Source organism: Micromonospora wenchangensis (assembly GCF_002210435.1).
Lineage (GTDB): Bacteria > Actinomycetota > Actinomycetes > Mycobacteriales > Micromonosporaceae > Micromonospora > Micromonospora wenchangensis.
Genome location: NZ_MZMV01000015.1, coordinates 1 through 115,343 on the forward strand (window position 1 = coordinate 1; position 115,343 = coordinate 115,343).

The following is a 115,343-nucleotide window of genomic DNA, read 5'->3' on the forward strand; positions in this document are numbered from 1 at the left end:
GTGACGACCGTCGGCGTCGGGTCATTCCGCCGGCCGCCGGGCGGCCGTGCTGCTGCGGTCGTACGGAGGGTGTAACGCCGGGGGCGGGGTCGGGATTCCGGCCCGGGGGTGCCGCCGGTCACGGGACGTGGACCCCATGACACGCACGAGGTGCCGGACCGGCGCGGAGCGTACCCCCGGAACCGGACACGGGTGCGGACGGCGACCCTCACGGAGCCGGCCCAGCGGGAGGCGGTGGGGTGGGGCGTGACGCCGGGTGACCGCTGGCGGCGGCGGGCCGGACGCTCGGTCGATATCCGGACAAACCTCCGACGTGCCGCTGTGACAGTCCCGTTTGTCGGGAGATCCGGCGGTGTCAGACGGAGTGCTTGGTGTCGGCTTGGTAGCGATTGCCTAACGGCCGTTCCGCTTCGGTGTGTCGTGTCATAGCCTCCCGCTCACGGACCGAGCCATGGACCGGCGTTGTTCAGGCGGATGACAGAGGTGAGAGATGCAGGCGAGAAGGCTAAGGACGGCCGTGAGCCTCGTGGCCGTTGCAGCCCTGGCGGTCGGCGCGGCCGGCTGTGCGGAGAGTGACCGCGGCGATGACAACAGTGGCGAGGCCAAGACGGGCGGCACCTTCATCTTCGCCGGTGCCGGTGACCCGAAGAACTTCGACCCGATCTTCAACGACGACGGTGAGTCGTTCCGGCCGGTCCGGCAGATGTACGACACGCTGGTCCAGCACAAGCCGGGCACGGCCGACCTGGTGGGTGGCCTCGCCGAGAGCTGGGAGCACGACCCCGAGGGCAAGGTCTGGACCTTCAAGCTGCGCCAGGGCGTGAAGTTCCACGACGGCACCCCCTTCAACGCCGCCGCGGTCTGCTTCAACTTCGACCGCTGGTACAACATGAAGGGCGCCGCCGCCCAGTCGCAGATGATCTACTACCAGGACGTCTTCGGCGGGTTCGCCAAGAACGAGGCCGAGGGTGCCGGCGAGGCGCTGTACAACAAGTGTGAGGCCAAGGACGACGGCACCGCCGTGGTCACCCTCAACAAGTACAAGGGTGCGTTCCCCGGCGCGTTCGCGCTGACCGCGCTCTCGATCGCCAGCCCGGAGGCCCTCAAGAAGGGTGACGCCGACACGGTCAAGCAGAACGGCGACTCCTTCGAGTACAGCTCGTTCGCGACCACCACCCCGGTCGGCACCGGCCCGTTCACCTTCGGCGGCTGGGACAAGGCCAAGAACGAGATCACCCTGAACCGCAACCCCGACTACTGGGGCGAGAAGGCCAAGGTCGACAAGGTCATCATCAAGGTGATCAAGGACGAGAACACCCGTAAGCAGGAGCTGCGGGCCGGCACCGTCCAGGGCATCGACTTCCCGGCTCCGGCCGACCGCAAGGCGCTCTCCGGTGAGGGCTTCCAGGTCCTCGACCGCCCGGCGTTCAACATCCTCTACCTGGGCATCAACCAGAAGAACCCGAAGCTGAAGGACCTGCGGGTACGCCAGGCGATCGCCTACGCCCTCAACCGTCAGCAGCTCGTCCAGACCAAGGGCCCGGGTGGCACCAAGGTCGCCGACGAGTTCATGCCGGACACCGTGCTCGGCTACGCCCCGGACGTGCAGAAGTACGAGTACAACCCGGACAAGGCCAAGCAGCTGCTCAAGGAGGCCGGTGCCGAGGGGCTGACCCTCAACTTCTACTACCCGCCGGACGTCTCCCGGCCGTACATGCCGAACCCGCAGGAGATCTTCACCGTCCTGGCCAACGACCTGCAGGCCGTCGGCATCAAGGTCAACGGCGTGCCGCGTCCGTGGAACGGTGGCTTCAAGGACGACGTGCAGCAGTTCGGCAAGCAGGACCTGCACATCCTCGGCTGGACCGGTGACTACAACGACCCGGGCAACTTCGTCGGCACCTTCTTCGGCCGGGGCAAGGTCGAGTTCGGCGACCAGGCCATGACCGAGATGTTCGACGCGATCGCCAAGGCCGACGGCACCGTCGACGAGGCGGGCAAGAAGGCGGCCTGGGAGCAGGTCAACCGCGACATCGCCGCCAAGTGGCTGCCGGCCGTGCCGGTCTGGCACGCCCCGCCGGCCATCGTCGTCACCAAGGACGTGCAGGGGCTGGTCGCCAGCCCGCTGACCGACGAGCGGTTCAACACGGTCAGCGTCAGCAGCAAGTGACGTCCGTCGGCTGACGCCGTAGGCGTACATCGGCCCGGGTCGGGAGCAAGTGCCGGCCCGGGCCGATGCCGCCAACATCGAGAGTCTGGTGTGTGAGAGATGTTGCGAGTCATAGTCCGCCGCCTGCTCCAACTGGTGGTGACGCTGATAGCGCTGTCCGCGCTGATCTTCGTCTGGTTGCGGAACCTGCCCGGCGGCCCGGTCGAGGCGCTGCTCGGCGAGCGGGCCACCCCGGAACGACGGGCGCTGCTCATCAAGGCGCTCGGCTACGACCAGCCGATCCTCGTGCAGTACGGCAAGTTCATGCAGCGGGTCCTCACCGGGGACCTGGGCAACTCGATCCGGACCGGTGACCCGGTCACCGACGTCATCGCCCGCGCCTTCCCGGCCACCATCGAACTGGCCATCGCCGCCATGATCATCGCGGTGGGGCTGGGGGTGCCACTGGGCTATCTCGCCGCCCGCTACCGGGGTCGACTCCTCGACAACCTGACGATCGCCGGCACCCTGCTCGGCATCTCGATCCCCATCTTCTTCCTGGGCTACCTGCTCAAGGACGTGCTCACCCAGGACATCCACTGGTTCCCGCCGTCCGGTCGGATCAGCACCGGGATGGACAACACCTCAGTGACCGGGTTCTACGTCCTGGACGGCCTGCTCACCCGGGAGTTCGACGCCAGCGCCGACGCGCTCTGGCACCTGATCCTGCCGGCGGTCACGCTGGCCACGATCCCACTGGCGGTGATCGTCCGGATCACCCGGGCCAGCGTGCTCGACGTGCTCAACGAGGACTACGTACGGACCGCCGAGGCGAAGGGCCTGCGGCACCGCACCATCCGGGGCCGGCACATCCTGCGTAACGCCCTGCTGCCGGTGGTCACCACCATCGGTCTGCAGACGGGCGCGCTGCTCTCCGGCGCGGTGCTCACCGAGAAGGTCTACAACTGGGGCGGGCTCGGCACCCTGATCACCGACTCGATCAGCGGTGGCCGGGACTACCCGGTGCTCCAGGCGATCATCCTGCTCGCCGCGCTGGTCTTCGTGCTCGTCAACCTGCTGGTCGACCTCTCCTACGCCTTCATCGACCCGAGGGTGCGTGTGCGATGACCGACCCGACCACCCGCCCCGGCGTGGGCAAGCCCCGTACCGGCGACACCCCCACCGACCAGCCCGCCGGGAACCCGACCGAGGACCGCCCCGCCGGGCAGGCCGGCGAGACCCCGGCGCAGCGGCGGGAACGCAGCCTCGGCCGGCTCGGTGACCGCAAGCGGGCCCGGCTCGACGAGTTGGCGCGGGCCACCGCCGACCCGGGCGGGGTCAGCCTCTACCGGGACGCGCTGCGCCGGCTGCGCCGTAACCCGGTGGCCATCGTCGGCGCCGTCATCGTCGGCTTGTTCGTGCTGGTGGCGATCTTCGCCCCGTTGATCGCCCCGCACGACCCGGTGCAACGCTTCGACGAGCTGACCCGGGACCTGACCGTGGACAGCATCCCCGGCGCCACCGCCGGGCACCCGTTCGGCTCGGACCCGCTCGGCCGGGACTTCCTCTCCCGGATGATCCACGGCAGCCGGCAGACCCTCTTCGTCGGCGTGCTCGCCACCCTGATCGGGCTCACCCTGGGCGTGCTGCTCGGCGCGATCGCCGGGGCCTTCGGCGGCTGGGTCGACGTGGTGCTGATGCGCCTCACCGACGTGATGCTGGCGCTGCCCAGCCTGCTGCTGGCGATCACCCTGGTCGCGATGGCCAGCCGGTCGAGCCAGTGGACGGTGATCTTCGCGGTGGCGATCGTCAGCGTGCCGATCTTCGCCCGGCTGCTGCGCGGCTCGATGCTGGCCCAGCGGGAGAGCGACCACGTCCTCGCCGCGCGGGCGTTGGGCGTCAAGGAACGCAACATCGTCCTGCGGCACATGCTGCCCAACTCGCTGACCGCGGTGATCGTGCAGGCCACGCTGACCTTCGCGGTGGCGATCCTGGACGCGGCGGCGCTGTCCTTCCTCGGCCTCGGCGACCCGGACATCAACCGGGCCGAGTGGGGGCTGATGCTCGGCGTCGACGGCCAGCGCTACTTCGAGGTCCGCCCCGAGCTGGCCTACTACCCGGCGCTCGCGATCATCGTGGTCGCGCTCGGCTTCACCCTGCTCGGTGAGGCGATGCGCGAGGCGATCGACCCGAAGAACCGGCGGTGACGGCGGTGCGGCGGGTCGGGGCGACCGGCCCCGGGCCGGACGGGATCCGGGTGGGCCGGCGACCGCAGCCGGGAGCGAACGACCAGCACAGTGAGGATGTGACCCGATGAGCCTGCTCGACGTACGCGATCTGAGCGTGGTGTTCCAGCGCCGGGGCGAGCGGCCGTTCACGGCGGTCGACCAGGTCAGCTTCACGGTGGAGCCGGGGCAGACGGTCGGCCTGGTCGGCGAGTCCGGCTGCGGCAAGAGCGTGACCAGCCTGGCGGTCATGGGGCTGCTGCCGAAGCGGGGCAACCGGGTCACCGGCGAGGTGCTGTTCGAGGGCACCGACCTGCTCAAGCTGCGCCCGGACGACCTGCGGGACCGGCGGGGCCGGGACATCGGCATGATCTTCCAGGACCCGCTGTCGTCGCTGAACCCGGTCATCCCGATCGGGGTGCAGGTCGCCGAGGTGCTGGAGCGGCACCGGGGAATGGACCGGCGCAAGGCCCTGCGGGAGGCCCGGGAGCTGCTCGACGCGGTCGGCATCCCCGACCCGGACCGCCGGCTGACGGAGTTCCCGCACCAGATCTCCGGCGGCATGCGCCAGCGCGCCCTGATCGCCATCGCGCTGGCCTGCAAGCCCCGGTTGCTGATCGCGGACGAGCCGACCACCGCGCTGGACGTCACCATCCAGGCGCAGATCCTCACCCTGCTCAAGCAACTGGTCGACGAGACCGGCACCGCGCTCATCATGATCACTCACGATCTCGGGGTGGTGGCGGGGCTCTGCGACACGGTCAACGTGCTCTACGGCGGCAAGGTGGTGGAGCGGGCCGCCCGGCACGAGCTGTTCGCCCGGCCCCGGCACCCGTACACGCACGGGTTGCTCAACTCGGTGCCCCGGCTCGACTCGGTGCGCGGCGAGCGGCTGCACGCGATCCGTGGCTCGGTGGCCGACAACATCCCGTGGGTCGAGGGCTGCGCCTTCGCACCCCGCTGCGACAACGTGGTGGACGCCTGCCTGGACGGCCCGCCACCGTTGGAGCCCACCGCCTCCGGCGGCGACCTGCGGTGCAACAACCCCGTTTCGGAGGAGGTGGCGGTGCCGTGACCGAACGGACCGGAACCACGGATGGTGCCGCGACCGGGCAGGCCGGGGCGGGGGACGCGGCGGAGCAGGGGCGGCCCCTGATCGAGCTGCGCGACGTCAAGGTGCACTTCCCGATCAAGAGCGGGCTGCTGTTCGACCGTACCGTCGGCTACGTCTACGCGGTCGACGGCGTCTCCCTGTCGATCAACGCGGGTGAGACGTACGGGCTGGTGGGCGAGTCGGGGTGCGGCAAGTCGACGCTCGGCCGGGGCCTGCTGCGGCTGGTCGAACCGACCGACGGCGAGATCGTCTTCGACGGCACCGACGTGCGCGCGCTCAAGGGCGAGGCGATGCGTAAGGCCCGCCGCCGGATGCAGATGATCTTCCAGGACCCGTTGTCCAGCCTGGACCCCCGGCAGTCGGTCGAGTCGCTGCTGGTGGAGGGGCTCAAGGCGCACGGCCTGGCCGACGACAAGGAGGCGACGAGCCGGCGGCTGCGGGACACCCTGCAGGCGGTCGGCCTGCCCGCCTCGGCGTTGAGCAGGTATCCGCACGAGTTCTCCGGCGGGCAGCGCCAACGCATCGGCATCGCCCGTGCCCTGGTCCTCGACCCGGACCTGATCGTCGCCGACGAGCCCGTCTCCGCCCTCGACGTGTCGATCCAGGCCCAGGTGCTCAACCTGCTGGAGGACCTCCAGAACGAGCGCGGGCTGACGTACCTGATCATCGCGCACGACCTGGCGGTGGTCCGGCACATCGCCGACACCGTCGGGGTGATGTACCTGGGCGGGCTGGTGGAGGAGGCGTCCAGCGACGACCTCTACCGGGAGCCGATGCACCCGTACACGAAGGCGTTGATGTCGGCGGTGCCGGTGCCGGACCCGCTGGTGGAGGACCGGCGGGAGCGGATCCTGCTCGCCGGTGACCTGCCGTCGCCCACCAACCCGCCGGCCGGCTGCCGGTTCCACACCCGGTGCCCGTGGGCGCAGCCGACCCGCTGCGCCGACGAGCGGCCGGCGCTGCGCGAGGTCGTCGGCGGCCACCGGGTCGCCTGCCACTTCGCCGAGGACATCGCCGCCGGGCGGCTGCGCCCGCACGAGGTGGAACCCGAACTGGTCCGGCCGGACGAGGGCGGGACGCCGGGCGACCCCGGTGAGCTGATCCCCACCCCGTGAGCAGGTGACAGGGCCCCCTTCCCGGCGTCGGGAAGGGGGGCCCTGCCGTGGGTGCGTCAGCCCTCGGGGCGGTGCAGCAGGGCGAGCGCGACGGTGTGCACGGCGTCGAGGTCGGCCGGGTCGGCGAGCTTGGCCGTCCCGCCGGTCACCGCGTACCACTCGTCGGCGTCCTTGTACTGCACGGTGAGGGTTGCCTGGCCGTCGGCGTACCGGGACTTCAGGGTCAGCTCGCCGGTGACCACGCCGACCTCGTCGGTCATCACCCCGCCGGGGCCGGCGACCAGGTCGGCGGTCAGCTCGCGGGGCCCGCCGGTGCCGCCCGCGTCGGCGGTCATCCCGGCACCCGGCACCCCGGCCGGGGCGGCGGGCTGCCCGTCGGCGGTCATCCCGGCGGTGGCAGCCGCCGTACCCTCCGGTGCCGCGTCGGCTGCCGTCGCCGGTGTGGCGGCCGGGTCGGTCCCGGCGTCGGCACCGGCCGGTGTCAGCGCTTGCTCGCCCATGTGCAGCCCCCCAACATGTCGGTGATGGCGGCCTTCTCGGCGCTGGTCACCGTCAACTTCCAGTGGTGCTTGACCTCTACCCAGTGTTCCGCGTACGTGCACCAGTAGGCGCGGTTCGGCGGTTTCCACTGCGACGGGTCCTGGTCACCCTTGGACCGGTTGGAGCTGGCGGAGACCGCGAAGAGCTGCGGTCGGGTCAGGTCGTTGGCGAAGTCGCCGCGCTTGGCGTCGTCCCACTCGTCGGCCCCGGAACGCCACGCGTTGGCCAGCGGCACCATGTGGTCGATGTCCACGTCGGAGGGGTCGGTGAAGGTCCGCCCGTCGTAGACGCTCTCCCACCGCCCGCCGACCACGTTGCAGCCGGAGAGCCGGATGTCCTTGCCGTCGCGCTGGAGCACGCTGTCCCGCACGTCGCAGTTCTTGCCGGTGTCCCGCCAGTGCGGGAACCGGTTGCGGCTGTAGCCCTTCATCGAACCGGCCTCGGCGACGGTCAGCTCCGAGAGCTGCTCACCCACGTTGCCGGAGCTGCCGGGTGGCGCCTCCGGCTCCTCCACCGAGACGTCACACCCACCCGCGCCGAGGGCGAGCAGCGCGGCAAGGGCCGCCGCCACCGCCGCGCGGCCTCCTGATCTGGTACGCACAGACGACACCTTTCCAGCTTGCGGGCTTCCGGCGATCCCGCACAGTACCCAAGGCACGGTTTCCGCGTTTCGTGGCGTCTCCGGTCGAGGGCGTGCAGATTGGTACCCATGACCGCACCCGCTCACGCGCTCCGCATCCGGACCACGGCCGGGCGGGGGACGCTGCTCGCCGCGATCCTCGCCTCGGGCATGGTGTTCCTGGACAGCACCGTGGTCAACGTGGCGCTTCCCCGGCTGGGCGCGGACCTCGACGCGACCGTCGCCGGTCTGCAATGGACGGTCAACGGGTACGCGTTGATGCTGGCCGCGTTCGTCCTGCTCGGTGGGTCGCTGGGGGACCGGTTCGGCAGGCGGCGGATCTTCCTGATCGGGGTGGTCTGGTTCGCGGTCGCCTCCGTCCTGTGCGGGCTCGCCCAGGACACCAACCAGCTGATCGCCGCCCGGTTCCTCCAGGGCGCGGGCGGGGCGCTGCTCACCCCCGGCTCGCTGTCGGTGCTCCAGGCGAGCTTCCACCCGGACGACCGGGGCCGGGCGATCGGCACCTGGTCGGGGCTGTCCGGGGTGTCCACCGCGCTCGGACCGTTCGTCGGCGGGTGGCTGATCGACGCGCTCTCCTGGCGGTGGATCTTCTTCATCAACCTGCCGCTCGCGGCCGGGGTGCTGCTGGCGGCGGCGCGCTGGGTGCCGGAGAGCCGGGACGAGAACGCCTCCCGCAGCGCCGGCCGGCGGTTCGACATCGCCGGGGCACTGCTCGGCGCGTTGGCGCTGGGCGGGCTCACCTACGCCCTGATCGACGCCCCGGTACGCGGCCCGCGCTCCTGGCCGGTGCTGCTCGCCGCCGCGGTGGGCGTCCTCGCCGCGGTCTGCTTCGTGCTGCTGGAACGACATCGGGGTGAGGGGGCGATGCTGCCCACCACGCTGTTCGGCAGCCGGCTCTTCTCGGTGCTGAACGTGTTCACCGTGCTGGTCTACGCCGCGTTGAGCGGGTTCACCTTCTTCCTCTCCGTCTACCTCCAGAACGTCGTCGGCTGGTCGGCGTTGCGGACCGGGCTGGCCACCGTGCCGATGACGGTGCTGTTGCTGCTCGGCTCGGCGCGGGCCGGGGCGCTGTCGGCGCGGATCGGCCCCCGGCCGCTGCTGACCGTCGGCCCGGTCGCCGCCGCTGCCGGTCTGCTGCTGTTGCGCCGGGTCGGGCCGGGTGCGTCGTACTGGTGGGACGTGCTGCCCGGGGTGCTGCTGTTCGGTGTCGGGCTGACCCTGGTGGTGGCGCCGCTGACCGCGTCGGTGCTGGCCGCCGTGGCGGACCGGTTCGCCGGGGTGGCCAGCGGCTTCAACAATGCCGCGTCGCGCACCGGCGGCCTGCTCGCGGTGGCGGCGCTGCCGCTGCTGGTGGGCCTCTCCGGCACCGGCTACGAGCAGACCGCCGCCCTGACCGACGCGTTCCGGGGTGCGATGACCTGGTGCGCCGGCCTGCTGCTCGGCGGCGCGCTGCTGGCCGGTCTGCTGGTGCACCGCCCGGATCGGCGGTAGGGCGGGCGTCGGTGCTGTCACCGCGGCCCGGACCTCTAGATGCTGCCGTCGCTCTGCCGGCCGGCGCTGACAGATCGGATGTCCGTCACCGGACCGTGCGGCCGGAGACGGATGGCATGAGCAGCACATCAGCGGAAACGGCAAGTGGATGTGATCCCGGTCACATTGACTGGGTGTTATGCCCTCCCTATCTTACCGATTAATCGTGCTGAATTGCCCGGTCCGTGCGTCGAAGTGAATGCCATCCCGCAGGCCGAGGGGTTCGACCTAAGCGGATCTTGATGCCTCGCAGTGCGGCCGCCCGACCGGAAAACGGTCACCAAACGGGGGAAAAATGCTGGCAGCGATTGGTCTCGACGACCAGACACATGCCGTGTACGTCGCGATGTTGCATCACCCCGGCCACGGCGTGGCCGAGTTGGCCACCCACCTCGGCCTCGACGAGCCCGCCATTCGGGCGGCGCTGGACACCCTGGCCCGGTTGTCGCTGCTGCACCCGTCGGGCGGGGAGCCGCAACCGCTGCGCCCGATCTCGCCCGAGATCGGGCTCACCGCCCTGCTCGCCGAACGGCAGGCCGAGCTGACCCGGCGTCAACTGGAGATCGAGGAGAGTCGCGCCGCGGTCGCCCTGCTCCTCGCCGACCAGGCCGGTCGGTGCCAGTCCGCCGCCGAGCCCTCGATGGAACGGCTCGTCGGTGTGGACGCCGTACGGGGCCGGCTGGTCGAACTGGCCCGCTCGTGCCGCAGCGAGCTGTGCGCGTTCATGCCGGGCGGGGCGCAGACACCCGCCAGCCTGGCTGCCAGCCGACCGCTCGACGAGGCGTCGATCCGGCGCGGTGTCCGGCTGCGCACCGTCTACCTGGACAGCATCCGCAACGACCCGGCCACCCTCGCGTACGCCGGCTGGCTCTGCCAGGGCAGCAGCGAGGTGCGGACCGTCCCCGCGCTCCCGCTGCGCATGTTGGTCGTCGACCGGGAACGCGCACTGCTGCCCATCGACAGCGAGAGCAGCGGCCTGGGGGCGGTGCTGCTGTCCGGCAGCGGTGTGGTGGCCGGCCTGCTCGCCCTGTTCGAGTCGGTCTGGTCCGCCGCCGCACCCCTCGGCGCGCCCCGACCCCGCGACGACCGGGGCCTGTCCCGTCAGGAGGAGCAGGTGCTGACGCTGCTCGTCGAGGGGCACATCGACGAGGTCATCGCCCGACGCCTCGGCGTCTCGGTCCGGACCGGACGGCGACTCACGGCCGATCTCATGCAGCGCCTGGGTGCGCGCAGCCGGTTCCAGGCCGGTGCGCTGGCCGTCGCCCGGGGATGGGTCGACGCCGATCGGCTCGCCTGACCCGGCCGGCGACGCTCAGCGCAGCTCGGCGCTCGTGCCGCGCACCGACCACCGACGCCCTCCCGGCAGGGCCGCCATGGCCCGCCGGGACAACTGCACGGCCCGCCGCACCGCATCCGGCGACCCGCCGGCCAGCAGGTACAGCGAGATCGCGACGGTGTCGCCGCGTGCCTCCAGGTAGGCGTGTTCCAGTCCGTCGCTGCCCGCCGCGCTGGCGAACAGCGTGCGGTGTACGGCGTCGAGGTCGGGCTGCCAGCCGGGCGTGCCGACGTAGGTGGTCACCAGGTACATGGGACGCCATTCGTGCCGGAAAATCTGCTGACAAGTCCGTCGGATCGGACCGGCCGTCGTCGTCATTGCATCGTGTCCTGCTTTACCCCATCAGGAAAGTGGTCACTTCTCGCCAACCGAAAACTGGCAGGAACCTGTCACTTCGGTGGGGGTGACAACAATAGGCAATAGCAGGTTGCTGACGGTCTTCGGGCGGTGTGCAAGAGAGAGTGGTGCTGAACAATTGGTTAACTGATCCACTCGCGAAGGGGTCACCGACATGCGAAGGACCCAACTGCTGCCGATCACCGTCGTCCGAGACACCCCGGGTGGGTCCGGTTGGGGCTGGGACTGTGCGCGATCCGTGGCCGTCGCCTGAGCCGTTCCGGCCACCCTCCGACCCACCGGCCCGTACCGGGCCGCACCCGCCAGCAACGACGACGCCAGGAGTGCACATATGCCACCAGTTGCGGAGATGATCGTCGGCGTGTTTCCCGGGCAGGGGGCCTACCTGCCGGGCGTACTCGACGGGCTTGTCACCAGCGAACGAACCCGCGCGGTCGTCGACGAGGTCGAGGACGTGGCCGTCCGGATGCTCGGGCGGGGGCCGAGCGGCCTGCTCGGTGCCGGTGACCGGGCCCCCACGGCCGACCAGTTGCTCGCCACCGCACCGGACACGCTCCAACTGGCCGCGTTCACGACCTCCGTCGTGCTGCACGAGGCGCTGCGGGAGCGGGGGGCCACCTGGCAGCTCTTCGTCGGGCACAGCCTGGGTGAGATCTCCGCCCTGGTCGCCGCCGGCGCGTTCAGCCTCACCGAGGGCACGGAGGTGATGTGCCACCGGATTCTCGCCCTCGCCGAGCACGACGGTAGCGGCGGGCGGATGGTGGCGCTGGCCTGCGACCGTACCCGCACCGAACAGATCCTCGCCCTGCTGCCGGAGGCCGGGGTCGTGGTCGCCGCCGTGAACGGCAACCGGCAGACGACGGTGTCGGGCCCGCAGCCGGCGCTGACCACCGTCTGCTCGATCGCCGAGGCGCTCGGCGTCCGGGCGAGCCCGCTGGTCAGCCCGCACCCGTTCCACAACCCGGTGCTGCAACCGGCCCGCCGGGCGTTCGCCCGCCGGATCCGCGACTACCGCACGGGGCACCTGCACACCCCCGTCTTCTCCCCGATCCTCGGTCGCCACTACCGGTCCGGGGAGCCGGTCGGTGACGTGCTGGCCGCCCACCTGGTGCACCCCGTCGACCTGCTCGGCACCGTCGAGCAGGTCCACCGGGCCGGCGGCCGGATCTGGGTGGAGATGGGGGCCGGCAGGACGGTCACCAACCTGGTCCGATCCGTCAACGACAACGTCCTGACCCTCGCGCCGCTGGCCGGTCCCACCTCCTCCGTCGCCGAGGTGGCAGGTTTCCTCGCCCCGTCGACCGACGTCCCGCCGGTGACGCCGCCGGCACCTGTCGACTCCGGGGCAGGGCCGGCACCGGCCGAGCCGATCGTCGCGCCGGCAGCCCACGCCGAGCCGATCGTCGCCGAGCCGATCGTCGCCGGTCCGGTGGGGTCGGTCGGGTCGTTGGACCGGGCGGAGGTGGTGGCGGCGGTGCGGGCGTTGTACGCGCGGGTGTTGGAGTATCCGGAGGAGGTGTTCGAGGACGACGCCCAGTTGGAGGCGGACCTCGGGGTGGACTCGGTGAAGCAGACCGAGTTGTTCGGGCGGGTGGCGCAGTTGTACGGGGTGGTCCCGCCGACGAACGGGTTCCGGATCGGCGACCATCCCACCTTCGGTTCGGTCGTCGACCTCGTCGTCGGCCACGCGTCGACGGCGGGGGAGCAGGTGGCGACGCCGATCGTCCCGCCGGCAGCCGTCGCGGAGCCGGCCGTCGCGGAGCCGGCCGTCGCCGGTCCGGTGGGGTCGGTCGGGTCGTTGGACCGGGCGGAGGTGGTGGCGGCGGTGCGGGCGTTGTACGCGCGGGTGTTGGAGTATCCGGAGGAGGTGTTCGAGGACGACGCCCAGTTGGAGGCGGACCTCGGGGTGGACTCGGTGAAGCAGACCGAGTTGTTCGGGCGGGTGGCGCAGTTGTACGGGGTGGTCCCGCCGACGAACGGGTTCCGGATCGGCGACCATCCCACCTTCGGTTCGGTCGTCGACCTCGTCGTCAGCGGGTCGGCCGGCACGGCGGTGGCGGTCCGGTGACGCCCGACGCCTTCGACCTCAGCGGGCGCACCGCCCTCGTCACCGGCGGCGCCGGCAGTGTGGGCCGGCACATCGTCACCGGCCTCGCCCAGGCCGGGGCAACCGTCCTGATCAACTGCTTCCACTCGTACCCGGCGGCACGCTCGCTGGCCGCGGAACTCACCGCGGCCGGCCACCACGTCGCGGTGGTCCGGGGCTCGGTGGCCCGGCTGCCACAGGTCGACCGGATGTTCGCCGAGATCCGGGACACGCACGGGCGGTTGGACATCCTGGTCAACAACGCCGCGGCGGGCACCTTCGTCGGGCTCGACGAGCTGACCGACGAGCACCTCGACCGGGCGTTCGACACGAACGTCAAGGGGGCGCTGTGGTGTTCGCGGGCGGCCCTGCCCCTGCTGAGCCGATCGACGGGTGGCGCCATCGTCAACGTCTCGTCGATCGGCGCCCGGTACGCGCCCGCCAACTACCTGGGCGTGGGCATCTCCAAGGCCGCCCTGGAGGCGTTGACCCGCTACCTGGCGGCCGAGTTCGGCCCGCGCGGCATCCGGGTCAACGCCGCCTCGACCGGCCTCATCGACAACCCGGTCGGCCGGGCCTTCCCCGGCTTCGACTCGGTCAGTGAGAACACCGTGCAGGCGACGCCGCTGGGCCGGCTCGCCGACGCACAGGACCTCGCCCGGCTGGTGCTCTTCCTCGCCAGTCCCGCTGCCGGGTGGGTCACCGGGCAGACGGTCGTCGCGGACGGCGGGCTCGGCCTGCTGCACCGGGCGATGTCGCCGGACCCGGTCGGGTGGTCCGCCGCCCCGGCCGGTCAGCCCGTGCCGCGCGAACGGATCGAGGTCACCGCGCCGTCGCAGCCTGAGCCGTCACCCGAGGACGACCCGGTGGTGTTCGTCGGGATGGGGCTCGCGGTGCCCGGCGCGTCGAGTCCCGAGGAACTCACCGCGCTCCAGGCCCGAGGCGCCGAACTCTTCGTCGAGGTGCCGCCGGACCGGTGGGCCGTGGACAGTTTCCACGACCCCGACCCCGCCGCACCGGACAAGACGTACCAGCGTCGGTCGGGGTTCATCACCGACTTCCGGCCGCACCCCGCGCTCGCCGCGGAACTGGCGACCGGTTCGGAGCCCGTGGAGCACACCGTGCTCTGGCTGCGGCACAGCGTCCACCAGGCGCTGGAGCAGGTACGCACCGACGCGGGGGACCGGTTCAGCATCAGCATCGGCTACACCCCGGACGGCAACCAGCACCTCCAGGAGGCGCTGATCCGCCGCGAGGTCACCGCGTTCGCCGTCGAGCAGGGCATCGAGGCCGACGACCCGGAACTGTCCGGGTTGCTGCACCGGTGCCTGCCCCTCGGCGAGCAGGCCGAACTGCCGCACCTGGTGGGCGAGCGGGCCGTCGCCGGGCTGGTGCCGGCCGGCACCCCGGTGACGATGGTCGACACCGCCTGCTCGTCCTCGCTGTACGCCCTCGACCTCGGTGCCCGCGCACTGGTCGCCGGCGAGGCCGACATCGCCGTCTGCGGCGGGGCCTTCGCGCTCGCCCCGTCCGGGTCGGTGCTCTTCTCCAAACTGCACGGGCTGTCCCAGCGGGGCGAGGTGCGGGCCCTGGACCGTACCGCCGACGGGGTGCTCTTCTCCGACGGCGCGGGCGTCGTGGTGCTCAAGCGGCTCTCCCGCGCCCGCCGCGACGGTGACCGGGTCCTCGGCGTGCTCAGCGGCGTCGGCCTCTCCGCCGACGGCAGGGGCAAGGCCATCTACGCACCGGCCACGTCCGGTCAGGAACTGGCGGTGCAGCGGGCGATGGCCCGTTCGGGGATGACGCCGGACCAGGTGGACTGGGTGGTCGCCCACGCCACCGGCACCCCGGCCGGCGACGGCGCGGAGTTCGCCAGCCTGCGCAACGCCTACCGGGGGACGCAGCCGGTGCAGGTGACGTCGAACAAGTCCCTGGTGGGCCACACCGGCTGGGCCGCCGGGGTGGTCTCGGTGATCGAGGTGCTGGCTGCACTGCGCAGCGGCACGATACCGGCCCAGTTCCGCTTCACCGAGGCACCCGAGCTGTTCGACCTCGCCAGCACCAACCTCACCGTGCCCACCGCGCCGGTGCCCTGGCCGGCGCGGACGGACCGGCCGCGCGGTGCGGCCGTCTCGGGGTTCGGTTTCGGCGGCACCAACGCCCACGTCCTCATCCAGGAGTACCGACCCGACCTGGCCGGCACCTTCGGCTACGGCGAGCACCGGCCCGAGCCGCTGGTGATCACCGCCTGGTCGGCCCACCTGCCCGGCTGCCCGGACGAGTCGGCGGTGGCCGGGTGGGCGGGCGACCAGCAGCCGCTGCCCGAGACCTTCGGCGAGCACTATCCGGTGCCGCCCTTCCAGAAGCTCCGGATGCCCGCGTCGGCGGTCCGGGCCACGGACCGCACCCAGTTGATGATCGTCGAGTGCATGCAACGCCTCGACCCGGTGGTGCGGGCGATCAGCACCGCCCGTCCCGGCGGCACCGGCGTGGTGGTCGGTCACGCCGGCCCGACCCGCAACGCGGTGCTCTACGCCCTGCGGGCCTACCTGGACGAGTTGGGCCGGGGGGCCGAACTGTCCAGTGAACCCGAGGCGATGCGGGTGCTGCTCAAGAAGCTCCGCGAGCGTACCCACGAACGGATCGCCGCCCCGGTGGAGGACTCCTTCCCCGGCGAGATGCCCAACGTCGTGGCGGCCCGGCTGTCCAACTACTTCGACCTGCGTGGGCTCAACATCGCGGTGGACGCCGGTGAGGAATCCCTCGACCGGGCGTTCGAGCTGGCCCGGCGCTACCTGGAGTTCGGGGACCTCGACCTGGCGCTGGTGGCCGGCGTGAACGGCAACACCCTGGCCGGCTGGCGTGAGCTGATCGCCGAGGCGGCGGGCGGGACGGCTCCGCCCGCCGAGGGCGCGTTCCTGTTCGCGGTGACCCGCCGGTCGTTCGCCATCGAGCACGGCCTGCCGGTGCTGGCGGACCTCGACGACCCGGCGGCCCGGACGTCGACCGGGGGGCTGCGATGAGCACCACACCGGTGGCCGACGCGGTGGGCCGCAACTACCTCGGCGCGGCGGGTGCGCCGCGACTGCTGACGCGGCTGGTCGGCGGGCCGGCCCGCCCGCCGGCACCCCCCGCACCGCCGGCCGACCCGCCCCGCCCGGCGACGCCCCCGCCCGCCCAGGCCGGGGAGGCGGATCGGGCCGGGGCCGCCCCGCAGGACACCGAGGGCCTGCTGCTGGACCGGCACGTCCTGGAACTCGCGCCGTACGCCGCCGAGCGGGTGGGACCGTCGATCGACGCGTTCCCGGCGGGCACCCTGCTGCTCACCAACGCCCCGGCGGGCAGCGTCCCGGCCCCACCCGGAACCCTCGTGCTGACGGTGCCCGACGGCACCGGCCCGGACGACGGTGCCGGGCCGGACGGCGGTGCCGGCCCGGACGACGGCACCGGCCCGGACGTCGACGCACGGGTCCGGGCCGCGCGGCCCGCGCATCTGCGCATCGTGGTCGACCTGCGGGAGCCGGCCCTGTCCGAGGCGCGGTGGTCGGCGGCGGCCCGGCGGCTGCTGCGGTTGCACGAGTGGATGTTCCTGGCCGTCCGGGCCTGCGCCGAACGCCTGGCCCGACCCGACTCCGGGGGATCGATCCTGGTCAGCATCGTCGGTGGGGTCACCCCCGACCGGCGGCCGACACCGTTCACCGGGCTGTTCACCGGCTTCGTCAAGAGCCTCGCCCTCGAACTGCCGGGCGTGCCGGTGGTGGCGACGGTGCACACGGCGGGCGCGGAACCCGCGTCCGCGGTGGCCGACGCGGCGGCGGAGCTGTCGTACCGTCAGCTCCTGCCGGTGGTGTACCTGGTCGGCGGGGCGCGGCTGACCCTGGCCGCCCGCCGCCGGGCCGCCGTGCCGACCGACGTCCCGCTGGCCGCCGACGCACTGGTGGTCGCCGCCGGTGGTGCCCGGGGCATCGGGTCGGTGCTGCTGACCGCGGTCGCCGAGCGGTTCCGGCCCCGGATGGTGCTGCTGGGCAGCACCAGGCTGACCGACCACGATCCGGCGCTGCTGGAGGTCGATCCGGAGACGGCGGCGGCGGACCGGGCGGGATACATCAAGAAGCTGCTCGCCGAGATGCCCGTGGCCGAGGCGAACCGGCGGTTCGAGCGGCTCCAGGAGGCCCGCACGGTACGGCGGACGCTGCGGGAACTGGAACGGCACTGCGGCGCGGACCGGGTGCGGTACGTCTGCTGCGACCTGCGGGACCCGGCTGCGGTACGGGCGGCGACGGCGGAGCTGACCGGGGTGGACCTGCTGCTCAACATCGCCGGCACGAACCGGGCCGCCGCGGTCGCCACCAAGGCGCTCGACGACTTCCGTGCGGTACGCGACCTCAAGGTGTCCACCTATCTCAACCTCAAGGACGCGTTCGCGGACCGGCTGCCCCGGCGCTGGTGCAACTTCGGGTCGTTCGTCGGCTTCACCGGCCAGCGTGGCGAAACCGACTACGGCTCCGCCAACGACATGTTGAACACCGCCGCGACGGCGAGCGCCGGGCCGGGCCTGACCGAGTTCACCATCGGCTGGACGCTCTGGCGGGACGTCGGCCTCGGCGCGACCCCGGTGATGCGGGCGTTCCTCGCCAAGTCCGACCAGTTCACCGCCACCCCCACCGGGGAGGGGATCGTCCATTTCCTGCGCGAGCTGGGGCAGCCGCAGCCACCACCCGCGACGGTGCTGTTCGGCGACAAGGAGCGCCAGGCCATCCGGGCCGTGGTGCCGCAGTACCTGGACTTCTGCGCCCGGACGCCGGCCATGCCGTTCGTCGACCGGGTGGTGCGCGACGGCGACCGGACGCTGACCGTGGCCCGCACCTTCGACCTGGAACGCGACGGTTACCTGCGGATGCACGTCGTCAACGGCCACCCGACGCTGCCCGGGACGTTCGTGCCGGAGCTGGCGGCCGAGGCCGCCCGGACGCTCGTGCCGGACCGGGTCCCGGCGGTCGTCGAGGACGTCCGGCTGGAGTCGTTCCTGCGGGTCTATCCCGACCGTGGGCCGCAGCCCAAGCGGATCGAGGCCCGGCTGGTCAGCGAGGACCGGTTCGAGTCGGTGGTGGCCGTCCGGGTGCTGGGTGACGTGTACGGCCCGGCCGGGCAGGTCCTGGTCCGCGACCGGTTGCACTTCAGCGCCACGGTACGGCTGCGGGACTCGTACCGGACCGCGCCCCGGCACGAACCCTGGGCGGACGCGGACACCAGGCCGGTGCGGGACCCGTACCACGCACCGGGGTCGGGGGTGCTGCTGACCGGGGTCTTCGTCTCCACCACCGCCACCGGCGTGCACCCGCGCGGCCGGCGGGCCCGGCTGGCGCTGGACGGGCCGCAGATCACCAGGTGGTTTCCCGACCTGCTGGTCCCCTCCGTGCTGCTCGACGGGCTGGCCCGGATCGCGGTGCTGGACCTCGTCGACGGGCGGTGGATACCGGTGGCGATCCCGCGCACCATCCGGCGGATCGAGGTCTTCGGGCCGGCCAACGACCGGGCCCTGCTCGGCCGCGCGGTCGAGCTGTACTTCACCCCCGGCCGGATCGACCTGGAAGACCCGCTCGGCGACAACCTCGGCGTGGCGGTGGACGAAACCGGCCGCAGCATCCTGGAGATGGCCGGCACCACCGGGACGATCCTCGGTTACGTCGATGAGGAGACAGGCGCCTACCTGAGCCGCGACGATTTCATCCGACACCGGTCCGGCACCGCGACCGGCGACCTCCCGGGGAGCGCACGATGACGATGACCAATCAGGATCCGGCCCTCCCACCGACAGGTGCCGTCCCGGCCCGCTGCCCGGTCACCGGCGCGGTGGCGTCGGCGGACGTGCCGGGGCCGCGCCGGCCGGAGGGCCCGAAGGGCCTGCCCGGCGTGGGCATCACGATGGACATGGGGCGGGCCCCACTGGACTTCTCCCTGCGGTTGCAGCGCGACCACGGTGGCGTGGTCCGGGTGCGGCTCTGGCCGCGACCGTTCATCCAGATCACCGAGCCGGAGGCGATCGAGCGGGTGCTGGTCGGCAACCCCGGCAACTACCGCCGTGGCCGGCTCTACGAGCCGTTCCACCAGTTCATGGGCAAGGGCCTGCTCACCCTCGACGACGACGAGTGGCGGGCGCACCGCCGGGTCGTCCAGCCGGCGTTCACCCCGCAGAAGGTGCGGGAGTCGGTCGAGGAGACCGTGGCGGCCGTCACCGACCTCTTCGACAGCTGGGACGTCGAGGCCGACCGGCAGCGCTCCTTCGACCTGGTCCGGCCCGCCATGTCGCTCAGCGCGCGGATCATGGGCAAGGCGCTGATCGGCAGGAGCCTGGCGAGCCGGGAACGCACCTTCACCAGGGCGGTCGCCGCCGGCCTCGAATCGATCTTCAAGAACGTGAGCAGCGTCGAGGAGTACGTGCTGCCCCGCTGGTTGCCGACGGCGTACCAGCGACGCAAGCGGTGGGCCCGGCGCTTCTTCGACCAGGTCATCGCGTCGGTCAAGGCCGAGCGGCAGGCCACCGGCGAGTTCGGTGACGACGCCGCCGGCCTGATCATGAAATCCGACCTGCCGGAGAGCGCGCTGCCGGACAACCTGCGCACGATGTTCCTCGCCGGCTCGGAAACCACAGGTCTGTCGCTGGCCTGGGCCCTCTACGAACTCGCCAGGCACCCGTCCGTGCGCCGCGAGGTCGAGCGGGAGGTCGACGAGGTGCTCGCGGGACGTACGCCCACCTTCGACGACCTCGCGGCCCTGCCGGTCGTCCAGTCGGTCGTCGACGAGACGCTGCGGCTCTACCCGTCGGTCTGGCAGTTCCCGCGCGACGCCGTCGAGCCCGACGAACTGGCCGGCCACGAGATCCCGGCGACCTCGACGGTGATGGTCAGCGTGTACGCCACCCACCGGAACCCGGCGTACTGGGACGCGCCGAACTCGTTCGACCCGAGCCGGTTCCGGGACCCGTCCGCGAAGGACCGGCCGAAGTTCGCGTACCTGCCGTTCGGCGGTGGCCGCCGACAGTGCATCGGCAAGCCGCTCGCGGTGCCGGTGCTGGCGACCGCGGTCGCCATGGTCTGCCAGCGCTACCGGCTGTGGCTGCCGTACGGCACCGAGAACGTCAGCCCGGAGGGCTTCATCACGATCTTCCCGCCGAAGTTCCCCGACGGTGGCCTCACCCTCGGCCTGACCCGACGGGACGGTCGATGAGCCAGCGTCGCGGCACGACCCTGTTGATCCTGGCCACGGCGGTACCGATGTTCATGGTGTCGCTGAACAACCTGGTGGTCACGAACGCGCTGCCGGTGCTGGCCAGGGAACTGGACAGCGGGCCCGACCGGTTGCAGTGGATCATCCACGCCTACTCGCTGTCCTTCGCCGGGCTGCTGCTCACCGGTGCCGCCGTGGGCGACCGCTTCGGCCGGCGGCGGATCTTCACCACCGGAATCGTGATCTTTGCCGTGGGCTCGGCGGTCTGCGCGCTCTCCGGCACCCTCGGCCTCCTGGTCACCGGCCGGGTGGTGCAGGGGATCGGCGCGGCGATCGTCTTCCCGCTCTCGCTGACCCTGCTGGCCAACGGGGTGTCCGACGCGCGGCGGGCGATGGCCATCGGCCTCTGGAGCGCGGTCAACGGGTTGGGGGTGGCCCTCGGCCCGCTGATCGGCGGGGCCGTCACCGAGTCGCTCGGCTGGGAGGGCATCTTCTGGGTGTCCGTTCCCGTCGGGCTGGTGCTCGTGCCGGTCATCCGGCTGATCCTGCCGGAGAGCGCGGGGGAGAACCGGAGTATCGACCTGCCCGGCGTCCTGCTCGCCTCGACCGCCGTGATGTCGCTGGTGTGGGGCATCGTGGAGGCCGGTTCGCAGGGCTGGGGCAGCGTCGACGCGGTCACCCGATTCGGGATGGCCGCCCTGCTGGTGGCACTCTTCGTCGGCTGGGAACGACGGGTGGCGGAGCCGCTGCTGCCCCTGTACTTCTACCGCACCCGGTCCTTCGTGCTGAGCAACCTGGTGGCGTTGCTGATGTTCTTCGGCGTCTTCGGGGCGCTGTACTGGCTGATGCAGTACCTGCAACTGGTCCTGGGCTACTCGCCGCTGGCCGCCGGCGTGCGTACCCTGCCGTGGACCGCCATGCCGATGCTTGTCGCGGTCCTCGCCGGCCTGGTCACCGCCCGGGTGGGAGCGGGCCGGCTGATGGCCGCCGGCCTGCTGCTCGAAGCCGTGGCACTGGGCTGGAGCGCCGCCATCATGGACACCGCGGTGCCCTACGGGCGGATCGTGCCGGCCCTGCTGCTCGGCGGGATCGGCATGGGCCTGATCTTCGCCCCGATGACCGAGGCCGTGCTGGCCTCGGTGGACCGGCGCGACCGGGGCAAGGCGTCCGGTGCGAACGCGACGGTCCGCGAGGTGGGCTTCGCGCTCGGCGTCGCCGTGCTGACCACCGTGGTGACCCGGCTCGCCGGCCCCCTCACCGATGCCAGGGCGTTCGTCGACGCGGTCCGGCCCGCCGTCTGGCTCGGCGCCGCGGTGGTGGCTCTCGGGGCCGTCGCCGCCCTGTCGCTGCCCCGCCGCCTGCCGGCCACCGACCGGCCGGCACCCACCACCGTCGAATCGGGGGCACCGTCATGACCGTGGCAGTCCTGGTCAACAGCGCCGCCGGCAGCGGTCGTCAGGCGGGTCGGATCCCCGCCGTCCTCGACGCGCTCGCGGCGGAACTGCCCACCCGGCTGCTGACCGCGACCGACGCCGGGCAGGCCCGCCGGGCCGTCGCGGAGGCGATCGACCAGGGCGTCGAGGGTCTGGTCGTGGTGGGCGGCGACGGCTCCCTGCACAACGTGCTCCAGGTGACCGCCGGCCGGGGCGTACCCGTCGCGGTGGTACCGACCGGCACCTGCAACGACCTCGCCGACTCGCTCGGGTTGCCGGCGGACCCGGTGGACGCCGCCCACGCGGTCGCCCGCGCCTTCGCCGCCGGCAACCTCCGGTCGATGGACGTGGCCCGCGTCGACTACCCGGACGGGACGCGGACCTGGTACGCGACAGTGCTGGCCGCCGGCTACGCCGCCTCGGTCAGTCAGCGCGGCGGGCGGCTGCGGTGGCCGCGCGGAATGCGGCGGTACGACCTCGCGGCCGTGCTCGAACTGCCCCGCTTCCGCGGCCGGGTCTACACGGTGACCCTCGACGGGGTGCCGGCGACCCTCCCGGCGGTGCTGTTCGCCGTGGGCAACACCCGGCGGTTCGGCGGCAAGCTCTACGTCTGTCCCGACGCCGAGATCGACGACGGGTTGCTGGACGTGACCACCCAGGGACCGAACAGCGTCCCCGCCACCCTCGGCACCACCCTGCGCCTGTTCAACGGCGTCCGGTCAGCCACCGACACCTCCACCCGACGCTTCGGGGTCCGTCGGATCGAGATGCGGGACGCCGGTCTGGTCACCTTCGCCGACGGTGAGGCGCTGGGCCCCCCGCCCTTCACGGTGACCTGCGTGGCGGGTGCGCTGTCGGTGCCCAAGGTGGGGGAACACGGATGACCGGACAGCGGGTCGCCCTGGTCACGGGGGCGTCCAGCGGCATCGGCGCGGCGATCGCCCGCGAACTCGGGCGGTGGCCGGACCTGCGGCTCGTCCTGCTGGCCCGGCGGACGGACCGGCTGCGTGCGCTGGCCGCCGAGCTGCCCAGCGCCGACGTGATCGGCGCGGACCTCACCTCCCCCGACGCGCCCCGGCAGATCCTCGACCGGCTCGACGCGGGGCCGCGCCGGCTCGACATCCTGGTGAACAACGCCGGTGCCCACTTCGGCGGCACGTTCGCGGCCACCGGTTGGGAGAACGTCAGGCGTTCGCTGGAACTCAACTTCGCGGCCCACGTCCGGCTGACCGAGTCGGTGCTGCCCCTGCTGCGGGCCAGCACCGGCACCGTCGTGAACGTGGCGAGTGTGGCCGGCCGGATCGGGCTGGCCGGCTCCGGGGCGTACTCGGCGGCGAAGTTCGCCCTGTGCGGCTGGAGCGAGGCCCTGCACGCCGAGGAACGGCCGCACGGCGTGCACGTGGCGCTCGTCCTGCCGGGGTTCGTCGCCACCGAGGGGTTCACCTATCCCACCCGGCGGGCGAGCCGGTCCGGCCGCCTCCTGGTCTCCACCGACCGTACGGTCGCCACCGCGATCGGCCAGGTCGTCCGGCGGCGTACCGCCGAGCGGTACGTGCCCCGGCCGTGGTGGCTGCTGGCGGCGTCCCGGCGCGCGCTGCCGGGCCTGCACCGCAGGGCCACCCCGACCATCGAGACGTGACGCGACAAGGAGGTGCAGACCCGATGGAGACCGACGCCTTCTACCTCGACCGCACGGTACGCCTGGAGGGTGGCACCCTGGTCGCCGAGCGGAAGCTGGACGGGCGGGACCACTACCTGCACCAGCATCTCGTCGACGGTGTGCCGACGATGCCCGGCGTGTTCGTCACCGAGATCGCCGCCCAGGCGGCCCGCCGGCTGGTCCCGCAGGGCGTCGTCACCGGCTTCCGTGATCTCGTCCTCGACCGTTTCCTGCGGCTCGGCGGTGGCAGCGACCGGGCTCCGCTGCGGGTGCGCGCGACCCTGCGTTCCGGGGCGGCCGGGCGGTCCGTGGTCGACGTCGTCGTGACCATGGACGTCGTCGCCCCCTCGGGGCAGGTCCTGGTACGCGACCGTCGGCACTTCTCCGTCACCGTGCTGGTCGACGCGCGCCGCCCGGCCGCGCCCACCTGGCCGGCCTGGCACACGGCCGACGAGCTGCCGGTGCCGGATCCGTACCTGACGCCGGGCTCGCCGGTGCGGGTCGACGGGGCGTTCGTCAGCACGACCGGGTTGCGCCTGCACCCGTTGGGCGCGCGGGCGCGGTACACGGCCCCGGCGGGTGCGGGGTCGGTCTTCGACCGGTTCACGGTGCCGGTGCTGCTCCTGGACGGCCTGCTCCGGCTGATCGGGACGGAACTGGTCGACGACCGGTACGTGCCGATCTTCGCACCGACCCGGATCCGCCGCATCGACCTGCACGTCGGCGGCGGTGACGTGGTGCTGGGCGGGGCCGGTGCGGTCGAGCTGTTCGCCACCCCGAGGGCGGCGGCGCTGCTCGGTGCCGAGGGCGGCACCCGGGCGTTGGCGGTGGACGGCACCGGCCGGGTGCTGGTGCAGATCAAGGACGTCGTCGGCGTCGGTGTCGGCGGCTTCGACACGGTTGCCGGCCGGCAGGTGGATTGGCCCGTGATCGGCGACGTCGGCCGCAGCAGGCTCAGCGGTCGGGTCGGCGTGGTGCCGTTGTGAACGACGAGCAGACGTGGGAGCGAGCATGAACGGGACCATCGCACCGGGACCGACCGGTAGGCCGCTCGTCGGCAGCCTCTTCGACTGGCGGCGTACGCCCGCCGAGTTCCTGCTCCGGTTGCAGCGCGACCACGGCGAGGTGGTCCGGATGAAGCTCGGGCCGTACCTGGTGCACCTGGTCACCGAGCCGGACGCGGTGCACCGCGTGCTGGTCGGCAACCACCACAACTACGACCGCGGCAAGCTGTACGACCAGTTCAAGCTGGTCATGGGCACCGGTCTGCTGACCACCGACGGGCCGGCCTGGCGCAGCCACCGCCGCGCCGTACAGCCGCTCTTCCTCAACCGGGCGATCGGTGCGATCCTGCCGAACGTCATCGAGTCGACCCACCAGATGCTGGACCGGTGGGAGGTCGCCGCGGCCCGGGGGGAGCCGGTCGACCTGATCGGCGAGATGCTCCAACTGACCCTGGTGACGCTGAGCCGGTCCCTGTTCGGATACGACCCGGGGGCGGCGGTGGCCGAGATGAAACGCACCGTGGACGCCGGGATCGAGCTGATGTTCACCCACGGCCTGCTCTCGGAGCAGCTACCGGAGTGGATCCCGAACGCCCGTAACCGGCAGATCCGGGCCACCCGGCGGTTCTTCGACCGGCTCGTCGACGACATCCGGTCCAACCACCACCGGACCGGGCAGGGGCAGCTCGTCGAGTTGATGGAGACGGCCCGCGACCCGGTGGACGGGCGTGCCTGGACCGACCGGGAGATCCGGGACGAGCTGCTCACCGTCTACCTGGCGGGCCACGAGACGACGGCAGCCGCCGCCTGCTGGGCCCTCTACGCGCTCAGCGGTCACCGCTGGGCGGCCGAGGAGTTGACGGCGGAGGTCGACCAGGTGCTGGCCGGTCGGGCGCCCACCCTGGCGGACACCGAGCGGTTGACGTACACCGGGCAGGTGATCCAGGAGGCACTGCGCCTCTATCCGCCGATCTGGACCTTCCCCCGGGGTGTGGTCGCCGACGACGAGCTGGCGGGGCGGCACGTCCCGGCCGGCTCGTCGATCCTGATCTCGCCACTGGTGTCGCACCGTAACCCCCGCATCTGGGACAACCCGGATGCGTTCGATCCGGCGCGTTTCGCGGGCGACGCGGCACGGCGGCTGCCCCGACTGTCCTACCTCCCGTTCGGTGGCGGGCCCCGGATGTGCGTGGGCAACCTGATGGCGTTGCTCGAACTGAAGGTGATCGTGGCGCTGGTGAGCCAGCGGTTCCAGCTCCAGACGGTGCCGGGCGACTTCGTCAGGTACGGCCACTCGGTCATCTCGCTGCGCCCGCAGGGCCGGTTGCTGGTGACCCCGAAGCCGCGGGTCGGGGCGGCCGCATGACCGAGGTCGTCCTCTCCCCGGTCGGGGCCGCCGCCGGGGGTGACCCGGCCGTCGCCGGGCCGGTGCCCGGCTTCGTCCGGCAGACGCTCGGCCTGGTCGCCGTCGCGCCGCTGCCGGTGCCCGGTCCGGCCGCCCTCGCCGGCCGTCTCGTGCACGTGTTCAACGGCACCCCGGCGCTGCGGGAGCAGGTGGGGCGTACCGTGCGGGCCTGCGGTGGCCGTACCGCCGACGAGCCCGACCCGGACGTGGACGTGCTGGTCGACCTGACCCTGTGCGGGGATCCGGAGGCCGACTGGCGGGAGCCGGTGCGGCGGACCGTGACGGCACTGCACCGGGTCTACGACCGGTGGGCCGCCGAAACGCAGGTCGGTCGGCGGCAGTTCGTCGCGGTCACCGCGCTGGGCGGAACCCTCGGGCTGACCGCGCCGCACGAGGCGGACCGACGGTTCACCAACCCGCTGACCGGCATCTGGTCCGGGCTCTGCAAGACCCTGCCCCGCGAACTGCCGGCGTGCCGGAGCCGGGTGGTCGACCTCGGCCCGGACGTCGACCCGGGGCCGGCGGTCCTGGCCGAACTGCTCGCCGGGGAGTTGCAGGAGGTCGGCGTCCGCGCCGGTACGCGACGGGCCGTCCTGCCCCGGGCGGAGCCGGTCGACGGCCCGCCGGTCGACCTCGGCGTCGACGACGTGCTGCTGATGACCGGTGGTGCCCGGGGGATCGGCTTCGAGATCGCCCTCGACATGGCACGCCGGACGGGTTGCCGGGTGGTGGTGTCCGGCCGTCGGCCGCTACCCGCCGACGACAGTTGCTGGTTGACCGCCGACGACGACGGGTTCGCCGCCCTCGGGCGCACCGCGTACCTGGAGCGGGGCGGCCGGTCGCTGCCGGCGGTGCGCCGGGAGGTGGAACTGATGCGGCAGGCCCGGGAGATCCGGCACAACCTGCGCCGGGCCGCCGGGGTCGGCGCACGGATCGAGTACGCCGTCTGCGACGTCACCCGCGCCGAGGAGGTCGCGGCGCTGGTCGCCACGGCCGGGCCGGGGTTGAGCGTGGTCGTCCACAACGCCGGGATCGACCAGCCCACCCGGCTGTCGAGGAAGACGCCCGACGACGTGGTGGACGTGATCGCGGTGAAGGTCGACGGGTTCCGGAACCTGGTCGGGGCGTTGGCGGGGCGGCCGTTGAAGGTGCTCTGTGCGGTGGGTTCCCTCACCGGTCGCTACGGCGGCATGGTCGGGCAGGTCGACTACGCGGCGGCGAACGAGGGGTTGGCCCGGCTGGTGATGTGGGTGGGTCACCACCGTGGCGACCCGGTCGTCAAGTCGTTGTCCTGGCCGACCTGGGACGGTCTCGGGCTGATCACCAACCTGGAGGCGGCCAGCCGCTACATGCGGCCGATCCCGGTCGCCGCGGGGGTCCGGGCCTGGGCCGCCGAGCTGACGCACGGCGGCTGCGGCGAGGTCGGTTTCGTGGCCGAGATCGGCGAGATGACCCCGCAGCAACTGGCCGGTATCACGGTGCCCTCCGACTGGGCCGACCGGGTGCCCCTGCTGACCCGGCGGTTCCTGCTGGGTGACGTGGTCGAGTTCACGCCGCACCGGTTGCTCACCACCCGGCACCGGATCGACGGCGGGTGGGCCCAGCTCCTCGCCGACACCCGGTTCGACGGTGCCGCTGCGGTCCCCGTCTCGGTGCTGCTCGAATACCTGCTCGACGGTGCCCGGTGGCTGACCCCGCCGATGGGTCCGCTGGTGTCCCCGACGACCGCCGACCGGATCTGGGTACGACCGGGCGCGCTGCGGTCGACCGGACTGGTCCGCCGGGCCCGGGGCGGCGGCCCCGTCGGCGGACCGGCCGACTGGCGGGTCTGCGTCGAGTTGGAGCAGGACGGGCAGGTGGTGGCCCGGGGCGAGTTCGGCTTCGGCCCGGTGGACGCGGCCACCCCGGCGTCACCGGACCCGACGCCGCCCGGCCCGGTCGACGTGACCGCCGCCGGGCCGACCCTCCTGCCGCGCCGCTACGCGTGGCTGCCGTACCTGACCGGGGTCGGGCCGTGGCGACGGACGGACGCGGGTTGGTCCGCCGAGGTGGAGCCGGTCCGGCCGGTGGACCTGTTCGTGTCGACCGAGCCACCACGACCCGTCCTGCCGCTGGCCCACCTGGAAGCGCTGGTCGCGGTGGCCCCGGGAACACCCGACGAGGTGTGGACGGCCGACGCGCTGTCGCTGCACGCCACGGGTGAGGCGAGCCGGGCGGAGCTGGGTGACGGCCTGGCCCGGGTCGTCGACCGGCGTGGCACCACCCTGCTGTCCCTGCGCCGGCCCCGTTGGGTCCGGGGGTGAGCGGCCGGGCCGGCTGCCGGCCGTGGCCCGTCCGGGCACGCGCCGTCGTCGACCGTGAATCCGGCCCGTCGTCGGCCGGCCGACCGAAGTGATGTCCTCGGGAGGGACCATGTTGATGCGCTGGGGCCGGTGGATCCACCGGCACTGCCGCCTGGTGATGGGTCTCGCGGTGCTGTTCACCGTGGCGGCGGCGGTCTGGGGGGTGGGTGTCTTCGCCGCGCTCACCTCCTCCAGCGGCTTCGAGGTCGCGGGCAGCGAGAGCCAACGGGCCACCGAGGTGGAGACGGCCACGCTGGGCCGCGACTCCGCCGACGTGGTGGTGCTGTACCGCTCACCGAACCGGACGGTCGACGACGCCGGGTTCCGTGCCGACGTCACCCGGGTGCTGGAGGCGTTGCCCCGCGACCGGGTGGTGAGGTTCGACACCTACTGGTCGACCTCGTCGCCGAACCTGGTCAGCGCGGACCGGCGGGCGACCTTCGCCGTGGTGAGCCTGGTGGGGGCGGACGAGCGGGACCGGCGGGAGAACCTGGACGCGATCCGGGACCGGTTCGCCGTGCCGGGGCTCAGCAGCGCCGTCGGCGGGCAGGTGCCGACCCAGCAGCTCATCTCCAGTCGGGTCAAGAAGGACATCGGGCTGGCCGAGGCGCTTGCCGCGCCGGTGCTGTTCCTGCTGATGGTCGTGATCTTCCGGAGCGTCGTGGCCGCCCTGCTGCCACTGGCGATCGGCACCGTGGCGATCTTCGGATCGTTCGCGGCGTTGCACGGACTCACCCTGCTGACCGACATCTCCGTCTACTCCGTCAACATCACCACCCTGCTCGGCATCGGGCTCGCCATCGACTACGGACTCATCATGGTCGTCCGGTTCCGCGAGGAGCTGAGGGTGCGGGAGACGGTCGAGGAGGCGGTGGCCCGTACGGTGGCGGTGGCCGGGCGGACGGTCCTCGTCTCCGGGCTCACCGTCGCGGTGGCGCTCTGTAGCCTGCTGCTGTTCCCGCAGACCTTCCTCCGGTCCATGGGCTACGGCGGGGTGGCGACCGTGCTGGTCGACATGGTGGCCGCGCTGACCGTGCTGCCCGCCCTGCTGGCGTTGCTCGGCCGGCGGGTGGACCGGGGACGGGTGCGCCTGCTCGACCGCAGGGTTTCCCACGACGGTCAGCGGTGGCGGCGGCTGGGGCTGAGCGTGATGCGGCGACCGGTGAGCTATCTCGTGGTCACCCTGGGCGTCCTGCTGCTGTTGGGCCTGCCGTTCCTGAGGATCAGCTGGGGTGGCATCGACGCCCGCGCGCTGCCCGAGGGCACCGAGACGAGAGTCGTCTCGGAGACGCTCGCCCGGGATTTCCCGGCCAACTCCACCAGCCCGATCACGGTGCTGGTGACCCTGCCCGCGCCGGTGACCGGGGCGGCCCAGCGGGCCGAGCTGTCCGGTTACTCGGCCCGGCTGGCGGCGCTGCCCGGCGTCGACCGGGTGACCACGACCGGGCTGGCGGACCGGACGGCCCGGCTGTCCGTGGGGTTCATCCCGGACCGGATGTCCCAGCAGGCCCGCGACCTCGTCGCCGAGGTACGCCGGGTGCCGCCGCCGCCCGGTGCCGGCGTGCTGGTCGGCGGGATGACCGCGCAGCTGGTCGACCAGCTCGACAACATGTCCGCGATGCTGCCGTGGATGGGGCTGACCATGGCCGCCGCCACCTTCGTGCTGCTCTTCCTCGCCTTCGGGTCGGTAGTCCTCCCGCTGAAGGCGATGGTGGTCAACGTCGTCTCGCTCTCCGCGACGTTCGGCGTGCTGGTCTGGATCTTCCAGGACGGACACCTGTCGGACCTGCTCCGGTTCACCCCGATCGGGATGATCGAGCCGTCGATGCCGGTGCTCATCCTGGCCATCGCCTTCGGCCTCTCCATGGACTACGAGGTCTTCCTGCTGTCCCGGGTGCGGGAGCACTACGAGCGCGACGGTGATCCGACCGGCGCGGTGGTGGACGGCCTCCAGCGGACCGGCGGGGTGATCACCAGTGCGGCCCTGCTCTTCATGGTGGTGGTCGGTGCCTTCGCCACGTCGGGGATCACCTTCATCAAACTGACGGGCGTCGGTCTGTTCGTCGCGGTGCTGGTGGACGCCACGGTGGTCCGCGCCCTGCTGGTGCCGGCCGCCATGAAGCTGCTCGGTCGGGCCGCCTGGTGGGCGCCGGGGCCGCTGGCCGGGCTGCACCGCCGGATCGGCTTCCGTGAGGGCGACGGGGGTGACGAGGTGCCGGTGCGGCCGGCCGCCGAGGTCGTCAGCTCGGCCTGACGCACCGGCGCGGTGTGGCGGGTGACCCACCCGGGTGGGCCACCCGCCACCGCCGGGATCAGCGACGGGCGCGGTTGACCGCGCTCGTCACCGCCTTGATCGAGGCGGTGACGATGTTGGCGTCCGCGCCGACACCCCAGACGGTACGGCCGTCCACGTCGCACTCCACGTACGCGGCGGCCTGGGCGTCCCCGCCGGAGGACAGCGCGTGCTCGTGGTAGTCCAGCACCCGTACCGCCACGCCCACGGCCTGCAGCGCGTTGACGTACGCGTCGATGGGGCCGTTGCCGACGGCGGTGAGCGCGCGTCGTTCGCCGCCCAGACCGACCTCGGCCTCGACCTCGACCTTGCCGTCGGTGGTGCGGATCGTGTAGTCGGCCAGGGTGACGGCCGGGTCGACCTGGTGGTCGAGCAGGTAGTTGCGGGCGAAGATCTGCCACATGGTGCCCGGCTCGACCTCGCCACCGTCGTGGTCGGTGACCTGCTGCACGACGCCCGAGAACTCGATCTGGAGCCGGCGCGGCAGGTCCAGCTGGTGCTCGGTCTTCATGATGTACGCGACGCCGCCCTTGCCGGACTGCGAGTTGACCCGGATGACCGCCTCGTAGGTGCGGCCCAGGTCCTTCGGGTCGATCGGCAGGTAGGGCACCGCCCAGGTGAACTCGTCGATCGGCACCCCGGCCGCCTCGGCGTCGCGGGTCAGCGCGTCGAAGCCCTTCTTGATGGCGTCCTGGTGGGAGCCGGAGAAGGCGGTGTAGACCAGGTCGCCGGCGTACGGGTGGCGCTCGTGCACGGGGAGCTGGTTGCAGTACTCGACGGCCCGCTTGACCTCGTCGATGTTCGAGAAGTCGATCATCGGGTCGATGCCCTGGGAGAACAGGTTCAGCCCCAGCGTCACCAGGTCGACGTTGCCGGTGCGCTCGCCGTTGCCGAACAGGCAGCCCTCGATCCGGTCCGCGCCGGCCAGCAGGCCCAGCTCGGCGGCGGCGACCCCGGTGCCCCGGTCGTTGTGCGGGTGCAGGCTGAGCACCAGGCTGTCCCGGCGGGGCAGGTGCCGGTGCATCCACTCGATCGAGTCGGCGTACACGTTGGGGGTGGCCATCTCGACGGTGGCCGGCAGGTTGATGATCAGCTTGCGGTCCGGGGTGGGGTCGATGACCTCGATGACCTTGCCGCACACCTCCACCGCGTACTCCAGCTCCGTGCCGGTGTACGACTCGGGCGAGTACTCGTAGTAGATGTCGGTGTCCGGGGTGTGGATCTCGGCGTACTTGCGGCAGAGCCGCGCGCCCTGGGTGGCGATGTCGGTGATGCCGTCGCGGTCCAGGCCGAAGACCACCCGACGCTGGAGCGTGGAGGTGGAGTTGTAGAAGTGCACGATGGCCCGGTGCGCGCCGCGCAGCGACTCGAAGGTCCGCTCGATCAGGTGCTCCCGGCACTGGGTGAGCACCTGGATGGTGACGTCTTCGGGGATCAGGTCCTGCTCGATGAGCTGCCTGACGAAGTCGAAGTCGGTCTGGCTGGCCGAGGGGAAGCCGACCTCGATCTCCTTGTAGCCCATCTGTACCAGGAGCTGGAACATCCGCCGCTTGCGCTCCGGCGACATGGGGTCGATCAGGGCCTGGTTGCCGTCGCGCAGGTCGACCGCGCACCAGCGGGGGGCGGCCTCGACGTGCCGGGTCGGCCAGGTGCGGTCCGGCAGGTCGATCCGGAACTGCTGGTGGTACGGCTGGTAGCGCTGGTACGGCATCCGGCTGGGACGTTGCCGGGCGATCTGATCGGCGGCGTCGGCGTCGGTGGTGACAGGTTGAGCCATGACGGAGTGCTCCCGTGGGTCAGGTGGCGTCAGCATTGCGAAGGTGTCGGCGGGTGCCGGGCGGCGATGCCCGGACGGTTGCCGAGATGGAGTTCGGATCTGCTGGACGGCGCGGTTCGACTCCGCGACGGGGTGCCGGCCGGTCAGGCCCCGTCGCGGCGACCAAGGAGAAGGTACGCCCGCCACATGACAGAGTGACCCTACGTGATGAGCCGGGGGGTGCAAAGGTGGGTCCGGACTCTGAGATCCGAATCGCACCCGCCCCGGGCCGCCGGCCGAGGTCCCGCCACCACCGTCGAGGGGTGGTGGCGTCAGCCGAGCAGCAGGGCGTGGACCGGGTGCCGGCGGCGCAGCGCGGTCTCCCGGCGCAGCAGGTCCCCGGGCAGGGCTGACGGGTCGCCGAGCGGGCCCACGGCGGCCACCACCAGGGGGCGTACCCCGGTGGGCAGGTCCAGTTCGGCGGCGAGCGCGGCCCGGTCGAAGTCGCGGATCTGGCGCACGTGTAGACCGAGGGCGGTGGCCTGGACGCTGAGGTGGGCGACCGACTGGCCCAGGTCGTACGCGCACCGCTCCGGGTCGCCGGCGACGTGCGCGCCCACCAGCAGCGCGGCGGCGTGGCGGGCCCAGCGCTGGTCGGCCCCGGTGAGGCTGACCAGGATGCGTTTCCAGGTTTCGTCGTCGCGGCGGCCGAGGGCGAACCGCCACGGCTGGGCGTTGCCGGCCGACGGGGCCCAGCGGGCCGCCTCCAGCAGGGACGCCGCCTCGTCGCCGGTCAGTTCGGCGGTCGGGTGGAACGCCCGGGGGCTCCAGCGGAACGCGAGCAGCGGGGTGAGGTGAGCCATGCGAAGAGAATCCCGTATGGGGTATTTGGTGGATTAGCCCGCTATGGCAAATGTGGTCAAGGCCACCCGTAACGCTCGAACGGGTCAGGACGTTCCGGGGCTCGGCTCCGCCGACGCCCCCGCCTCCCGGCCGAGCGGCTCGCCGGGCACCACCGGCCCGGCCAGCGGGACCGTGTCGGGTGCCGGGCCGGGCGGGCCGGCCAGGGTCAACGTGCCCAGCGCCGCCCGGACGAAGGTGGGCGTCCCGTCCGGCTGGTAGCAGTAGACGCCCACGTCCAGCGGCGGGTGCAGCGAGGCGGCGGTGCTCTCCACCACGTAGCAGGTCCCCGGCACCCCGGGCGGCGTGGTCGCGGTGGAGACCGACAGCGCGGTACGCCGGTCGGTGAGCACCTCCAGCCAGTCGGTGAACGGGTGCTGCACCCGGGGGTCCAGCCGGTGCGGCACCGCGTCGTCCCGGTCACCCAGCCGTACGCAGCTCGCCGGCTCGGGGCGGCCGGCCGACGGCAGGCCGCACTGGAACAGCCCGTCCCGGGTGGCGGCGAGCGCGACGTCGGCCGTCCCGCCGAGGGCACCCCCCGGCACGTCCACCCGCCAACTGCCGTCGTTCGCGCTGGTCACGGTGATCTCGCGGGTCGGGCCGCCGGTGCCGGTCAGGGTGTACCGGGCGGTCAGGTGGCGGTCCCGGGCGGCGGCGGCCAGCGCGGCCAGCTCGTCGCGGGCGCTGTCGACCGCGACGGGCGTCGGAACGGACGGCGACCCGGTCGGCGGGGCGTCCGGCCCGTCGGAGGCGCAACCGGCCAGCAGCACCAGCACCGGCAGCACCGGCAGCACCGACCGGCCCGGCCACCCCCGGCGGCCGGGCGGTTCCGGGGACGGTGGGATCGGGTGGGGATGGGCGTGCACGGGGTCATTCTGCGCCCGCCGACGGCCCCGGACGACCCCGCACGGGCCGGTGACGGGCCGGGCGTGTCAGGTCGCGTCCCCCGCGCGAACCCCGGTCGGTGGCGGTGGCCTGCGCCGGATGGTGGGATCACCCGACCCGCACTCGCGTACCGCCCGATACCCTGGGGTGGTCTGACACGCGCCGCCGGACTTCAGCCGGCGGCGTCGGCACGCTCAGGGTCGTCGCTGGGAGGGAGTGCGCCGTCGTGGCACTCGTGGTGCAGAAGTACGGCGGGTCCTCCGTCGCCAACGCCGAGCGGATCAAGCGGGTGGCCGAGCGCATCGTCGCCGCCCGCAAGGCCGGCGACGACGTGGTGGTGGTGGTCTCCGCGATGGGCGACACCACCGACGAGCTGCTCGACCTGGCCAACCAGGTCAGCCCCCTGCCGCCGGGTCGTGAGCTGGACATGCTGCTCACCGCCGGGGAGCGGATCTCGATGGCGCTGCTGGCCATGGCGATCCACAACCTGGGGTACGAGGCACGCTCGTTCACCGGCTCGCAGGCCGGCGTGATCACCACCTCGGCGCACGGCCGGGCGCGGATCATCGACGTCACCCCCGGGCGGCTCAAGGGCGCGCTCGACGAGGGCGCGGTGGTGATCGTGGCCGGCTTCCAGGGCGTCTCGCAGGACACCAAGGACGTCACCACGCTGGGCCGGGGCGGCTCGGACACCACCGCCGTGGCGCTCGCCGCCGCGTTGCACGCCGACGTCTGCGAGATCTACACCGACGTCGACGGCATCTTCACCGCCGACCCCCGGATCGTGCCCAACGCCCGGCACATCCAGCACATCACCTACGAGGAGATGCTGGAGCTGGCCGCCTGCGGCGCCAAGGTGCTGCACCTGCGCAGCGTGGAGTACGCGCGCCGGGCGGGCTTGCCGATCCACGTCCGTTCGTCATACTCGACCAACACCGGCACCATGGTCACCGGATCGATGGAGGACCTTCCCGTGGAACAGGCACTGATCACCGGGGTTGCCCACGACCGCAGCGAGGCGAAGATCACGATCGTGGGGGTGCCCGACGAGCCGGGTGCCGCCGCCAGCATCTTCGACACCGTGGCCGGTGCCGAGATCAACATCGACATGATCGTGCAGAACGTCTCCACCGAGGGCACCGGGCGCACCGACATCTCGTTCACCCTGCCCAAGGCCGACGGGCCGACCGCGATGGCCGCGCTCAGCAAGATCCAGGAGCCGGTCAAGTTCAAGGGCCTGCTCTACGACGACCACGTCGGCAAGGTGTCGCTGATCGGTGCCGGGATGCGTTCGCACCCGGGCGTCGCGGCCGGTTTCTTCGCCGCCCTCGGCGCGGCCGGCGTCAACATCGAGATGATCTCCACCTCCGAGATCCGGGTCTCCGTGGTCTGCCGGGACACCGACCTCGACCGGGCGGTACGCGCCATCCACGACCAGTTCGAGTTGGGCGGCGACTCCGAAGCCGTGGTGTACGCGGGAACCGGGCGGTAGCCCCGATGGGACCGCAGCCCACCCTGGCCGTGGTCGGGGCGACGGGGGCTGTCGGCACCGTGCTGTGTGACCTGCTCTCCTCCCGGCGCAACGTCTGGGGGGAGATCAGGCTGCTCGCCTCGGCCCGCTCGGTCGGGCGGCAGGTGCGCTGCCGGGGCGAGGAGCTGACCGTGGGCGCGCTCACCCCCGAGGCGTTCGACGGGGTCGACGTGGCGGTCTTCGACGTGCCCGACGAGGTGTCGGCGCACTGGGCGCCGGTCGCCGCCGAGCGGGGCGCGGTGGTCGTCGACAACTCGGCCGCGTTCCGGGCGGACCGCGACGTCCCGCTGGTGGTGCCCGAGATCAACCCCGAGCAGGTGCACCACCGGCCCCGGGGGATCATCGCCAACGCCAGCTGCACCACCCTGACCATGATCGTGGCGATCGCCCCGCTGCACCGCGAGTACGGCCTGCGGGAGCTGGTGCTCGCGTCGTACCAGGCGGTGTCGGGGGCGGGGCAGGCCGGGGTGGACGCCCTGCACCTGCAACTCGGCAAGATCGCCGGGGACCGGGTGCTCGGCTCCCGGCCCGGCGACGTCCGGCAGGCGGTCGGCGACGAGCTGGGGCCGTTCCCCGCGCCGCTGGCGTTGAACGTGGTGCCGTGGGCGGGGTCGCCGGCCGAGCAGGGCTGGTCGTCCGAGGAGCTGACCGTCCGCAACGAGTCCCGCAGGATCCTCGGCCTGCCCGACCTGAAGGTCTCCGCCACCTGCGTACGGGTGCCGGTGGTGACCGGCCACTCGGTCGCGGTGCACGCCGTCTTCGCCACCGAGGTCGACGCCGAGGGGGCCCGGGAGGCGCTGCGTAACGCCCCGGGCGTGATCCTGGTCGACGACCCGGCGGCCGGGGAGTTCCCGATGCCCATCGACGCGGTCGGCACCGACCCGTCGTGGGTCGGCCGGATCCGTCGGGCCGTCGACGACCCGCGCGCCCTCGACCTCTTCGTCACCGGCGACAACCTGCGCAAGGGTGCCGCCCTCAACACCGCCCAGATCGCAGAACTAGTCGTCAACCCCCGCCCCCGCCCCTAACCCCCCCCGCCGGGGCGGTGGCGGGGCGGGGCGGGGGTCAGGGGGTGGAGAGGTGGACCCGGTTTCGGCCCTGGTGTTTCGCCGCGTAGAGGGCCTGGTCGGCGCGGTGCAGGGTGCGGTCGGCCGGTTCGCCGGGCAGCGGTAGCGCCACGCCCACGCTGATCGTGCGGCCGGTGCGCCGGGCGGCCTCGGTCAGCCGCTCGGCGATGCGGACCGCCTCGTCGGCGTGAGCCACCTCGATCACCGCGACGAACTCGTCGCCGCCGGTGCGGTACAGCTCGTCGCCGTGCCGCAGCGCCGCCTCCAGGGCGCGGGCCAGCCCCACCAGCAGCCGGTCCCCGGCCTGGTGGCCGTACGTGTCGTTGACGCTCTTGAAGCCGTCCACGTCGATGGCGAGCAGCGCGGTACGCCCGGGGGTGGCCGCCGCGATCCGCCGCCCGAACGTGCCGGTGTGCCGCAGCCCGGTGAGCGGGTCGAGGCTGGCCTGCTCCCGCAGCTGCGCCAGGGTACGCAGCCGCTCCAGGGCGGCCCACGCCTGCCCGGCGAGCAGTTCCATCAGGTTGACCGTGGTCGGGTCGGGGTGCAGCAGCCGCTCGTCGGCGACCAGCAGCACCCCGCCGTCGTCAGGTGGGCCGACCGGCACCGACACCAGGGTGCGTACCCCGGCGCGGGCCAGCGCCTGGTGTTCCTCGGTGGGCGGGCAGCCCGACTCACCCAGGGTGTACGCCGCGCCGTACCGGTGGGCCCGCGCGACGAGCCGGTCGAGTTGCGTGGTCGAGACGTCGGCCAGGGCGGACCGCACCCGCGCCTCCCACCCGGTGGGGACGGTGGTGGGGGCGGCGACGCGGGGGCCGTGCCGGCCGGCGAGCACCAGCACGGCGGTGGAGAGGGTGGAGACCTCCCGGGCGGCGGTGAGCGCGGCGGTCAGCAGGTCCCAGTCGGTGGGGGCGGCGGTCATCGCGGTGGCGTGCCGGAGCAGTTTCTCGCTGCGGCTCTCGGCGGGCGGCCCGCCCAGCGCCGCGATCCGGGCGCCGAGCCGTTCGGCGAGCCGGTCGGCGGTCTCCCGCCACGGCGTGAGGTCCACCGGCCCGCTCCACTGGAGGTCGAGCACGCCGATCGGGCGGCCCTGCGGGTCCCGCACCGGTACGCAGATCTCGGCCGTGACGTCGGGGCGCAGCGGCAGGTAGTCCGGGTCGGCGGTGACGTCCCCGACGGTGGCCCCCGCGCCGGAGGCGTACACCCGGCCGACGATGCCCGACTTCGGCGGGACGGCGGAGAAGACCTGCCAGGCCCCGGTGGCGGCGATGCAGCGCAGCCGGTCGTGCACCTGGAGCAGGACGGAGATCGTGGCGGGGGCGTGCCGGGCGAGCGCGGTCACCGTCCACCGGCAGGCCTCGGCGGCGGTCGACGCCATCGACAGGCGGACCGTGACGTCCCGGACGACTCGCTCGTGATCCACGTTCTTCCAGGTGGGAGAGGGCCCGGCGGACGCCGGGGCTGCGATCAAGCGTACTCAGCGGCGGCCGTTCGGCCGTACAAGATCGTTCTGTTCGTACACATGTTTCATCCACAGGGTGTGGACAGGGCCTGTGGGCGATAGCGTGGGGACCCCGGCGCGCGGGAGGGGGCGGCATGGAACTGCTCTGGTACGTCGCCTACGGGTCGAACCTGCACGCCGCCCGGCTCGGCTGGTACCTCTCCGGTGGCCGGCCGCCCGGCGGGCTGCGGACGTACCCCGGCTGCCGGGACTGCCGACCGCCGCGCCGCACGCTGCCGGCGCTGATCCCCGGCGGCATCTATTTCGCCGGCGAGTCCCGGGCCTGGACGGGCGGGATGGCCTTCTACGACCCGACGCTGCCCGGCGTCGCGGCGGCCCGGGGCTACCTGCTCACCCGGGCGCAGTTCGCCGACCTCGCCGCCCAGGAGATGTACCGTCCGCCCGGCGACGACCTGCCCGCGCTCGACGTGGCGGTGGCCGACGGCCGGGCCACCCTCGGCCCGGGGCGCTACGAGACGCTGCTGCGGGTCGGCACCCGCGACGGGCTGCCGATGCTCACCTTCACCGCGCCGTGGCGGGCCGCCGACGTGGCGTGGACCCCGCCCGCCCCGGTCTACCTGCGGATGATCGCCGCCGGGTTGCGGGAGGCGCACGGCTGGACGCCGGCCGAGACGGTCGACTACCTGGCCGACCGGCCCGGGGTGGCCGGGCACTGGACCCGACCCCGACTGGTCGACCTGATCCGCCCGCCGGAGGAGTGCGGATCGGTGGAAGGGACGCCGTCGCCTGACGATCGCGCCATCCATGATCACCATTAGGGTCCCGCTGCCGGGACTGGCGGACCGGTTTGGCGACGCGACGCATTTCCGGTCCACAGTCGCCGGTCCGCGTCGATAGCCTCGGCCCACTTTCCGTGACCGGTCCCCGTGGACGCCGGTCCGTGAACCTGTGGGGGTACGCGTGAAGCACACCAGGCTCGTCGGATTCGCCGTGGCGCTCGCCGTCGCCGTCGGCGGCTCACTCACCGTTGCCGGACCGGCCCAGGCCGCCACCCCGGCCGTCGAGATCACGAAGGTCTACTACAACTCCCCGGGCAGCGACACCCGCTCCAACACCAGCCTCAACGCCGAGTACGTCAAGCTGACCAACCGGCGCAGCTCGACGATCAACCTGAAGTCCTGGACGCTGCGCGACAAGTCCAAGCACGTCTACACGTTCTCCGGCGACGTCCGTCTCGCCAAGGGCGCCAGCGTCTACATCCACACCGGCAAGGGCAAGAACACCTCCACCCACCGGTACTGGGGCTCCGGGAACTACATCTGGAACAACACCGGCGACACCGCCTACCTGCGCAACTCCGCCGGCACCGGGATCGACTCCTGCTCGTGGGGGAGCAAGGGCAGCTACACGTACTGCTGAGCACCGCTCGGACCCGCGGTGACCGGAGCGTTGAGGGGCGTAATCCGGCCATCGTCCGACCGTCCCGGGAGGGCGGCCGGCGACTTCTCGCACCGGGAGTCGCGGCCGGTCCCGGGGCGGTCGACCCGTTTGCGCCCACGCCGACCCGACCCCGGCGTCCGGCCGGGGCCGGGTCGGCCGGCTCTGCCATGCTGGGCCGGTGACCGTGACCTGGCGACACCTGCCCGCCCCGGCCCGCGAGATCGCGGTGGCCGCCACCGTGGCGGTCGAGGCCGCCCAGGCCCGCGACGGCGTGGCGTACGACGACGCGGTGCCCCGGCTCGCCGGTGCCGACCGCGCCGGGCTGGTCCTCGGCGGGATGGTCCGGATCCTGCTGGAGCAGGCACACCCCGACGGGCTCGACAGCGACGACGTGCGGCAGGTGCTGGAACGCTGCGTCCGCGCAGCCGCGACCTGGCGACCCGACGTCGACCCGCACGTGGTGCTGGTGCTGCTGGCCGGGGCGCTCGGCGTCTACGACCCGGGCGACGACGACACCCCGCCCGACCCGGCTGCCGTCGCCGCCCACGCGCCGCTGCTGGTGGCCGACCTGCTCGCGGTGACCGGGGTGCCGTTCGCCGGGTGCCTGGAAGCGGCGTTCGCCGAGGTCGCCCGCACCGAACGCCACGACGACTGACGACGCCCCGCCGGTGCGGCGGGTCAGGGGCTGGCGGCGAGGAAGACGAACGCGGCGAGCAGCACCAGGTGCACCCCGCCCTGTAGGACGGTGGCCCGGCCCGGCACCACGGTCAGCACGCCGGTGACGACGGTCAACGCCAGCAGGGTCAGCTGGGTGCCGCCGAGGCCGAGCAGCAGCGGCCCGTCCAGCCAGATCGAGGCGAGCGCGATCGCCGGGATGGTCAGGCCGATGCTCGCCATCGCGGAGCCGAGCGCCAGGTTGAGGCTGATCTGCACCCGGTCCCGGCGGGCCGCGCGGGCGGCGGCCAGGGTCTCCGGCAGCAGCACGAGCAGCGCGATGACCACCCCGACGAATGACTGCGGCAGGTTCGCCGCCGCGACGCCGGCCTCGATGGTCGGCGAGACGGTCTTCGCGTCACCGACCACGGCGACCAGGGCGACGACGAGCAGCACCAGGCTCGTCACCGCGGTACGCGTCGACGGCGGGTCGGCGTGCCCGTCGCCGTCGGTGTCGGGCACGCTGCCGTCGCTGGTCACCGGCAGGAAGTAGTCCCGGTGCCGGCCGGTCTGCACCATCACGAACAGCCCGTACAGCGCCAGCGACGCCACGGCCGCGAAGGCGAGCTGGGCGGGGGAGAACTCGGGGCCGGTCTTGCTGGTGGTGAATGTCGGCACCACCAGGCTCAGGGTGGCGAGGGTCGCCACGGTGGCCAGCGCCCCACCGGTGCCCTCCGGGTTGAACACGGCCACTCGTCGCCGGAGCGCGCCGAGCAGCAGCGAGAGCCCGAGGATGCCGTTGCAGGTGATCATCACGGCGGCGAAGACGGTGTCCCGGGCCAACGCCTGGGTCTTGTCGCCGCCACTGATCATCAGGGTGACGATCAGGGCGACCTCGATGACGGTGACCGCCACCGCGAGCACCAGCGAACCGTACGGCTCACCGACCTTGTGGGCGACCACCTCGGCGTGGTGCACGGCCGCCAGCACCGCGCCGGCCAGCAGGAGGGCCACCACCGCCACCAGCACGCCCGGCAGCTCGCGGTTCCAGGTGACGAGCAGCAGCAGCACCGCGAGGACGGGTACCACGATCGTCCAGTCGGACATCCGGGGGCGGAGCAGCGCGGGCATGCCGTACACCCTGCCAGGAAAACCGGGTCGTCGCGCTGCGCCGGGCGGCGGACGTCACCGGGCGGGTGGTGGTCACCGTGTCGGCTCGACCACCGCCGCCTCGCCCGGGACGCCCCGGTCGACCTCGACCGGCGGGTCGCCCGCCCGCCGCCACGACCGGTAGTGCCGGAAGGCCATCGGCAAGCCCCGGGCGGCGTACGGGTCGGCGGCGTCCATCACCTGTAGGTGCAGGTGCGGCTGGGTGGAGTTTCCCGAGTTGCCGCAGTCGCCCAGCTTCTGCCCGACGCCGACCTCGTCGCCCACCGCCACCCGGACCGACCCGGCGCGCAGGTGGGCGAGCAGGACGTACCCCCGGTGCCCGGCCAGCTCGACGATCATGTGGTTGCCGGCGACGGCGCCCGCGCCCCGGCGGACCCGGGCCGCCTGGGTCAGCGCGTAGGACAGCAGCGTCGTCGGCGACCGGCGGGCTTCGTGGTCGGCCTCCCCGTCGTGCACCGCCACCACCCGGCCGGCGGCGGGGGCGAGGACCGGCCGCCCGAAGGCGAGGAACCGTTGCGGCGGCTCGGTCGCCAGCAGCGTCCGCCAGTCCCGGACGGTCGCCGTCCGTCGCCCCCGCACCGCCACGAAATCCATCGCGTACGTGGTGGCGAAGAGGTCGGTGCCGTGGCTGGGCACCCGCCGGGCGGGGCTGTTGCGGACCAGCCAGGTGCCCCGGAACGGCAGGGCGAGCGCGACCGGATCGGGGATCGACATCGGGCTCCTTGCGGGTGGGACGCCAACGGTACGACGCCACGGCCACCGGCATCCCGGGGGCGAATCCGGCCCGGTCGTGACGTTCCGCATCGGCCGGACAATTCTCCCGACGAAAACAGTACGCGCGTTCCGAATAGTCGGACCGGCGCGGTGGCGTTCAGTCCATCACCCGACAGGCGAGCTTATTGCCGAACTTAAATTCATAGATGATGCTCTCGATGGAGAAACGTTCTCCAATTGTCGAGAGGACGCAGATGAACAATTCCCTCCGAAGAACCCTCGCACTGGTCGGGGTGGGTGTCGTACTGCCGTTCATGGCCGTGCCGGCCAACGCGGCATCACCGCGACCGCTCAGCGTCGAGGCGGTGGCGGCCATGACGCCGGAACGACAGGCCACGGTGCTCGAACCCCTGCGGCTGGCGGCCGATGCCGTGGCCCAGGTCGGGCTAAGCACCCGGGCGGACATCTACACGCAGGTCGAGATGGCCGCCGACTACCGGTCGGTCAACGTCTACCTGACCGACGTGCGGCAGGGACGCGCCTTCATCGCCGCGGTCCGCCGGGTCAACCCCAAGGTGAACACCCGGCTGATCAACGTGGTGCAGAGCAGGAAGTCGCGGCAGCAGCTCCGGCAGGAGATCACCGCCCTCACCGAACGCACCGACCTGCCCTTCACGGTCGGCCTGGCGGGCAGCTCCGTCGACGGCAGCGTCATCGAACTCGCCGTGGACGACGCCCAGGCCGCGCACGCGTACCTCGCCTCGCCGGCCGTCGCGCAGCGGCGCGCCGCCGCCGACGCCACCGAGATCCGCGTCCGGCAGGCACCCCCGTCGAAGCCGCTGAGCCGCTGGAACGACACCTCCCCGTTCTACGCGGGAGCAGCCCTCGGGCCGGCCTACGGAAGCGAGTCGTACTGCACCAGCGGCATCCCCGCCGTCAGCACCTGGGACGGCCGGCAATGGCTGGTCACCGCCGGCCACTGCTACAACGTCGGTGACAACGTGTCGGCGGCCGGCGGCAATTACATCGGCCAGGTCAAGTACAAGCGGGCCGATCTCGACTCGGTATTCATCGAGGCGCCGACGTACCGATACACGTGGGACGGCGTCGACGCGACCGGCTACGCCCGCTATCTCAACGGCGTACGCAATGTGGCGGTCGGCGATTTCACCTGCCAGCTCGGATACAACTCGAAGGTCGTCTGCAACATCAGGACGGTTTACGCGGGCAATGCCAGCTGGACCGTCAACGGCACCACCGTCTGGGGCAGCTACGGCGTACCGAACGCCGGTGGCATCGTCGGTCGCGGTGGCGACAGCGGTGGGCCGGTCATCTACCTCAACGACCCCAACTCCCGCCAACTCAACGGCATCGTCAGCGTCGGCTACGGCTGCGGCGCGTCCGGGTGCACCACCGGACTGGGCTGGGTCGACGTATGGACGATCTTCAACGGCTTCTCCATCAAACTGAACCCGTCCTGACCTGACCGACGGGGTCCGGCGGGCACGGGTGACCGTGCCGCCGTCGTCCCCGACTGCGCCGGGGGCCACTCTCAGTTGACGGGAGTGGCCCCTGACCTCGGGCTGAGCCGTCTCACCACGGCACCTTCCCGTCGTCGTCGAAGAATCCGCCGCTGGGGCACTCCCGTCCCAGCGTGGCCAGCCGCACCACCACCGCCGCGCCCTCGGCCGGCGTCCGGGACAGCTGAAAGGGCAGCCCCTTGACGAAATCCGTGTCGCACGCGCCCGGCGCGATGGCGTTCACCAGGATCCCGTCGCCGGCCAGCGCCTTCGCGTACTGCACGGTCAGCATGTTCAACGCCGCCTTGGACACCGGATAACCCAGCGACGCCGGCATCCGGCTCAGATAGTGGGTCGCGTCGGTCGTCCACGCCATCGACGACGTGCCACTGGACACGTTCACGATCCGCGCACCGGCCGAGCGGCGCAGCAGCGGCAGCATCGCCTCGGTCACCGTCACCACCCCGAACAGGTTCGTCTCGAACACCTCCCGGATGCCGTCCAGCCGGGCCGCCCCCGGTGCCTGCGCCGTCAGGTCACCGCCGATCCCCGCGTTGTTGACCAGGATGTCCAGCCGGCCGAACCGGGCCCCGATCTCCTCGGCGGCAGCGGCGACCCCGGCCGGATCGGTCACGTCCAGCCGGACCGCCGACGCGCCCCCGATCTTCGCCGCCGCCTCCGCTCCCCGCTCAAGGTCGCGGGCACCGACCAGCACGGTGATCCCCAACTCGGCGAGGCCCTCGGCGACGGCCCGCCCGATCCCCTTGTTCGCCCCGGTCACCAGCGCGATGCGTGCTCCACTCATGCCCCCAGCCCATCACCGGCAGCGCCTGCGGACCAGGACCGAACCGGTCCGTGGCGATACCTTGGCGGTATGGATGACGTCGAGACGCGCGAACTGCGTTACTTCGTCGCGGTCGCCGAGGAACTGCACTTCGGCCGCGCCGCACAGCGCCTCGGCATCGCCCAGCCACCCCTGTCCCGAGCGATCCGCCTGCTCGAACGCCGGATGGGCGTCACGCTGCTGGACCGCACCAGCCGCGCGGTCCACCTCACCCCGCCCGGCGAGGTGCTGCTCACCGAGGCCCGCCGCGCGCTCGACGCGGTCGAGGCGGCGATCCGGCGTACCCGGAAAGCCGCCCGAACCACCCCGCGCCTGACCCTGGCCCTCAAACCCGGCGGCGACGCCGGACTGCTGCGCACCATCCTCGACCGCTACGCGGCATCTCCCGGCGCCGTCCCGGTCGACCTCGCCTTCCGGGTCGGCGAACGCGCCGCCATGGTCCGCGACGGCCGCGCCGACCTCGCCCTGCTGCACCGGCCGCAGAACGACCTGACCGGCCTGGACAGCGACGACCTGCACACGGAGGACCAGGTCGTGCTGCTGCCCGAGGGCCACCGGCTCGCCGAACGGGCCACCGTGTCGATGGCCGACCTGCACGGCGAGCCGATGCCCCGCTGGCCCGAAGCCCGCCCCGGCGTCACCGGCCACCCGGTCACCGACAGCAACCAACTGCTGCACCTGATCCAGCTCGGCCGCCTGATCGCGGTCGTCCCGGAATCGGTAGGCGAGTACCTGCCCCCGGGCCTGATCAGCCGGCCCGTCCTGGACGCCGACCCGGCCACCCTGGTCCTCGCCTGGTCGCAGACCAGCACGTCGCGCGAGGTCGCGGCCTTCGTCCGCGCTGCGGTTGCAGGCTGACACCGGCTCACCGCCGCAGCAACGCGCAGCACCTGCCCACCGACCGCGTCCAGCACCACGTCGACCCAGCGCGGCGCAGCCGCACGGACCCGCTCATACGTCAAAGCACTAGAGGGCACATCCGTCGATCGGATGTGCCCTCTGACCTCTGTCGGGGTGGCCGGATTCGAACCGACGACCTCTTCGTCCCGAACGAAGCGCGCTACCAAGCTGCGCCACACCCCGAGGCGTGCGGTGAAATAGTAGCCCACCCGCTCCGCCGATCAAACTCGGTACCCCCCGCTCCGGCGACGGCCAGGCCGGCACCCGACCCTGGCCTGCCCGCCCCCATGATCAGATTGCCGAAATGACGAAGACACGCCGTCACGACTGCGCGAAACGGCAATCTGATCATGGGGGCGGAGCGGTGGAGGCAGCAGAGCAGGGGCGGCAGAGCGGGGATCAGCGGGGGGTGAGGGTGAGGATGCTGGCCTCGGGTGGGCAGGCGAAGCGGACCGGGGCGGTGGGGTGGGTGCCGAGGCCCGCCGAGACGTGCAGCCAGGAGTCGGAGCCGGGCCAGCGGTGCAGGCCCTTCGCCATCGCCCTGGGCAGGCCGCAGTTGGTCACCAGCGCGCCGTAACCGGGTACGCAGACCTGACCGCCGTGGGTGTGCCCGGCCAGCAGCAGGCCGAAGCCGTCGGCGGCCATCTGGTCGAGCAGGGACGGTTCCGGGGCGTGGGCGAGCGCGATGGACAGGTCGGCGGCGGGGGTGACCGGGCCGGCGACGGCCGGGTAGTCGTCCTGCCCGATGTGCGGGTCGTCCACGCCGACCAGCTCGATCAGGCGGCCACCGGCCTTGATCGAGGTACGCGCGTTGTTGAGGTCCGCCCAGCCGGCCCCGGTGAGCACGTCCCGCAGTTCCTCGTACGGCAGGGCGGCGCCCTCGGTGTACTCCCGGCCGGGCAGGAAGTAGGTGAACGGGTTCTTCCAGACCGGCCCGGTGTAGTCGTTGGAGCCGAAGACGAACGCGCCGGGGTAGTCGAGCAGGGGTTGCAGGGCGCGCAGCACCCCGGGCACCGCGTCGGGGTGGGCCATGTTGTCCCCGGTGACCACCACCAGGTCCGGGTCGAGGGCGGCCAGCGACGCCACCCACTGCTGCTTGCGCCGCTGGTCGGGCATCATGTGCAGGTCCGACAGGTGCAGCACGCGCAGCGGCTCGGCGTCGGCCGGCAGCACCGGCACGTCGTACCGGCGCAGGGTGAACATGTTGCGTTCGACGAGGGACGCGTACGCCAGCGTGGCCGCCCCGGCGGCGACGGTCCCGGCGGCGAGGCCGAATAGTGTGCGCTTTCGCATGCCGACCAGGGTAGTTTGAGCGTCCATGAGCACGCTGAAGGACCGCCTGACCGCAGACATGCGCGCCGCCCTCAAGGCGCGCGACGAGCTGACCACCTCCACGTTGCGGATGGCGCTGGCCGCCGTCGGCAACGCCGAGGTCGCCGGCAAGGCCAAGCGCGAGCTCTCCGACGACGAGGTGCTCGCGGTGCTGACCAAGGAGGCGAAGAAGCGCCGGGAGGCGGCTGCCGCGTTCGCCGACGCCGGCCGCGCCGAGCAGGCCGACAAGGAGACCGCCGAGGGCGCGGTGCTCGACCGCTACCTGCCGAAGCAGCTCTCGGAGCAGGAGCTGACGGAGCTGGTGTCGGGAGCGTTGGCCGCGGGCGGCTTCACCGAGAAGTCCCAGATGGGCCCGGCGATGAAGGCGGCCCAGGCTGCGGTGGCCGGCCGGGCCGAGGGTGGTCGCGTCGCCGCCGAGGTACGCCGACAGCTCGGCCTCTGACCCACCGTCACGCCGGTCGGTCCGCTCACCGGTACGTCGGACACGCGACGGGCGGGCACCCCGTGTGGGGTGCCCGCCCGTCGTCGTCGGTAGGGGTCAGTTGCCGTTCGGTGGCCGGCCCCCGGGTCCTCCCGGTCCTCCCGGCCCGCCGGGCGTGTTGCCGCCCTGGTTCGGGGTGCTGCCGCCGCCGCTGCTCACCTCGATGGTGACCACGCCGCCCTTGATGGTGCGGCCGTTGGGGCTGGTGCCGGCGACGGTGCCGGCCGGGCACTCCGAGGCGATCTTGTTGTCGGAGACGACGACGGAGAAGCCGGCCTCCTTGAGCTTGCCCCGGGCGCCGTCCACCGACTGGCACTTCACGTTCGGGATGGAACGCTGGTCACCGTTGATGATCTTGCCGTTGGGTGGGGTGAACTCGATGCCGGGCTTGCCCTTCATGGCGTCCCGCAGCGTCTGGTAGACCGCCGGGTTGATGCCGGTCGGCGTCTCGTCGTGACCCATCCTCTGGTTGGTCTGCGGCCAGTCCGGGTCGGCCATGATGCCGGCCACCGCGAACTGCTTGGTCATCACCACCAGGGCCGAGGTCTTGTCACCGTCGGTGGTGCCGGACTTGCCGGCCACCGGCTTGCCGACGATGCCCCGGACGTTGCGGGCGGTCGCCCCGGAGCACTTGGAGACCGACGACCGGTCACCGACCGGGCAACGGGCGGCGTCCACGGCGGCCCGGGCCACCTCGGTGGAGATCCGCTGCTCGCAGCGCGGGTTGGCGACGTCGAGCTTGTTGCCCTCCGGGTCCTTGATCTGCTGCACCGGGATCGGCTCGCAGTACTTCCCGTCGGCCGCCAGGGTGGCGTAGGCGTTCGCCAACTCCAGCGGGGTGGTCTGGGAGACACCCAGGGTGAACGCGCCCCACTGGTTCGCGCCGCCCTCCTTGGTGGCCCGGCGGGCGTCGTCGCTGCTGCGGAAGGTGATGCCGAGCTTCTGCGCCGCCTTGATCACGTTCTCCGCGCCGACCTGCTGCTCCAGCGGGACGAAGTAGGTGTTGACCGAGCTGCCGAAGGCGGTCCACATGTTGTGCACGCCGGCCATGCTCGCCGAGGCGTTCTTGGGGCAGTAGAAGTGCGTCCCCGGGCAGGCGGCGGGCGAGTTCTGCTCGACGATGTACTCCGACTTGAAGACCGGCGGCGAGTTGATCGGGTAGGCGAGCGGGATGCCCTTCTCCAGCGCGGCCACCATGGTGAACATCTTGAACGTCGAGCCGGCCTGGTAGCCGGTGATGCCCTGGCCGCCGCTGAGCAGCGGGTTCACCGTGTTGGGGTAGTTGCCCCGGATCTTCTTCTTGGCCTTCTTGGGGTCGCTGGAGTACTTGTTCTGCGGCTTCTTCGGGTCATCGATCTTGAAGTTCCGGTTGACCGACAGCGCGCGTACCCGACCGGTGCCCGGCTCGATCGCGGCGACCATCCGGGCGGCCTTGCTGTTCACCCCGAGGTTCTTGCGGACGGCCCGGTCGGCACCGTTCTGCGCCTGCACGTCGAGCGTGGTGGTGATGGTGTAGCCGCCGCTCTTGAGCCGCCGCTCCCGGTCGTACGTGGTGGAGCCGAAGGTCTCCTGCCCGAGCCACCAGCGGTAGAAGTAGTCGCAGAAGAAGCCCCAGTCCTTCTGGTTGGTGGCGACGCAGCCGTTCGGGGTGCGCTTGTCCTTCACCACCAGCTTGGTCGCCTTGGCGGCGTCCCCCTCCTGCTGGGTGACGGCCTTCGTCTTGATCATGTTGTCGATGACGTAGTTACGCCGGTCGAGCGCGAGCGGGTAACCGCTGCGGGTGGTCGGATCGTTGGTGGTGGGCGCCTTGACCATGCCGGCCAGTAGCGCCGCCTCCTCGATCTTGAGGTTCTTGGGGGACTTGCCGAAGTACACCTGGCTGGCGGCGAAGACGCCGTACGCGCCGTTGCCGAAGGAGGCGAGGTTCAGGTAACGGGTGAGGATCTCGTCCTTCGAGAACTCCTTGTCGACCTGGAGGGCCAGCCGCATCTCGCGGATCTTGCGGGAGCTGGTGTCCTCGGTCGCGGCCACCACGTCGGCCGGGTGGGTGGCCGAGTAGGCGATGGCCAGCCGGACGTACTGCATGGTCAGGGTGGACGCACCCTGCTGCGAGTTGGTGCCGGACTGGTTGTTGACGAAGGCCCGCGCCACGCCGTTGATGTCCACGCCGTTGTGCTTGTAGAAGTCGTGGTCCTCGGCGGCGATGATCGCCTTCTGCATGTACGGGGAGATGTCCGCGAGCTTCACGTCGCGCCGGTTCTCGTCGTACATGGTCGCCAGCGGGGTCTTGCCGTCGTTGGCGAGCAGGTAGGTGATCTGTGGCGCGCGGGCCACAGTCAGCTCCTTGGGCAGCGCTCCGAAGGTCTCGGCGCCGGCCTTGGCCGCCAGGCCGGACATCGCCACCGCGGGGAAGGCCGCCGCCGCCACCACCACACCGGCCAGCAGGCCGCAGATCAGTAGCGATGCGGCGTTGGTGAAGACATTGTGGTCACGTTTCCGCATCCAGGTCACCTCGACAGGGTACGCGAGTAGGGAACGAGGGGCGCCGGGGCGTTCTTTCCCCATTTCCTGCGCGCGCCGACCTCGTTGTGCTAAACGCACGACCCCCGCTGCGAGGTTGCGGGTGACCGCGCCGAGTCTCCACCGATCGGTGGAGCCCGCGCAGCGTTTTCACGTACTCCGACGGGGTAAGCGGCGATCGAAGGCCCGGGAAGCCGGGACTGTCCGGAATGTTGGATTTCGTCGACAACGTTGCGTAATCATGCGACTACAGAGCATGATGGTGGCGGCGACACGAGCCACACGTCGTCCGTGCCTCCTTGGGGAAGGAACGGGCCGGACGACCGGGGGGAACGACGGCTGGTCGCACGAGTCGGTTGGTACTGCAAGGGGGGACGTGTACAGATGGGGATGATCACTGACTGGCCGTCGCTGGCGGCGTGTCAGAACGGGGACCCGGACGCGTTGTTCGTACAGGGCGCCGAGCAGAACGTCGCGAAGCGGATCTGCCGAAGCTGCCCGGTGCGCTACGAATGCCTGGCCGACGCGCTCGACAACCGCATCGAGTTCGGCGTGTGGGGTGGCATGACCGAACGGGAACGCCGCGCCCTGCTGCGCCGGCACCCGCAGGTGGCGAGCTGGCGCAAGATGTTCGAGGCGGCGATGAAGAAGAACGCCAAGGACCGCAGCGGCAAGGACAAGATCCTGGTCACCGCCGCCGGCTGAGACCCGACCGTGGTCCGACCGGACCACGGTCCGCCCGGCGCGGGCCCGGCCAGGTGGACCGGCCCGCAGGTCAGGGGTGGCTGATCGCCGCGCCGATCGTCCGCAGCCCGTCGACGTCGTGCACGTCGGCGGGCTGCGCCGTCACCGACACCGTCGGCACCGCCGGGAACGCCTCGGTGAACCGCCGGGCCACCTGCTGCTCGCGGGCCGCCTGCTGCGCCAGCCCGGCGTGCGCCCGCAGCACGTCGACCGTGACGTCGTGCCCGCCCAGATCGGCCAGCCGGTCGGCCGCCGCCCGGCTGGCCGCCGGGTCCAGGCCCACCGCCGGCCGGTGCACCCGGTTGAGCACCAGCCCGGCCAGCGGCATCCGCTCCGCGCCCAACCGCCCGGCGAAGTAGGCAGCCTCCCGGACCGCGTCCGGCTCCGGCGTCGCCACCAGCAGGAACGCCGTCTCGCTGGCCTGGAGGATCCGGTACGTCTGCTCGGCCCGCTGCCGGAACCCGCCGAACATCGAGTCGAGGGCCGCCACGAAACCGGAGAGGTCGGTCAGCAGCTGCGCCCCGAGCACCTTCTGCACCACCTTGGAGAACATCCCGAAGCTGGCGGTGACGAAACTGAACATGCTCCGCCCCCCGCTGCGGGCCGGGGCGAGCAGCAGCCGCAGCATCCGGCCGTCGAGGAAGCGGGAGAGCCGGGCCGGGGCGTCGAGGAAGTCCAGCGCCGAGCGGGACGGCGGGGTGTCCACCACGATCAGGTCCCACTCGCCCCGGGCGTGCAACTGGCCGAGCTTCTCCATCGCCATGTACTCCTGCGTGCCGGCGAAGGTGGAACTCATGGCCTGGTAGAACGGGTTGGCGAAGATCTCCGCCGCCTTCGCCGGGTCGGTGTGCTGGAGCACCACGTCGTCGAAGGTGCGCTTCATGTCCAGCATCATGGCGTGCAGCTCGCCGCCGCCCTCGACGTCGATCCCCTTGACCCGGCGGGGGGTGTTGTCCAGCTCGGTCAGGCCGAGCGACTGGGCCAGCCGGCGGGCCGGGTCGATGGTGAGCACCACCGTGCGCCGGCCGTGCCGCTCGGCCGCCCGCAGCGCCAGCGCCGCCGCGGTGGTCGTCTTGCCCACCCCACCTGCGCCACAGCAGACCACGATGCGCACGCCGGGGTCGGCGAGGATCTGGTCGACGTCCAGCACGGGCGCCGCGTCTTCGGAAGGCACCAATCGAGCGTATCGGGCCGGTGGGGTCCGTGCGTCCGGGCCGACGTGAGGTGTGCGTCAATCCGCCCGACGGAGGATCTCGGCGAACGCCGCCAGCCCGGCCGAATCCACCCCGTCGGGCAGCAACGGCAGCTCGGTGACCGGCCGCCCCAGCTCCACCAGGTCGGTCCGCAGCGAATCCTCCAGCTCCCGGCGTACCTGCTGGTCCCGCGCCTCGCCGGCCAGCCCGGCCACGGTCGCCTGGTCGGTCGGCAGGCCGGCGGCGGCCAGCCCGCGCCGCAGCTCGGCCCGGGTCACCACCCGGCCGGTGGTCGACGGCGGGCGGGCCGCGTTGACGATCACCCGGCCCACCGGGAAGCCGAGCTGGGTCAGCTCGGCGATCGCGTCCACCGTCTCCTGGACCGGCATCTCCTCCAGCAGCGTCACCACGTGCACCGCGGTCATCGGGGAGCGCAGCAGCGCCGACACCCCGTCGCTCTGGGTCTTGATCGGGCCGACCTTCGCCAGCCGGGCGGTCTCGGCGGTGACGTTGAGGAAGCGACCGATCCGGCCGGTCGGCGGGGCGTCCAGCACCACCGCGTCGTACACCCGGCGCTGGCCGGCGGTGCGGGTGGTGGCCTCCTTGACCTTGCCGGTGAGCAGCACGTCCCGCAGGCCCGGGGCGATGGTGGTGGCGAAGTCGATCGCGCCGAGCTTGCGCAGCGCCCGGCCGGCCGCGCCGAGTTTGTAGAACATGTCGAGGTACTCCAGCAACGCCTCCTCGGCGTCCACCGCGAGGGCGCGCACCTCGCCGCCGCCGGGGGCGTCGACGAGGTGCCGCTCGGCGTACGGGAGGGGGTCGACCCCGAAGAGCTGGGCGATGCCCTGCCGGCCCTCCACCTCGACCAGCAGGGTGCGGCGGCCGCCGGCGGCCAGGGCGAGCGCCAGCGCCGCCGCCACGCTCGTCTTGCCCGTGCCGCCCTTGCCGGTCACCACGTGCAGGCGGGACGGCCACCCGGTACCGGCCGGGTCGGCCGGCCGCTCAGCTGCTCGCACCGGTCGAGCCTATCCACCCCGCGCGGTCAGCCGACCTCGCAGACCCACCAACCCGTCTTCCGTACGACGGTGAACCGCAACGGCTGCTCGGCGATCTTCTCGTCGGCGGTGGTCATGGTGAGGGTGGTGGAGACGGTGGCCCGGTCACCGTTCTGGCTGTCGACTGTCGGGCTGGACCAGCGGAACCGCGGGTTGATGTAGGTGGTGGCGTACCGCTGCACCTCGGCCACCTTGGCGTTGATCTTCTGCGGGTCGCGCGATTCCGCGCAGACGAAGGCGGTCGCCTTGGCGGCGTCGCGTTCCTGGTAGACGGCGGTGAGGAAGCCGTCCACCGCCACCGTCGGCTCCTTGGCCCCCTCGCCGCCCTCGGCGTCGCGCAGGGTCAGGAAGGCGAGCGTCCCACCGCCGCCGCAGAGCACGACCGCCGCCGCCAGCGCGAGCCAGGCGACCAGCGGGCCGCGCCGCCGGGCCGGGGTCGCCGCCCGGTACCCGGGATGCCCCGCCGACGGCGGCGCGCCGACACCGGACGGGGGGAGGCCGGGGGCGGTCGTACCGCCCGGGTCTGGTGGGTCCTGCCGTGGCGGTGGGCCGCCTGGCGATCCGCTCGCGCCACCGAACGGTGGATGGGTCATGTGGTCCCCCGGGGGATGGGGCGCCGTCGCCGCCCCTGGCGACGACGCGGGTACGGGCGCGGCGGGCGACCCCTGATCGCCCGTCCGAGGCGCAAGGGTAACGGTCGATGGGCGGCGCGTGGCGGACCGCTCACGACCTGCGGTGGGTCGCGATCGCCTTCCGGACCAAGCGAGTGTCGCATATGTGACTTTGTGTGATCAAGCGTGCGCGTCTCGTTGTCCCTGCCCCGGGTGGGGTCCTACGTTCGTCCGGGTGTGGGGGAGCGGATCGGGTCGGCGCCCGGTCCGGACGGCGGTCATTCACGGTACGAGGCCGGAGGAAGGTACATGCGCGACGCGGAGAACATCGCCCGAGCCCACTTCTCAGCACCAGGAGACCGGGGGAGGCGGGGAGGTTCGGCCGGCGACGCGGACGCCCCGGGCGTGGGGCTGCCGATGAACGAGCGCTCCTACCGGCGCTGCGCCGAACCCACCGAGGTGCTGCGGATGCTCGGCCGCCCCGGTGACCGCAGCCGGGACGACGAGGAGCCCGGCTACGTCATCCACCTGCCGATCCGGGTGGCCGACCTGGCGGCGGCGACCGCGCTGGCCGGGACCGTGGCCACCTCGCTGGGCTTCCTCGTCGAACTCGACGCCGGCGAGACCACCGTCTCCACCGCCGACGACCAGAACAACAGGCACCGGGTCTTCTGCGACCTGCTGCTGCCCGACCGGTCCCGCTGCCCCCAGCCGTACGACCACGCCGGGCAGTGCGGTGAGCTGCCCACCGCCCCCGAGCAGCGTCCCGCGCCCCGGCCGTCACCCGGACCGTAGGCTGTCGACGACACAGTCCACGCCAGGCAAGGGAGCCTTCCACCGATGCAGAAGTGGGAATACGCCACGGTCCCGCTGCTGGTCCACGCGACCAAGCAGATCCTCGACAACTGGGGCGAGGACGGTTGGGAACTCGTCGCCGTGATCCCCGGCCCGAACCCGGACCAGTTGGTCGCGTACCTCAAGCGTCCCAAGGGCTGAAGGGGTCCGACGATGAGCAACGGACCCCACGCCAAGCTGGCCGAACTCGGCCTGGCCCTGCCCGACGTGGTGCCGCCGGTGGCCAGCTACGTGCCAGCCGTGCAGTCCGGTCAGCACGTCTACGTCTCCGGTCAACTGCCGGTGGCCGAGGGGAAGCTGCTCGCCACCGGCCAGGTCGGCGCGGGTGTCTCGCCCGAGCAGGCCAAGGACCTCGCCGAGCGGTGCGCGCTGAACGCCCTCGCCGCCGTCGACTCGCTGGTCGGCCTGGAGAACATCGTCAAGATCGTGAAGCTGACCGGCTTCGTGGCCTCGGCGCCGGGCTTCCACGGCCAGCCGGCCGTGATCAACGGAGCCTCGGACCTGCTCGGCGCGGTCTTCGGGGAGGCCGGCCGGCACGCCCGCTCCGCCGTCGGGGTGGCCGAGCTGCCGCTGGACGCCCCGGTCGAGATCGAGTTGATCGTCGAGGTGGCCTGACCGCACCGCCACTCCCCGCGAGGTGACCCGACCGGTCGGTCGAAAGCCGTGAAGGACCACAAACCAGTGGGCCGGTTCGGCAAGATCGCGGGGAGTGGCGCACAGGGTCGTACGATCGCAGCCATGACCGGGCATGTGACGGCACCGCCGGCCGCGCCGGCCGACCGGCTGCCGCAGTGGGTGACGTTGCTGCGCGCCCCCAACCCGGGGCCGATGACCCTGGAGGGCACCAACACCTGGCTGCTGCGCGCCCCCGACGCGGCACGGGCGGTCGTCGTCGACCCCGGCCCGGCCGACGAGGGGCACCTCGCCGCCGTGGCCGCGTCCGGGCCGGTCGGGCTCGTGCTGATCACCCACGGGCACCCCGACCACACCGAGGGCGCCCCCCGGCTGAGCGACCTGATCGGCGGGGTCCCCGTGCTCGCCGTCGACCCGGCACACACCGTCGGCGGGGACCCGCTGACCGGGGCCGCCGGGCAGCTCGACGGGTACGGGCTGGGCATCGACCTGATCGCCACCCCCGGGCACACCGCCGACTCCGTCTGCCTACAGGTGTCGTACGGCACCGAGCGGGTGGTGCTGACCGGGGACACCATCCTCGGCCGGGGCACCACCGTCGTCGCCCACCCCGACGGCCACCTCGGCGACTACCTGACCAGCCTGGAGCGGCTGTCGGCGTACCAGGGAATCCCGGCGCTGCCCGGCCACGGCCCGGCGCTCGCCGACTGCGGCGCGGCGGCCGACTTCTACCTCGCCCACCGCCGGGCCCGGCTCGACCAGGTCCGGGCCGCCGTCGACGCGGGCGCGCGCACCGCACCCGAGGTGGTGGCGACCGTCTACGCCGACGTGGACCGGTCGCTGTGGTGGGCCGCCGAGTGGTCCGTCCGCGCCCAACTGGAGTACCTGGGAGTGGAGCAGCCGTGACCTGCCCGGTGTGCGGCACGCTCGCCGTCCCGGGCGCGCGGTTCTGCCACAACTGCGGCGCGGCGCTGCCGGCCGCCGCCGGCCTGCCCACCGCCGAACGCCGGGTCGTCACCGTCCTCTTCGGCGACCTGTCCGAGTTCACCTCCTGGTCGGAGGACCTCGACCCGGAACGCGTCGGCGCGGTCACCGACCGGGTGCTCGCCGCGCTCGCCGGCGCGGTGAAGACGTTCGGCGGGCACGTCGACAAGCTCACCGGCGACGGCATCATGGCGGTCTTCGGCGCGCCCGTGGCCCACGAGGACGACGCCGAACGGGCCGTCCGGGCCGCCCTGTCGATGCAGCGGGCGGTGCGCCGGGTGCTCGACGACGAACGCGGCGGCGGCGCACCGCTCGGCCTGCGGGTCGGGCTGAACACCGGCGACGTGATCGCCGGTATCCAGGCCGCCATCGAGTACACGGTCATCGGGGACACGGTGAACACCGCCGCCCGGCTGGCCGACGCCGCCGCCGTCGGCGCGATCTACGCCGGTGCCCGCACCTCGTCGGCCACCCGGCACGTCGCCTCCTGGCGGGTGCTGCGCCCGCTGCGGCTCAAGGGCAAGCGCGAGCCGGTCGAGGCGTACGAGCTGCTGGGCCTGCTCGACGCCCCGGGCACCCGGTCGGGGCTCGGCGACGAGGCGCCCTTCGTGGGGCGGGAGACCGAGATCGGCCGGGTCGCCGGCCGGCTCGCCGAGGTGATCGACCGGGGCGAACCCCGGGTGCTGCTGATGACCGCCGAGGCGGGAATCGGCAAGTCCCGGTTCGCCGCCGAGGTGGAACGCCTCGCCGCCGGCTACGACGTCGGCGCGGGCCGGTACGCCGCGCACAGCGGGGCCCGGGTGCTCTCGGTGCGCTGCGCCGCCTTCGGTGAGCGCCGCCGGCTGGCCCCGCTGGCCGACCTGGTCCGGGCCGCCGTCGGTCTGCCTAGCGACACCTCCACCGCGCTCACCCGGCCGGCCGTGGAGGAACGGCTGCGCCGGCTCGCCCAGCGGCTCGGCCGGCTGCGCGCCGACGCGCCACCGCTCGCCGGTGACCAGCTCCTGGCCCTGCTCGGGTACGCCGAACTGCCCGCCGGCAGCCCCGGTGAACAGGGCGGCTGGGGGGCCACCCCGCCGGCCGCCGACGCCGAGGCGGTGCCGGTCGCGGTGGCCGGGCTGCTCAGCGCCCTGGCCGCCGAGGCGCCGCTGGTGATCGTGGTCGACGACCTGCACGACGCCACCGGCGAGACGATCGCCGCCCTCGGCGCGACGCTGTCCCGGCTCACCGGACCGGTCCTGGTGATGCTGCTGGGCCGCCCGGAGCTGGTCCGGACCGCCGGGGCGTTGACCTGGATCGCCGACGCCGAGGTGCAACCGTTGCCGCCGCTGCGCGGCGCGGACGCCTCCCGCCTGCTCACCAGCTATCTCAACGGCGGCAGGCTGCCCCAGGCCGACGCCGACCGGCTGCTCGCCACCGCCCAGGGCAACGCCTTCTACCTGGCCGAACTGGTCACCCTGCTGCGGGAACGGGGGGCGTTGACCGCCGGCCCCGACGGTGGCTGGCGGCTCGTGCCCGGGTCGCTGGGCAGCCGGCTGCTCTCCCGGGACCTCGCCGCCGTGCTGGCCGCCCGCATCGACGCGCTCCCGCCGGAGGCCCGGTCGGTGCTGCGGGACGCCGCCGTGGTCGGCGACGTGGTGCCCACCGGCGCGTTGGAGGCGCTGCGTGAGCAGCGGTCCGGGCCGGCCGGCCGGCCCGGCGCGGTGGCCGCCGTCGAGCTGGAACGGGCCGTGGAGGAGCTGCTGCAACGCCGGATGCTGCACCGCACCCGCAGCGGTTTCGCGTTCGCCACCCCGCTGATGCGGGAGGCCGCCTACGCCGGGGTGAGCAAGGCCGAACTCGCCGAACGGCACGCCGCGCTGGCCCGCTGGGCGACAGGCGTCCCCGGCGCGTCGGTCGCCCCGCCGGGCGGGTTCACCGACGCGGCCCGCGACGACTTCGTGGCCGAGCAGGTCGAGCGGGCCGCCGTCCTCGCCGACGCGGTGAAGCTCCGGCCGGACTCGCCGGCCCGGACGGTCGCCGGCCTCGGGGTGGCCGCGCTGGGCCGGGCCGCCCGCCGGGCGTTGCAGGCCGGCGAGCCGGCACTGGCCGTCGAGTACACCGAACGCGCCGCCGACCTGGCCCGCGACGGGCTGCCGCCGGCCGACCGGGTGGTGCACGCACGGGCGCTGCTCCAGGTCGGCCGGGTCGGTGACGCGCTCGCCTTCGCCGAGAAGATCGCCGCCAACGCCGGTGACGACGCCGGCACCCGGGCCAGCGCCCTGCTGCTCGCCGGTCAGGCCCACCAGACCCAGGGCGACCAGGCCCGCGCGGTGGCCAGCTGGCAGGAGGCGTTGCAGGTAGCCACCGCCGGGGAGGTCACCAACCTGCGGGCGTCGGCGATGCGCCGGCTCGGGATGGCCGACTTCGTCGCCGGCCGGCTCGGGCAGGCGAGCAGCCGGCTCGCCGCCTCCTACCAGATCAGCCTCGCCGCGAAGGACCCGCGCGGGCAGGCGTGGGCGTTGCAGAACCTCGCCTGGGTCACCACCACCCGGGGGGACTTCGCCGGCACCGACGCGGTGCTCGGCCGGGCCGCCCGGCTCTTCGCCGAGCTGAAGGACCCGTACGGGCGGGCCTGGCTGCGCGGCACCACCGCCTTCGCCCGGCTGCTGGCCGGCCGGCTGGGGGAGGCCTGCCGGCTGGCCGGGATCTTCCTGCCGTTCGGGGAACGGGTCGGCGAGGCGTGGGCGGTGGGCACACTGCGCGCGGTCGAGGCGTTCGCCGGGGCGGAACTGGGCGAGGTGGCCGAGGCCGACCGGTCGGCCCGCCGGGCGTACCGGGACTTCGCCGCCGTCTCCGACGACTGGGGGCGGGGGTTCGCCCTGGTCGTGCGGGGGGTGGTGGCGCGGGGGCTGGGCGAGCCGGAGCACGCCGCCGACCTGTTCACCGACGCTCTCGCGTACGCCGGGCGGACGTCGCACCCGCTGCTGACCGGGATGGCCGGCACGCTGCGCGGCTTCGTGGCGCTGGACATGGGCGATTGCGAGACCGCCGAGCGGGACGCCCGTGCGGTGCTGACCGCCGTGGAACCGCACAACCCGCAGGCCCCGGCGCAGGCCGCCCCCCGGGTGCTGCTCGCCACCGCCCGGCTCGCCGCCGGTGACCCGGCCACCGCGGTCGGGTTGCTCGCCCCGGTGGCGACGACCGCCGCGAAGACGCCGACCCTGCTGTTCTCCCGCCGGCAGACCCTCGCCCGGTACGCTTCCGCGCTGCTCGCCCACGGTCAGACGGAACAGGCGTTGGACTGGGCCCGACGGGCGGTCGCCGCCCCGGCGGAGGACGTCCGCAGCCAGGTGATCGGCGCCGGGGTGCTGGCCGAGGCGCTGGCGGCCTGCGGCCTCCCGGCCGAGGCGCTGGCCAGCGCGCAGGAGGCGGTGCGGCTGGCCTACGCCACCGAGCAGCGCAGCGAACGGGCCAGCGCCGACGCCCTGGCGGCCCGGCTGGCCGCCGGGGTCTGACCGGGACGGTCGGCGGGTGCCGGCGGTGGTCCGCCGGGCGCGATCGTCCGCGGACGGCAGGTCTGTCGGTTCCGGGGATGTGCGCCTGTCGGCCGGGACGGTTAGCGTGTCACTTCACGCGACCGCCACTCGGTGCCGGTCGCGCCGTCGGGTGGGGGGCAGGATGAGGTTGCCGCGTTCGGGCGCCGGTTGGACGATCGCGGTCTTCGGGGTGCTCGCGGTGCTGCTCGGTGCGCTCGGGCTGGTGTGGCCGGAGGCGCAGCTGCGGATGCTCGGCTTCGAGGTGCCGGCGACCCGGGCACCGGGCGACTACACCGGCACGTTCCTCACCGCGTCCTCGATGGCCTCGTTCAACATGGGCGTCTACTACCTGTTGGCGGTGGCGACCGAGTGGCGGGCGTTCTACCGGTTCACGGTGGTCTTCCGGCTGGTCACCTTCACCGTCTTCACGCTGACCGTGCTGGCCGACGTGGCACCGGACCGGTTCATCGGGGTGGCGCTGTGGGAGGGTGCGGGCGCGGTGGCGACGGCGCTCGGCCTACGCTTCGACGCCCGCCGATCCGCAGGTGGGGGCGGTAGCGCTCCCAACTCGACACCGTCCCAGGTCAGCGGCGTCTCCGGGGGCGCGACGAGCCGGGCGGCCGCCGCCGGTCCGGCCACCGCCGCCGGTACGGACCGCTGAGCGCCCCGGCGGAACGGGTATTTTCGAGCCGTGACCGAGACCCCGCCCGGCGCCCTCCGGCTGCCCAATGTGCCCGGTCTGACCGACCTGCAGGTGTTTGCCCGGGGCGGCTACGCCACCGTCTACCGGGCCACCCAGATCTCCGTCGGTCGGGAGGTCGCCGTCAAGGTGGAGAACCGCACCCTGGACAACGAACGCGACCAGGCCCGGTTCCTGCGGGAGGCGCGGGCGGCCGGGCGGATGTCCTCGCACCCGCACGTGGTCGACCTCTTCGACGTCGGGGTGACCGTCGACCAGCACCCCTACCTGATCATGGAGTTGTGCGACGGGTCGTACGCGGAGCGGATGCGCACCTCGCCGCTCGACGCGTCCGAGACCCGTGACCTCGGCATCAAGATCGCCGACGCGCTGGCCCACTCGCACGCGGCCGGGGTGCTGCACCGCGACGTCAAGCCCGCCAACATCCTGCACTCGCACTTCAACTCGGCGGTGCTCGCCGACTTCGGGCTGGCCGTGCTGGCCGAGGCGCGGGACGCCTCGGTCACCCTGGAGGTGCTCACCCCGGCCTACGCCCCGCCGGAGATGTTCAACCACAGCCCGCCGTCACCTGCCGTCGACGTGTACGCCCTCTGCGCCACCCTCTACGCGGTGATGACCGGACGCCCCCCGCGCTGGCAGTCCGAGCGCAACCCGAGCCTGGTCACCGTGCTGGAGCTGTTCCACCACCCGATCCCCGACCTGCCGGGAGTGCCCACCGAGCTGGTCGACGTGCTGCGCGCCGGGATGTCCAACGACCCCGACGCCCGCCCCTCCGCCCTCGAACTGCGCGACCTGCTCACCGCGCTGCCCGTCGACCCGGCCCCCGCCCCGGTCAGCGGCGCCCCGGTCTCCGGCGGGCCGTCCGGGGGCACCGGCAGCGGTGGGCCGTACACCCTCGGGTGGACCACCAGCCAGCCCGGACGGATCACCGGGCAGCCCGCCCAACGCCCCCCGACCCAGGACGACCACCCGACCGTGCCGCACGGCGCACGTCGGCGGCGGCGCTGGTTCTTCGGCGGGGCCGGGGTGCTCGCCCTGGCCGCCTCGGCGAGCGCCGGGGCCTGGGTCGCCGGTGGCGCGCCGCCGCTGGCCGGGCCGACCGCCGCCCCGTCGACCGTCGGCTCGTCCAGCCCGGCCGCCCGCTGGGGCACCCTGCCCGGCTGCGCCTCCGACGGCACCGCCGCGGTCCTGCCACCCGGCGCCCGGTGCGCCCCCGTGCTGGAGTGCTTCGGCCCCGTCCGGCTGCGCGGCGACCGGGCCGAGGCCGCCCAGGTCTCCTGCGAGGGGCGGCACACCTGGGAGACTTACGTGGAGGGACAGTTGCCGGCCGCGCTGGCCACCGCCGGGCACGCCACGATCAGCGCCGACCCGACCGTCCGGTCGGTGTGCAACGCGCGGACGTTCCGGCTGACCAGCGGGATCGACTACACCAACGGCTGGCGGCTCGAAGTGCTGCCACCCGGCGAGCAGGATCTCGACCGCACCTACCGCTGCCTGGCCGGGCGGGGCGTGGACGCCCTGGTCGCCCCCACCCTCACTGGTCGCTGACCTCGCGCATCCGGTGCAGCCGGCTCAGCACCGCCGCGCTGTCCAACGCGTCGAGGGTGTCGGCGTCGAGGAACGAGCCCGGCTCCAACTGCCCCGGCGGGGGCGGCACGGCCGGTGTCTCCCGGTCGTCGCGTTCGCGCAGCGCCGCCAGCGCGGTGCCGGTCACCGTCGCGAAGAGGACACCGAGCAGCGCCAACCCCACAGTCATGATGCCGGCGGGATGCCGGAAGACCAGCGCCACCACCACCGCGCCGGTCGCCAGCGCCGCGACCACCGCCACGGTCCGCGCGTCCGGTCTCAGGAATCGCCTCACCCGCCAAGCATGGCCTTTTCGGGCGTGCTGTCAAACCGTACGGCCCGGTGTGGTTGACCGTTCTGCCTAGAGTGACAAACGTCGAGATGCCGTCCCGGTGGGTGGCCCCGCCGTTTCCGGGGCCACGCCGGCCGCGCCGCCGGCCGGGCGGCGCGACGGAGATGGACCCGAGCCGCTACCCTCGGTGTCCCCCAGGCTGTCCGTCAGCGAGGTGCGCCGATGAACCACATCTCCACCCGCCACCGGGTCCGATCGGTCACCACCACCCTGGCGGTGGCCCTGACCCTCACCCTGGCCGCCGCCGCCGGCTGCGAGAACCGCCGTGAGCCGTCGCTGCCCTCGGTCCGCGACAAGCTGCGCGAGTCGCACATCGACGGTCAGCCGAAGATCAAGATCGGGGTGGCCACCACCGAGCCGTTGATGGGCGAGCTGCGCAACGGTGTGCACTCCGGCTTCGACGTGGAGATCGCCCGCTACGTCGCCTCCTACCTCGGCTACGAGGGTGACCAGCGCATCGAGTGGGTCTCGGTGACCACCGAGGACCGCATCCCCGCCCTCCAGGGGGGCGTGGTCGACCTGGTGGTCTCCAGCTTCTCCATCACCGAGGAGCGGGAGAAGCTGGTCAGCTTCGCCGGGCCGTACTTCGTCACCACCCAGGAGGTGATGGTGCCGACCCGGCTCAGGGACAAGATCCGCACCATCGAGGACCTCCGCGAACCGGCCTACAAGGTGTGCACCAGCGGCGGCTCCACCACCGAGGCCGAGCTGGCCAAGCACGACGTCAAGGCGCTGGTGGTCAAGGAGGTCGGCGACTGCGTCAAAGGCATCCGGGAGGGCCGCTACGACGCGGTCAGCTCCGACGAGACGATCCTCGCCGGGTTCCTCTCCCTCTACCCGACCGAGTTCGAGATCGTGGACATGCCCTTCGGCACCAGCGAACTGCTCGGCATCGGGGTGCCGATCGGTGACCCCGCCCTGCGCGACCTGGTCGCCTTCGCCCTCCAGAAGAGCTACCTCCAGGGCCGCAGCGGGATCAGCAGCCCGTGGCTCACCGCCTACAACAAGTCCCTCGGCCCGTGGTTGAAGGCGGACAAGGCACAGCCCCAGCCGCTGAACGTGCCGGAACTGGTCGACTTCGACGACAAGGCGCCGACCCGGTGACCGCCCCGGCCGTACCGCAGGATCTGGGCGCCACCACCGTTGCGGTGCGCGACGGCTGGGACCCGGCGGTGGAGCGGCGGGCGCGGGCCAGCCAGTCGTTCTGGACGGCCGTGGTCGGGGTGCCCGCCATCTTCTCCGTGCTGCGGCTCGGCGTCGAGGCGGGCGGCGAACTCCAGACCACGCTGCTGCTGGTGGCGAACGTCGGGCCGGTGAACCTGCTCGCCGGCTTCCTCACCACCGCCGCCCGGCTGCTCTCCACCGGCCTGGTCGCGGTCTTCGCGCTCGGCGCGGTGCTGCGGGTCAGCGTCGAACGGATGCCGCCCACCGTCCGTCGCCCGCTCTTCGTCCGCTGGGCGGACCTCACCCCGGCCTGGTTCGTGCTGGCCAGCTTCCTCACCGCCCTGGTCACCTGGCAACTGCTCTACCTGCCGTTGCTGCTGCCGGCGTTCGTCGCCGCCTTCCAGCTCACCCCGGCCCGCCTGCACGAGCACGTCGTACCCCGGACGCTGATCGTGGTGGCGCTGCTCGGCGGCTACGGGTGGCTGCTCGCCCCCACCCTCGTCGACGCGTGGCAGCAACGGGAACTGCTCGTCCTGGCGCTGCTCGTCGCCCCGCCGCTGCTCGCCCTCGCGGTCACCGGCCCGCTGCCCGGGGCGGTGATCCGGCCGCTCGCGTCGGTCACCGAGGCGGCGGTGCTGGCCATGCTGGTCTGGGCGGCGCTGCCGGTGATCACCACCCCGGTGCTGCCGCTCACCGTGACCACCGTGGAGTCGAGCCCCGGAGTCACCGAGGACGTCCGGGGGCACGTGGTCACCGTGGACGACGTCAACATGGTGCTGCTCCAGGAACGCGGCGGCGTCCGGTACGTGCCGGTGGACGACGTCCGCGCCCAGGTGCTCTGCCCCAGCGAGGAGGAGCTGCCCCGGCACCGGCTGCGCATCCGCGACTACCACGTCGAGGACTCGCTGCTGGAGGGGCTGGGCCGGCGGGTGCGCCCGGTGCACCGTACCGACGCGGCCTGCCGCGCCGTGCGCTGACCGACGGATCAGTAGGACTTCTCCTGGCCCAGCACGTGCTGGGCGACGAAGTTGAGGATCATCTCCCGGCTGACCGGGGCGATCCGACCGGCCCGCACCGCGCCCAGCAGCGTCGCCACGCCGTACTCGGTGGTCATGCCGGCCCCGCCGAGGGCCTGCACGGCGGTGTCCACGGCCAGCGCGGCGGCCTCCCCGGCCGCGTACTTGGCCATGTTGCCGCAGACGCCGGCCTCCAGGTCGCGGCCCGCGTCGTACAGGGTGGCCGCATTGTGGATCATCAGTCGGGCGAGTTCCACCTGCACCGCCGCGTGCGCCAACGGATGCGCCACACCCTGGTGCGCGCCGATGCTCCGCCCACCCCAGACCCTACGGGTGGCGGTGTAGTCGGTGGCCCGCTCGATGGCGTACCGGCCGGTGCCGACGCCCATCGCGGCGACCGTGATCCGCTCCGGGTTCAGCCCGGCGAACAGCGCCGGCAGGCCGGCGTCCAGCGACCCGCCGACCAGCGCGTCGGCGGGCAGCCGGACGTCGTCCAGATAGAGCAGGAACTGGTTCTCCGGAGAGACGATCTCCATGTCCAGTTTGGACCGGGTCAACCCCGCCGCGTCGGTCGGCAGCAGGAACAGCGCGGGCTTGAGCTTCCCGCTCGCCGCGTCCTCGGTACGGGCCACCACCAGCACGTACTGCGCCTCGTCCACGCCGGAGATGTAGCACTTGCGGCCGGAGAGCAGCCAGTCGTCGCCGTCGCGGCGGGCCACCGTGCCGAGCCGGTGGAAGTTCGACCCGGCGTCCGGCTCGGTGATCGCGAAGACCACCTTCAGCGAGCCGTCGGCGAACCCGGGCAGGAACCGCTTGCGCTGCTCCTCGGTGCCGTGCCGGTTGATCACCGTGGCGGCGATGGCCGGCGACACCACCAGCAGCAGCAACGGACAGCCGGCGGCGGCCAGCTCCTCGCAGACGATGGCCAGCTCGGTGAGGCCGCCACCACCGCCGCCGTACTCGGTGGGGACGTTCACCCCCAGGTAGCCGAGCCGGCCGGCCTCGTCCCACAGCTCGGTCGTGTGCCCACCGGATTTCGCCTTCTCGACGAAGTAGGAGTGGCCGTACCGGCGGCCCAGCGCGCGGACGGCGTCGCGGAGCTGATCCTGTTCGGGGGTGAGGTCGAAGTTCATCGGGGGGCCTCCTCGGGGTTGACCACGGCCAGCACCGCACCCGTCTCGACCTGCCCACCGGCGGGCACCGGCAGGTCGGCGACCACACCGTCGGTCGGGGCGAGCACGGGATGTTCCAGCTTCATCGCCTCCAGGGTCAGCAGCAGGTCCCCGGCGGCGACCCGCTGACCGGCCCCGACGTGCACCCGGGTCACCGTGCCGGGCAGCGGCGCGAGCAGCGACCCGACCGCCAGCGCCGCGCGGGGCAGCGGGAACCGGGGCAGCTCGGTCAGCTCCGCCGCCCCGTCCGGGCCGTCCACGAAGACCGCCGACCCCGCCCGGTGTACGCGGAACACCCGCCGTACCCCGGCCACGTCGAGCAGCACCCGGTCCGGTGCCGCCGACACCAGCTCCACCAACGGCGGGGCGTCCGGTGTGTCGGCCGTCGGGCCGGCGACGGTCGGGTCGGTGGACCAGTCGGCGAGCGCGCCGGACCGGTCCAGCCGGTAGCGCACCTCGATCTCGTCCCCGGCCGCCGTGGCGTACCTGACGACCTGGGGGAGGGCCGGCACGTTGCGCCAACCCGAGGGGAGAGCGGCGAGCACCGGGGCGGCGGCCCGGCGTGCGGCGGCACCGGCGAGCGCGGCGGCCAGCGCGGCGACCGGGAGCCGGTCGGCCGGCAGCAGCGGCGCGAAGACCTCGGGGTGCGCGTCCAGGAACCCGGTGTCCACCTGCGCCGCGCCGAACTCCGCGCTGCGCAGCACCCGGACCAGCAGGTCCCGGTTGGTGGCCACCCCGTGCAGCTCGGCGCGGGCCAGCGCCCCGGCGAGCGACCGGGCCGCCTCCCCCCGGGTCGGCGCCCAGGCGACCAGCTTGGCGAGCATCGAGTCGTAGTGCACGCCCACCGTCGACCCGGTGCCCACCCCCGAGTCGAGCCGCAGGCCCCGGGTCGGGGTGAACTCGCCGGCCACCCCGGGCACCGCGAACCGGTGCAGCGTGCCGGTCGCCGGCCGGAACCCCTGCGTCGGGTCCTCCGCGCACAGCCGTACCTCGATGGCGTGGCCGTCGGCCGGCGGGGTCGCCGGCACCGGCAGCGCGCCACCCTCGGCGACCAGCAGTTGCAGCCGGACCAGGTCCAGCCCGGTGACCGCCTCGGTGACCGGGTGCTCCACCTGGAGCCGGGTGTTCATCTCCAGGAAGAAGAACTCGCCCGTCGGGGCGAGCAGGAACTCCACAGTCCCCGCCCCGACGTAGTCGACCGCCCGCCCGGCGGCGACCGCCGCCGCGTGCAGCCGCTCCCGCACCCCGTCGGGCAGCACCGCCGGGGCCTCCTCGACGATCTTCTGGTGCCGCCGCTGGATCGAGCAGTCCCGCTCGCCGAGCGCCACGACCGTACCGTGGGTGTCGCCGAAGATCTGCACCTCGACGTGCCTGCCGCGATCGACGTACCGCTCGACGAAGACCGTGCCGTCGCCGAACGCGGCGGCGGCCTCGCGGCGTGCCGAGTCGACGGCGGCCGGCAGGTCGGCCGGGTCGCGGACGATGCGCATCCCCCGGCCGCCACCCCCGGCGGACGCCTTGACCAGCACCGGGAAGTCGGTGACCGCGTCGCCGTCGGTCCAGGTGGGCAGCATCGGCACCCCCGCCCCGGCGAGCAGTTCCTTCGCGGCGATCTTGTCGCCCATCGCGGCGATCGCCCCGGCCGGCGGACCGACCCAGGTCAGGCCCGCGTCGGTCACCGCCGCCGCGAAGCCGGCGTGCTCGGCGAGGAACCCGTAACCCGGGTGTACGGCGTCCGCGCCGGTGCGCCGGGCCGCGTCCAGGATCGACCCGACCCGCAGGTACGTCTCGACGGGCGTGTTCCCCGGCAGCCGGACCGCCTCGTCGGCCTCGGCCACGTACGGCGCGTCGGCGTCCGCGTCGGAGTGCACGGCGACCGTGGCCACACCGAGCGCCCGACAGGTGGCGAAGACCCGCCTGGTGATCTCCCCCCGGTTGGCCACCAGCAGTTTCCGAATCACGAGCCCCTGCCTTTCGTCGGTGGCTACATCCGGAAGACGCCGAAGCCGTCGGCGCCCTTCACCGGTGCGTTGTGGATCGCCGACAGGCAGAGCCCGAGGACGGTACGGGTGTCCCGGGGGTCGATCACCCCGTCGTCGTAGAGCCGGCCGGACAGGAACAGCGCCCCCGACTGCGACTCGATCTGCTGCTCGACCATCATCCGCATCGCCGCGTCGGAGTCCTCGTCGTAGTCCCGGCCCCGGGCGGCGGCCGCCTGCCGGGCGACGATCGACAGCACCCCGGCCAACTGCGCCGTACCCATCACCGCCGACTTCGCGTTCGGCCAGGTGAACAGGAACCTCGGCTCGTACGCCCGACCGCACATGCCGTAGTTGCCGGCCCCGTACGAGGCACCCAGGTTGACCGTCAGGTGCGGCACCGTCGAGTTCGCCACCGCGTTGATCATCAGGGCGCCGTGCTTGATGATGCCGCGCTGCTCGTACTCGGTGCCGACCATGTAGCCGGTGGTGTTCTGCAGGAAGACCAGCGGGGTGTCGGCGGCGTTGGCGAGCTGGATGAACTGGGCCGCCTTCTGCGCCTCCGCGCTGAACAGCACCCCCCGGGCGTTCGCCAGCACCCCCACCGGGTAGCCGTGCAGCTCGCCCCAGCCGGTGACCAGCGCGGTGCCGTACGCCGGCTTGAACTCGTCGAACTCGCTGCCGTCGAGCACCCGGGCCAGCACCTCACGCGGGTCGAACGGCACCTTCAGGTCGGCGCTGACGATGCCGAGCAGCTCCTCCGGGTCGTACCGGGGCGGACGCGGGGCCGGGTCGCGCGGCGGTGGACCATGCTTGCGCCAGTTGAACCGGCGTACGCACCGCCGGGCCAGCCGGATGCCGTCCCGCTCGTCCTCGGCGAGCTGGTCGGCGAGGCCTGACGTGCCGGCGTGCATCGCCGCACCGCCCAGCGACTCGTCGTCGGTGACCTCGCCGGTGGCCATCTTCACCAGCGGCGGCCCGGCCAGGTAGACCTGCGACCGGTCCCGGATCATGATCACGTGGTCGGACATCCCCGGCACGTACGCGCCACCGGCGGTGGCGTTGCCGAAGACCACGCTGACCGTGGGAATGCCGGCGGCGGAGAGCCGGGTCAGGTCACGGAACACCCGGCCGCCCGGAATGAAGATCTCCGCCTGGGTGGGCAGGTCCGCCCCGGCGCTCTCCACCAGGTTCACCATCGGCAGCCGGTTCGCCAGGGCGATCTCGCCGGCCCGCCGGGTCTTCGCCAGCGACCACGGGTTCACCGCGCCGCCGCGTACCGTCGGATCGTTGGCGACCACCAGGCACTCGACGCCCTCGACCACCCCGATGCCGGTGACCACGCTCGCCCCGACCGGGAAGTCGGTGCCGTACGCGGCGACCGGCGACAACTCCAGGAACGGGCTGTCCCGGTCCAGCAGCAGCTCGATCCGCTCCCGGGGCAGCAGCCTGCCGCGCCCGTGGTGCCGGGCCACGTACTTCTCACCGCCGCCGGCCCGCGCCCGGTCGAGCGCGGCGTCCAGCTCGGCGAGACGTTCCCGAAGCGCTTCCCGGTTGGCCACGAAGGCCGGCGCGGCCGGGTCGACCGCACTCTCCAGCGTCGTCATAGGCCCAGGCCCTTCGCGATGATCTCGTTCATGATCTCGGTGGTGCCGCCGCCGATGCCGAGGATGCGGGCGTCCCGGTAGTGCCGCTCCACCTCGGCGTCGCGCAGGTAGCCGAAGCCGCCGTGCAGTTGCAGCGCCGCGTCGACCACCTGGTCGCAGGCGGCCACCGCGACGTTCTTCGCCATCGCCACCTCGGTCACCACCGGCTCGCCCGCCGCGACCCGGGCGGCCACCTGGTGCACGTACGCGCGGGCCGCCTCGGCGCGGGTGTGCATCTCGGCCAGCCGGTGCCGGACCAGTTGCCGGCTGGCCAGCGGGCGGCCGAACGTGGACCGGTCCCGGCACCAGCGGGTCGACAGCTCCACGCAGCGCTGCGCGGTCGCGTACGCCTGGGTGGCCAGGGAGAGCCGCTCGGTGGCGAAGTTCTGCATGACCGCCAGGAAGCCGGTGTCCTCCTCGCCGATCCGGTTGCCCACCGGCACCCGCACGTCGACGAAGGACAGCTCGGCCGTGTCCGAGCAGTGCCAGCCGAGCTTGTCCAGCTTCCGGCCGACGGTGAACCCGGGGGTGCCCTTGTCGATCACCAGCAGGTGCAGCGACCCGCTGCCGGGGAAGTCGCCGCACACCGCCGTGGTCACGAAGTCGGCGCGCACCCCGCTGGTGACGTACGTCTTCGACCCGTTGACCAGGTAGTGGTCCCCGTCGCGGCGGGCGGTGGTGCGGATCGCGGCGACGTCGGAGCCGCCGTCCGGTTCGGTGATCGCCAGCGCGCCGATCAGCTCGCCCGCCAGCGTCGGCCGGACGTACCTGGTGACCAGCGGGTCGTCGGCGGCCGACGGGCGGGCGGCGAGCCGGCCACCGAGCGTGCCGCCGGTCCGCCCACCGGCCGCCGCGACGATGTGCGGCAGCGCGATTCCGTGCGTGAACAGCGCCGCGACCAGCCCGGACGAGCCGCCGGAGCGGATGATCTCCTCGGTGACCACGATCGAGTCGAGCAGGTCGCCACCGCTGCCGCCGACCGACTCGGGGAAGCCGATGCCGAGCAGGCCGAGCTTCGCGGCGGTGACGTGCAGCGCGCGGGGGACCTCGCCGGCCCGCTCCCAGTCGGCCAGGTGCGGCAGCACCTCCCGGGTCACGAAGGCCCGGGTCAACTCCCGTAACTGTCGCCGCTCCGGGGTGTCCACGATGGTCACCGGTCCGCCTCCACGGCTGCGGGCGGTCCGGCGGCGAGGGCGGCGGGCAGGTCGACGATGCGGGAGCGGAGCAGCTCGCCGAGCGCCTTGGCCTGCGGGTCGAACCGGGTGGAGGCGGCCACCCCCGGCCCGAGCAGGCCCCGGATCACGAAGTTGACCGCCCGCAGGTTCGGCAGCTCGTACCGCTCGACTGTCGACGTGGCCGTCTCCGGCAGCAGTCCGGCCAGCCGGTCGACGGTCAGCCACCCGCGCAGCCACTCCCAGGTCGCGTCCGTGCGCGCCCAGACGCCGAGGTTGGCGTCGCCACCCTTGTCACCCGACCGCGCCCCGACCAGCTCACCCAGCGGCCCCCGCCGGGTCGGCCCGGCCGCCGTGGGAGCGGCCGCCGTGCCGGGCGTCGGCCCGGCCGTCACCGGTGCCACGGTCTCTGGCGGGGGGATCGGCAGCCGGGTGCCGTCCGGCAAGACGGCCACGTGCGGTACGTCGGCCTGCGGCACCGCGTCGGCGGTGAAGACCCCGTACGGGGTGGCGTCGCCGGGCAGGGTGGTCAGCGTGCACCCCGGATAGGAGGCGAGAGCCAGTTCCACCGCCGCCGCCGAGAACGCCCGCCCGGCCCGCACCCGGTCACCGTCGCGCAGGTGTACGTGCAGCAGCGCGCTCGCCGTCTCGGTGTCGACCGCGTCGACGTGGTCGGTACGGGCCAGCGTGAACTCCAGCCCGTCCGTGCCGACGGCCGCCTCGATCTGCCCCCGGACCAGGGCGGCCTTGGCCGGGACGTCCAACCCGCAGAGCACGAACGTCATCGCGTTGCGGAACCCGCCCAGGTTGTTGACGCCCACCTTGAGGGTGGCCGGCGGTGGGGTGCCCCGGACCCCGTCCACCCGGACCCGGTCCGGCCCGTCGGGGTGCAGCCGTACCGTGTCCAGCCGGGTCACCACGTCCGGGCCGAGGTAGTCGGGGCCGCCCACCTCGTACAACAGTTGGGCGGTGACCGTCTCGACGGTGACCGCGCCGCCGGTGCCGGGGTGCTTGGTGAGCACCGACGAGCCGTCCGGGTGGATCTCGGCGATCGGGAAGCCGGGCCGGTGCCCGCCGTCGGGCAGTTCGGTGAAGAAGCTGAAGTTGCCCCCGGTGACCTGCGCCCCGCACTCGATCAGGTGCCCGGCGACGGTCGCCCCGGCCAGCGCGTCCAGGTCGTCGCGTCCCCAGCCGAACCGGGCGATGGCCGGCCCGACCGCAAGCGAGGCGTCGGTGACCCGGCCGGTGACCACCACGTCCGCCCCGGCGTCGAGGCAGGCGGCGATGCCGAACGCACCGAGGTAGGCGTTGGCGGTGAGCGCGTCCGGCCGGGCCAGGGCGTCACCCTCGACGTGGGCGACCCGGACGGCGAGGCCGAGCCGGTCGGCGAGCGCGCCGATCGCGGCGGCCAGCCCGGCCGGGTTCAGCCCGCCCGCGTTGGTGACGATCCGTACCCCCCGGTCGAGGGCGGTGCCGAGACACCCTTCGAGCTGGCGCAGGAACGTCTTCGCGTAGCCCAGGGCGGGGTCGCGCAGCCGGTCCCGGCCGAGGATCAGCATGGTCAGCTCGGCCAGGTAGTCGCCGGTCAACACGTCCAGCTCGCCGCCGTCGAGCATCTCCCGCCAGGCGGTGGACCGGTCGCCGTAGAAGCCGGAGGCGTTGCCGACCCGCAGCACCCCGGTCACCGGGCGGCCGTCCCGGCTGTGCTCGCGCGGACCGTCCGGCCGGGGGCCGGCCGCGCACACGCCCCGGCGCGCGGGGCGGCGGCCGGGACGTCGAGTTGGTAGGACCCGTCGGTCGGGTCGGCGGGTGGTGCGGTCGGGTCGACCATGGTGCCTCCGGTCGGGTGGGCCGGTGAGTACGGGTCAGGTCGGGTCGGCGTCGTGGGGCGGGGCCGGTGCCGCTCCGGGGGCGAGCAGGGTGGCGAGCTGGTGTTTCCAGGTGCGCAGCAGCGCGGTGCGCCGGACCGAGTCGTCGTTGAGCAGGTTGGCCACGCCGAGCCCGCGCAGCAGGTCGAGGGTGGCCTGCACGGCCTCGCGGACGCCGGGGCGGCGCTCGTCCACGTCGAGCAGCGCCACGGTGAGCCGGTGCATCTCCCGGCCGACCCGCGCCTCCAGCGGCACCAGCGCGTCGCGCAGCTCCGGGTCGGTGCGGGCGGCCACCCACAGCTCCAGCGCGGCGACGAAGAGCGGCCCGGTGAAGGCGACGCCGAGCAGGTCGACCACCCGGTCGAGGCGTTGCGGCCCGACCGGCAGCGCCTCGGCCTCGACGCGTAGCTCCTCGGCGCGTCGCTCGGCGAGGTGGGCGACGGCAGCCGTGACCAGGGCCGCCTTGGTGGGGTAGTGGTGCAGTTGGGCGCCCCGGGAGACACCGGCGTGGGTGGCGACCACGGTCGTGGTGGTGCCCGACCAGCCGTACCGGACCAGGCAGTCGACAGTCGCCTCCAGCAGCCGGGCCCGGGTGGCGCGGCTGCGTTCCTGCTGGGGGACGCGGGCCGGCGGGGTGGACACGGGAACAGCGTGCCGCCACCGAAACAAACAGTCAAGCCTGACTTTTTTCGGCTTCGGGGTGACCCCTCCGGGTCCACCGGTCCGCCTTGCACCGGTGGCCCACCCGGTGCCGGTGACCGGTCAGCGGCCGTCGCGCGGGGCGAACGCGGTGAGCGCGTCGAGGTCGCTGTGCCGCGAGCGCAGGTACTCGTCCGCCCAGGCGGCGGCGTCCGGATAAGCCGACCCGGCGGCGACCCGGGCACAGGCCTCGTCGACGTCGAACCCCGTACGGCGTAGCTGCACCCCCCGGGCCGAGCAGCGCCCAGTACGCCCCCGGCCCGCCGTACGGCATGCCCACGCTGCCCGGATTGACCACCAGGCGGCGGTCGACCAGCCGGGTGAACGGCATGTGGGTGTGCCCGCAGACCACGGTGCGCACCTGCGCGGGCAGCCCGGCGAACACCTCGGCCCAGCGGGCCGGCCGGGAGTCGACCAGCACCACCTCCTCGTCGTCGCGGGGCGTGGCGTGGCAGAAGAGCACCGGGCCGAGGCCGGCGACCGGAAGGGTGAGCGTCAGCGGCAGCGCGGCCAGCAGGGCCACCTGGTCGGCCCGGAGCTGGTCGGCCGCCCAGTTCGAGACGTCGTGCTCCGACGGCCGGCCGGCGCGGGCCTGCACCAGCTCCCGGTCGGCGTTGCCGCGTACCCAGCGGACCCGGTCACCCAGCCCGGTCAGCAGGTCGAGCACCTCGACCGGCTGCGGGCCGGCCGCCACGTCACCGGTGACCACGACCAGGTCGGCGGCGGCCACCTCCGGCTCGGCGAGCACCGCCTCCAGCGCGGGCAGCGCGCCGTGGACGTCGGAGAGCACCGCCACCTGTTTCAGCACCGGTCCACCGTCGCGCACCACGGGCGGGCTGTCGAGCGATTCTGCCCCGGGCAGAGGCGGAACCGGGCCACGACGCCGACGAGCCAGGGCCGCCGGTGGGGGCGGCCCTGGCTCGGGGTGCGTACGCGGTGCCGGTCAGACCCGGGCGCGGCGGGCGAGACGCTCCGGGTCGAGGATGATGATGCTCTTGCCGTCCAGCCGCAGCCAGCCCCGCGAGGCGAAGTCGGCGAGCGCCTTGTTGACCGTCTCCCGGGAGGCGCCGACGAGCTGGGCGATCTCCTCCTGGGTCAGGTCGTGGGTCACCCGCAGCACGCCGCCGTCGCGGGTGCCGAACCGGCCGGCCATCTGGAGCAGGTTCTTGGCGACCCGACCCGGCACGTCGGTGAAGATCAGGTCGGCCAGCGAGTCGTTCGTCCGGCGCAGCCTGCGGGCGAGCACCCGCAGCAACTGCTCGGCGATCTCGGGCCGGTTGTTCAGCCAGGGCCGCAGCGCCTGCTTGCGCAGCCGGACCAGGCGGGTGTCGGTGACCGCGGTGGCGGTGGCCGTACGCGGGCCGGGGTCGAAGAGCGACAGCTCACCGACCATGTCCGACGGGCCCATCACCGCGATCAGGTTCTGCCGGCCGTCGGCTGCCCGACGCCCGACCTTGATCTTGCCTGACAGGAGGATGTAGAGACTGTCGCCGGGCTCGCCCTCGTTGAAGACGATCTCGCCCTTGCGGACGTCGATCGTCTCCATCTCCTTGGCGAGCGCCTCGGCAGCCTCCGGGTCGACACCCTGGAAGATCCCGCTGCGGGCCAGTACCTCGTCCATCGCGCACCTCCGGTTGCGCGTTGCCGTCCCTCGGCCGGGTCCGCCGTCCGCTGATCCCTCGCGCGCCGCCAAGTCTAGGCGCACGTGAGGACGAATCAGAGCTGCACCCCTGGAATCTTGATCGTTGGGCGTAACCTCACCGACCCGATCGGGCACTATGATCGTCCGCCCGAACCACCTGGTCACCGGGGTCGGCCACCGCCGGTCGTAGGGTGTCCGGGTGCTGAGCGACCCGGTGCTGACCCACCGCCCCGAGGACGGGTGGGACATTCCGGTGCTCGTGTGGCGGGCCCGTGTCCCGCTGCGGGCGGTCAGCTCCGGCCCGCTCGGTGGCGGCGTCGGCCCGCGCAACTGGGTGGTCAACGCGACCGTGCCGATGTCGTACCACCGGGACGACCCGGCGGCCCACCTGGCCGCGCTAGCCGCCCGGTTCGACCTCGACGGACCCGGGGTCGGCCTGCTCACCGGCGTCGACGTCGCCGAGGTGGTGACCCGGGCCGACACCGGGGTCCGCGCCTGGGCCACCGTCGGCCTCGGCACCCCCCTGTGGGCCGCCGCCGACCCCGCCCCCGCCCCGGCGCAGCGGGTGGGCACGGTCAACATCGTGGTGTACGTGCCGGCGGCGCTCGGCGACGCGGCACTGGTGAACGCGGTCGCCACCGCCACCGAGGCGAAGTGCCAGGCGATCGGGGAACTGGGCCTGCCGGGCACCGGCACGCCCACCGACGCGGTCACCGTGCTCTGCCCGGCGGGCGACCCGGCCGAGCCGTACGGCGGACCCCGGTCGATCTGGGGCGCGCCGCTCGCCCGCGCCGTCCACGCGGCCGTCCGGGACGGCGGCGCGGTGCCCTGCGTCCCGTGGTCGCAGCGGCGGACGGGCTGAACTTCCGTCCGATCGGCCCGTCGTCGGTCGATTGGCCACCCGGTAGCGTCGCGGGCGATGTACTCTGCCGCCTTCCTCCAGCCCCGTCCCCGCCGCCGCGTCGCGCTCGCCTGCGGCGCGCTGTTCGCCGTGCTCCTCGCCGGTTGCGGCCAGTCGTCCGACAGCCCGGACCCGGTCTGGCGACCGGGCGGCGGCGGTGGCGCCACCGGTTCCCCGGTGCCGACCACCGGGGGGACCGGCAAGACCGAGGCGATCACCCTGTCGGCGACCGGGGACATCGTCATGGGGATGGCCCCGTCCCGGCTGCCGGCGAACGGCGGCAAGGGCTTCTTCGACGAGGTCAAGGACGCGCTCAAGGCCGACCTGGTGATGGGCAACCTGGAGGAGCCGCTCACCACGGACACCGGCACCGGTAAGTGCGGCGCGAACGCCAGCAACTGCTACCAGTTCCGGGTGCCGCCGGAGTACGCCGGCCATCTGAAGGACGCCGGGTTCCAACTGCTCAACCAGGCCAACAACCACGGCTACGACTTCGGCCCGCAGGGCTACGAGAACACCCAGCAGGCGCTGGAGAAGCACGGCCTCAAACACACCGGCGCGCCCGACCAGATCACCGTGGTCGAGGTCGGCGGGGTGAAGGTCGCGGTGGCCGGCTTCTCGTCGTACCCGTGGTCCAACAGCCTGGTCGACATCGACGCCGCCAAGGGGGTCGTCGAGAAGGCCGCCACCATGGCCGACCTGGTCGTGGTGCAGGTGCACATGGGCGGCGAGGGGTCGGACAAGACCCGGGTCCGCCCCGGCACCGAGATGTTCCTCGGCGAGAACCGGGGCGACCCGGTGAAGTTCTCCCACGCCATGATCGACGCCGGGGCCGACCTGATCGTCGGGCACGGCCCGCACGTGCTGCGCGGGATGGAGTTCTACCAGGGCCGGCTGATCGCGTACAGCCTGGGCAACTTCGCCGGGGGTGCCCGGTCGCTCAACCCGACCGGCCGGCTCGGCTGGGGCGGGGTGCTGAAGGTTTCCCTCAAGCCCGACGGCAGCTTCGCCGGTGGCTCGTTCACCTCCACCCGGATGAGTTCGGTGGGCAAGCCGGGGATGGACCCCGCCGGGCAGGGGCTCGGCCTGGTCAAGCAGCTCAGCACCAACGACTTCCCGCGCACCGCCGCCCGGTTCGACGGCAAGGGGAAGATCAGCCCACCCGACGCCGGCTGACCGGAGGGCGTGCTCCGGCGGCCCGTCGGGGCGGCGACGTAGGCTGGCCGGCGTGACCATCAGCTCTCCCGGCCGGGTCGAGACGGAACTCGGCCGCACCCGGCGCGCCCGGCGGATCGGCCGGGCGCTGACCGAGGCGCACCCGGACGCCCACTGCGAACTCGACCACACCACCGCGTTGGAGCTGGCCGTCGCCACGATCCTCTCCGCGCAGTGCACCGACAAGAAGGTCAACGAGGTCACCCCGAAGCTGTTCGCCCGCTACCCGACGGCCGCCGACTACGCCGGGGCCGACCGGGGTGAGCTGGAGGAGATGATCCGGCCGACCGGCTTCTACCGCAACAAGACCGACTCGCTGATCAAGCTGGGGCAGGCCCTGACCGAGCGGTACGACGGCCGGGTCCCCGGCCGGCTGGCCGACCTGGTGACCCTGCCCGGGATCGGCCGCAAGACGGCCAACGTCATCCTCGGCAACGCCTTCGACGTCCCGGGGATCACCGTCGACACCCACTTCCAGCGGCTGGTGCAGCGGTGGGGGCTGACCATCCAGACCGATCCGGTCAAGATCGAACACGAGATCGGGGCGATGTTCCCGAAGCGGGAGTGGACCATGCTCTCCCACCGGATCATCTTCCACGGCCGGCGGGTCTGCCACGCCCGCAAGCCCGCCTGCGGGGCGTGCACCCTGACCCGGCTCTGCCCGTCGTACGGGCTCGGGCCGACCGAGCCGGCCGCCGCCGCCAAGCTGCTCAAGGGCCCCCGCGCCCGGGACCTCGCGGTCGCCGCCGGGGTCGACCCGGAGCTGGTGCCCGCGCAGGCCGCCGCCGCGGAGGCACCGTGAAACCCCGGCTCGCCGCACTGCTCGTCCCGGTGCTGCTGGCGCTCGCCGGCTGCACCGCCACCACCGGCGGGGAGGGCCCCGCCGCCGGCCCCACCCGCGCCGCCCGCCCGTCGCCGTTCGCCGACTGCGCCACCCTCACCACCACGCCGGGCTCCACCCCCGCACCGACCGGGTCCGCCACCGCCGACACCGGCAGCCCCCTGCCCGAACTCGTGCTCTCCTGCTTCACCGGCGGGGCCCCGGTGGCGCTGCGTGACATCCACGGCCCGGCCGTGATCAACGTGTGGGCCTCCTGGTGCCCGCCCTGCCGCAAGGAACTGCCGGCCTTCCAGCGGCTCAGCGTCCGCGCCGCCGGCCAGCTCCAGGTGATCGGGGTGAACAGCCGGGACAGCCGGGACGGCGCACAGGCCGTCGGCGAGGACTTCGGCATCCGCTTCCCGGTCCTGTTCGACCAGGGCGAGGCCCTGCAACGGGAACTGCGCCGCACGGCGGTGCCACTGACCCTGCTGGTGGACGCGCAGGGGCGGATCAGGCACACCGACACCTCCGGCGCGCTCGACGACGCCCGCCTCGCCGACCTCGTCCGCCGGCACCTCGGCCTGGTGGTGCCCGCGTGAGGCCGACCGTCGGTGCCGGGTCGACCCGATGAACCGCCGCCCGCCGTCCTGGTTCGATCCGCTGCTGGGCCGGCTCGGCACCGCCCGGGCCGAGGACTTCACCCGGCTGACCACCCCCGAGCAGGGCGGCCGGGAGAGCGCGGTGCTGGTGCTGCTCGGCGAGGAGCCCGGCGTCGGCCCCGACGTGCTGGTCCTCCAACGGGCCGCCACCCTGCGCAACCACGCCGGCCAGCCGGCCTTCCCCGGCGGCGCGGCCGACCCGGGGGACGCCGACGCGCGGGCCACCGCGCTGCGCGAGGCCAACGAGGAGGTCGACCTCGACCCGGCAAGCGTCACCGTCCTCGCCGAACTGCCGAGGCTGTGGATTCCGGTCAGCGAGTTCGTGGTCACCCCGGTCCTGGCCTGGTGGCACAGCCCGCACCCGGTGCACCCCCGGGAACCGGCCGAGGTGGCGCACGTCGCCCGGCTGCCCGTCGCCGAACTGGTCGACCCGGCCAACCGGATGCGGGTCCGCCACCCCGGCGGCTGGACCGGCCCGGCGTTCTCCGTCCGGGGGATGCTGGTCTGGGGCTTCACCGCCGGGGTGCTCGCCGCGCTGCTGGAGATGGCCGGCTGGGCCCGCCCGTGGCCCCGGTCGCGGGTGGTCGACCTGCCGCCGACCGACGCCACCCCGGCCCCCTCCGCCGGCACCGACCGGGCCGACGAGCTGGCCGGCCCGCTGACCTGACCATTACGTTCCGCAGCCGCGACGCCGCACCGGTGTCCGGTGCACGTACCCTTGACCGGTGTCGGCCGTGGATCTCGTTCTGCTCCTGCTCATGCTCGTGTTCGCGATCAGCGGATACCGTCAGGGCTTCGTCATCGGGGCGCTGTCGTTCTCCGGGTTCTTCCTGGGCGCGCTCATCGGCCTCCAGCTCGGGCCGATGCTGGCCCGCCAGTTCATCGACAGCGGGACGCGGGTGCTGGTCTCCCTGGTCGCCGTCTTCGGGCTCGCCGTCCTCGGTCAGGCGCTGGCCGGCTGGCTCGGCTCCCACCTGCGCCGCACGATCACCAACGACGTCGCCAAGCGGGCCGACGACATCGGCGGCGCGTTCGTCTCGATCCTCGCGGTGATGCTGGTGGCCTGGCTGGTCGCCGTGCCGCTGGGTTCCTCGTCGCTGCCCTGGCTGGCCGCCTCGGTCAAGAACAGCGCGTTGCTGACCGTGGTGGACCGGGTCCTGCCCGACCAGGCCCAGGAGCTGTCCACGGCGCTGCGCGACACCGTCGACACCAACGGGTTCCCCGACGTCTTCAACGGGCTGGGGCGTACCTCGGCCCGGCAGGTCGCCCCGCCGGACCCGGCGCTGGCCGGCTCGCAGGTGGTGGCGAACAGCCAGCGGGCGGTGGTGAAGGTGCTCGGGTCCGCGCCGAGCTGCTCGCGCCGCATCGAGGGTTCCGGCTTCGTCTACGCCGACGACCGGGTGATGACCAACGCGCACGTCGTCGCCGGCACCCGCTCGGTCGCCGTCGAGCTGCGCGGCGAACGGTACGACGGGGTGGTCGTCGTCTACGACCCGGACCGCGACCTCGCCGTGCTGCACGTGCCGGGGCTGCCCGGTCCGTCCCTGCGCTTCGCCGCCGGGCAGGCCGGCAGCGGCGCGGACGCGATCGTGCTGGGCTTCCCGCTCGACGGCCCGTACGACGCCCGCCCGGCCCGCATCCGCGACGTCGACCGGATCGAGGGCCCGGACATCTACAACGCCAGCAAGGTCAACCGGGAGATCTACACCATCCGGGCGCTGGTGCGCAGCGGGAACTCCGGCGGGCCGCTGGTCTCCTCCAACGGGCTGGTGCTCGGGGTGATCTTCGCGGCGGCGGCGGACGACCCGAACACCGGCTTCGCGGTGACCGCCGAGGAGGCCCGGCCGGTGGCGCTGGCCGGCGCGGAGCGTACCCGGGGAGTGGGCACCGGCGACTGCACCTGAGCCCCCGGACGCGGCCCGACCGGCCGGAGCCGGGGGTGGTCAGCCGCCGGCCGGCGCGGTGGCCGGGGCGTCACCGCCGGCCGGGATGAGGCCGGGCAGCTTGGCCCGACCCCAGGTCAGCGACCTGTCGAGCACCGCCCGCGCCATGATCGCCACACAGGTGCCACCGTTGACGAAGGACGCCACCACGTCGCTCGGATGGTGCATCCCCCGGTACATCCGGGTCACCGCCACCCCGACCGGGACCAGCACCAGCAGCGTCCACCAGGTCACCTTGCCGGCGGTGCTGCCCGCCCGCAGGGCCAGCAGCAGCGCGATGCCGACATAGAGGGCGACCGCCGCCGAGGTGTGCCCGGACGGGAAACTCGACGTCGGCGGGGAGACGTCCATGTGCTCCACCGCCGGCCGACGCCTGTCGATGGCCAGCGTGGTGAGCAGGAAGACCAGCGCCTGGGCGGACACCGCCGCGCACAGGAACAGCGGCTCCCGCCAGCGGTGCAGCACCAGCCGGAGCACCAGCGCCACCAGCACGGTGACCACCACGATCAGCTGGGTGCTGGCCAAGGTGCTGAACACCAGCGAGACGTCGTTCCACCCCCCGGTCCGGTCGGCCGCCAGCTCGCGGTTGACCGCGTCCTCCACGGTGAACGGCCAGACGTCGTCGAGGACCCGGGTCACCAGCAGCCCGAGCAGGACCATGAACGAGAGCAGCAGGGTCACCGGAAGGAGCACCCGCTTGGCGACCTGCGCAGCGATGGCGGACATGGCCGCCCAGTACCCGGACCGGGAGGCCGCTACGCGTGCGGGTCGGTCAGCTCCGGCGCCACCCCGTCGACCGTGGCCCGGCCGGCCGGCAGCCCGACCCGCTCCCGCCAGGTACGGAACGCCGCCGCGGTGGCCGCCACCACCGCCACCCCCAGCAGGCAGCCGGCGAGCACGTCGCTGGCCCAGTGCACGCCCAGCGCCACCCGGCTCAGGCAGGTCACCCCGACCAGCAGCACAGCCGCCGTCCACAGCGCCACCCGGGCCGCCGGACGACCCCGGGTGAACGGCAGGAACACCAGCAGCAGCACCCCCGCCGCGAGGGTCGCGTTCAGCGCGTGCCCGGACGGGAAGGAGTACCCGGCGGCCCGCGCCACCGGATCGAGCAACTCCGGGCGGTCCCGGCCGACGAGGAGCTTCAGCACCGCCCCCAGCGCCCCGCCGACGACCATCGTGGTGACCACCCAGAGCGCCAGCCGGCGGGCCCCGCGCCGCCACAGCCACACCACCACGACCAGCGCGGCCACCCGCAGCGGCCCCGGCGAGGCCAGGTGCGTCCACACCTTCATCACCCGCACCCACACCGGATGGTCGGCGGCGAACCGGTGCAGGGAGTCGGTGACCGCCGCGTCCAGGTCGTGCAGCGGCGGCCAGGCCCCGACCACCAGCACCGCCAGCAGCGCGAACGGCACCAGCACCAGGAACGCCGCCGCCGACGCCAGGGTCAGCCGCAACCCGAGCGAACGGTCGGGGTCCAGGCGGCGGTTCCGCCAGGACCGGCCCGACGGCGACACGGAGGTACGCGGACCGGAGGAACTCATGCGACCTGCTCTACCCAGCCGTGCCCGCGCTCAGGCCCGGTTCAGCGATCCCGCAGCCGGAACCGGCGGACCATCATCGCGACCCCGGTGACCAGGGCCGCCACGACGGCGACACCCGTCCACAGCCGACGGGGATCCTCCTCGTCGGCGCCACCGGCGGGCTGCGCCGTCCACCGGGTCTGCTGGCGGGGCGCGGTGAACCCGAGCGGGTCGCTGCCGGTCCCACCGGCGCGGGCGTCCTCGGCGGAGCCGGGGGCCGGCCCGAACCCGACCACCCCGGGGGAATCGTTGTCGTCCAGCGGGTTGTAGCCGATCAGCGGCACGTCGGCGGTGAGCGCCGCCACCGGGTCGACCAGGCCGTACCCGAACCGGTCGTCCCGGCCGACGGGCCCGATGTCCTTCGCGGTGCTCAGCAGCCGGTTCACCACGTCCCCGGCGGACATCTCCGGGTAGCGGGCGCGGACCAGGGCGGCGGTCGCCGTCACCAGCGGCGCGGCGAAGCTGGTGCCCTGCACGCCCCAGTAGTTGCTCGGCGGGCGGGCCCCGACCAGACCGGTCGCCGGCGCGGTCAGCGTGGTGGCGTGACCGGTGATCGAACCGGACCAGAGGTTCTCGCTGTCGCGTTCCAGCCCGGCCACCGCGATCACGCCCGGCTCCCGGGCCGGGTACCAGACCTTCGAGGTGGTGGACGTGGCGACGTTGCCGGTGCAGGCCACCACCACCACGTCCCTGGCGAACGCGTAGTCCAGCGCGGCGGCCAGCGCCGGGCTGTCGCCGCTGCCACCCAGGGACAGGTTGATCACCCGGGCGCCGTTGTCGACCGCCCAGCGCACCCCCCGGGCGACGATCATCGCGTCGTCGTAGCGGTTCTCGTCGTCGAGCACCCGCACGGGCAGGATGCGGGCGTCCGGCGCGAGCCCGACCACGCCCCGCCGGTCGTCGCCCCGCCCGGCGATCAGGCTGGCCACCGTGGTGCCGTGCCCCACCGGGTCCGGCTCCGCACCGCCGCCGGGGGAGACCAGGTCCATGCCGGGCAGCACCTGGCCGACCAGGTCCGGGTGGTTGCCGTCCACCCCGGAGTCGATCACCGCCACCGTGACGCCACGCCCGGTCGAGGTACGCCAGGCGGTGGCCGCGTTCAACTCGTCGAGCTGGAACTGGTCGTCACGGACCCGGTCGGCACGCGCCTGCACCGGGGCGAAGTCGGGCTCGGCCAGCGGATTGCCGGCCCGCGCCCCGACCAGGGTGGACGACGGCGGGGGCGCGGCGGACGCGGGAGGCGGGGCCGTGCCGAGCACGGTGACGGTGGTCGCCGCGACACCGAGCAGCGCCCGCCCGGCGAACCGGTGCAGCGCCGTCGGAGAGCCCTGCCGAACCCTGGTCACATCGTCAGCCATTCGTCACGTGGGACACATGCTGCTCGGAGATTACCGGTTCCGGCTGCCGACACGGCACGTTCCGGCACACCCGGATCACGGTGGCGGCAGATGTGCCAGCTGGACGAGGCGGACCCCCTCGCGTCGGGTGACCAGCCGACCACGCCCCGCCGGCAGCGGGCCGGGACGGACCGCCCCGACGAGCTGCCCCTCGTCGGGGCTGCCGCTCATCACCAGACCGGCGGTGGACAACTCCCGCAGCCGTTGCACGACCGGCTCGTACTGGGACCGGCCCGCGCCACCGCAGCGGCGGGCCAGCACCAGGTGCAGGCCGACGTCCCGGGCCTGGGGCAGGTGTTCCTCCAGCCCGCGCAGCGGGTTCGCCGGGCCACTGGCCACCAGGTCGTAGTCGTCGACCAGGATGAACAACTCCGGGCCCGACCACCAGGACCGGTCCCGCAACTGGGCCGGGGTGACCTCCGGGCCGGGCAGCCGCCCGCGCATGTAGCCGGCGACCGACTCGATCAGCTCGGTGGTGTGCGCCGCCGCCGTGCCGTACCCGATCAGGTGGTCGGTCTCGACCGTGCCGAGCAGGCTGCGCCGGTAGTCGACCAGGATCACCCGGGCCTGCTCCGGGGTGAACCGGGTGACGATGGAGGTGGCCAGCGCCCGCAGGAACGACGACTTGCCGCACTCGGCGTCGCCGAAGACCACGAAGTGCGGCTCGGCGGCGAAGTCGAGCAGCACCGGCCGCAGGTCCGCCCCGGCGATCCCGACCGGGAACGCCAGCCCGGTGCCGGCGGTGGTGTCCAGATCGGCGTACGGCAGCACCGGGGGGAGCAACCGCACCCGGGGGGCGGGCGGCCCCGACCAGGCACCCGCGACCGCCTTCACCAGATCCGCCGTCTCACCGCCGGTGAACTGCGGCAGTGCGGTGAGGAAGTGCAGGCTCTGCGCGGTGATCCCCCGCCCCGGCTGCTCCGGCACGCCGGCCGCCGCCACCCGCCTCACCACCGAGTCGGACGGGTCACCCAGGCGCAGCTCCATCCGGGACCCGAACAGGTCCCGGATGCCGGGCCGGAAGTCCAGCCAGCGCACCGCGCTCGCCACCACGTGCACCCCGTACGACAGGCCCCGGGTGGCCAGGTCGGTGACCAGGGGTTCCAGGTCGTCGTACTCGCCGCGCAGGGTGGCCCAGCCGTCGACGACGAGGAACACGTCACCGAACGGGTCGACGGGGGGCTGACCGGCGGCGGCCAGCTCCCGCCGCCGCCTGCGCCACGCCGCCATCGACTCCACGCCCAGCTCGGTGAAGCGGCGTTCCCGCTCGGCCAGCACGGTGGCGATCTCCCCGACCGTACGCCGGACCACCGTCGGGTCGGCCCGGCCGGCGACCCCGCCCACGTGCGGCAGTTCCCGCAGCGCGGTCAACCCGCCGCCGCCGAAGTCCAGGCAGTAGACCTGCGCCTCGGCCGGCGTGTGGGTGAGCGCCAGCGCGCAGACCAGCGTCCGCAACGCGTGCGACTTGCCGCTCTGCGGCGCGCCGACCACGGCCACGTGCCCGGCCGCCCCGCCCAGCGCCAGCCACAGCAGATCCCGGCGCTGCTCGTACGGCTTGTCGACCACCGCCACCGGCACCTGGAGGCCACCGTGCAGCTCCGGATTGGCGAAGCTCAGACCCCGTTCGGGGTCGACGCCGGGCGGGCCGAGCAGTTCGTCGAGGGTGGGTGCCCGGTCCAGCGGCGGCAGCCACACCTGGTGCGCCGGCGGCCCCTGCCCGGCCAACCGGCCGACCAGCGTGTCGAGCAGGCTCCCCGCCTCCTCCTCGACGGCGGGCAGGGCCACCGGGGTGGCCGGCTCGGGCACCGGCACCAGATGGGTGGAGAAGGTGAGCAGCCGGGCCGTGCCCCCGGCCCCGCCGCCGGCCGGGCCGCCCTGGCGGCGCAGCGGACCGGACACGTACGCGGCCCGGAACCGGACCAGCGGGTCGGTGCCGGCGCGCAGGTAGCCGTGCCCGGGGGAGCGGGGCAGCTCGTGCGCGTCCGGCACCCCGAGCACCGTGCGGGACTCCAGCGCCGAGAAGGTCCGCAACCCGATCCGGTACGACAGGTGGGTGTCCAGCCCGCGCAGCCGCCCCTCCTCCAGCCGCTGGCTGGCCAGCAGCAGGTGGACCCCGAGGGACCGGCCCAGCCGGCCGATCTGCACGAACAGGTCGATGAAGTCGGGCTTGGCGGAGAGCAGCTCGGAGAACTCGTCGCAGACCAGCAGCAGCGACGGCAGCGGGGCGAGCGGCGCGCCGGCCGCCCGGGCCCGCTCGTAGTCACGCAGGCTGGCGAAGTTGCCGGCCCGGCGCAGCAGCTCCTGGCGGCGCATCAGCTCACCGTTGATGGCGTCCACCATCCGGTCGACCAGCGGCAGCGCGTCGACCAGGTTGGTGATCACGGCGGCGGTGTGCGGCAGCCGCTCGAACGGGGCGAAGGTGGCCCCGCCCTTGAAGTCGACCAGGACGAAGTTGAGCTGTTCCGAGCTGTGCGTGGTGGCCAACGCCAGGACCAGGGTGCGCAGCAGCTCCGACTTGCCGGAACCGGTCGCCCCGATCAGCAGCCCGTGCGGGCCCATCCCGTCCTGCGCCGACTCCTTGAGGTCCAGCTCGACCGCGCCGCCGTCCGGGCCGACCCCGATCGGCACCCGCAGCCGGTCCCGGGGCGGGCGGGGCAGCCAGCCCTGGTCGGCGGTGAACCCCTCCGGGTCGCCGAGCCCGAGCAGTTCGGGCAGTCCGGGTTCGGCCCCGAGGGCGGCCTCGGTGCCCCGGGCGACGGCGGCGAGCCGCAGCGGGGCGAGCCGCCGGGCGAACGCCTCCGCGTCGACCACGTCCAGCCGGTCGGCGGTGCCCACCTCGGCGTGCCCCTCGGCCGACCAGGAGTGCAGCCGGCCGGCGCGGACCTCCAGCAGCAGGGCGAACCGGTCCAGCAGGCGCGGTGCCGGGGTGTCCAGGTCGAGCACGGTCACCGCGTCGATGCCGCCGTCGCCGGTCAGTTCGGTGGCGTCGGTCAGGTCACCGCCGTCGAGGAGCACCACCACGTGCGGGCCGTCGGTGGCCGGCCCGGCGGGGCTGAACCGCGACCGGCTGGCCAGCACGTCGCCGAGGAGCCGTTCCAGGTCGACGGCGGAGCTGGTGACCAGCCGGACGGGGCCGAGCGCGTCGACCCTGCTCGGGTGGTGGGCGTGCGGCAGCCACTTCACCCACTCCCAGTGCCGACGGCGTTCCGGGCCGGCGCAGACGGCGACGAGCAGCTCGTCGGGGGCGTGGAACACGGCGAGCTGGACGAGCATCGCGCGGGCCAGCGCCTGCGCGTCGGGTGACCCGGTGCCGCCCTCCGCCGTAGCCCCGCCCGGTCCGGCCGGCTGCCCTCCCCGGACGAAGACCCGGGCGAAGCTGCGCAACGACAGCGCCACCGGCAGGTCCGGCACCACCGAGTACGCGTCGAGGAACCGCCGCAGCGCCCCCGCGGTCATCGGCTCCAGTTCCTCCAGCGGCCTGGTGACCGGCGGCACCAGCGGGGTGGCCAGCGTCTGCGGCCCGACGGCGACCCGTACCACGCCGAAGTCGGGGTCGCCGGGGCGGCGTTCCCAGACCCGGTGACTGTCCACCGTGGACCAGAGCCGGCCCGGGTCGGGATGCCGGTAGTACAGCCCGGCCCGCTGCTGCCGGGCGGTCTGCCGGACCCGTCGGCGCAGCGCGGTCAGGTGCCGCAGGTACTCCCGGCGGGCGGCCATCATCTCCGACTTCCGTGGGCTGCCCGAGGCGCTGCCCCAGGAGGTCATCAGCATCGCCACCGAGGAGAGCCCGAACATCCCGCCCACCACGTACGAGTAGGCGCCGCCACCGCGACCGAACATCATCGCCATCGCCACCGTGCCGCCCAGCATCGGCAGCACCATCAGCGCCTGCTGCCAGCGCCCGCCGGTGACCACCGGAATCTCCGGCGGCCCCTCCACGGGCAGCTCGCCGACCGGGATCTCCGGCGCGGGCCGACGCGGTGGCCGCCTGATGACGACAGTGGACAAATCCACCTCCCTGTGGCGCTCGGTAACCCGAACCTGGCTCATCGTAGGTAAAGTGCGCGTCGTCCGTCAGCCGCCACCTCCCACCGATATGGAGTCCAGTCGATGACCATCGGGCTGGCCAGGGTCACCATCAGCGCACCGGGGCGACGCGTCGACGTGGCCCTGCCGGAGCAGGTCCCCCTGGCCGAGCTGCTGCCCGAGGTGCTCCGGCACGCCGGGGAGGGGCTGGCCGACGACGGCGAGCGGCACGGCGGCTGGGTGCTACGGCGTACCGACGGGGCGGTGCTGGTCACCGCGCAGCCGCTGCTGCCGCAGGGGGTACGCGACGGCGAGGTGCTGCACCTGGTGCCCGCCCACGACCAGTGGCCCGAGCTGGAGTACGACGACGTGGTCGAGGCCATCGCCGACGGCGCGCGTCGCCGGGGCGCGGCCTGGTCGCCGACGACGACCCGGGCGGCCGTGCTGGTCGGCGCGGCCGTCCCGCTCGCCGTGGGGCTGCTCGCCGTGCTGGCCGCCGGGCCGGGACAGCCCGCCGCCTGGCCCGCCGCGGGCGCGGTGGCGCTGCTGCTCACCCTCGCCGGCACCACCGCCTCCCGGGCGTACGGCGACGGCCCGACCGGGGCCACCCTCGGCGGCTACGCCCTGCCGTACGCCGCCGCGGCCGGCGCGCTCGCGGTCAGCTCGGGCGACCCGGTGGGGGCGTTCCGGCCACTGCCCTGGCTCGGCGCGCCCGAGCTGCTCGCCGGTGCGGTGGCGCTGCTCCTGGCCGCCGTGCTGGGCCTGCTCGGCGTCGCCACCCGGCTGCGGGTCTTCGTGGCCGGCGCGACGGCCGGCGTGGTGGGCGCGTGCGCCGGTCTGGGCGGGCTGCTGCTCGGCCCGGCCGGCACCGCCGCCGTGCTGCTCTGCGTGCTGGTCTTCGTGCTCGGGGCGCTGCCGCTGCTGGCCATCCGGCTGGGCAAGGTGCCGCTACCGCCGATCACCCTGCCGGCCGGCCCGACGGGTGGCCCGGACGGGATGCGGGACCTGCCGGACCGGGCCCGGGTGCACGCGGCGGTGGCCCGCAGCGAGGAGATGCTGACCGGGATGCTGCTCGGGCACGCGGTCGCGGTGGTGGCCGCCGTGCTGGTGCTCGCCGCCGAGGGTGGGTCCGCCGGGCGGGTGCTGGTGGCCGTCGGCGCGGGGGTGCTGCTGCTGCGGTCCCGGTTGTTCGTGGCCGTCCGGCACCGGGTGCCCCCGGTCACGGCCGGGCTGGCCGGGTTCGCGGTGCTCGGGGCGACGCTCGCCGGCCGCCCCGGTGCTGCCGGGCTGCTGGTGTTGAGCGGGGGCGGGCTGCTCGTCGCCCTGCTCGCCGTCGCCGCCGGTACGACGTACGCCCGGCGGCCGGTCTCGCCGTACCTCGGTCGGGTGGCCGACCTGACCGACACCGCGCTGGTGGTGGCGGTGGTCCCGGTGGCCTGCGCGGTGCTGGACCTCTACGACGCGGCCCGGGGCCTGCTGGGTTGACCGCCGTCGGCCGGGACCTGCGGCCGGTCGCGCGACGACGAAGGCCCGGACCGTCCGGTCCGGGCCGCTCGCGGAAAGCCGGTCAGTGCGGGGTGCCGCCCTGCGCCTCGGCGTCCCGGGCCCGCTGGTAGGACGCCAGCACCTCGGCCTCGGCCTCGACCCGGCCGACCCAGGTCGCCCCCTCGACCGACTTGCCCGGTTCGAGGTCCTTGTAGACCTCGAAGAAGTGCTGGATCTCCAGCCGGTCGAACTCGCCCAGGTGGTGGATGTCGCGCAGGTGCTCCTGACGAGGGTCCTCGTAGGGGACGCAGAGGACCTTGTCGTCGCCGCCCTTCTCGTCGGTCATCCGGAACATGCCGATGGTGCGGCAGCGGATCAGGCACCCCGGGAAGGTCGGCTCGGGCACCAGCACCAACGCGTCCAGCGGGTCGCCGTCCTCGCCGAGGGTGCCCTCGATGAAGCCGTAGTCGGCCGGGTACTGGGTCGACGTGAACAGGGTGCGGTCCAGTCGGATCCGGCCCGTCGCGTGGTCCACCTCGTACTTGTTTCGGTGACCCTTCGGGATCTCAACCGTGACGTCGAAATCCATCTTCCACGCTCCCTCGTCTGCCCACGCTGGCTGAACGGAACCACTGACGCCCCGGTGCGGATGAATGGCCACCCGTCGGCTCCGGACGCCGCATAGTCTTCGGACCGAAGTAGTGTCACCCAGGCGAGTTCGGCGGCGGGAGGAGGGGGTCGTGGGGAGGGAAGATTCACACTACCGCCCGGAGGGGGTTGACGGCCGGGGATCGGGCCGGTCCGTGACCGGCGGTGCCACCGGTCGGGTCTCGGTGCCCGACGCGAACGTCCCCCGTCGCCCCGAGTCGACGCCCGAACCGCCGGCCACCGGTCGGGCCGGTGAGCACCCGCCACCGCCGGCCTGGCGTCCGCCGTCCGCGACCACCGCCCGGCCGGCCGTCGGGTCCGCCCCGGTGTCGCCCCCGTTCCCCCCGTCCGGTGCCGCGCCGGCCGCCCCGGCGTCCGGCTCCGCGTCGGTCCCCCCGCACCGGGGCGCGGCCACGGTCACCCCCCAGCCGGGCGTGGCGTCGCCGCCGGCCCGTCCGGAGCCGTCGGAGCGTCCGGGTTCCACGCCGCCCGCCGCGCCGCCGGACGGTGGCGGCCCGCCGCCGTCCGGCGGCGCGCCGCGCCGACGTCGGCGATGGGTGCCGGTGATGCTGGTCGTCGTGTTGCTGGTGGGTCTCGCCGGAGCGGCGGCGGTGCTCCGGCCGGGCCCGGTCGCCGGCTGGCTGGGCGGGGCGGAGAGCACCCCGTCGGCCGCCGCGCGGCCGCCCGAACCCGACCCGTCCCCGGTGCTCGCCGGCCCCGACGCCGGCGCACCGGAGCCGACCGCCGCCGGGGTACGCGCCGCGGTGGAGCCGCTGACCACCGCCGCCGCCCTGGGCAGCCGGGTCAACCTGTCGGTGGCCGACGTGGTCACCGGCGAATCGCTGTACGCCAAGGGCGGCGACGACGCCACCGTGCCCGCCTCGGTCACCAAGCTCGCCACCGGGGTCACCGTGCTGGAGGCGCGGGGTCCCGGCTACCGGATCGCCACCCGGGCGGTGGCCGGGGCGAACCCCGGCGAGGTGGTGCTGGTCGGCGGTGGCGACCCGACGCTGGCCGTGGACAAATCCGGCTTCTATCCCGGCGCGGCCCGCCTCGACGCGCTCGCCACGCAGGTCAAGCAGGCCCTCGGCGGCACCACACCGACCCGGGTGGTGGTCGACTCCACGCTCTTCCCCGGCCCGGTCCACGGTCCCGGCTGGGACGCGGACATCCCGACCGGCGGGTTCGGCGCGTCGATCACCGCGTTGATGACCGACGGGGCACGCCGGGACCCGGTGGGGGCCAAGAAGGCTTTCGTCGACAGCCACGGCGCGGCCGAGCGGTACGCCGAACCCGACCTGGCCGCCGGCCGCTCCTTCGCCCGGCTGCTCGGCCTGCCCCAGGACGGGGTGGTCCGGGGTACCGCCCCGGCGGCCGGTGGCACGGCGGCGACCGGTGCGCCCGCGCCCGGAACCGAACTGGGCAAGGTCGAGTCGCTGCCGATGGTCCGACTGGTCGACATCATGATCACCGACAGTGACAACGTGATCGCCGAGGCGCTGGCCCGCCAGGTCGCCCTGGCCCGTAACCAGCAGGCGTCCTTCGCCGGTGGCGCGGCGGCGATGGACGAGGTGATCGGCGAGCTGGGACTGCCGGCCGACGAGATCAGCCTCGCCGACGGCAGCGGACTGTCCCGGAGCAACCGGATCAGCCCCTCGCTGCTGACCGACCTGATCGCGGTGGCCGGCAACGGCACCCACCCGGAGCTGACCGCGATCTTCGGCGGCCTCCCGGTGGCCGCCTGGTCGGGCACCCTCGGCGGCCGTTACGAGTCGACGGAGACGGCCGCCGGGGCCGGTGTGGTCCGGGCCAAGACCGGCACCCTGACCGGGGTGCACGCGATCGCCGGCCTGGTCACCACCCGCGACGGCCGGCTGCTCACCTTCGCCGTGCTCACCGACCGGGCCCCGGCCGGTGACCCCGAGGTGACCCGGGCTGCACTGGACCGGATCGCCGGCGCGCTGGCCGGCTGCGGCTGCCGCTGAGCGGCGGCACCCGACCTGCCCCGCCGGGTGCGGCCCTGCCCGGGCCGCCCCGTCGGTGGGGCGGGTCCGGGCCGGCCGCCGGCGGCCGGGACGCGGGCAACCGGCCGGGGTGTCGCGGCGCGGGTACGGTGGGTGGCATGGCGCAGTTCGTGGACTGGGATCTGGCCGCCGCCACCGCTGGGGCGCTGAGCAAGTCGGGCCCCCGCGTGTCGTACGCGGAGGCGACCGGGGTGGTCGGCGATCTGCGCCGGCTCACCGACGAGGCGGCCGGGCACGTCGCCGACTACACGGGGCTGCGCCCGCAGGTCAGCCATCCGCCGGTGCGGGTGGTGGACCGGCGGGACTGGGCGGCCACCAACATCGCCGGCCTGCGTGAGGTGATCACGCCACTGGTGAGCCGGCTCTCCGGCGACAAGCCGCCCGGCGCGCTCACCGAGGCCGTCGGCTCCCGGCTCACCGGGGTGCAGGCCGGCACCGTGCTGGCGTACCTCTCCGGCCGGGTGCTCGGCCAGTACGAGGTCTTCTCGGCCGATCCGGGGCAACTGCTGCTGGTCGCGCCGAACATCGTCGAGGTGGAACGCAAGCTCGGCGCCGACCCGCGTGACTTCCGGCTCTGGGTGTGCCTGCACGAGGTCACCCACCGCACCCAGTTCACCGCCGTGCCGTGGATGCGGGCGTACTTCCTCGGTGAGGTGCAGGCGTTCGTGGACGCCTCGCAGGGCACCGAGCACCTGGTCGAGCGCCTGCGCCGGGGGGTGTCCACCCTCTCCGACGCGGTCCGCGACCCGGACAGCCGCACCAGCGTGCTGGACATCGTGCAGACCCCGGCGCAGCGGGCCGTGCTGGACCGGCTCACCGCGCTGATGACCCTGCTCGAGGGGCACGCCGAGTTCGTGATGGACGGCGTCGGCCCGCAGGTCATCCCCAGCGTGGAGCGGATCCGGGCGGGGTTCAACCGCCGCCGCGAGGCGGGCAACCCGCTGGAGAAGGCGATCCGCCGGCTGCTCGGCGTGGACGTCAAGATGCGCCAGTACGCCGAGGGCCGCAAGTTCGTGCACGGCGTGGTCGAGCAGGTCGGCATGCCCGGCTTCAACAAGATCTTCGGTTCGCCGCTGACCCTGCCCCGGCTCGACGAGCTGGGTGACCCGGCCGCCTGGGTGGCCCGGGTGCACGGCCCGGCCGGCGCCACCCCGACCGCCGGCTGACCCGGTGGCCGGCCGGCCCACCCCCGCCGACCCGGTGACCGGGCCGCCCCCTGCCGCCCCGTCGACCGGTCCCGCCGTGGAGAAACCGGCCGGGCCCGCACCCCGTTCCGCCGACCAGGCCGGGCCCGGAGCCCGTTCCGCCGACCCGGCCGGGGCCGGACCCCGGATCGCCGACCTGCCGGTCGGGCTCCGCGCCGCCGAGCCGGCCGCAGTCGGGCGGCACGGCGTCGGTGTCTCTCCCAGGCCGTCCCCCGATCCGGCGGTGGCCGCGGTCCGGGTCGCGGTCCGTCGGGCGCTGGCCGGGTTGCCTCCCACCGGGCCGGTGCTGGTGGCCTGCTCGGGTGGGGCGGACTCGCTGGCCCTCGCCGCCGCCACCGCCTTCGTGGCGTCCCGGCTCGGTCGACCGGCCGGTCTGGTGACCGTCGACCACGGGTTGCAGGCCGGGTCGGCCGAGCGGGCCACCGCCGTCGCGGAATGGGCGGGTCGGGTCGGCTTCGATCCGGTCGAGGCGGTGCCGGTGACGGTGGCCGGCCGTCCCGGTGGCCCCGAGGCGGCCGCCCGGCAGGCCCGATACCAGGCGTTGACGGCGGCGGCCCGGCGGCACGACGCGGTCGCCGTCCTGCTCGGGCACACCCGCGACGACCAGGCCGAGACGGTGTTGCTGGCGCTCGCCCGGGGGGCCGGCCCGCGCGGGCTGGCCGGGATGCCCGCCCGACGGGAGCTGCAAGGGGTACCGCTGCTGCGCCCACTGCTCGACGTCAGCCGGGCGCAGACCCGCGACGCGTGCGCGGCGCTCGGCCTGACCCCCTGGCAGGACCCGCACAACACCGACCCGTCGTACGCCCGGGCCCGGGTCCGCGCCGACGCGTTGCCGGCACTGGTCGCCGCGCTCGGCGACGGGGTGGTGGACAACCTGGCGCGTACCGCCCGGCTGCTCGCCGCCGACACCGCCGCGCTGGACGACCTGGCCGCCGCCGCCCTGGGCGCCCCGCAGCCCCGGCCCGACCGGGTGGCCGTCGACCGGCCCGTGCGTGACGGTGGGGGCCTGTCCGTCGTGGCGCTGGCCGGGTTGCCGGGTGCGGTCCGCAGCCGGGTGCTGCACGCCTGGGCGCGGGAGTTGGGGGCCCCGCCGGGTGCGCTCTCGCACCGGCACGTGGACGCGCTGGACGCGCTGGTCACCGCCTGGCGGGGGCAGGGTGCGACGGCGCTGCCGGGCGGGGTACGTGTCGGCCGCCGGGACGGCCGGCTGGTGCCCGTCGACTGAGCACACCCGGCCGTGGGTGCGCCGCCGAACGCGTCCGGGCGGGGACCGTTGACCGTCCGGGTGCGCCTCAGCCAGGGTGGCAGGGGGTGGGGAGCGATCAAATTGCCGTTTTGCGCATTCGGCTCGGCGTGTCGTCTCCATTTTCGCAGTGTGATCACGATGCACCGGGTGCCGACCAACCGAGGTGCCAGGTACGCAGGCGGGGTAGACAGGGCTGATGGCGTACCCCCGCAGTGCCCTGTTCGCCCCGCACGGTGCCGTCTCGACCAGCCATCCGCTCGCGGCGGCGGCGGGCCTGGCCGTGCTGCGGCGCGGCGGCAACGCCGTCGACGCGGCGCTGGCCACCGCGATCACGTTGACCGTGGTGCAGCCGCCGTCCAACGACATCGGTGGTGACCTGTTCGCGATCGTGTGGGACGGCGACCGGCTGCACGGTCTCGCCGCCGCCGGGCGGTCACCGGCCGGGCTGACCCGGGAGGTGGTGCTGGCGGCCACCGGCGGGATGGCGGCGGAACCTGTGGCGGCGCTCGGTGGCGCGCAGGCGTCCGGGCCGGCGATGCCCGCCCGGGGCTGGCTGCCGGTGACGGTGCCCGGTGCGCCGGCCGGCTGGCGCGACCTGCACGACCGGTTCGGCGTGCTGCCCTTCGCCGACCTCTTCGCCGACGCGGTCGGGTACGCCGAACACGGCCACCCCGTCTCCACCGGCACCGCCGCCACCTGGGCCCGGGCGCTGGCGCAGCCGGTGCCGACGGGTGCCGAGTTCACCGAGTTCGACCGGGTCTTCACGGTGGCCGGCCGGGCGCCCCGGGCCGGCGGACGCTGGCGCAATCCGGCGGCGGCCCGGACGCTGCGGCTGATCGCCGCCACCGGCGCGGAGGACTTCTACCGGGGCGCGATCGCGGCGGCGCTGGACGGGCACGCCGCCCGTACCGGTGGCCTGCTCACCGCCGCCGACCTGGCCGCGCACACCTCGACCTGGGTCGACCCGGTCAGCGTCCGCTACCGGGGGCACGAGGTGTGGGAGCTGCCGCCGCCGGGGCAGGGGCTGGCGGCGCTGCAGGCGCTGGGCGTCCTGGACGGCCTCGATCCGGTCGTCGACCCGGTGGACCGGGTGCACCGGCAGGTGGAGGCGGTCAAGCTCGGCTTCGCCGACGCGCACGCCCACGTGGCCGATCCGGAACGCGTCGACGTGCCGACCGCCGGCCTGCTCGACCCGGGCTACCTGGCGGCGCGGCGGGCGCTGCTCACCGACCGGGCCGGCGTCCCGGTGGCCGGCACACCCGAGCGGGGCGGCACCGTCTACCTCTGCACGGCCGACGCCGACGGCCTGATGGTCAGCCTGATCCAGTCCACCTACCTGGGGTTCGGCTCCCGGGTGGTGCTGCCCGGATACGGCTTCGCCCTGCAGAACCGGGGCACCGGTTTCCGGCTCGACCCGGGTCACCCCAACCTGGTGGGGCCGGCCAAGCGGCCCTTCCACACGATCATCCCGGGTTTCCTGACCCGCGACGGCGCACCGGTCGGCCCGTTCGGGGTGATGGGCGGGCACATGCAGCCGCAGGGGCACGTCCAGCTGGTCGCCGCGACCGTCGACGACGGCCGTGATCCGCAGGCCGCCCTCGACGCCCCCCGCTGGTACTGGCACGCCGGCCGGACCCTGCTGGTCGAGCCGGCCCTGGCGGCCGAGCCCGGCCTGGTCGCGGGGTTGCGCGCCCGGGGCCACGAGGTCACCGTCGCCGACGAGCCGTCCGTCTTCGGGTACGGCCAGGCGCTGTGGCGGGCCCCGGCCGGCGGCTGGGTGGTCGGCGCGGAGCCCCGGGTCGACGGCGCGGCGCTGGGCTACTGACCCCCGGCCCGCCCGGCCGGCGAGGCGCTCCGGTCGGATCCTCGGCCCGTCCGGCCGGCGAGGTGGTCCGTGCCGGGGCGGTGGCGGCTCAGGCGGTGGGGACCCGGTCGCGGAAGGTGGTGCGGTAGCCCTGCGGGGTGGTGCCGACCCGGCGGGCGAAGTGGTGGCGCAGGGCGGCGGCGTCGGGGAAACCCGAGCGGCCGGCGACGCTCTCCACGCTCAGCCGGGTCTCCTCCAGCAGCCGGCGGGCCAGCAGCACCCGCTGGTTGGTCAGCCAGTCGTGCGGGGTGGTGCCGGTCTCGGCCCGGAACCGGCGGGCGAAGGTGCGCGGTGACATGCCGGCGCGGGCGGCCAGCTCGTCCACCGTGGTGGGCCGGTCCAGGTGCCCCACCAGCCAGCTCAGCACCGGTTCGAGGGTGGGCGCGTCGGGGGTGGCCGGGATCGGCGCCTCGACGTACTGGGACTGGCCGCCGTCACGGTGCGGGGGGACCACCATGCGGCGGGCCAGCCGGGTGGCGGTGACCGAGCCGTGTTCCTGGCGCACCAGGTGCAGGCAGGCGTCGATGCCGGCGGCGGTGCCGGCGCTGGTCAGCACCGGCCCGTCGGCCACGTAGAGGCTGTTGCACCGGACCCGGGCCGACGGGTGCCGGCGTTGCAGCTCATCGGCGTACTTCCAGTGGGTGGTGCACTCCCGGCCGTCCAGCAGGCCGGCCGCGCCGAGCACGAACGCCGCCGAGCAGACGCTGAACACGTACGCGCCCCGGTCGGCGGCGCGGCGCAGCGCGGCCAGCACCGCCTCGGGCACCTCACCCCCCTGGGTGTACGCGGGCACGGCGACCAGGTCGGCGTCGTCGACCGGGGCGAGGTCGGCGTGCGGGGTGAGCCCGAACCCGGAGGCGGTACGGACCGGGTCGCCGTCGGCGGTGCAGACGGTGAACCGGTAGCCGGGGAAGTCGTCGTCGGTGCGGTCGGTGCCGAAGACCTCGGTGAGCACACCCAGCTCGAAGACGGCCACCCGGTCCAACGCGATGACGGCCACCGATCGAATCATGTGACGAGGGTAACCGGAAAAGTGGCAGGAAATCGAGGGCACCTGGCATGACTGCCACTGTCCCGGCCCGGACCACTGGCGGAAACTGGGATGAGTCCGGTGCGCACCGGCGGCGAAAACCACTCAGATCGCGAGAAAGCGAGCGCCGCCATGCAGTTCCTGTTGTTCCTGCTCTTCCTCGCCGCGCTGACCGCCGCCTCGGCGTTCGGCCTGACCGCCGACACCCGCGACTCGGCCGACTGGAAGCCCACCGAGGAGGGCCGCCGCTGGCGATCCCGTACCTGCTGAGGTGGTTGATTCCGTTGTGCCGGAAAATTCGGGGCGGGACCGCGCCGAAAGGGGCGGCCCCGCCGACGCGGGTCCTCCGGCGTACGGCAGGCTAGGAGCATGGCTGACGGCTCCTGGTACGACGCCGACATCGATCACGTGATCATCTCCGAGGCGCAGATCCGCGAGAAGACGGCGGAGCTGGCCAAGCAGGTCTCGGCGGACTACGCCGGGGTCACCGACGGACTGCTGCTCGTCTGCGTCCTCAAGGGCGCGGTCATGTTCATGGCCGACTTCGCCCGCGCGCTGGGCCGGCAGGGTCCGCCCGTCGAGCTGGACTTCATGGCCATCTCCTCGTACGGCCAGGGCACCACCTCCTCCGGCGTGGTGCGCATCCTCAAGGACCTGGACCGGGACATCGCCGGCCGGCACGTGGTGGTGGTCGAGGACATCGTCGACTCGGGCCTGACCCTGTCCTGGCTGCTGCGGTACCTGGAGTCCCGGTCGGCCGCCAGCGTCGAGGTGGTGGCCCTGTTCCGCAAGCCCGACGCGGTGAAGGTCACGGTGCCGGTCAAGTACGTCGGCTTCGACATCCCCACCGAGTTCGTGGTCGGCTACGGCCTCGACTTCGGCGAGCGCTACCGCGAGCTGCCCTACGTCGGGGTGCTCAAGCCCGAGGTCTACGCCCGCGCCTGAGGTCCGCCCGGATCGGTCGTCATCGAGCGGACGTTCAGCGGGCTCCCAGGCAGTCCGACTACCGTGGGTGTCGGTGGCGTGGGACATCTCCGCGTCCGGCACCCCGACCCGCGTGACCGGGCGGTCGACGGTGCCGGTGCGCACGTTCCCCGTCACGCCGGCTGAAACCCCGGTTCGCCGTACGCGTAACCGCAGGGCTCGCAAGCTCGCTCCTCGCGTGCAGTAGGGCTACGAATGTGCCCGACTGCGGGGCTCGCAAGCTCGCTCCTCGCGTACACGGTGTACCGTCGAATGACCGCGGTGCGGCAGTTCGCGCGCCTCGGGGTCGAGGCCGGCCCGCACGGCGGCTCGACGCCGCCCCCGGCGGCGACACCATTCAGACGGTCAGGACGTCGATCAGGAGGATGCGGGCGCCTCGGCGCTCGACAACAGCATGGAACGTACGCGTTTCTTCCGCCGACCGGTGGTCTGGATCATCCTGGTCATCCTCGGCGCCGTTGTGCTCAGTCAGCTGTTCACCGCTGGTCCCAGCTACCACCGGGTGGACACTTCCGTTGCGCTCGACCAACTGCACACCGCCAAGATCAACAAGGTCGTCTTCCAGGACAAGGAGCAGACGCTCCAGCTCAACCTGGCCGAGAAGACCAAGTTCGGCGACACCACGACCGACCGGATCGAGGCCCAGTTCCCCTACCAGGCCGGCGAGCAGGTCTGGAACGAGGTGCTGGCGGCCAAGGCGGCCAACCGGGTCACCGGCCCGGCCGACGCCAAGGTGTCGTCCGACAGCATCTGGGTGAGCCTGCTGGTCAACCTGTTGCCCATCGCGCTGCTCGTGCTCCTGCTGCTGTTCTTCATGTCGCAGATGCAGGGCGGCGGCTCCCGGGTGCTCAACTTCGGCAAGTCCAAGGCGAAGATGATCACCAAGGACACCCCGAAGACGACCTTCGCGGATGTCGCCGGGGCCGAGGAGGCGGTCGAGGAACTCCACGAGATCAAGGACTTCCTCCAGAACCCGGCGAAGTACCAGGCCCTGGGCGCCAAGATCCCGAAGGGCGTGCTGCTCTTCGGTCCGCCCGGTACCGGTAAGACGCTGCTGGCCCGCGCCGTCGCCGGCGAGGCCGGGGTGCCGTTCTACTCGATCTCCGGTTCCGACTTCGTCGAGATGTTCGTCGGTGTCGGCGCGAGCCGGGTCCGGGACCTCTTCGAGCAGGCCAAGGCGAACGCCCCGGCGATCGTCTTCGTCGACGAGATCGACGCCGTCGGCCGGCACCGTGGCGCCGGCATGGGCGGCGGCCACGACGAGCGGGAGCAGACCCTCAACCAGTTGCTCGTCGAGATGGACGGCTTCGACACCAAGGGCGGGGTCATCCTGATCGCCGCCACCAACCGGCCGGACATCCTCGACCCGGCGCTGCTGCGTCCGGGCCGCTTCGACCGGCAGATCCCGGTCGACGCCCCCGACATGGAGGGCCGCAAGGCGATCCTGCGGGTGCACGCCAAGGGCAAGCCGTTCACGCCCGACGTCGACCTCGACGCGGTCGCCCGGCGTACCCCCGGCTTCTCCGGTGCCGACCTGGCCAACGTGATCAACGAGTCGGCGCTGCTCACCGCCCGCAAGGAACAGCGGGCGATCACCAACGACTCGCTGGAGGAGTCGATCGACCGGGTGATCGCCGGGCCGCAGCGCCGGACCCGGGTGATGAGCGACCAGGAGAAGAAGATCACCGCGTACCACGAGGGTGGGCACGCGCTGGTCGCCTGGGCGCTGCCACACGCCGCGCCGGTGCACAAGGTGACCATCCTGTCCCGGGGACGCTCGCTGGGGCACACCCTGGTCCTGCCGACCGAGGACAAGTACACCCAGACCCGGGCCGAGATGATCGACACCCTGGCGTACGCCCTGGGTGGCCGGGCCGCCGAGGAACTCGTCTTCCACGAGCCCACCACCGGGGCCGGCAACGACATCGAGAAGGCCACCCAGTTGGCCCGCGCGATGATCACGCAGTACGGCATGAGCTCGAAGCTCGGCGCGATCAAGTACGGCACCAGCGGGGACGAACCGTTCCTCGGCCGCAACATGGGCCACGAGCGGGACTACTCCGACTCGGTCGCCGCCGAGATCGACGGCGAGATGCGGGCCCTGATCGAACTGGCCCACGACGAGGCCTGGGAGATCCTGGTGGAATACCGGGACGTCCTGGACAACATGGTCCTGGAGCTGATGGAGAAGGAGACCCTCTCCACCGCCGACATGGCCCGGATCTGCTCCCGGGTGGTCAAGCGCCCGCCGATGGCCCCGTACAACGGCTTCGGCAAGCGTCTGCCCTCCACCGAGCCGCCGGTGCTCACCCCGGCCGAGAAGGAGAAGCTCAAGGCGCAGGCCACGGCCGACGGCATCTCCGTCGGCGGGGCCACGAACAACTCGGACGGTCTGCACTGAACACCGACGCCGCGGCCAGCCCCGACAACCCGGGGCTGGCCGCCTCGTCCACCGAGCCCGGCGACGAGACGTTGGACTACGTCGCCGCCCGGCTGATCAGCGGCAAGCTCAACGGTCGCCCGATCGAGGACACCATGGACCTCGGCCGGATCGAGAAGGCGGTCCGCGAGATCCTCATCGCGGTCGGCGAGGACCCCGACCGGGACGGCCTCCAGCAGACCCCGGCCCGGGTCGCCCGCGCGTACGCCGAACTCTTCGCCGGCCTGCGGGTCGACCCGTCCCAGGTGCTCAGCACCACCTTCGAGGCCAACCACGAGGAGTTGGTGCTCGTCCGGGACATCGACGTGATGAGCCTCTGCGAACACCACCTGCTGCCGTTCCGGGGCAGCGCGCACATCGGCTACATCCCCGGCCCCGACGGCCGGATCACCGGCCTGTCCAAGCTGGCCCGGCTGGTCGAGGTGTTCGCCCGCCGCCCGCAGGTGCAGGAGCGGCTCACCTCGCAGATCGCCGACCTGCTGATGAGCAGGCTGCAACCGCGCGGCGTCATCGTGATACTGGACTGCGAGCACATGTGCATGGCCATGCGCGGCATCCAGAAGAGCGGGGCCAAGACCATCACCTCGGCCGTGCGGGGCGTGCTCCAGCACGACGCGAAATCCCGCGCCGAGGCGATGTCGCTCATCATTCCCCGCTGAACCGCTGAACCGCTGAACCGCTGAACCGCTGAACCGCTGAACCGCTGAACCGCTGAACCGTGGCGCGTGGGACGGCGCGGGTCAACCGGCCAGCAGCGCCAGCGTGATCCCGGCGGCGGTCACCACCGCCGGGATCAGACAGGTCAGCAGCCCCAGCCGGGGCGTACGGTCCCACCGGCCGTCCGGCCCCGGCGGGAACAGCCGGGCGATCGCCACCCAGCCGGCCGCGAACGCCGCCGCCGGCATCGGCAGACCCGCCAGCAGCGCCGCCACGACCACCGGCCCGGTGCCGAGGGTCACCAGGAGCAGCAGCTGCACCAGCGGCACGACCAGCGCCAGCGGGCCGTACACCAGCAGGTTGCGCAACCGGGGCGGCCAGGCCGCCGGCCGCAGCGAACCGCGCGCCGCCAGCGCCGCGTCGGCACCCTCCGCCCACCCCTGCGCCGTCCGCAGGCCCGCCAGCACCGCCGCCGGACCACCCGCCATCGCCCGGGTCGCCTCGGCCAGTTCCGGTGGGGTCGGGGCCAACGAGATCGCCGGTACGCCCAACTCGCGCAGCCGGGCCTGCTGCGGCGTCAACCGGGCACGCACCTCGGCCAACTCGGCGCGGGCCGCCTCCACCGCCCGGGCCTGCGCGGCGGCGGCCGTCGCCGCACCCCGGCGTACCCCGTCGAGCTGACGGGCGGCGGCCAGGTAGTCGGTCCAGGCGGCGGCCACCGACGGGGTCGGCTCGCCGCCTGTCCGCTGCCGGACCGGGGCCACCGTCACGGCGTCGTCGATACTCACGCCCGACGCTCCTCGCGGCTCGTCACGCCCGCTCCCCCTCGCGGTCGGTCACCTACGGTCTTCCTGGCGGTCGGTCCCGTACGCCCCGCCCCGCGTGGGCCGTCCTCCGGGCCCCGCCTGCCGACTCCGCAGCGCGTCGCCACCGCGCGGACCCCGCCGTGGGTGGCTTCCGCACGGGCCCGGCCGTGGCCGGTCACGCCGGGTCCGCCTCGTCGGCGAACGGCACCAGGACCGTGCCCCGGTCGTCGGCGGTGTCCCAGAGGACCACCCGGGCCGGCCGGGGACGCCACTGCACCGGGTGCCCGAAGAGCGGGGCGAGCTGCGCACCCGGCACGTCGACCGCCGCGACCGCAGCCAGCTTCCCGACCTCGCCGTCCGGCTCCACCAACCCGGCCAGCGGCGGCACCGTCCGCCACCAGCCCAGCAGGTGCCGACCCGCCGGTGGGCCCTCCCGCAGCAGCGCACGCAGCCGGTCCGGCGGCAGTTCCTCGGCCGAGGGCACGTCCACCCCGAACACCACCAGGTAGGTCGGGCCGGTGCCCGGGGAAGCGGTCAGCAACCCCGGCCCGTCCACCGTCGACACCCGGTGGCGTCCGCCCAGTTCGGCGGCGAGCGCGGCGGCCAGCGGCGCGGACCCCTCCGCCAGCGGCGCGAGCACGAACTCCGCGCCGCCCGGCGGATGGTGCGCGGCGGTGCTGCGCGCGGCCGTCGCCAGCAGCGTCGCCGCCGCCGGACCCGGCCCGAGGACAGCCAGGTTACGGCCGGCCACCGGGCCCAGCGGCACCGCCACGGTCGTCCGGGCCACGTCGACCGCCCGGCCCAGCAGAGCTGCCGGCGCCCCGCACCGGCCGGCGATGGCGGCGCGCATCCGGGGGTCGTTGCCCAGCAGCGGCCGGGCCCAACCCGCGAACACCACGGGCGGTACGGCACCCTCCGGCCGCGCCGCGAACAGCCGGTGCCGCAACTCCTCCACCACCTCCGGGACGTCGTGCGGGTCGGGGAACCGGACCAGCCGCTCGTGCCCGCGCGTCGCGCCGCGTGGGCCACCCAGGCCCCCGGCGGTGTTGACCACGGCACTGCCCACCGCCAGACCGGCGGCGGCGTCGTTCGTCGGCATCAGCACCGCACTGCCGCCGGCGAGCGCCACCCGCACCGGGAACTGCCCCAGCACCGAGTCCCGGGGTGCCGGTCCCGCGCCGACCCCCAGGTCACCCGCGCCGGCCAGAACCAGGTGCACGCCGTACCCGCGACCCGAGCGGGCCAGCCCGTCCAACCGGGCCAGCACCTCGGCGGCCACCGGGTCCCGATCCGTTAGCAGCAGTGGAAAGTTGTCGATGACGCAGACGACGCGCGGCAGCCCCTGATGGTCACGCAGTTCGGCGAAACGCTGACCGCCGGCCCGCGCCGCCGCCTCCTCCCGACGGTGGATCTCCGCCGTCAACTGGTCGAAGAGGTCCCGCACGTACTCCGGGTCGGCGGCCATCCCCGCCGCGCGGACCTGCGGCACCCAGGACCTGTCCCGCTGGGTCTGGAGGAACTCCACGAACGACTCCCCGGCACCCAGGTCCACCAGGTACAGCGCCAGCTCGTCCGGGCCGTAACGGGCGGTCAGGCCGAGCAGGGTGTTGGTCAGGAAGGCGGCCCGGTCCGCGTCCGACCGGCCGCTGACCAGCCAGTGCGGGGTCAACTCGGTGAAACCCACGGTGACCGGCCGGCCGCCGGCATCCCCCACCGTCGTGGACAGGCCGTCGACCGAGGAGGACGCCCAGAGCGGCGCATCCCCGGGCGGCAGCAACTCGGCGAGACCCAACCGGGAGCCCGCCTCCACCTGGTCGGCCAGCCGCCGGCAGACGGCCCCGATCAGCTCCGCGCCGGGGTCCTCGTCGACGAGGACGGGACAGTTCAGGCCACCCGGCGCATCGGTGCCCGGCCCGCTGAACGGGCTGCCCGGCGGATCACCCAGCAGCGCGTACGAGGTGCGCAGTCGTACCGGGGTGGCCTGCGGCAGCGGCGGCCGGGTCGCCGGCCAACCGGCGACCACCAGGTGCAGACCCGCACCCCGGCCCCGCTCGGCCAGCGCCACGATCCGGTCCAGGTCACTCGGCCCGGTCGACCCGGGCAGTGCGGCGATCACCAGCAGCAGCGTCCGGTCGTGCCGGCGGGGCCGGCCGGCCCCCGGGGAGACCCACTGCTCGGCCTCGGCGAGCACCGCCCGCAGACCGGCCACGTCCGTCGCCGCCGGCGGGAACAGTCCGGCGTCGGCGAGCGCGGTGAACGGGGCGAAGACGGCCCCGTCCCGGCTGGCCGTCGTCCCGCTGTGCCGCGGTGCGGTGCTCCCGTCGGCGTCGGCGTCGGCGTCGGCGTCGGCGGCGGTGGTGTCGGCGGCGGCGTTCCGGGGGACGGCTCCCGTGGTGCCGGCTCTTCCGATGTCGGCCTGCCCGGTGCCGGCTTGCTCCGTGCCGGCCTTGCCGGTGCCGGCGGCGACCGGGCGGGCGGAGGTGGCGGCGGTGCCCGGCCGGGTGCCGGTGCTCGCGGTGTCCGGTGGGGCGGTGCCGTCGACGCCACGGACCAGTAGGCAACCCGCCGGAGTGGCCGCCAGAAGGCGCAGCAACACGCCCCGGACGAGACCCGCCACCCGGGTGTCGCGCACGTCCACGTCGAGGGTCAGGTGCGCCGAGCCGAGCAGCGGCACCAGCGCCGGGAAGCGCGCATCCTCCAGCGGGGCCGCCGTCCCGATCCGGACGAAGGGCGGATGCCCCTCACCACACGGGGTGTCCGCCGACAGGTCCGCCATCGCGTCCCCGGCCCAGCCCGGGGCGAGCAGTGCGGCGGCATGCCGCAACCGGTCCGCCAGTTCGTACTGGCGGCGCTGGTCGGCGGGGGCCGGACGGATCTCGTCGAGGACCGCAGCGGCAGCGGCAACGGTCGCGGCGGCCCGGCGGTGCAGGGCTGCGGCGCGGTTCGTGCGAGCCTTCGGACCGGCCACCGCGTCCACCCCTCTTTCCGAGGTGCTCCACCCCGCTGTTCGCGATGGGAAGCCTCCCCGACTGCAGACCGTATCCCAGCCCCGGCCGCTCCTCCGGGAAGCGCGGCGGCGGTGCGCCGGGCTTGTTGCAAATCGCGGCGAACTCTCACCTCCCGGGGTCGTCCTGTCACGATCCGCAGCGTTCGGGGCATTGGGTACGGAGCGTCCAGCCGATAGCCTCAGGGGGTGGAATCAGTGCAGCCCCCCGCCGGTTCCCAGGTGTCCCGAGTACCGGCGCAGCGGACCCCACCGGAGCACTCGGCACCCCCTGCACCACCGCCGGTGCCGCAGCGTCCACCCCGTCGGCTGCGGACCGTCCTCACCGTCGTCGCCGGGGTGCTGGCGTTGCTCTGCATCGGCGGTGGGATCACCGGCTACGTGCTGTACGAGCGGGCCGCGACCCCGGACCGCAGCGCCCCGGACGTCGTCGTCGACAACTATCTTCGTGAGTTCCTGGTCAACGAGAACGACACCCGTGCCAGTCTTCTCGTCTGCCAAGACGCGGATCTTGGTGCGGTTGCGGCTCTCCGTGACGAGTTGCGGCAAAGAGAAAGCAGATTCAATGTTGTAGTAAGAGTCGGCTGGGGGGCGCTGACCAGGGTAGAAACGCCTCAGGGGGAGTCCGTGACGACCACGTTGACCATCTCGGGTTCGTCCAACGGCCAGCAGCGAAGCAGCCGTCGGGAGGACTGGACCTTCGATGTCGTCGACATTCGTGACGGCTGGCGTGTCTGCGGTGCGCGGAAGGCTGTCTGACGACTATTCGATCCACAGCAGGTGGACGGGGATCTCCATCGTGGTGGGCGGTTGTCCGCGCCAGGCCCAGCGGTACCACTCCAGTTCCGGCGTGACCCGGACGCAGATGTCCCCGTCGGAGCCGGAATAGGACTCGGTCACCGCACGTAGATCGCGGTGTTCGACGCCGTCCTCGACGTGGACCACCCGTCGTCCGCTGACCGCGTCGGTCTCGAAGACCGGGGTGGGGGCCCGGTGCGTCGGCCCGTCCAGCGAGACGAGTTGGATCCCCTGCTCGCGCACCGGCCCGGTGGGGGCAGGCCGGTCGCCCAGGGTCTCCACCCAGACCCGCTCCACGGGGACGAGCGGGGCGAAGACCTCCACCTGGTCGGCCTCTGCCCGGTACCACTCGTGCTCGGGGATGACCGGCACGTAGGTGCGGCTGCCCTGCACCACCCGCTCGTCGGCGCGCAGGTCGCCCCGCCAACCGAGGCCGGGGAGCCCGACGAGTACCCGCCTGCCGCGCAGTTCGACCCGACCCGTGGCGGGAACGATCTCGACCGGCCGTGGTGGAAGGGGTGCCCAGTCGGGCTGACCTGCGAACGGGTCCGGCAGTGGTCCGCTCATCGGGGCGACGGCCTCATGCCGAACCGTTCAGCGGTGCACCGCGCTGCCGCATGAACGGCACGGGGTTGATTCCGCCGGAGAAGCTGCGGTTGCTGTCGATGTGCACCTCGAAGTGCAGGTGCGGGCCGGAGGAGTTGCCACTGCTCCCGACCAGCCCGATCACCTCCCCGGCCTTGACGAGTTGCCCGGGGACCACCCGGGGCTTTTCGATCATGTGGCAGTACCGGGTGATGAAGCCGCCGGCGTGCAGGATGTCGACGAACCACCCGCACCCTCCCTTGCCGGGGAAACCGTCGACGTCACAGTTGCGGTTTCCACGGTGGTCCGGATCGCAGCGGGCCACCAGTACCCGACCGGTGGCGGCGGCGTGGATCTCGGTTCGCTTGCGGGCGCCGATGTCCACACCGTTGTGTCGGGGTCGGCTCGCCGTACGGAAGCCGGAACCGACCCCGCCCTCGATGGGCGCGGTCCAACCGGAAGCGGCGATGGTCCGGGCGGAGGCCCGGTCGCACACCGCCTGCTCGGCGATCTGGACGGTGCGGGCAGCCCCACCGGCGAGCGCGTTGACGATCTGACTGGCGACGTCCTCGTGCTTCGCGTACGCGTCGGGGTAGGCGCTGATCTGTACCTTCTGCGCGGCCCGGGTCAGGGGCATATGCTCCCAACCGTCGATCTTCAACAGCTTCTCGTAGAACTTGCGGGCCGCATAGTCGGGGCTCATCCGTTGGGTGACGCTGCCCCAGCCGGCCCGCTGCTGGAAGAGACCGAGGGAGTCGTGGTCAGAGCCGACACCCTCGTTCGGGATGCCGCGGGAACCGGCGACGGTGCTGTTGGACAGGTTACGCAGCGCCGACTCCTGCATCGCCGTGGCCACCGCGATCACCCAGCCCCGGGGGGGCACCTTCATGTCCTGACCGACCTTGATGATGACTGCGGCATTACGCATCTGGGTGGCCCCGTACGCGGACATCCGGGGCATCTTGCCGGTGACGTTGACCCGGTGTTCGTCATCGCACTGCTGCTCGTTCGATACCAGGGTCTCCTGGTCGCCGCCGAGATTGGTCAGGAAGAACGCGGCACTGCCGCCACCGCAGCAGAGCAACGCGAGAACGCCGGTCAGCGCGGCGGCGACGGCACCCACCCGGACCCGGCGGCGTGGGGCTCCGGTAGGTGACAGTTCGGCAGTCATTCCCGCTCCCAGTCCACGGCATCCACCAACCAGCGGCCGTCGGGGGCAACCAGTTCCAGTCGCAGCCGCCCGCCCTCCAACGGAACCAGAACCTCCGTGAAGACCGCCGTCCGGGGACGCAGCGTCGGGGTGCCGGCGATCTTGACGGCAGGCACCCCGGCCGGGTCGGCGCCGGTCAACTTCTCGGTGAGTTCCGGTGTCGACATCGGCCGCAGAGCCGCCTGCCACTGCTCCGCAGTGGTGGTGGACCCGCCCAGCCAGGCGGTGGTGAACCGGGTGGCCGTCTGCTCGGGGGTCAACTCCCCGGGCCGGGTACGCGGCGACTCCGGGAGCGGGGTGGCGATGACCCCGTCGTCACCCTCCTCCGGATCGACGGTGGTGATCGGTTCCCGTGGGCGGCTGCTGAGTCCTGCTGTGAGGTCGTCGGGACCGGACACCAGGCGGGCCGTGCCGATCACCCCGAGCACCAGCACGGCGATCACGAGCGCGATGCCGATCCGTGACCGGATGAGCCGCGTGAAGAGAAGTTCGACCGCTCGCCGCATCGCGTCACCTTGCCTCGGAGCGGATACGGGGGCTGGGCTTCACGGGTGTCGGCGCCGGCGTGGCGGAGTCGGGTCGGTAGACCACGAAGGACGGGGCCTCCTCCGGCACGTCCGGCTCGGTCCAGCCCGCCGGACGACGCCGTGGGCGGGGTGCGGCCGTGGGCCGGCTGCTCTCCCTGGCTGGTGGCTTCGCCTCGGTCTCGTCGACGCGTTCGCGGCCATCCGGGCGTTCCCGCTGTGCCGGCGTGCTGACCGTCGAGTGGCTCGGGTCCTCCCGCCTGGCCTCAGGACGTAGGGTGGCCGGTTCCAGCGTGGCCCCGCGCCCCCGGGTGAGCTTCGGCTCGGCCGTACCCCCTGGTTCGGCCACGTCGAGTCGGGCGGCGACGCGCATGTCTCGGAAGAACCGGCGGTGCCACGACCCGGCCGAGCCGACCGCCTCACTGCTGTCCTTGCCACCGAGCTGGGTGATCCTCCGGTAGGGCCGGAGCAGCAGCCAACCGACCACACCGCAGAGCCAGACCAGCACCACCTGGAGCCAGCCCGGCAGGGTCGGAGTGCTCATGATCAGGTCGACGGCGAACAGGTAGATCGCCGCTCCGGTACCGAAGATGGCGATGTTGAACACGGCAGCGACCACGGCGTTGGCCAGCCGTCGCAACCCGGCGCTGGCCGGACGGAGCAGACCGATCGTGCCCAGGATCGGTGCGGCGATGACCGCCCACCGGAAGATCATGAATCCGAGCAGCACCAGCAGCGAGGCGGTGAGGTCGAACATGGCGAAGAGCAACGCGGCCAGGACCGCGATGAACCCGGAACCGATCCGGTCCATGTCCCGGCTGCCCTGGAGATACTCGTATGCCTCAGGATCCTCGGTCTTGATCTGCTCGGCGACCGTCATCCACTGCTGCTGCTTGGCCTTGATGGTGGCGTCGCGGGTGGCGGGGTTCTCCCGGAGCTTCTCGGCCTCCTCCCAGGAGAGCGACTTCGCATCGTAGAGGGCCGCCCCGTACTTCTTGGCCGTCTCGCTGTCCGCCGAACCCAGCACCCCACGTAGCCAGTTGCGGTACAACATCGATTCGGTGGCGGTGTCACTGGCGCGGACGGCCGGGGGGCGACTGTCCTTGCACGCATCAGGATTTGGATCGTCGCACTGGTCTGCCGGTGTGTCGCGTGCTGCCGGACCGATTGCGTCATGGACGACGCCCAGTGAGGTGATGAGGGTGCCGTCGGCAATGTTGGCGGACTTCACCGGCCAAGCAGCCAGTGCGGTCACCGCGACCATCACCAGCAGGGCCCAGCCGGCGGTGGTCATCGCGTTGCTCATGTCCGACTGGCGGGAGCGCCAGAGCAGGTAGAGGCCCACCACACAGAGCGTCACGATGCCGAAGACGCTGAACACCTTCTGGTAGACGGCCTTGGTCGCCTTCTCCACCAGCGGGTCGGCCCAGTTCCACATCGACCGGGGGTCCCAGGCGCGTTCCCGGAGCGCGTTCGAGGCACCCACCACGGCGGTTGCCATCATCAGTTCGCCGTTGGCGACGGTGGTGGTGAACTTGTAGTCCGGATGGAGGACGGTGGAGGCGCAGCCCCCTTCCACGTCGTACGTGTTGAAGCTGTAGCCGCCGTAGCCGTAGTCGCTGTAGAGGCCCTTCGGTCCGGGGAGCTTCGACGCGTCGGGGCGGGAGGCGAACCATCCGGCCAGGCCGGAGTCCGGGGCCGACGGCACCGGCGGCTTACGGCAGTCCACCTCGGTCTCGCTGACCTGCTTGAGCTTGGCGACGCAGGCGCGGAAGTCGGCCTGCCACTCCTTGGTGGTGCAGAGGTCGGCGGCCGCCTGTGCCGTCAGGGCGGCCTGACCTGTGACGGGCGTACGGGCGTACGCCGGTGTGGCCCCGACCACCGGCCAGGCGATCGTGGCACCGGCGAGTACGCCGAGTGCGAGGAGGAGCGCCGTGATCCGTGCCCGGGCCCTCGCCATTGTCACGCCTCCAGATCAGCCAGGACGGTCGGCAGTATCCCGGCGGCCTGGGCGACCGCGGCGGGGGTGGTGTCGAGGTGATCCAGCAGCCCCTCGACGTACGACACGTCGACCCGGACCTTCTGCACCCGGCCGTCCACGTCCCGCATGACGAACTCGCGGAAGCCGAGCCGGGTGGCGGAGGTGGTGTCGACGGCGGACAGGGAGGCCAGGGTGGCCTCGTAGCCGTCGTCGACCGGCACCCGGAGCAGCCGGAGCGCCTCGGAGGCGATCTCGGTGTCCTCGGCGATGCGGCCGACGAAGACGGTGGAGACGAGGTTCTGCACGTCGAGGCCGAGGATGTCCTTCGGGTTCTGCGAGGCGACCAGGGCGGCGAGGTTCCACTTGCGGGAGTCGCGGGCGAGGCGGACCAGGAAGGACCGGCCGGAGCGCCAGCCCTCCATGAAGTGCGCCTCGTCCAGGCCGACGAGTTTGCGCGAGGACATCGACCCGCCGTAGCAGCGGCGGACGGCGAGGCGGTGCGCGGTGTGCAGCATCGGCAGCGCCAACGCCTCCTCGGCCGACCAGTACTCGCGTTCGATCTTGAGGTCGGGCAGTCGCAGGCCGGCCATGGTGATCACGGTGAGCGCCGCCCCCGCACCGAGCAGCCCCTCCGGGGGGCGGCCGAAGAAGAGCATGGCCAGGGGCATCTCGGCGGTGTCGAGCAGCAGGTGGGCCAGTTCCCGGCCGGCGTCGTCGTCGAGCCCCTGCAGGCAGGTGACCACGTCGTCCAGGGTGGACGTCTCCTCGGCCGGCACCTGGCGTACCGCGTGCCGGAACAGGGTGGCGGTGGACGCCTCCCGGGCCACCTGCGGCGGCACCAGCATCATGCAGATGTCCTGCACCAGCATGCGTCGCTCGGCCCGGGCGTTGGACACGGCGATCTCGAACTCCCGGTCGCCCGCTGCCCCGGAGGCGAATTCGCTGCGCAGCGGGGTGGGGATGAGCGCGTATGGGGCCAGCGTCCCCGGTTCCGAGCCGGTCAGGTTGAGCACCCGGGCGTACGGCTTGAGTTCCGGCATGGCGCAGAGCCGGGCCAGCGGTCCGGACGGGTCGAGCAGGGTGACCTGCACGCCCCGCCGGGCGGCCAGGTAGCCGAGCGCGCCGAGCAGGGTCGACTTGCCACCACCGGGTTCGGCGACGAAGACGGCGAGCCCGGAGCGTTCGCGTACCTCCATCGGGAAGTGCAGGTCGAGGAAGACCGGCCGACGGCAGGTCCCGGCGGTCCGCCCGATCAGGTCGCCCCGGCGGTCGCCGACGGTCGACGCCGCCTGGGGGAGCGCGGCGGCCAGCAGCGGCACCGGCATCCGGCGGACGTAACCGGTGTTGGCGATCGGCTCGCCGGGGATGAACTCCCGCGCCAGCCAGTCCTGGTTCTTCGGGTGTTGCAGGGAGATGCGCAGTTCCCGGGAGTAGAGCTGGATGAGCCGCCGGGCCCGTTCCATGCACTCCTCGCGGGTCCGGCCGCCCACGGCGATCCGGTGCCAGCCGTGTGCCCGGGCGGAGTCCACCGGCAGGCCGGTGGTCATCTCGTCGCCGATCACCAGCGCCCGCTTGGCGAGCCGTTCCAGCTCGGGTGGGGCGTCGATGCCGTGCTCGGCGTAGTCGAGCTGCTGCGACCGGATCATCCGCAGCCGGTGTTCGAGGTTACGGAAGGAGTCGCCGGAGCCGAGGATGTCGACTCGGGTGGAGATCTCCATCGGCCAGGGCAGCCGCTCGTGGAAGTGCAGCCACGGCTCGTGCCGTTCGGGGATCTCCAGCGGCTCCATCCGGCCGACCGCCAGCACGGCCACGTGCCGTTCCTCGCCGGTCATCCGGTTGACCAGCTTGACCGTGGTGCCGTACGGGGTGCGGTAGCGCTCCACCTGTTCGGTGAGGGCGAGCAGGTCACCGCGTTCCCACCGGCCGTTGGTGACCGGGGAGAGCGCACCGGGCGGGGCCATGCACAGCGCCACCGAGCGGTAGAGCAGCCATTCCAGCTCCTGTGCGGTGACCCGCCGGCCCCGCATGCCGAAGCTGCCCAGCACCTCGTCGAACTGTTCGACGGTGCGCCCCAGCTTGCGGCGTTCACCGTCGGCGGTGCCCTTGCCGAAGGCGCGCAGCAGGCGTTCGGTGAGGGAGTCGCCGAGGGAACGACGGGCGAAGGTGACCCCCAGGTAGGTCTGCCCCTCGGCGTGGTTGACCGACATCAGGTGCTGCTGCGCGGCGACCAGGTGGTCGGCCCAGCCGGGCGTGCCGGGGACGTCGGGCAGCGGCGACGCGGTGTGCGCGTCGATGGTGCGGGCCCACTCGTCGGCGGGGAACGGCCTGGTGGTGCGGCGCAGGTGCAGCCGGAAGCCGGCCAGGCCGGCGTACTGCTCGGAGATCGCGGAGAGCAGCGCCTCGCGTTCGGCGTCCGGGCGGAACGCCCACCGCACCTCGGGGAGCCAGTACCAGGCGGTGACCGTGTTGGGGGTGAAGGTCAGGTGCCCGGCGATCTCGGTGATGGCCAGTTCGATCGACGGGTCCCGGTCCCCGAACTTGATCTTCGGCGGGCGTACCCGGACCGGCTTGGTCGCCGCGGTGCGGCGGCTCGCCGCGCGTTCCCGGGGCGTGGCCAGTTCCCGGGAGCCGGGGTCCGTCGGCGCGGGCCGGTCGGGGTCGGCGGGTGCGGGCCGGGCCGGTTCGGCGGCCAGCGCGCCGGCCGGGGCGACCACGGCCTCCGCCCGGATCGGCTCGGCCGGGTCCGGCCAGGCCGGCTCGACGTCCTCCGGCCAGGCCGGCTCGACGGGTTCGGGCCAGGCCGTGGTCGGGGGCGTCGGGGTGGGTCGGGGTCGGGGGGTCAGGGTCGTGTCCCGCCGGGACTGCCCGGCGTTCTCCCGCCGTGCCTGGTCGGCGGCCTCGCGTCGACCCCGCTCCGCCGTCTCGCGCCGGGCCGTCTCGGCCGCGTCCCGACGGGCCTGCTCGGCGGCCTCGCGCCGGGACTGCTCCGCAGCCTCCAGGCGGGCCTGTTCGGCCTCGCGCTCGGCCTGCGCGACCGCCTCGCGGTGTGCCAACTCGGCAGCGTCGCGTTCGGCCCGTGCCACCGCCTCACGATGAGCCGCCTCGGCTGCCTCGCGGCGGGCCGCGTCCGCCGCGGCCTGTTCGGCGGCCTCCCGGCGGGCCCGCTCGGCGGCCTCGCGCCGGGCACGGTCGGACGCCTCCCGGGCCCGTTCGGTGGCCTCCCGGCGGGCGCGTTCGGCCGCCTCCCGCGCGGTGAGCGGCTCGCCGGTGTCCCGGGGGAACAGGTCGGTGGGGATCCGGCGCGGTGCCCGCTGCGGTGCCTCGGCCGGACGCTCGCCGGTCGGGGTCGCCGCCGACCGGTCGCCCTGCTGGTGCGGGACGCGGGTACGCGCGGCCCGCTCGGCCGGTGGGGCCGCCTCGATGGCCGCCGGAGGTGCCTGCGCCTCGATGGCCGGCGGCGCGGGGGCCGGCTGGTGCGGCACGGGTCGGTGCTCCCGGCCGGGCCCCCGACGCGCGGGGGTGCCGGGCGACGGGGTGGCACCGGGGCGGGGACCGCCGCCGAAGAGGTCCAGGAAGGGGGAGTCGATGTCGGTGCCGTCACCCACCAGCATCGGCGCGGCAGGTGCCGGCTCGGTCGGCGGGGTGCCCCGGCCGGGGCTGGGCCGGGGGGCCTGGAACACCCCAACGCCGCCCTGTCCCGGGCCGGTGAGCAGGGACGGGTCGTACGGCTCGTCGTCCCGCAGCTCCTCCTGGGGGTAGTCGAACGACCGCGCACGGTTACCGTGTGGGGCGCTGTGTCGTCCGGCCGGGAAACCCGGCGTGGAAGAGCGACTCATTCGACCGCCTCACCCGTGTGGTCCGACTGCCCGATTCGGGTCCGCCCCGTCATGCCAGTTCCTCCCGGATCCTGATCCGGCTGCCGACCAGGCGGGGGTCCCGCAGTTCGGCGGCCGGTTCCCGGGTGCGTCGCCAGTCGGTGAGCGCGGTGCGGATGACCATCCGCGCCGGCCGGTCCGGGTCGACGTACCGGAAGATGAACGAGGTGCTCACGATGGCGAGCGCGATCTCCCAGGCGGGAAAGAGCTCGACCTGCAGCGTGAACAGCCAGTGGATGAACATGTAGAGGGGTACGAGCAGCATGAACAGTCCGTACTGGGCGTACGGCAGGTGGACCGGAAGGGTGTAGCCGGGCGGCCCGAGGTAGACCAGGCGGGCCCGGTAGATGTCGTCGTCGGTGCGCAGCCGCATGTCTCGCCCGCGCCTATTCGAAGATCAGATCGATCAGGTAGTCACCGATGAAGAAGAGTGTTGCCGCGCCGGCGATGAACGCCAGCCCGACGATCGCGATGGCCGAGCTGGTCAGCACCTTGGAGATCTCGCCCCGGCTGGCCCGGCCGATGAAGATGACCCCGAGCACGGCGAGCAGGATGGGTGCGATCTTGCTGGCGAAGAAGGTGACGACACCGTTGGTGTCGATCCCCTTGGGGGCCGGTTCGGCGAGTGGCGTCGTCGCCAGGGTGTGCAGCACCTGTGCGACGCCGGAAGACGTCGTCTCCATCAGCTCGAAGGCGATCACTGGAACCTCCCCATAACGCGGCCGGCGGTGCCGCGGTGGTGCAGTAGGCAAGCCTGGCGGGAATGTGCTCACTGTGCACAGCGTCGGTGACGCGGCGCGGGTTTCTCGCCACGCAGAGTGGCGAGATTTGGGGGGATTTTCCCGCTTCGGCCCTCCCTCCAGGCTTCGCCATCTCTTGATGCTGGGCAATTCCACAGCGTACGGGCCGCCCTCCTTTGCGACAAGCCGCGAAGAGTCTGCCCGATTCGACCCGGACGACCGATCGTACACCTGTTCCAACAGGCACGTCAGGGTGGCCGTGGAGGGGCCGGTGGGGGTCCCCGGAGCGGCCCCGCGCGACCGGTACCGTCTAGTCGTGACCGATCTGGTACGGGCGCAGGCCCCGGTGGTGATGGGCGTCCTCAACGTCACCCCCGACTCCTTCTCCGACGGCGGCCGGTACGCGGATCTCGACGCCGCCGTCGCACACGGTGTGCGACTGCACGACGAGGGCGCACACCTGGTCGACGTCGGGGGCGAATCCACCCGGCCGGGTGCCGACCGGGTCGACCCCCGTACCGAGGCGTCCCGGGTGCTGCCGGTGATCCGCGAACTCGCCGCCGCCGGGGTGCCGGTCAGCATCGACACCACCCGTGCCCCGGTCGCCGAGGCGGCCGTCGTCGCCGGGGCCGCCGTGGTCAACGACGTCTCCGGCGGGTTGGCCGACCCCGACATGGCCCGGGTGGTCCGCGACGCCGGCTGCCCCTGGGTGCTCATGCACTGGCGGGGACACTCCCGGGGGATGCGCGAGCTGGCCAGCTACACCGACGTGGTCACCGACGTCCGGGCCGAACTGGCCCAACGGGTCGACGACGCGCTGGCCGCCGGGGTGGCCGCCGACCGGCTGGTGATCGACCCCGGGCTCGGCTTCGCCAAGACCGCCGCGCACAACTGGGAACTCAGCGCCCGCCTGCCCGAACTGCTCGACCTCGGCCTGCCGCTGCTCTTCGGGGCCAGCCGCAAGTCCTACCTGGGCCACCTGCTCGCCACCCCCGACGGCACCCCCCGGGACACCGACGGCCGGGCCGCCGCCACCATCGCCACCAGCGTGCTCGCCGTCGCCGCGGGCGCCTGGGGGGTACGCGTGCACGACGTCCGGGGCACCACCGACGCGCTCGCCGTCTGGGCGGCCACCGGCCGCCCCCGGCTCGCCACCACCGGCAACGACCCGGCCCCCACCGGCCGGACGGAGGGAGGAACGTGACCGACCGGATCGTCCTGACCGGACTGCGGGCCCGGGGCCGGCACGGCGTCTACGACTTCGAGCGCGCCGAGGGCCAGGAGTTCGTGGTCGACGCCGAACTCGAACTCGAACTCGCCCCGGCCGCCCGCTCCGACGAGGTGACCGACACCGTGCACTACGGCGAGCTGGCGCAGCGGCTGGTCGAGGTGGTCACCGGCGAGCCGGTCAACCTGATCGAGACGCTGGCCGACCGGCTGCTCGCGGTCTGCCTGGCCGAGCCGCTGGTGGTCGCCGCCACCGTCACCGTCCACAAGC

General features: G+C 73.4%; 94 protein-coding genes and 1 tRNA gene (1 of these 95 running past the window's edge). 54 read left to right on the forward strand and 41 right to left on the reverse strand.

Annotation, left to right across the window (positions count from 1 at the left end; all coding sequences use genetic code 11):
• Positions 1 to 490: 490 nt before the first annotated feature.
• From B5D80_RS11320 to B5D80_RS11340, 5 genes are all read left to right on the forward strand, one after another.
• Entirely contained in the window at positions 491 to 2,170 is a 1,680-nt protein-coding gene (locus tag B5D80_RS11320) for an ABC transporter substrate-binding protein (RefSeq protein ID WP_088643792.1), read from the forward strand.
• A 99-nt stretch (positions 2,171 to 2,269) separates the two neighbouring features.
• On the forward strand, positions 2,270 to 3,277 hold the full coding sequence (locus tag B5D80_RS11325) for an ABC transporter permease (protein ID WP_088643793.1): 1,008 nt from the start codon (positions 2,270 to 2,272) through the stop codon (positions 3,275 to 3,277).
• A complete protein-coding gene (locus tag B5D80_RS11330) occupies positions 3,274 to 4,356 on the forward strand; it encodes an ABC transporter permease (protein ID WP_088643794.1) in 1,083 nt (360 codons plus the stop codon). The genes B5D80_RS11325 and B5D80_RS11330 overlap by 4 nt, the downstream gene beginning before the upstream one ends.
• Positions 4,357 to 4,462: 106 nt before the next feature.
• Positions 4,463 to 5,449 (forward strand): ABC transporter ATP-binding protein, encoded by a 987-nt coding sequence (locus B5D80_RS11335; RefSeq protein WP_088643795.1) that lies wholly within the window; start codon positions 4,463 to 4,465, stop codon positions 5,447 to 5,449.
• Between the two features lie 77 nt (positions 5,450 to 5,526).
• Complete coding sequence (locus tag B5D80_RS11340) at positions 5,527 to 6,603, forward strand: ABC transporter ATP-binding protein (protein ID WP_088643881.1); 1,077 nt, start codon at positions 5,527 to 5,529, stop codon at positions 6,601 to 6,603.
• A gap of 56 nt (positions 6,604 to 6,659) precedes the next feature.
• Here B5D80_RS11340 and B5D80_RS11345 read toward each other — a convergent pair whose 3' ends face one another.
• The gene (locus B5D80_RS11345) at positions 6,660 to 7,103 is read right to left on the reverse strand and encodes a lipase chaperone (protein ID WP_088643796.1); all 444 of its coding nucleotides are present in this window, start codon (positions 7,101 to 7,103) and stop codon (positions 6,660 to 6,662) included.
• The gene (locus B5D80_RS11350; RefSeq protein ID WP_088643797.1) at positions 7,085 to 7,744 is read right to left on the reverse strand and encodes an HNH endonuclease family protein; all 660 of its coding nucleotides are present in this window, start codon (positions 7,742 to 7,744) and stop codon (positions 7,085 to 7,087) included. The genes B5D80_RS11345 and B5D80_RS11350 overlap by 19 nt, the downstream gene beginning before the upstream one ends.
• A gap of 108 nt (positions 7,745 to 7,852) precedes the next feature.
• Between B5D80_RS11350 and B5D80_RS11355 the strand changes: the two genes are divergently transcribed.
• Both B5D80_RS11355 and B5D80_RS11360 read left to right on the forward strand, forming a co-directional pair.
• Positions 7,853 to 9,274, forward strand: a complete 1,422-nt coding sequence (locus tag B5D80_RS11355; RefSeq protein ID WP_088643798.1) for an MFS transporter — start codon at positions 7,853 to 7,855, stop codon at positions 9,272 to 9,274.
• A gap of 334 nt (positions 9,275 to 9,608) precedes the next feature.
• Positions 9,609 to 10,610 (forward strand): helix-turn-helix transcriptional regulator, encoded by a 1,002-nt coding sequence (locus B5D80_RS11360; protein WP_088643799.1) that lies wholly within the window; start codon positions 9,609 to 9,611, stop codon positions 10,608 to 10,610.
• A gap of 15 nt (positions 10,611 to 10,625) precedes the next feature.
• Here B5D80_RS11360 and B5D80_RS11365 read toward each other — a convergent pair whose 3' ends face one another.
• Positions 10,626 to 10,892, reverse strand: a complete 267-nt coding sequence (locus B5D80_RS11365) for a hypothetical protein (RefSeq protein ID WP_144081643.1) — start codon at positions 10,890 to 10,892, stop codon at positions 10,626 to 10,628.
• A gap of 445 nt (positions 10,893 to 11,337) precedes the next feature.
• Between B5D80_RS11365 and B5D80_RS11370 the strand changes: the two genes are divergently transcribed.
• The 11 genes from B5D80_RS11370 to B5D80_RS11420 all read left to right on the forward strand — a co-directional run bounded on the left by B5D80_RS11370 (position 11,338) and on the right by B5D80_RS11420 (position 30,417).
• Positions 11,338 to 13,074, forward strand: a complete 1,737-nt coding sequence (locus tag B5D80_RS11370) for an acyltransferase domain-containing protein (RefSeq protein ID WP_088643801.1) — start codon at positions 11,338 to 11,340, stop codon at positions 13,072 to 13,074.
• Positions 13,071 to 16,115 carry an SDR family oxidoreductase gene (locus tag B5D80_RS11375; protein WP_088643802.1) on the forward strand — a complete coding sequence of 1,015 codons (3,045 nt, stop codon included), beginning with the start codon at positions 13,071 to 13,073 and terminating at the stop codon, positions 16,113 to 16,115. The genes B5D80_RS11370 and B5D80_RS11375 overlap by 4 nt, the downstream gene beginning before the upstream one ends.
• Positions 16,112 to 18,874: a KR domain-containing protein gene (locus B5D80_RS11380; RefSeq protein WP_088643803.1), complete on the forward strand. Its 2,763-nt coding sequence runs from the start codon at positions 16,112 to 16,114 to the stop codon at positions 18,872 to 18,874. The genes B5D80_RS11375 and B5D80_RS11380 overlap by 4 nt, the downstream gene beginning before the upstream one ends.
• Entirely contained in the window at positions 18,871 to 20,319 is a 1,449-nt protein-coding gene (locus B5D80_RS11385) for a cytochrome P450 (RefSeq protein WP_088643804.1), read from the forward strand. The genes B5D80_RS11380 and B5D80_RS11385 overlap by 4 nt, the downstream gene beginning before the upstream one ends.
• Complete coding sequence (locus B5D80_RS11390) at positions 20,316 to 21,734, forward strand: MFS transporter (protein WP_088643805.1); 1,419 nt, start codon at positions 20,316 to 20,318, stop codon at positions 21,732 to 21,734. The genes B5D80_RS11385 and B5D80_RS11390 overlap by 4 nt, the downstream gene beginning before the upstream one ends.
• On the forward strand, positions 21,731 to 22,636 hold the full coding sequence (locus B5D80_RS11395; protein WP_088643806.1) for a diacylglycerol/lipid kinase family protein: 906 nt from the start codon (positions 21,731 to 21,733) through the stop codon (positions 22,634 to 22,636). Before B5D80_RS11390 ends, B5D80_RS11395 begins: the two co-directional genes overlap by 4 nt.
• Positions 22,633 to 23,391 carry an SDR family NAD(P)-dependent oxidoreductase gene (locus B5D80_RS11400; protein ID WP_088643807.1) on the forward strand — a complete coding sequence of 253 codons (759 nt, stop codon included), beginning with the start codon at positions 22,633 to 22,635 and terminating at the stop codon, positions 23,389 to 23,391. Before B5D80_RS11395 ends, B5D80_RS11400 begins: the two co-directional genes overlap by 4 nt.
• A gap of 23 nt (positions 23,392 to 23,414) precedes the next feature.
• Positions 23,415 to 24,398, forward strand: coding sequence for a hotdog family protein (locus B5D80_RS11405; RefSeq protein WP_088643808.1), 984 nt, complete (start codon positions 23,415 to 23,417; stop codon positions 24,396 to 24,398).
• 25 nt (positions 24,399 to 24,423) lie between these two features.
• A complete protein-coding gene (locus B5D80_RS11410) occupies positions 24,424 to 25,782 on the forward strand; it encodes a cytochrome P450 (RefSeq protein WP_088643809.1) in 1,359 nt (452 codons plus the stop codon).
• A complete protein-coding gene (locus B5D80_RS11415) occupies positions 25,779 to 28,124 on the forward strand; it encodes an SDR family NAD(P)-dependent oxidoreductase (RefSeq protein ID WP_088643810.1) in 2,346 nt (781 codons plus the stop codon). The genes B5D80_RS11410 and B5D80_RS11415 overlap by 4 nt, the downstream gene beginning before the upstream one ends.
• Positions 28,125 to 28,233: 109 nt before the next feature.
• Positions 28,234 to 30,417, forward strand: coding sequence for an MMPL family transporter (locus B5D80_RS11420; protein WP_088643811.1), 2,184 nt, complete (start codon positions 28,234 to 28,236; stop codon positions 30,415 to 30,417).
• Between the two features lie 58 nt (positions 30,418 to 30,475).
• Here B5D80_RS11420 and leuA read toward each other — a convergent pair whose 3' ends face one another.
• From leuA to B5D80_RS11435, 3 genes are all read right to left on the reverse strand, one after another.
• Complete coding sequence (gene leuA, locus B5D80_RS11425) at positions 30,476 to 32,233, reverse strand: 2-isopropylmalate synthase (protein WP_088643812.1); 1,758 nt, start codon at positions 32,231 to 32,233, stop codon at positions 30,476 to 30,478.
• A 311-nt stretch (positions 32,234 to 32,544) separates the two neighbouring features.
• A complete protein-coding gene (locus tag B5D80_RS11430; RefSeq protein ID WP_088643813.1) occupies positions 32,545 to 33,075 on the reverse strand; it encodes a nitroreductase family protein in 531 nt (176 codons plus the stop codon).
• Between the two features lie 84 nt (positions 33,076 to 33,159).
• The gene (locus B5D80_RS11435; protein ID WP_245854470.1) at positions 33,160 to 33,978 is read right to left on the reverse strand and encodes a hypothetical protein; all 819 of its coding nucleotides are present in this window, start codon (positions 33,976 to 33,978) and stop codon (positions 33,160 to 33,162) included.
• A gap of 245 nt (positions 33,979 to 34,223) precedes the next feature.
• On the opposite strand from B5D80_RS11435, the gene B5D80_RS11440 reads away from it, so the two are divergent.
• Positions 34,224 to 35,489, forward strand: coding sequence for an aspartate kinase (locus tag B5D80_RS11440; protein ID WP_088643814.1), 1,266 nt, complete (start codon positions 34,224 to 34,226; stop codon positions 35,487 to 35,489).
• A 5-nt stretch (positions 35,490 to 35,494) separates the two neighbouring features.
• Positions 35,495 to 36,556, forward strand: coding sequence for an aspartate-semialdehyde dehydrogenase (locus tag B5D80_RS11445; protein WP_088643815.1), 1,062 nt, complete (start codon positions 35,495 to 35,497; stop codon positions 36,554 to 36,556).
• A gap of 37 nt (positions 36,557 to 36,593) precedes the next feature.
• Here the strand turns inward: B5D80_RS11445 and B5D80_RS11450 are convergent, their stop codons facing one another.
• Complete coding sequence (locus B5D80_RS11450; protein ID WP_088643816.1) at positions 36,594 to 38,015, reverse strand: GGDEF domain-containing protein; 1,422 nt, start codon at positions 38,013 to 38,015, stop codon at positions 36,594 to 36,596.
• Positions 38,016 to 38,188: 173 nt separating this feature from the next.
• Between B5D80_RS11450 and B5D80_RS11455 the strand changes: the two genes are divergently transcribed.
• From B5D80_RS11455 to B5D80_RS11465, 3 genes are all read left to right on the forward strand, one after another.
• The gene (locus B5D80_RS11455; RefSeq protein ID WP_245854472.1) at positions 38,189 to 38,872 is read left to right on the forward strand and encodes a histone deacetylase; all 684 of its coding nucleotides are present in this window, start codon (positions 38,189 to 38,191) and stop codon (positions 38,870 to 38,872) included.
• Positions 38,873 to 39,014: 142 nt separating this feature from the next.
• Positions 39,015 to 39,473, forward strand: a complete 459-nt coding sequence (locus B5D80_RS11460; RefSeq protein ID WP_088643817.1) for a lamin tail domain-containing protein — start codon at positions 39,015 to 39,017, stop codon at positions 39,471 to 39,473.
• 199 nt (positions 39,474 to 39,672) lie between these two features.
• The gene (locus B5D80_RS11465; RefSeq protein WP_088643818.1) at positions 39,673 to 40,149 is read left to right on the forward strand and encodes a hypothetical protein; all 477 of its coding nucleotides are present in this window, start codon (positions 39,673 to 39,675) and stop codon (positions 40,147 to 40,149) included.
• Positions 40,150 to 40,172: 23 nt separating this feature from the next.
• On the opposite strand, the gene B5D80_RS11470 is transcribed toward B5D80_RS11465, so the two are convergent.
• Positions 40,173 to 41,279: a calcium:cation antiporter gene (locus B5D80_RS11470; RefSeq protein WP_088643883.1), complete on the reverse strand. Its 1,107-nt coding sequence runs from the start codon at positions 41,277 to 41,279 to the stop codon at positions 40,173 to 40,175.
• 72 nt (positions 41,280 to 41,351) lie between these two features.
• Entirely contained in the window at positions 41,352 to 42,032 is a 681-nt protein-coding gene (locus B5D80_RS34780) for a M23 family metallopeptidase (RefSeq protein ID WP_088643819.1), read from the reverse strand.
• A 254-nt stretch (positions 42,033 to 42,286) separates the two neighbouring features.
• On the opposite strand from B5D80_RS34780, the gene B5D80_RS11480 reads away from it, so the two are divergent.
• On the forward strand, positions 42,287 to 43,513 hold the full coding sequence (locus tag B5D80_RS11480) for a chymotrypsin family serine protease (RefSeq protein WP_144081644.1): 1,227 nt from the start codon (positions 42,287 to 42,289) through the stop codon (positions 43,511 to 43,513).
• Between the two features lie 112 nt (positions 43,514 to 43,625).
• On the opposite strand, the gene B5D80_RS11485 is transcribed toward B5D80_RS11480, so the two are convergent.
• Positions 43,626 to 44,357: an SDR family oxidoreductase gene (locus B5D80_RS11485; RefSeq protein WP_088643821.1), complete on the reverse strand. Its 732-nt coding sequence runs from the start codon at positions 44,355 to 44,357 to the stop codon at positions 43,626 to 43,628.
• A 69-nt stretch (positions 44,358 to 44,426) separates the two neighbouring features.
• Between B5D80_RS11485 and B5D80_RS11490 the strand changes: the two genes are divergently transcribed.
• A complete protein-coding gene (locus tag B5D80_RS11490; RefSeq protein ID WP_088643822.1) occupies positions 44,427 to 45,254 on the forward strand; it encodes a LysR family transcriptional regulator in 828 nt (275 codons plus the stop codon).
• Between the two features lie 151 nt (positions 45,255 to 45,405).
• Here B5D80_RS11490 and B5D80_RS11495 read toward each other — a convergent pair.
• Both B5D80_RS11495 and B5D80_RS11500 read right to left on the reverse strand, forming a co-directional pair.
• A tRNA-Pro gene (locus B5D80_RS11495) sits at positions 45,406 to 45,479 on the reverse strand.
• 216 nt (positions 45,480 to 45,695) lie between these two features.
• Positions 45,696 to 46,589, reverse strand: a complete 894-nt coding sequence (locus B5D80_RS11500) for a metallophosphoesterase (protein WP_088643823.1) — start codon at positions 46,587 to 46,589, stop codon at positions 45,696 to 45,698.
• A 25-nt stretch (positions 46,590 to 46,614) separates the two neighbouring features.
• Between B5D80_RS11500 and B5D80_RS11505 the strand changes: the two genes are divergently transcribed.
• Positions 46,615 to 47,070 (forward strand): GatB/YqeY domain-containing protein, encoded by a 456-nt coding sequence (locus B5D80_RS11505; protein ID WP_088643824.1) that lies wholly within the window; start codon positions 46,615 to 46,617, stop codon positions 47,068 to 47,070.
• Positions 47,071 to 47,166: 96 nt separating this feature from the next.
• On the opposite strand, the gene B5D80_RS11510 is transcribed toward B5D80_RS11505, so the two are convergent.
• Positions 47,167 to 49,611 carry a penicillin-binding protein gene (locus B5D80_RS11510; protein ID WP_088643825.1) on the reverse strand — a complete coding sequence of 815 codons (2,445 nt, stop codon included), beginning with the start codon at positions 49,609 to 49,611 and terminating at the stop codon, positions 47,167 to 47,169.
• A gap of 402 nt (positions 49,612 to 50,013) precedes the next feature.
• Between B5D80_RS11510 and B5D80_RS11515 the strand changes: the two genes are divergently transcribed.
• Entirely contained in the window at positions 50,014 to 50,334 is a 321-nt protein-coding gene (locus B5D80_RS11515; protein WP_088643826.1) for a WhiB family transcriptional regulator, read from the forward strand.
• Between the two features lie 70 nt (positions 50,335 to 50,404).
• Here the strand turns inward: B5D80_RS11515 and bagB are convergent, their stop codons facing one another.
• Genes bagB through B5D80_RS11530 form a run of 3 tightly spaced genes read right to left on the reverse strand, consistent with a single transcriptional unit; the run spans position 50,405 to position 53,214 of the window.
• On the reverse strand, positions 50,405 to 51,550 hold the full coding sequence (gene bagB / locus B5D80_RS11520; RefSeq protein ID WP_211291463.1) for an ArsA family ATPase: 1,146 nt from the start codon (positions 51,548 to 51,550) through the stop codon (positions 50,405 to 50,407).
• 54 nt (positions 51,551 to 51,604) lie between these two features.
• Positions 51,605 to 52,582, reverse strand: a complete 978-nt coding sequence (bagA, locus tag B5D80_RS11525; protein WP_088643828.1) for an ATPase BagA — start codon at positions 52,580 to 52,582, stop codon at positions 51,605 to 51,607.
• Positions 52,583 to 52,608: 26 nt separating this feature from the next.
• Positions 52,609 to 53,214, reverse strand: coding sequence for an Rv0361 family membrane protein (locus B5D80_RS11530; RefSeq protein ID WP_088643829.1), 606 nt, complete (start codon positions 53,212 to 53,214; stop codon positions 52,609 to 52,611).
• A gap of 327 nt (positions 53,215 to 53,541) precedes the next feature.
• Here B5D80_RS11530 and B5D80_RS11535 point away from each other — a divergent pair, with 327 nt between their 5' ends.
• The 7 genes from B5D80_RS11535 to B5D80_RS11565 all read left to right on the forward strand — a co-directional run bounded on the left by B5D80_RS11535 (position 53,542) and on the right by B5D80_RS11565 (position 61,467).
• The gene (locus B5D80_RS11535; RefSeq protein ID WP_088643830.1) at positions 53,542 to 54,027 is read left to right on the forward strand and encodes a hypothetical protein; all 486 of its coding nucleotides are present in this window, start codon (positions 53,542 to 53,544) and stop codon (positions 54,025 to 54,027) included.
• Between the two features lie 45 nt (positions 54,028 to 54,072).
• The gene (gene sp36 / locus B5D80_RS11540) at positions 54,073 to 54,228 is read left to right on the forward strand and encodes a Sp36 family protein (protein ID WP_088643831.1); all 156 of its coding nucleotides are present in this window, start codon (positions 54,073 to 54,075) and stop codon (positions 54,226 to 54,228) included.
• 12 nt (positions 54,229 to 54,240) lie between these two features.
• The gene (locus B5D80_RS11545; protein WP_088643832.1) at positions 54,241 to 54,702 is read left to right on the forward strand and encodes a RidA family protein; all 462 of its coding nucleotides are present in this window, start codon (positions 54,241 to 54,243) and stop codon (positions 54,700 to 54,702) included.
• 123 nt (positions 54,703 to 54,825) lie between these two features.
• Positions 54,826 to 55,626: an MBL fold metallo-hydrolase gene (locus tag B5D80_RS11550; protein ID WP_088643833.1), complete on the forward strand. Its 801-nt coding sequence runs from the start codon at positions 54,826 to 54,828 to the stop codon at positions 55,624 to 55,626.
• Positions 55,623 to 59,198, forward strand: coding sequence for an adenylate/guanylate cyclase domain-containing protein (locus B5D80_RS11555; RefSeq protein ID WP_088643834.1), 3,576 nt, complete (start codon positions 55,623 to 55,625; stop codon positions 59,196 to 59,198). Before B5D80_RS11550 ends, B5D80_RS11555 begins: the two co-directional genes overlap by 4 nt.
• A 163-nt stretch (positions 59,199 to 59,361) precedes the next feature.
• Positions 59,362 to 59,880 carry a hypothetical protein gene (locus B5D80_RS11560; RefSeq protein ID WP_088643835.1) on the forward strand — a complete coding sequence of 173 codons (519 nt, stop codon included), beginning with the start codon at positions 59,362 to 59,364 and terminating at the stop codon, positions 59,878 to 59,880.
• A gap of 30 nt (positions 59,881 to 59,910) precedes the next feature.
• Positions 59,911 to 61,467 carry a serine/threonine-protein kinase gene (locus B5D80_RS11565; protein WP_088643836.1) on the forward strand — a complete coding sequence of 519 codons (1,557 nt, stop codon included), beginning with the start codon at positions 59,911 to 59,913 and terminating at the stop codon, positions 61,465 to 61,467.
• On the opposite strand, the gene B5D80_RS11570 is transcribed toward B5D80_RS11565, so the two are convergent.
• Positions 61,454 to 61,780 carry a hypothetical protein gene (locus tag B5D80_RS11570; protein ID WP_144081645.1) on the reverse strand — a complete coding sequence of 109 codons (327 nt, stop codon included), beginning with the start codon at positions 61,778 to 61,780 and terminating at the stop codon, positions 61,454 to 61,456. The two genes, B5D80_RS11565 and B5D80_RS11570, sit on opposite strands and share 14 nt — an antisense overlap.
• A gap of 219 nt (positions 61,781 to 61,999) precedes the next feature.
• Between B5D80_RS11570 and B5D80_RS11575 the strand changes: the two genes are divergently transcribed.
• Both B5D80_RS11575 and B5D80_RS11580 read left to right on the forward strand, forming a co-directional pair.
• Positions 62,000 to 62,941 carry a transporter substrate-binding domain-containing protein gene (locus tag B5D80_RS11575; RefSeq protein WP_088643838.1) on the forward strand — a complete coding sequence of 314 codons (942 nt, stop codon included), beginning with the start codon at positions 62,000 to 62,002 and terminating at the stop codon, positions 62,939 to 62,941.
• Positions 62,938 to 63,978, forward strand: coding sequence for a hypothetical protein (locus B5D80_RS11580; protein WP_088643839.1), 1,041 nt, complete (start codon positions 62,938 to 62,940; stop codon positions 63,976 to 63,978). The genes B5D80_RS11575 and B5D80_RS11580 overlap by 4 nt, the downstream gene beginning before the upstream one ends.
• An 8-nt stretch (positions 63,979 to 63,986) precedes the next feature.
• Here B5D80_RS11580 and B5D80_RS11585 read toward each other — a convergent pair whose 3' ends face one another.
• The 9 genes from B5D80_RS11585 to B5D80_RS11620 all read right to left on the reverse strand — a co-directional run bounded on the left by B5D80_RS11585 (position 63,987) and on the right by B5D80_RS11620 (position 74,174).
• A complete protein-coding gene (locus B5D80_RS11585) occupies positions 63,987 to 65,150 on the reverse strand; it encodes an acyl-CoA dehydrogenase family protein (RefSeq protein ID WP_088643840.1) in 1,164 nt (387 codons plus the stop codon).
• Positions 65,147 to 67,150: an ATP-binding protein gene (locus tag B5D80_RS11590; protein ID WP_088643841.1), complete on the reverse strand. Its 2,004-nt coding sequence runs from the start codon at positions 67,148 to 67,150 to the stop codon at positions 65,147 to 65,149. Before B5D80_RS11590 ends, B5D80_RS11585 begins: the two co-directional genes overlap by 4 nt.
• A gap of 23 nt (positions 67,151 to 67,173) precedes the next feature.
• Positions 67,174 to 68,775 carry an acyl-CoA carboxylase subunit beta gene (locus tag B5D80_RS11595; RefSeq protein ID WP_088643842.1) on the reverse strand — a complete coding sequence of 534 codons (1,602 nt, stop codon included), beginning with the start codon at positions 68,773 to 68,775 and terminating at the stop codon, positions 67,174 to 67,176.
• Positions 68,772 to 69,968: an acyl-CoA dehydrogenase family protein gene (locus B5D80_RS11600; RefSeq protein WP_088643843.1), complete on the reverse strand. Its 1,197-nt coding sequence runs from the start codon at positions 69,966 to 69,968 to the stop codon at positions 68,772 to 68,774. The genes B5D80_RS11595 and B5D80_RS11600 overlap by 4 nt, the downstream gene beginning before the upstream one ends.
• Entirely contained in the window at positions 69,965 to 71,671 is a 1,707-nt protein-coding gene (locus B5D80_RS11605; RefSeq protein ID WP_088643884.1) for an acyclic terpene utilization AtuA family protein, read from the reverse strand. The genes B5D80_RS11600 and B5D80_RS11605 overlap by 4 nt, the downstream gene beginning before the upstream one ends.
• Positions 71,668 to 71,817, reverse strand: coding sequence for a hypothetical protein (locus B5D80_RS33340; protein WP_158224163.1), 150 nt, complete (start codon positions 71,815 to 71,817; stop codon positions 71,668 to 71,670). The genes B5D80_RS11605 and B5D80_RS33340 overlap by 4 nt, the downstream gene beginning before the upstream one ends.
• A gap of 34 nt (positions 71,818 to 71,851) precedes the next feature.
• Positions 71,852 to 72,496: a TetR/AcrR family transcriptional regulator gene (locus tag B5D80_RS11610; RefSeq protein ID WP_088643844.1), complete on the reverse strand. Its 645-nt coding sequence runs from the start codon at positions 72,494 to 72,496 to the stop codon at positions 71,852 to 71,854.
• A gap of 31 nt (positions 72,497 to 72,527) precedes the next feature.
• Positions 72,528 to 73,361, reverse strand: a complete 834-nt coding sequence (locus B5D80_RS11615) for a metallophosphoesterase family protein (protein ID WP_245854473.1) — start codon at positions 73,359 to 73,361, stop codon at positions 72,528 to 72,530.
• 135 nt (positions 73,362 to 73,496) lie between these two features.
• Positions 73,497 to 74,174, reverse strand: coding sequence for a Crp/Fnr family transcriptional regulator (locus B5D80_RS11620; protein ID WP_067306583.1), 678 nt, complete (start codon positions 74,172 to 74,174; stop codon positions 73,497 to 73,499).
• Positions 74,175 to 74,394: 220 nt separating this feature from the next.
• Between B5D80_RS11620 and B5D80_RS11625 the strand changes: the two genes are divergently transcribed.
• The 6 genes from B5D80_RS11625 to B5D80_RS11650 are packed head-to-tail and all read left to right on the forward strand — an operon-like array spanning position 74,395 to position 79,694.
• On the forward strand, positions 74,395 to 75,057 hold the full coding sequence (locus B5D80_RS11625) for an adenosylcobinamide amidohydrolase (RefSeq protein ID WP_088643845.1): 663 nt from the start codon (positions 74,395 to 74,397) through the stop codon (positions 75,055 to 75,057).
• A gap of 57 nt (positions 75,058 to 75,114) precedes the next feature.
• On the forward strand, positions 75,115 to 76,272 hold the full coding sequence (locus B5D80_RS11630) for a CapA family protein (RefSeq protein WP_088643846.1): 1,158 nt from the start codon (positions 75,115 to 75,117) through the stop codon (positions 76,270 to 76,272).
• A gap of 52 nt (positions 76,273 to 76,324) precedes the next feature.
• On the forward strand, positions 76,325 to 77,113 hold the full coding sequence (gene nth, locus B5D80_RS11635) for an endonuclease III (RefSeq protein ID WP_088643847.1): 789 nt from the start codon (positions 76,325 to 76,327) through the stop codon (positions 77,111 to 77,113).
• Entirely contained in the window at positions 77,110 to 77,730 is a 621-nt protein-coding gene (locus B5D80_RS11640) for a TlpA family protein disulfide reductase (protein WP_088643848.1), read from the forward strand. Before nth ends, B5D80_RS11640 begins: the two co-directional genes overlap by 4 nt.
• Positions 77,731 to 77,758: 28 nt before the next feature.
• Positions 77,759 to 78,457: an NUDIX hydrolase gene (locus tag B5D80_RS11645; RefSeq protein WP_088643849.1), complete on the forward strand. Its 699-nt coding sequence runs from the start codon at positions 77,759 to 77,761 to the stop codon at positions 78,455 to 78,457.
• 58 nt (positions 78,458 to 78,515) lie between these two features.
• Entirely contained in the window at positions 78,516 to 79,694 is a 1,179-nt protein-coding gene (locus B5D80_RS11650; protein ID WP_088643850.1) for a MarP family serine protease, read from the forward strand.
• A gap of 39 nt (positions 79,695 to 79,733) precedes the next feature.
• Here the strand turns inward: B5D80_RS11650 and B5D80_RS11655 are convergent, their stop codons facing one another.
• The 4 genes from B5D80_RS11655 to eccCa all read right to left on the reverse strand — a co-directional run bounded on the left by B5D80_RS11655 (position 79,734) and on the right by eccCa (position 86,721).
• Positions 79,734 to 80,459 carry a phosphatase PAP2 family protein gene (locus B5D80_RS11655; RefSeq protein WP_088643851.1) on the reverse strand — a complete coding sequence of 242 codons (726 nt, stop codon included), beginning with the start codon at positions 80,457 to 80,459 and terminating at the stop codon, positions 79,734 to 79,736.
• 29 nt (positions 80,460 to 80,488) lie between these two features.
• Positions 80,489 to 81,277, reverse strand: coding sequence for a phosphatase PAP2 family protein (locus B5D80_RS11660; RefSeq protein ID WP_088643852.1), 789 nt, complete (start codon positions 81,275 to 81,277; stop codon positions 80,489 to 80,491).
• Positions 81,278 to 81,318: 41 nt separating this feature from the next.
• Positions 81,319 to 82,674: a type VII secretion-associated serine protease mycosin gene (mycP, locus tag B5D80_RS11665; protein ID WP_088643853.1), complete on the reverse strand. Its 1,356-nt coding sequence runs from the start codon at positions 82,672 to 82,674 to the stop codon at positions 81,319 to 81,321.
• Between the two features lie 75 nt (positions 82,675 to 82,749).
• Entirely contained in the window at positions 82,750 to 86,721 is a 3,972-nt protein-coding gene (gene eccCa, locus B5D80_RS11670) for a type VII secretion protein EccCa (protein WP_088643854.1), read from the reverse strand.
• Positions 86,722 to 86,823: 102 nt separating this feature from the next.
• Between eccCa and eccD the strand changes: the two genes are divergently transcribed.
• Positions 86,824 to 88,224 (forward strand): type VII secretion integral membrane protein EccD, encoded by a 1,401-nt coding sequence (gene eccD / locus B5D80_RS11675; protein WP_088643855.1) that lies wholly within the window; start codon positions 86,824 to 86,826, stop codon positions 88,222 to 88,224.
• 82 nt (positions 88,225 to 88,306) lie between these two features.
• Here the strand turns inward: eccD and B5D80_RS11680 are convergent, their stop codons facing one another.
• Positions 88,307 to 88,813 carry an inorganic diphosphatase gene (locus B5D80_RS11680; RefSeq protein ID WP_088643856.1) on the reverse strand — a complete coding sequence of 169 codons (507 nt, stop codon included), beginning with the start codon at positions 88,811 to 88,813 and terminating at the stop codon, positions 88,307 to 88,309.
• A 625-nt stretch (positions 88,814 to 89,438) separates the two neighbouring features.
• Here B5D80_RS11680 and dacB point away from each other — a divergent pair.
• The 4 genes from dacB (at position 89,439) to B5D80_RS11700 (ending at position 95,172) form a co-directional block, all read left to right on the forward strand.
• Positions 89,439 to 90,857, forward strand: a complete 1,419-nt coding sequence (dacB, locus tag B5D80_RS11685) for a D-alanyl-D-alanine carboxypeptidase/D-alanyl-D-alanine endopeptidase (protein WP_245854479.1) — start codon at positions 89,439 to 89,441, stop codon at positions 90,855 to 90,857.
• 137 nt (positions 90,858 to 90,994) lie between these two features.
• Positions 90,995 to 92,062: a zinc-dependent metalloprotease gene (locus B5D80_RS11690; protein ID WP_088643858.1), complete on the forward strand. Its 1,068-nt coding sequence runs from the start codon at positions 90,995 to 90,997 to the stop codon at positions 92,060 to 92,062.
• Between the two features lie 262 nt (positions 92,063 to 92,324).
• The gene (tilS, locus tag B5D80_RS11695; protein ID WP_245854480.1) at positions 92,325 to 93,326 is read left to right on the forward strand and encodes a tRNA lysidine(34) synthetase TilS; all 1,002 of its coding nucleotides are present in this window, start codon (positions 92,325 to 92,327) and stop codon (positions 93,324 to 93,326) included.
• A gap of 217 nt (positions 93,327 to 93,543) precedes the next feature.
• Positions 93,544 to 95,172: a gamma-glutamyltransferase family protein gene (locus tag B5D80_RS11700; protein WP_088643859.1), complete on the forward strand. Its 1,629-nt coding sequence runs from the start codon at positions 93,544 to 93,546 to the stop codon at positions 95,170 to 95,172.
• 88 nt (positions 95,173 to 95,260) lie between these two features.
• Here B5D80_RS11700 and B5D80_RS11705 read toward each other — a convergent pair whose 3' ends face one another.
• Positions 95,261 to 96,223 (reverse strand): GlxA family transcriptional regulator, encoded by a 963-nt coding sequence (locus B5D80_RS11705; protein ID WP_088643860.1) that lies wholly within the window; start codon positions 96,221 to 96,223, stop codon positions 95,261 to 95,263.
• Between the two features lie 150 nt (positions 96,224 to 96,373).
• Between B5D80_RS11705 and B5D80_RS33665 the strand changes: the two genes are divergently transcribed.
• The 4 genes from B5D80_RS33665 to folE all read left to right on the forward strand — a co-directional run bounded on the left by B5D80_RS33665 (position 96,374) and on the right by folE (position 100,324).
• Positions 96,374 to 96,511: a hypothetical protein gene (locus tag B5D80_RS33665; protein WP_169733054.1), complete on the forward strand. Its 138-nt coding sequence runs from the start codon at positions 96,374 to 96,376 to the stop codon at positions 96,509 to 96,511.
• Between the two features lie 99 nt (positions 96,512 to 96,610).
• A complete protein-coding gene (hpt, locus tag B5D80_RS11710; RefSeq protein ID WP_067302270.1) occupies positions 96,611 to 97,186 on the forward strand; it encodes a hypoxanthine phosphoribosyltransferase in 576 nt (191 codons plus the stop codon).
• Between the two features lie 433 nt (positions 97,187 to 97,619).
• Entirely contained in the window at positions 97,620 to 99,626 is a 2,007-nt protein-coding gene (gene ftsH / locus B5D80_RS11715) for an ATP-dependent zinc metalloprotease FtsH (RefSeq protein ID WP_088643861.1), read from the forward strand.
• Between the two features lie 35 nt (positions 99,627 to 99,661).
• On the forward strand, positions 99,662 to 100,324 hold the full coding sequence (gene folE / locus B5D80_RS11720; RefSeq protein ID WP_088643862.1) for a GTP cyclohydrolase I FolE: 663 nt from the start codon (positions 99,662 to 99,664) through the stop codon (positions 100,322 to 100,324).
• 81 nt (positions 100,325 to 100,405) lie between these two features.
• Here the strand turns inward: folE and B5D80_RS11725 are convergent, their stop codons facing one another.
• Positions 100,406 to 101,092 carry a DUF4315 family protein gene (locus B5D80_RS11725; protein ID WP_245854481.1) on the reverse strand — a complete coding sequence of 229 codons (687 nt, stop codon included), beginning with the start codon at positions 101,090 to 101,092 and terminating at the stop codon, positions 100,406 to 100,408.
• A 211-nt stretch (positions 101,093 to 101,303) separates the two neighbouring features.
• The gene (locus B5D80_RS11730) at positions 101,304 to 103,904 is read right to left on the reverse strand and encodes an FtsK/SpoIIIE domain-containing protein (protein ID WP_088643886.1); all 2,601 of its coding nucleotides are present in this window, start codon (positions 103,902 to 103,904) and stop codon (positions 101,304 to 101,306) included.
• Positions 103,905 to 104,330: 426 nt separating this feature from the next.
• Between B5D80_RS11730 and B5D80_RS11735 the strand changes: the two genes are divergently transcribed.
• Positions 104,331 to 104,891, forward strand: a complete 561-nt coding sequence (locus B5D80_RS11735) for a hypothetical protein (RefSeq protein ID WP_088643864.1) — start codon at positions 104,331 to 104,333, stop codon at positions 104,889 to 104,891.
• 3 nt (positions 104,892 to 104,894) lie between these two features.
• Here B5D80_RS11735 and B5D80_RS11740 read toward each other — a convergent pair whose 3' ends face one another.
• Genes B5D80_RS11740 through B5D80_RS11770 form a run of 7 tightly spaced genes read right to left on the reverse strand, consistent with a single transcriptional unit; the run spans position 104,895 to position 113,806 of the window.
• A complete protein-coding gene (locus tag B5D80_RS11740; protein WP_088643865.1) occupies positions 104,895 to 105,497 on the reverse strand; it encodes a hypothetical protein in 603 nt (200 codons plus the stop codon).
• 13 nt (positions 105,498 to 105,510) lie between these two features.
• The gene (locus B5D80_RS11745; protein ID WP_088643866.1) at positions 105,511 to 106,686 is read right to left on the reverse strand and encodes a M23 family metallopeptidase; all 1,176 of its coding nucleotides are present in this window, start codon (positions 106,684 to 106,686) and stop codon (positions 105,511 to 105,513) included.
• The gene (locus tag B5D80_RS11750; RefSeq protein WP_088643867.1) at positions 106,683 to 107,231 is read right to left on the reverse strand and encodes a hypothetical protein; all 549 of its coding nucleotides are present in this window, start codon (positions 107,229 to 107,231) and stop codon (positions 106,683 to 106,685) included. Before B5D80_RS11750 ends, B5D80_RS11745 begins: the two co-directional genes overlap by 4 nt.
• Before the next feature lie 4 nt (positions 107,232 to 107,235).
• Positions 107,236 to 109,209 (reverse strand): hypothetical protein, encoded by a 1,974-nt coding sequence (locus B5D80_RS11755; RefSeq protein ID WP_088643868.1) that lies wholly within the window; start codon positions 109,207 to 109,209, stop codon positions 107,236 to 107,238.
• 2 nt (positions 109,210 to 109,211) lie between these two features.
• Positions 109,212 to 113,066 (reverse strand): ATP-binding protein, encoded by a 3,855-nt coding sequence (locus tag B5D80_RS11760; protein WP_245854478.1) that lies wholly within the window; start codon positions 113,064 to 113,066, stop codon positions 109,212 to 109,214.
• Between the two features lie 49 nt (positions 113,067 to 113,115).
• A complete protein-coding gene (locus B5D80_RS11765; protein ID WP_067302246.1) occupies positions 113,116 to 113,478 on the reverse strand; it encodes a hypothetical protein in 363 nt (120 codons plus the stop codon).
• Between the two features lie 13 nt (positions 113,479 to 113,491).
• Complete coding sequence (locus B5D80_RS11770) at positions 113,492 to 113,806, reverse strand: hypothetical protein (protein WP_088643869.1); 315 nt, start codon at positions 113,804 to 113,806, stop codon at positions 113,492 to 113,494.
• Positions 113,807 to 114,161: 355 nt separating this feature from the next.
• On the opposite strand from B5D80_RS11770, the gene folP reads away from it, so the two are divergent.
• Together folP and folB are read left to right on the forward strand one after the other, a co-directional pair.
• Positions 114,162 to 115,049 carry a dihydropteroate synthase gene (gene folP, locus B5D80_RS11775; protein WP_088643870.1) on the forward strand — a complete coding sequence of 296 codons (888 nt, stop codon included), beginning with the start codon at positions 114,162 to 114,164 and terminating at the stop codon, positions 115,047 to 115,049.
• Positions 115,046 to 115,343: the 5' portion of a dihydroneopterin aldolase gene (folB, locus tag B5D80_RS11780; RefSeq protein WP_088643871.1), read on the forward strand. The gene runs 62 nt beyond the window's last position; the window shows 298 of its 360 coding nt (coding positions 1–298); the start codon lies at positions 115,046 to 115,048; the stop codon falls past the right edge of the window. The genes folP and folB overlap by 4 nt, the downstream gene beginning before the upstream one ends.

Coding starts and splice junctions, on each gene's coding strand:
- B5D80_RS11320 (WP_088643792.1), top strand. CDS start 491: ATGCAGGCGAGAAGGCTAAGGACGGCCGTGAGCCTCGTGGCCGTTGCA.
- B5D80_RS11325 (WP_088643793.1), top strand. CDS start 2,270: ATGTTGCGAGTCATAGTCCGCCGCCTGCTCCAACTGGTGGTGACGCTG.
- B5D80_RS11330 (WP_088643794.1), top strand. CDS start 3,274: ATGACCGACCCGACCACCCGCCCCGGCGTGGGCAAGCCCCGTACCGGC.
- B5D80_RS11335 (WP_088643795.1), top strand. CDS start 4,463: ATGAGCCTGCTCGACGTACGCGATCTGAGCGTGGTGTTCCAGCGCCGG.
- B5D80_RS11345 (WP_088643796.1), bottom strand. CDS start 7,103: ATGGGCGAGCAAGCGCTGACACCGGCCGGTGCCGACGCCGGGACCGAC.
- B5D80_RS11355 (WP_088643798.1), top strand. CDS start 7,853: ATGACCGCACCCGCTCACGCGCTCCGCATCCGGACCACGGCCGGGCGG.
- B5D80_RS11360 (WP_088643799.1), top strand. CDS start 9,609: ATGCTGGCAGCGATTGGTCTCGACGACCAGACACATGCCGTGTACGTC.
- B5D80_RS11370 (WP_088643801.1), top strand. CDS start 11,338: ATGCCACCAGTTGCGGAGATGATCGTCGGCGTGTTTCCCGGGCAGGGG.
- B5D80_RS11380 (WP_088643803.1), top strand. CDS start 16,112: ATGAGCACCACACCGGTGGCCGACGCGGTGGGCCGCAACTACCTCGGC.
- B5D80_RS11385 (WP_088643804.1), top strand. CDS start 18,871: ATGACGATGACCAATCAGGATCCGGCCCTCCCACCGACAGGTGCCGTC.
- B5D80_RS11390 (WP_088643805.1), top strand. CDS start 20,316: ATGAGCCAGCGTCGCGGCACGACCCTGTTGATCCTGGCCACGGCGGTA.
- B5D80_RS11395 (WP_088643806.1), top strand. CDS start 21,731: ATGACCGTGGCAGTCCTGGTCAACAGCGCCGCCGGCAGCGGTCGTCAG.
- B5D80_RS11400 (WP_088643807.1), top strand. CDS start 22,633: ATGACCGGACAGCGGGTCGCCCTGGTCACGGGGGCGTCCAGCGGCATC.
- B5D80_RS11405 (WP_088643808.1), top strand. CDS start 23,415: ATGGAGACCGACGCCTTCTACCTCGACCGCACGGTACGCCTGGAGGGT.
- B5D80_RS11410 (WP_088643809.1), top strand. CDS start 24,424: ATGAACGGGACCATCGCACCGGGACCGACCGGTAGGCCGCTCGTCGGC.
- B5D80_RS11415 (WP_088643810.1), top strand. CDS start 25,779: ATGACCGAGGTCGTCCTCTCCCCGGTCGGGGCCGCCGCCGGGGGTGAC.
- B5D80_RS11420 (WP_088643811.1), top strand. CDS start 28,234: ATGTTGATGCGCTGGGGCCGGTGGATCCACCGGCACTGCCGCCTGGTG.
- leuA (WP_088643812.1), bottom strand. CDS start 32,233: ATGGCTCAACCTGTCACCACCGACGCCGACGCCGCCGATCAGATCGCC.
- B5D80_RS11430 (WP_088643813.1), bottom strand. CDS start 33,075: ATGGCTCACCTCACCCCGCTGCTCGCGTTCCGCTGGAGCCCCCGGGCG.
- B5D80_RS11445 (WP_088643815.1), top strand. CDS start 35,495: ATGGGACCGCAGCCCACCCTGGCCGTGGTCGGGGCGACGGGGGCTGTC.
- B5D80_RS11455 (WP_245854472.1), top strand. CDS start 38,189: ATGGAACTGCTCTGGTACGTCGCCTACGGGTCGAACCTGCACGCCGCC.
- B5D80_RS11470 (WP_088643883.1), bottom strand. CDS start 41,279: ATGCCCGCGCTGCTCCGCCCCCGGATGTCCGACTGGACGATCGTGGTA.
- B5D80_RS34780 (WP_088643819.1), bottom strand. CDS start 42,032: ATGTCGATCCCCGATCCGGTCGCGCTCGCCCTGCCGTTCCGGGGCACC.
- B5D80_RS11480 (WP_144081644.1), top strand. CDS start 42,287: ATGAACAATTCCCTCCGAAGAACCCTCGCACTGGTCGGGGTGGGTGTC.
- B5D80_RS11485 (WP_088643821.1), bottom strand. CDS start 44,357: ATGAGTGGAGCACGCATCGCGCTGGTGACCGGGGCGAACAAGGGGATC.
- B5D80_RS11490 (WP_088643822.1), top strand. CDS start 44,427: ATGGATGACGTCGAGACGCGCGAACTGCGTTACTTCGTCGCGGTCGCC.
- B5D80_RS11500 (WP_088643823.1), bottom strand. CDS start 46,589: ATGCGAAAGCGCACACTATTCGGCCTCGCCGCCGGGACCGTCGCCGCC.
- B5D80_RS11505 (WP_088643824.1), top strand. CDS start 46,615: ATGAGCACGCTGAAGGACCGCCTGACCGCAGACATGCGCGCCGCCCTC.
- B5D80_RS11510 (WP_088643825.1), bottom strand. CDS start 49,611: ATGCGGAAACGTGACCACAATGTCTTCACCAACGCCGCATCGCTACTG.
- B5D80_RS11515 (WP_088643826.1), top strand. CDS start 50,014: ATGGGGATGATCACTGACTGGCCGTCGCTGGCGGCGTGTCAGAACGGG.
- B5D80_RS11530 (WP_088643829.1), bottom strand. CDS start 53,214: ATGACCCATCCACCGTTCGGTGGCGCGAGCGGATCGCCAGGCGGCCCA.
- B5D80_RS11535 (WP_088643830.1), top strand. CDS start 53,542: ATGCGCGACGCGGAGAACATCGCCCGAGCCCACTTCTCAGCACCAGGA.
- sp36 (WP_088643831.1), top strand. CDS start 54,073: ATGCAGAAGTGGGAATACGCCACGGTCCCGCTGCTGGTCCACGCGACC.
- B5D80_RS11545 (WP_088643832.1), top strand. CDS start 54,241: ATGAGCAACGGACCCCACGCCAAGCTGGCCGAACTCGGCCTGGCCCTG.
- B5D80_RS11550 (WP_088643833.1), top strand. CDS start 54,826: ATGACCGGGCATGTGACGGCACCGCCGGCCGCGCCGGCCGACCGGCTG.
- B5D80_RS11560 (WP_088643835.1), top strand. CDS start 59,362: ATGAGGTTGCCGCGTTCGGGCGCCGGTTGGACGATCGCGGTCTTCGGG.
- B5D80_RS11575 (WP_088643838.1), top strand. CDS start 62,000: ATGAACCACATCTCCACCCGCCACCGGGTCCGATCGGTCACCACCACC.
- B5D80_RS11585 (WP_088643840.1), bottom strand. CDS start 65,150: ATGAACTTCGACCTCACCCCCGAACAGGATCAGCTCCGCGACGCCGTC.
- B5D80_RS11595 (WP_088643842.1), bottom strand. CDS start 68,775: ATGACGACGCTGGAGAGTGCGGTCGACCCGGCCGCGCCGGCCTTCGTG.
- B5D80_RS33340 (WP_158224163.1), bottom strand. CDS start 71,817: ATGGTCGACCCGACCGCACCACCCGCCGACCCGACCGACGGGTCCTAC.
- B5D80_RS11620 (WP_067306583.1), bottom strand. CDS start 74,174: ATGGACGAGGTACTGGCCCGCAGCGGGATCTTCCAGGGTGTCGACCCG.
- B5D80_RS11630 (WP_088643846.1), top strand. CDS start 75,115: ATGTACTCTGCCGCCTTCCTCCAGCCCCGTCCCCGCCGCCGCGTCGCG.
- B5D80_RS11645 (WP_088643849.1), top strand. CDS start 77,759: ATGAACCGCCGCCCGCCGTCCTGGTTCGATCCGCTGCTGGGCCGGCTC.
- B5D80_RS11655 (WP_088643851.1), bottom strand. CDS start 80,459: ATGTCCGCCATCGCTGCGCAGGTCGCCAAGCGGGTGCTCCTTCCGGTG.
- B5D80_RS11660 (WP_088643852.1), bottom strand. CDS start 81,277: ATGAGTTCCTCCGGTCCGCGTACCTCCGTGTCGCCGTCGGGCCGGTCC.
- mycP (WP_088643853.1), bottom strand. CDS start 82,674: ATGGCTGACGATGTGACCAGGGTTCGGCAGGGCTCTCCGACGGCGCTG.
- eccD (WP_088643855.1), top strand. CDS start 86,824: ATGACCATCGGGCTGGCCAGGGTCACCATCAGCGCACCGGGGCGACGC.
- B5D80_RS11680 (WP_088643856.1), bottom strand. CDS start 88,813: ATGGATTTCGACGTCACGGTTGAGATCCCGAAGGGTCACCGAAACAAG.
- dacB (WP_245854479.1), top strand. CDS start 89,439: ATGCTGGTCGTCGTGTTGCTGGTGGGTCTCGCCGGAGCGGCGGCGGTG.
- B5D80_RS11690 (WP_088643858.1), top strand. CDS start 90,995: ATGGCGCAGTTCGTGGACTGGGATCTGGCCGCCGCCACCGCTGGGGCG.
- B5D80_RS11700 (WP_088643859.1), top strand. CDS start 93,544: ATGGCGTACCCCCGCAGTGCCCTGTTCGCCCCGCACGGTGCCGTCTCG.
- B5D80_RS11705 (WP_088643860.1), bottom strand. CDS start 96,223: ATGATTCGATCGGTGGCCGTCATCGCGTTGGACCGGGTGGCCGTCTTC.
- B5D80_RS33665 (WP_169733054.1), top strand. CDS start 96,374: ATGCAGTTCCTGTTGTTCCTGCTCTTCCTCGCCGCGCTGACCGCCGCC.
- hpt (WP_067302270.1), top strand. CDS start 96,611: ATGGCTGACGGCTCCTGGTACGACGCCGACATCGATCACGTGATCATC.
- ftsH (WP_088643861.1), top strand. CDS start 97,620: ATGGAACGTACGCGTTTCTTCCGCCGACCGGTGGTCTGGATCATCCTG.
- B5D80_RS11730 (WP_088643886.1), bottom strand. CDS start 103,904: ATGGCGGACCTGTCGGCGGACACCCCGTGTGGTGAGGGGCATCCGCCC.
- B5D80_RS11740 (WP_088643865.1), bottom strand. CDS start 105,497: ATGAGCGGACCACTGCCGGACCCGTTCGCAGGTCAGCCCGACTGGGCA.
- B5D80_RS11745 (WP_088643866.1), bottom strand. CDS start 106,686: ATGACTGCCGAACTGTCACCTACCGGAGCCCCACGCCGCCGGGTCCGG.
- B5D80_RS11750 (WP_088643867.1), bottom strand. CDS start 107,231: ATGCGGCGAGCGGTCGAACTTCTCTTCACGCGGCTCATCCGGTCACGG.
- B5D80_RS11755 (WP_088643868.1), bottom strand. CDS start 109,209: ATGGCGAGGGCCCGGGCACGGATCACGGCGCTCCTCCTCGCACTCGGC.
- B5D80_RS11760 (WP_245854478.1), bottom strand. CDS start 113,066: ATGAGTCGCTCTTCCACGCCGGGTTTCCCGGCCGGACGACACAGCGCC.
- B5D80_RS11765 (WP_067302246.1), bottom strand. CDS start 113,478: ATGCGGCTGCGCACCGACGACGACATCTACCGGGCCCGCCTGGTCTAC.